At 39.1% G+C, this 115,343-nt stretch carries 98 protein-coding genes, 2 pseudogenes and 1 riboswitch (2 of these 101 running past the window's edge); of the genes and pseudogenes, 52 read left to right on the top strand and 48 right to left on the bottom strand.

Features of this window, described 5'->3' with window-relative positions:
• Nucleotides 1-525 carry the start of an EAL and HDOD domain-containing protein gene (locus FGD67_RS11005; protein WP_257175047.1) on the bottom strand. 687 nt of this gene lie to the left of the window's left edge, so only the first 525 of its 1,212 coding nucleotides appear in the window; its start codon is at nt 523-525; the stop codon falls past the left edge of the window.
• Nucleotides 526-850: 325 nt separating this feature from the next.
• On the opposite strand from FGD67_RS11005, the gene rpoH reads away from it, so the two are divergent.
• The 3 genes from rpoH to FGD67_RS10990 all read left to right on the top strand — a co-directional run bounded on the left by rpoH (nt 851) and on the right by FGD67_RS10990 (nt 4,919).
• Entirely contained in the window at nt 851-1,714 is an 864-nt protein-coding gene (gene rpoH, locus FGD67_RS11000) for an RNA polymerase sigma factor RpoH (RefSeq protein ID WP_257175046.1), read from the top strand.
• 131 nt (nt 1,715-1,845) lie between these two features.
• Nucleotides 1,846-2,046 carry a hypothetical protein gene (locus tag FGD67_RS10995; protein ID WP_257175045.1) on the top strand — a complete coding sequence of 67 codons (201 nt, stop codon included), beginning with the start codon at nt 1,846-1,848 and terminating at the stop codon, nt 2,044-2,046.
• A 254-nt stretch (nt 2,047-2,300) separates the two neighbouring features.
• Nucleotides 2,301-4,919 (top strand): EAL domain-containing protein, encoded by a 2,619-nt coding sequence (locus FGD67_RS10990; protein WP_257175044.1) that lies wholly within the window; start codon nt 2,301-2,303, stop codon nt 4,917-4,919.
• A gap of 17 nt (nt 4,920-4,936) precedes the next feature.
• On the opposite strand, the gene FGD67_RS10985 is transcribed toward FGD67_RS10990, so the two are convergent.
• The gene (locus FGD67_RS10985; RefSeq protein ID WP_257175043.1) at nt 4,937-5,917 is read right to left on the bottom strand and encodes a hypothetical protein; all 981 of its coding nucleotides are present in this window, start codon (nt 5,915-5,917) and stop codon (nt 4,937-4,939) included.
• Between the two features lie 91 nt (nt 5,918-6,008).
• On the opposite strand from FGD67_RS10985, the gene tatA reads away from it, so the two are divergent.
• From tatA to hemB, 7 genes are read left to right on the top strand one after another with little or no spacing between them, the layout of a single operon-like run.
• Nucleotides 6,009-6,245 carry a Sec-independent protein translocase subunit TatA gene (gene tatA, locus FGD67_RS10980; RefSeq protein WP_257175042.1) on the top strand — a complete coding sequence of 79 codons (237 nt, stop codon included), beginning with the start codon at nt 6,009-6,011 and terminating at the stop codon, nt 6,243-6,245.
• A complete protein-coding gene (gene tatB, locus FGD67_RS10975; RefSeq protein ID WP_257175041.1) occupies nt 6,245-6,613 on the top strand; it encodes a Sec-independent protein translocase protein TatB in 369 nt (122 codons plus the stop codon). Before tatA ends, tatB begins: the two co-directional genes overlap by 1 nt.
• Nucleotides 6,610-7,371, top strand: a complete 762-nt coding sequence (gene tatC, locus FGD67_RS10970) for a twin-arginine translocase subunit TatC (RefSeq protein WP_257175040.1) — start codon at nt 6,610-6,612, stop codon at nt 7,369-7,371. The genes tatB and tatC overlap by 4 nt, the downstream gene beginning before the upstream one ends.
• A complete protein-coding gene (locus FGD67_RS10965) occupies nt 7,371-7,907 on the top strand; it encodes a hypothetical protein (protein WP_257175039.1) in 537 nt (178 codons plus the stop codon). The genes tatC and FGD67_RS10965 overlap by 1 nt, the downstream gene beginning before the upstream one ends.
• Nucleotides 7,908-7,927: 20 nt before the next feature.
• Nucleotides 7,928-8,722, top strand: a complete 795-nt coding sequence (locus FGD67_RS10960; RefSeq protein WP_257175038.1) for a TatD family hydrolase — start codon at nt 7,928-7,930, stop codon at nt 8,720-8,722.
• Nucleotides 8,715-10,154, top strand: a complete 1,440-nt coding sequence (locus tag FGD67_RS10955; protein ID WP_257175037.1) for a diguanylate cyclase — start codon at nt 8,715-8,717, stop codon at nt 10,152-10,154. The genes FGD67_RS10960 and FGD67_RS10955 overlap by 8 nt, the downstream gene beginning before the upstream one ends.
• Before the next feature lie 19 nt (nt 10,155-10,173).
• Nucleotides 10,174-11,193 carry a porphobilinogen synthase gene (hemB, locus tag FGD67_RS10950; RefSeq protein WP_257175036.1) on the top strand — a complete coding sequence of 340 codons (1,020 nt, stop codon included), beginning with the start codon at nt 10,174-10,176 and terminating at the stop codon, nt 11,191-11,193.
• Between the two features lie 168 nt (nt 11,194-11,361).
• Here hemB and FGD67_RS10945 read toward each other — a convergent pair whose 3' ends face one another.
• The gene (locus FGD67_RS10945; protein ID WP_257175035.1) at nt 11,362-12,867 is read right to left on the bottom strand and encodes a guanosine-5'-triphosphate,3'-diphosphate pyrophosphatase; all 1,506 of its coding nucleotides are present in this window, start codon (nt 12,865-12,867) and stop codon (nt 11,362-11,364) included.
• A gap of 3 nt (nt 12,868-12,870) precedes the next feature.
• Entirely contained in the window at nt 12,871-14,136 is a 1,266-nt protein-coding gene (rhlB, locus tag FGD67_RS10940) for an ATP-dependent RNA helicase RhlB (RefSeq protein ID WP_257175034.1), read from the bottom strand.
• Between the two features lie 187 nt (nt 14,137-14,323).
• On the opposite strand from rhlB, the gene trxA reads away from it, so the two are divergent.
• The 5 genes from trxA (at nt 14,324) to fre (ending at nt 19,533) form a co-directional block, all read left to right on the top strand.
• Nucleotides 14,324-14,650 (top strand): thioredoxin TrxA, encoded by a 327-nt coding sequence (gene trxA / locus FGD67_RS10935; protein WP_257175033.1) that lies wholly within the window; start codon nt 14,324-14,326, stop codon nt 14,648-14,650.
• 188 nt (nt 14,651-14,838) lie between these two features.
• Entirely contained in the window at nt 14,839-16,098 is a 1,260-nt protein-coding gene (gene rho, locus FGD67_RS10930) for a transcription termination factor Rho (protein ID WP_257175032.1), read from the top strand.
• Nucleotides 16,099-16,478: 380 nt separating this feature from the next.
• On the top strand, nt 16,479-17,228 hold the full coding sequence (locus FGD67_RS10925) for an ABC transporter substrate-binding protein (protein WP_257175031.1): 750 nt from the start codon (nt 16,479-16,481) through the stop codon (nt 17,226-17,228).
• A gap of 56 nt (nt 17,229-17,284) precedes the next feature.
• On the top strand, nt 17,285-18,766 hold the full coding sequence (gene ubiD, locus FGD67_RS10920; RefSeq protein WP_257175030.1) for a 4-hydroxy-3-polyprenylbenzoate decarboxylase: 1,482 nt from the start codon (nt 17,285-17,287) through the stop codon (nt 18,764-18,766).
• Nucleotides 18,767-18,837: 71 nt separating this feature from the next.
• Nucleotides 18,838-19,533 (top strand): NAD(P)H-flavin reductase, encoded by a 696-nt coding sequence (gene fre / locus FGD67_RS10915; protein ID WP_257175029.1) that lies wholly within the window; start codon nt 18,838-18,840, stop codon nt 19,531-19,533.
• Nucleotides 19,534-19,596: 63 nt separating this feature from the next.
• Here fre and FGD67_RS10910 read toward each other — a convergent pair whose 3' ends face one another.
• Entirely contained in the window at nt 19,597-20,286 is a 690-nt protein-coding gene (locus FGD67_RS10910) for a DUF2982 domain-containing protein (RefSeq protein ID WP_257175028.1), read from the bottom strand.
• A 160-nt stretch (nt 20,287-20,446) separates the two neighbouring features.
• Here FGD67_RS10910 and FGD67_RS10905 point away from each other — a divergent pair, with 160 nt between their 5' ends.
• Nucleotides 20,447-20,650 (top strand): ribosome alternative rescue factor ArfA, encoded by a 204-nt coding sequence (locus FGD67_RS10905; RefSeq protein WP_257175027.1) that lies wholly within the window; start codon nt 20,447-20,449, stop codon nt 20,648-20,650.
• A 63-nt stretch (nt 20,651-20,713) separates the two neighbouring features.
• Here the strand turns inward: FGD67_RS10905 and FGD67_RS10900 are convergent, their stop codons facing one another.
• The 4 genes from FGD67_RS10900 to cyaY all read right to left on the bottom strand — a co-directional run bounded on the left by FGD67_RS10900 (nt 20,714) and on the right by cyaY (nt 24,991).
• Nucleotides 20,714-21,901, bottom strand: a complete 1,188-nt coding sequence (locus tag FGD67_RS10900; protein ID WP_257175026.1) for a heme biosynthesis HemY N-terminal domain-containing protein — start codon at nt 21,899-21,901, stop codon at nt 20,714-20,716.
• Entirely contained in the window at nt 21,901-23,277 is a 1,377-nt protein-coding gene (locus FGD67_RS10895; protein ID WP_257175025.1) for a uroporphyrinogen-III C-methyltransferase, read from the bottom strand. The genes FGD67_RS10900 and FGD67_RS10895 overlap by 1 nt, the downstream gene beginning before the upstream one ends.
• A 439-nt stretch (nt 23,278-23,716) precedes the next feature.
• A complete protein-coding gene (gene hemC, locus FGD67_RS10890; protein WP_257175024.1) occupies nt 23,717-24,649 on the bottom strand; it encodes a hydroxymethylbilane synthase in 933 nt (310 codons plus the stop codon).
• A gap of 21 nt (nt 24,650-24,670) precedes the next feature.
• Nucleotides 24,671-24,991, bottom strand: a complete 321-nt coding sequence (cyaY, locus tag FGD67_RS10885) for an iron donor protein CyaY (protein WP_257175023.1) — start codon at nt 24,989-24,991, stop codon at nt 24,671-24,673.
• A gap of 110 nt (nt 24,992-25,101) precedes the next feature.
• On the opposite strand from cyaY, the gene FGD67_RS10880 reads away from it, so the two are divergent.
• From FGD67_RS10880 to uvrD, 6 genes are all read left to right on the top strand, one after another.
• On the top strand, nt 25,102-25,272 hold the full coding sequence (locus tag FGD67_RS10880; protein ID WP_257175022.1) for a lipoprotein: 171 nt from the start codon (nt 25,102-25,104) through the stop codon (nt 25,270-25,272).
• 11 nt (nt 25,273-25,283) lie between these two features.
• The gene (gene lysA, locus FGD67_RS10875) at nt 25,284-26,534 is read left to right on the top strand and encodes a diaminopimelate decarboxylase (protein WP_257175021.1); all 1,251 of its coding nucleotides are present in this window, start codon (nt 25,284-25,286) and stop codon (nt 26,532-26,534) included.
• Nucleotides 26,535-26,551: 17 nt separating this feature from the next.
• Nucleotides 26,552-27,382 (top strand): diaminopimelate epimerase, encoded by an 831-nt coding sequence (gene dapF / locus FGD67_RS10870; RefSeq protein ID WP_257175020.1) that lies wholly within the window; start codon nt 26,552-26,554, stop codon nt 27,380-27,382.
• A gap of 20 nt (nt 27,383-27,402) precedes the next feature.
• Nucleotides 27,403-28,089 carry a DUF484 family protein gene (locus tag FGD67_RS10865; protein WP_257175019.1) on the top strand — a complete coding sequence of 229 codons (687 nt, stop codon included), beginning with the start codon at nt 27,403-27,405 and terminating at the stop codon, nt 28,087-28,089.
• Between the two features lie 11 nt (nt 28,090-28,100).
• On the top strand, nt 28,101-28,811 hold the full coding sequence (locus tag FGD67_RS10860; protein ID WP_257175018.1) for an HAD-IA family hydrolase: 711 nt from the start codon (nt 28,101-28,103) through the stop codon (nt 28,809-28,811).
• 142 nt (nt 28,812-28,953) lie between these two features.
• The gene (gene uvrD, locus FGD67_RS10855; protein WP_257175017.1) at nt 28,954-31,128 is read left to right on the top strand and encodes a DNA helicase II; all 2,175 of its coding nucleotides are present in this window, start codon (nt 28,954-28,956) and stop codon (nt 31,126-31,128) included.
• Nucleotides 31,129-31,437: 309 nt separating this feature from the next.
• On the opposite strand, the gene rarD is transcribed toward uvrD, so the two are convergent.
• On the bottom strand, nt 31,438-32,364 hold the full coding sequence (rarD, locus tag FGD67_RS10850) for an EamA family transporter RarD (protein ID WP_257175016.1): 927 nt from the start codon (nt 32,362-32,364) through the stop codon (nt 31,438-31,440).
• A gap of 96 nt (nt 32,365-32,460) precedes the next feature.
• Nucleotides 32,461-32,916, bottom strand: a complete 456-nt coding sequence (locus FGD67_RS10845) for a thioesterase family protein (RefSeq protein ID WP_257175015.1) — start codon at nt 32,914-32,916, stop codon at nt 32,461-32,463.
• Between the two features lie 128 nt (nt 32,917-33,044).
• On the opposite strand from FGD67_RS10845, the gene recQ reads away from it, so the two are divergent.
• Nucleotides 33,045-34,844 carry a DNA helicase RecQ gene (recQ, locus tag FGD67_RS10840; RefSeq protein WP_257175014.1) on the top strand — a complete coding sequence of 600 codons (1,800 nt, stop codon included), beginning with the start codon at nt 33,045-33,047 and terminating at the stop codon, nt 34,842-34,844.
• A 146-nt stretch (nt 34,845-34,990) separates the two neighbouring features.
• Here the strand turns inward: recQ and FGD67_RS10835 are convergent, their stop codons facing one another.
• Nucleotides 34,991-35,290 (bottom strand): cytochrome c, encoded by a 300-nt coding sequence (locus FGD67_RS10835; RefSeq protein ID WP_257175013.1) that lies wholly within the window; start codon nt 35,288-35,290, stop codon nt 34,991-34,993.
• Between the two features lie 181 nt (nt 35,291-35,471).
• Here FGD67_RS10835 and FGD67_RS10830 point away from each other — a divergent pair, with 181 nt between their 5' ends.
• Together FGD67_RS10830 and FGD67_RS10825 are read left to right on the top strand one after the other, a co-directional pair.
• Nucleotides 35,472-35,777 carry a DUF3630 family protein gene (locus FGD67_RS10830; protein WP_257175012.1) on the top strand — a complete coding sequence of 102 codons (306 nt, stop codon included), beginning with the start codon at nt 35,472-35,474 and terminating at the stop codon, nt 35,775-35,777.
• Nucleotides 35,778-35,906: 129 nt separating this feature from the next.
• The gene (locus tag FGD67_RS10825; protein ID WP_257175011.1) at nt 35,907-36,368 is read left to right on the top strand and encodes a DUF523 domain-containing protein; all 462 of its coding nucleotides are present in this window, start codon (nt 35,907-35,909) and stop codon (nt 36,366-36,368) included.
• A 16-nt stretch (nt 36,369-36,384) separates the two neighbouring features.
• Here FGD67_RS10825 and FGD67_RS10820 read toward each other — a convergent pair whose 3' ends face one another.
• Nucleotides 36,385-37,398: a GGDEF domain-containing protein gene (locus FGD67_RS10820; RefSeq protein ID WP_257175010.1), complete on the bottom strand. Its 1,014-nt coding sequence runs from the start codon at nt 37,396-37,398 to the stop codon at nt 36,385-36,387.
• A 216-nt stretch (nt 37,399-37,614) separates the two neighbouring features.
• On the opposite strand from FGD67_RS10820, the gene FGD67_RS10815 reads away from it, so the two are divergent.
• The 3 genes from FGD67_RS10815 to FGD67_RS10805 all read left to right on the top strand — a co-directional run bounded on the left by FGD67_RS10815 (nt 37,615) and on the right by FGD67_RS10805 (nt 42,039).
• Nucleotides 37,615-39,396, top strand: coding sequence for a DUF885 family protein (locus FGD67_RS10815; protein ID WP_257175009.1), 1,782 nt, complete (start codon nt 37,615-37,617; stop codon nt 39,394-39,396).
• 85 nt (nt 39,397-39,481) lie between these two features.
• Nucleotides 39,482-39,564: riboswitch (cyclic di-GMP riboswitch) on the bottom strand.
• Between the two features lie 66 nt (nt 39,565-39,630).
• Nucleotides 39,631-41,532, top strand: a complete 1,902-nt coding sequence (locus tag FGD67_RS10810) for a tetratricopeptide repeat protein (RefSeq protein WP_257175008.1) — start codon at nt 39,631-39,633, stop codon at nt 41,530-41,532.
• Nucleotides 41,533-41,559: 27 nt separating this feature from the next.
• Complete coding sequence (locus tag FGD67_RS10805; RefSeq protein WP_257175007.1) at nt 41,560-42,039, top strand: hypothetical protein; 480 nt, start codon at nt 41,560-41,562, stop codon at nt 42,037-42,039.
• A 57-nt stretch (nt 42,040-42,096) separates the two neighbouring features.
• Here the strand turns inward: FGD67_RS10805 and FGD67_RS10800 are convergent, their stop codons facing one another.
• On the bottom strand, nt 42,097-42,351 hold the full coding sequence (locus FGD67_RS10800) for a hypothetical protein (protein ID WP_257175006.1): 255 nt from the start codon (nt 42,349-42,351) through the stop codon (nt 42,097-42,099).
• Between the two features lie 298 nt (nt 42,352-42,649).
• On the opposite strand from FGD67_RS10800, the gene tesB reads away from it, so the two are divergent.
• Complete coding sequence (gene tesB, locus FGD67_RS10795) at nt 42,650-43,507, top strand: acyl-CoA thioesterase II (RefSeq protein ID WP_257175005.1); 858 nt, start codon at nt 42,650-42,652, stop codon at nt 43,505-43,507.
• On the opposite strand, the gene FGD67_RS10790 is transcribed toward tesB, so the two are convergent.
• Together FGD67_RS10790 and FGD67_RS10785 are read right to left on the bottom strand one after the other, a co-directional pair.
• Nucleotides 43,491-44,756 carry a mechanosensitive ion channel family protein gene (locus FGD67_RS10790; RefSeq protein WP_257175004.1) on the bottom strand — a complete coding sequence of 422 codons (1,266 nt, stop codon included), beginning with the start codon at nt 44,754-44,756 and terminating at the stop codon, nt 43,491-43,493. The two genes, tesB and FGD67_RS10790, sit on opposite strands and share 17 nt — an antisense overlap.
• Complete coding sequence (locus FGD67_RS10785) at nt 44,756-45,661, bottom strand: acyltransferase (RefSeq protein ID WP_257175003.1); 906 nt, start codon at nt 45,659-45,661, stop codon at nt 44,756-44,758. Before FGD67_RS10785 ends, FGD67_RS10790 begins: the two co-directional genes overlap by 1 nt.
• A 442-nt stretch (nt 45,662-46,103) precedes the next feature.
• Here FGD67_RS10785 and proB point away from each other — a divergent pair, with 442 nt between their 5' ends.
• Entirely contained in the window at nt 46,104-47,219 is a 1,116-nt protein-coding gene (gene proB / locus FGD67_RS10780; protein ID WP_257175002.1) for a glutamate 5-kinase, read from the top strand.
• Nucleotides 47,220-47,233: 14 nt separating this feature from the next.
• The gene (locus FGD67_RS10775) at nt 47,234-48,481 is read left to right on the top strand and encodes a glutamate-5-semialdehyde dehydrogenase (RefSeq protein WP_257175001.1); all 1,248 of its coding nucleotides are present in this window, start codon (nt 47,234-47,236) and stop codon (nt 48,479-48,481) included.
• A 210-nt stretch (nt 48,482-48,691) separates the two neighbouring features.
• Here FGD67_RS10775 and FGD67_RS10770 read toward each other — a convergent pair whose 3' ends face one another.
• Together FGD67_RS10770 and ilvC are read right to left on the bottom strand one after the other, a co-directional pair.
• Nucleotides 48,692-49,009 carry a pyrimidine/purine nucleoside phosphorylase gene (locus FGD67_RS10770; RefSeq protein WP_257175000.1) on the bottom strand — a complete coding sequence of 106 codons (318 nt, stop codon included), beginning with the start codon at nt 49,007-49,009 and terminating at the stop codon, nt 48,692-48,694.
• 158 nt (nt 49,010-49,167) lie between these two features.
• A complete protein-coding gene (gene ilvC, locus FGD67_RS10765) occupies nt 49,168-50,652 on the bottom strand; it encodes a ketol-acid reductoisomerase (RefSeq protein ID WP_257174999.1) in 1,485 nt (494 codons plus the stop codon).
• A gap of 172 nt (nt 50,653-50,824) precedes the next feature.
• Between ilvC and ilvY the strand changes: the two genes are divergently transcribed.
• Nucleotides 50,825-51,697, top strand: coding sequence for an HTH-type transcriptional activator IlvY (gene ilvY, locus FGD67_RS10760; protein WP_257174998.1), 873 nt, complete (start codon nt 50,825-50,827; stop codon nt 51,695-51,697).
• 10 nt (nt 51,698-51,707) lie between these two features.
• On the opposite strand, the gene FGD67_RS10755 is transcribed toward ilvY, so the two are convergent.
• Nucleotides 51,708-53,228 carry a YifB family Mg chelatase-like AAA ATPase gene (locus FGD67_RS10755; RefSeq protein ID WP_257174997.1) on the bottom strand — a complete coding sequence of 507 codons (1,521 nt, stop codon included), beginning with the start codon at nt 53,226-53,228 and terminating at the stop codon, nt 51,708-51,710.
• Between the two features lie 506 nt (nt 53,229-53,734).
• Between FGD67_RS10755 and ilvG the strand changes: the two genes are divergently transcribed.
• The 6 genes from ilvG (at nt 53,735) to FGD67_RS10725 (ending at nt 62,186) form a co-directional block, all read left to right on the top strand.
• Entirely contained in the window at nt 53,735-55,399 is a 1,665-nt protein-coding gene (gene ilvG, locus FGD67_RS10750) for an acetolactate synthase 2 catalytic subunit (RefSeq protein WP_257174996.1), read from the top strand.
• Nucleotides 55,400-55,657 carry an acetolactate synthase 2 small subunit gene (gene ilvM, locus FGD67_RS10745; protein WP_257174995.1) on the top strand — a complete coding sequence of 86 codons (258 nt, stop codon included), beginning with the start codon at nt 55,400-55,402 and terminating at the stop codon, nt 55,655-55,657.
• Nucleotides 55,658-55,760: 103 nt separating this feature from the next.
• The gene (locus FGD67_RS10740; RefSeq protein WP_257174994.1) at nt 55,761-56,687 is read left to right on the top strand and encodes a branched-chain amino acid transaminase; all 927 of its coding nucleotides are present in this window, start codon (nt 55,761-55,763) and stop codon (nt 56,685-56,687) included.
• 242 nt (nt 56,688-56,929) lie between these two features.
• Nucleotides 56,930-58,804 carry a dihydroxy-acid dehydratase gene (ilvD, locus tag FGD67_RS10735; protein ID WP_257174993.1) on the top strand — a complete coding sequence of 625 codons (1,875 nt, stop codon included), beginning with the start codon at nt 56,930-56,932 and terminating at the stop codon, nt 58,802-58,804.
• A 131-nt stretch (nt 58,805-58,935) separates the two neighbouring features.
• On the top strand, nt 58,936-60,516 hold the full coding sequence (gene ilvA, locus FGD67_RS10730) for a threonine ammonia-lyase, biosynthetic (RefSeq protein WP_257174992.1): 1,581 nt from the start codon (nt 58,936-58,938) through the stop codon (nt 60,514-60,516).
• A 116-nt stretch (nt 60,517-60,632) separates the two neighbouring features.
• Nucleotides 60,633-62,186, top strand: coding sequence for a DUF418 domain-containing protein (locus FGD67_RS10725; RefSeq protein ID WP_257174991.1), 1,554 nt, complete (start codon nt 60,633-60,635; stop codon nt 62,184-62,186).
• 48 nt (nt 62,187-62,234) lie between these two features.
• On the opposite strand, the gene FGD67_RS10720 is transcribed toward FGD67_RS10725, so the two are convergent.
• Nucleotides 62,235-62,486 carry an accessory factor UbiK family protein gene (locus FGD67_RS10720; protein ID WP_257174990.1) on the bottom strand — a complete coding sequence of 84 codons (252 nt, stop codon included), beginning with the start codon at nt 62,484-62,486 and terminating at the stop codon, nt 62,235-62,237.
• Nucleotides 62,487-62,672: 186 nt separating this feature from the next.
• Between FGD67_RS10720 and rep the strand changes: the two genes are divergently transcribed.
• The gene (rep, locus tag FGD67_RS10715; RefSeq protein WP_257174989.1) at nt 62,673-64,691 is read left to right on the top strand and encodes a DNA helicase Rep; all 2,019 of its coding nucleotides are present in this window, start codon (nt 62,673-62,675) and stop codon (nt 64,689-64,691) included.
• A gap of 188 nt (nt 64,692-64,879) precedes the next feature.
• Nucleotides 64,880-65,869 (top strand): GGDEF domain-containing protein, encoded by a 990-nt coding sequence (locus FGD67_RS10710; RefSeq protein WP_257174988.1) that lies wholly within the window; start codon nt 64,880-64,882, stop codon nt 65,867-65,869.
• Nucleotides 65,870-66,070: 201 nt separating this feature from the next.
• Here FGD67_RS10710 and FGD67_RS10705 read toward each other — a convergent pair whose 3' ends face one another.
• The 13 genes from FGD67_RS10705 to FGD67_RS10645 form a co-directional block, all read right to left on the bottom strand.
• Nucleotides 66,071-66,838 carry an ABC transporter substrate-binding protein gene (locus tag FGD67_RS10705; protein ID WP_257174987.1) on the bottom strand — a complete coding sequence of 256 codons (768 nt, stop codon included), beginning with the start codon at nt 66,836-66,838 and terminating at the stop codon, nt 66,071-66,073.
• Nucleotides 66,839-66,943: 105 nt separating this feature from the next.
• Nucleotides 66,944-67,423 (bottom strand): DUF1456 family protein, encoded by a 480-nt coding sequence (locus tag FGD67_RS10700; RefSeq protein ID WP_257174986.1) that lies wholly within the window; start codon nt 67,421-67,423, stop codon nt 66,944-66,946.
• Nucleotides 67,424-67,517: 94 nt separating this feature from the next.
• Nucleotides 67,518-69,083 (bottom strand): ubiquinone biosynthesis regulatory protein kinase UbiB, encoded by a 1,566-nt coding sequence (ubiB, locus tag FGD67_RS10695; protein WP_257174985.1) that lies wholly within the window; start codon nt 69,081-69,083, stop codon nt 67,518-67,520.
• 9 nt (nt 69,084-69,092) lie between these two features.
• Nucleotides 69,093-69,734: an SCP2 domain-containing protein gene (locus FGD67_RS10690; protein ID WP_257174984.1), complete on the bottom strand. Its 642-nt coding sequence runs from the start codon at nt 69,732-69,734 to the stop codon at nt 69,093-69,095.
• Nucleotides 69,735-69,738: 4 nt separating this feature from the next.
• Entirely contained in the window at nt 69,739-70,527 is a 789-nt protein-coding gene (ubiE, locus tag FGD67_RS10685) for a bifunctional demethylmenaquinone methyltransferase/2-methoxy-6-polyprenyl-1,4-benzoquinol methylase UbiE (protein WP_257175102.1), read from the bottom strand.
• 133 nt (nt 70,528-70,660) lie between these two features.
• Nucleotides 70,661-72,760 carry an ATP-dependent DNA helicase RecG gene (gene recG / locus FGD67_RS10680; protein WP_257174983.1) on the bottom strand — a complete coding sequence of 700 codons (2,100 nt, stop codon included), beginning with the start codon at nt 72,758-72,760 and terminating at the stop codon, nt 70,661-70,663.
• Between the two features lie 45 nt (nt 72,761-72,805).
• Complete coding sequence (trmH, locus tag FGD67_RS10675) at nt 72,806-73,516, bottom strand: tRNA (guanosine(18)-2'-O)-methyltransferase TrmH (protein WP_257174982.1); 711 nt, start codon at nt 73,514-73,516, stop codon at nt 72,806-72,808.
• 82 nt (nt 73,517-73,598) lie between these two features.
• Nucleotides 73,599-73,988 (bottom strand): RidA family protein, encoded by a 390-nt coding sequence (locus FGD67_RS10670; protein WP_257174981.1) that lies wholly within the window; start codon nt 73,986-73,988, stop codon nt 73,599-73,601.
• Between the two features lie 18 nt (nt 73,989-74,006).
• Nucleotides 74,007-76,115: a bifunctional GTP diphosphokinase/guanosine-3',5'-bis pyrophosphate 3'-pyrophosphohydrolase gene (gene spoT, locus FGD67_RS10665; protein WP_257174980.1), complete on the bottom strand. Its 2,109-nt coding sequence runs from the start codon at nt 76,113-76,115 to the stop codon at nt 74,007-74,009.
• A gap of 211 nt (nt 76,116-76,326) precedes the next feature.
• Nucleotides 76,327-76,602 (bottom strand): DNA-directed RNA polymerase subunit omega, encoded by a 276-nt coding sequence (gene rpoZ / locus FGD67_RS10660; RefSeq protein WP_257174979.1) that lies wholly within the window; start codon nt 76,600-76,602, stop codon nt 76,327-76,329.
• Between the two features lie 75 nt (nt 76,603-76,677).
• On the bottom strand, nt 76,678-77,301 hold the full coding sequence (gmk, locus tag FGD67_RS10655; RefSeq protein WP_257174978.1) for a guanylate kinase: 624 nt from the start codon (nt 77,299-77,301) through the stop codon (nt 76,678-76,680).
• 115 nt (nt 77,302-77,416) lie between these two features.
• Nucleotides 77,417-78,394, bottom strand: coding sequence for a diguanylate cyclase domain-containing protein (locus tag FGD67_RS10650; protein WP_257174977.1), 978 nt, complete (start codon nt 78,392-78,394; stop codon nt 77,417-77,419).
• 33 nt (nt 78,395-78,427) lie between these two features.
• Nucleotides 78,428-85,138 (bottom strand): response regulator, encoded by a 6,711-nt coding sequence (locus FGD67_RS10645; protein ID WP_257174976.1) that lies wholly within the window; start codon nt 85,136-85,138, stop codon nt 78,428-78,430.
• 556 nt (nt 85,139-85,694) lie between these two features.
• Between FGD67_RS10645 and FGD67_RS10640 the strand changes: the two genes are divergently transcribed.
• The 4 genes from FGD67_RS10640 to FGD67_RS10625 all read left to right on the top strand — a co-directional run bounded on the left by FGD67_RS10640 (nt 85,695) and on the right by FGD67_RS10625 (nt 91,452).
• Nucleotides 85,695-87,950, top strand: a complete 2,256-nt coding sequence (locus FGD67_RS10640) for a TonB-dependent receptor (RefSeq protein ID WP_257174975.1) — start codon at nt 85,695-85,697, stop codon at nt 87,948-87,950.
• Between the two features lie 246 nt (nt 87,951-88,196).
• Nucleotides 88,197-89,357 carry a hypothetical protein gene (locus tag FGD67_RS10635; protein ID WP_257174974.1) on the top strand — a complete coding sequence of 387 codons (1,161 nt, stop codon included), beginning with the start codon at nt 88,197-88,199 and terminating at the stop codon, nt 89,355-89,357.
• 51 nt (nt 89,358-89,408) lie between these two features.
• The gene (locus FGD67_RS10630) at nt 89,409-90,023 is read left to right on the top strand and encodes a DUF1361 domain-containing protein (protein WP_257174973.1); all 615 of its coding nucleotides are present in this window, start codon (nt 89,409-89,411) and stop codon (nt 90,021-90,023) included.
• A 142-nt stretch (nt 90,024-90,165) separates the two neighbouring features.
• Nucleotides 90,166-91,452 (top strand): sodium:proton antiporter, encoded by a 1,287-nt coding sequence (locus FGD67_RS10625; protein ID WP_257174972.1) that lies wholly within the window; start codon nt 90,166-90,168, stop codon nt 91,450-91,452.
• 96 nt (nt 91,453-91,548) lie between these two features.
• Here FGD67_RS10625 and FGD67_RS10620 read toward each other — a convergent pair whose 3' ends face one another.
• The 3 genes from FGD67_RS10620 to FGD67_RS10610 form a co-directional block, all read right to left on the bottom strand.
• The gene (locus FGD67_RS10620) at nt 91,549-91,956 is read right to left on the bottom strand and encodes a VOC family protein (protein ID WP_257174971.1); all 408 of its coding nucleotides are present in this window, start codon (nt 91,954-91,956) and stop codon (nt 91,549-91,551) included.
• A 674-nt stretch (nt 91,957-92,630) separates the two neighbouring features.
• Entirely contained in the window at nt 92,631-93,818 is a 1,188-nt protein-coding gene (locus FGD67_RS10615; protein WP_257174970.1) for an amino acid aminotransferase, read from the bottom strand.
• Nucleotides 93,819-94,168: 350 nt separating this feature from the next.
• Nucleotides 94,169-94,879, bottom strand: a complete 711-nt coding sequence (locus tag FGD67_RS10610; protein ID WP_257174969.1) for a DUF445 domain-containing protein — start codon at nt 94,877-94,879, stop codon at nt 94,169-94,171.
• Nucleotides 94,880-95,072: 193 nt separating this feature from the next.
• On the opposite strand from FGD67_RS10610, the gene FGD67_RS10605 reads away from it, so the two are divergent.
• Nucleotides 95,073-95,999, top strand: a complete 927-nt coding sequence (locus FGD67_RS10605) for a peptidylprolyl isomerase (protein ID WP_257174968.1) — start codon at nt 95,073-95,075, stop codon at nt 95,997-95,999.
• Nucleotides 96,000-96,034: 35 nt separating this feature from the next.
• Here the strand turns inward: FGD67_RS10605 and FGD67_RS10600 are convergent, their stop codons facing one another.
• Nucleotides 96,035-96,859, bottom strand: coding sequence for an SDR family oxidoreductase (locus FGD67_RS10600; protein ID WP_257174967.1), 825 nt, complete (start codon nt 96,857-96,859; stop codon nt 96,035-96,037).
• Between the two features lie 142 nt (nt 96,860-97,001).
• On the opposite strand from FGD67_RS10600, the gene FGD67_RS10595 reads away from it, so the two are divergent.
• The gene (locus FGD67_RS10595; RefSeq protein ID WP_257174966.1) at nt 97,002-99,890 is read left to right on the top strand and encodes a pitrilysin family protein; all 2,889 of its coding nucleotides are present in this window, start codon (nt 97,002-97,004) and stop codon (nt 99,888-99,890) included.
• A 200-nt stretch (nt 99,891-100,090) separates the two neighbouring features.
• On the top strand, nt 100,091-100,564 hold the full coding sequence (gene greB / locus FGD67_RS10590; protein ID WP_257174965.1) for a transcription elongation factor GreB: 474 nt from the start codon (nt 100,091-100,093) through the stop codon (nt 100,562-100,564).
• Between the two features lie 43 nt (nt 100,565-100,607).
• Here the strand turns inward: greB and FGD67_RS10585 are convergent, their stop codons facing one another.
• The 8 genes and pseudogenes from FGD67_RS10585 to FGD67_RS21785 all read right to left on the bottom strand — a co-directional run bounded on the left by FGD67_RS10585 (nt 100,608) and on the right by FGD67_RS21785 (nt 106,413).
• The gene (locus FGD67_RS10585; protein WP_257174964.1) at nt 100,608-100,853 is read right to left on the bottom strand and encodes a hypothetical protein; all 246 of its coding nucleotides are present in this window, start codon (nt 100,851-100,853) and stop codon (nt 100,608-100,610) included.
• Nucleotides 100,854-100,874: 21 nt separating this feature from the next.
• On the bottom strand, nt 100,875-101,300 hold the full coding sequence (locus FGD67_RS10580; protein ID WP_257174963.1) for a hypothetical protein: 426 nt from the start codon (nt 101,298-101,300) through the stop codon (nt 100,875-100,877).
• Nucleotides 101,301-101,315: 15 nt separating this feature from the next.
• Complete coding sequence (locus tag FGD67_RS10575; RefSeq protein ID WP_257174962.1) at nt 101,316-101,630, bottom strand: DUF883 domain-containing protein; 315 nt, start codon at nt 101,628-101,630, stop codon at nt 101,316-101,318.
• 491 nt (nt 101,631-102,121) lie between these two features.
• A pseudogene (locus FGD67_RS10570) lies at nt 102,122-103,180 on the bottom strand (diguanylate cyclase).
• A gap of 260 nt (nt 103,181-103,440) precedes the next feature.
• Nucleotides 103,441-103,992 carry a BON domain-containing protein gene (locus tag FGD67_RS10565; protein ID WP_257174961.1) on the bottom strand — a complete coding sequence of 184 codons (552 nt, stop codon included), beginning with the start codon at nt 103,990-103,992 and terminating at the stop codon, nt 103,441-103,443.
• A 415-nt stretch (nt 103,993-104,407) separates the two neighbouring features.
• Nucleotides 104,408-105,334: a pirin family protein gene (locus FGD67_RS10560; protein ID WP_257174960.1), complete on the bottom strand. Its 927-nt coding sequence runs from the start codon at nt 105,332-105,334 to the stop codon at nt 104,408-104,410.
• 12 nt (nt 105,335-105,346) lie between these two features.
• A complete protein-coding gene (locus FGD67_RS10555; protein ID WP_257174959.1) occupies nt 105,347-105,904 on the bottom strand; it encodes an NADPH-dependent FMN reductase in 558 nt (185 codons plus the stop codon).
• A 73-nt stretch (nt 105,905-105,977) separates the two neighbouring features.
• A pseudogene (locus FGD67_RS21785) lies at nt 105,978-106,413 on the bottom strand (hypothetical protein).
• Between the two features lie 74 nt (nt 106,414-106,487).
• Here FGD67_RS21785 and FGD67_RS10545 point away from each other — a divergent pair.
• Nucleotides 106,488-106,748, top strand: a complete 261-nt coding sequence (locus tag FGD67_RS10545; RefSeq protein ID WP_257174957.1) for a hypothetical protein — start codon at nt 106,488-106,490, stop codon at nt 106,746-106,748.
• A gap of 349 nt (nt 106,749-107,097) precedes the next feature.
• Here the strand turns inward: FGD67_RS10545 and FGD67_RS10540 are convergent, their stop codons facing one another.
• From FGD67_RS10540 to FGD67_RS10530, 3 genes are all read right to left on the bottom strand, one after another.
• Nucleotides 107,098-107,334 (bottom strand): RNA-binding protein, encoded by a 237-nt coding sequence (locus FGD67_RS10540; RefSeq protein ID WP_257174956.1) that lies wholly within the window; start codon nt 107,332-107,334, stop codon nt 107,098-107,100.
• 130 nt (nt 107,335-107,464) lie between these two features.
• Nucleotides 107,465-108,163, bottom strand: coding sequence for an exonuclease domain-containing protein (locus tag FGD67_RS10535; protein WP_257174955.1), 699 nt, complete (start codon nt 108,161-108,163; stop codon nt 107,465-107,467).
• 15 nt (nt 108,164-108,178) lie between these two features.
• Nucleotides 108,179-110,020 (bottom strand): putative nucleotidyltransferase substrate binding domain-containing protein, encoded by a 1,842-nt coding sequence (locus FGD67_RS10530; RefSeq protein WP_257174954.1) that lies wholly within the window; start codon nt 110,018-110,020, stop codon nt 108,179-108,181.
• 277 nt (nt 110,021-110,297) lie between these two features.
• Between FGD67_RS10530 and FGD67_RS10525 the strand changes: the two genes are divergently transcribed.
• The 4 genes from FGD67_RS10525 to FGD67_RS10510 all read left to right on the top strand — a co-directional run.
• Nucleotides 110,298-110,549 carry a DUF4212 domain-containing protein gene (locus FGD67_RS10525; RefSeq protein WP_257175101.1) on the top strand — a complete coding sequence of 84 codons (252 nt, stop codon included), beginning with the start codon at nt 110,298-110,300 and terminating at the stop codon, nt 110,547-110,549.
• Nucleotides 110,549-112,288, top strand: a complete 1,740-nt coding sequence (locus FGD67_RS10520; RefSeq protein WP_257174953.1) for a sodium:solute symporter family protein — start codon at nt 110,549-110,551, stop codon at nt 112,286-112,288. The genes FGD67_RS10525 and FGD67_RS10520 overlap by 1 nt, the downstream gene beginning before the upstream one ends.
• 172 nt (nt 112,289-112,460) lie before the next feature.
• Entirely contained in the window at nt 112,461-112,901 is a 441-nt protein-coding gene (locus FGD67_RS10515) for a hypothetical protein (protein WP_257174952.1), read from the top strand.
• Nucleotides 112,902-113,027: 126 nt separating this feature from the next.
• Nucleotides 113,028-115,343 carry the 5' portion of a PAS domain-containing hybrid sensor histidine kinase/response regulator gene (locus tag FGD67_RS10510; protein ID WP_257174951.1) on the top strand. It continues 1,128 nt past the right edge of the window, so the window shows 2,316 of its 3,444 coding nt (coding positions 1-2,316); its start codon is at nt 113,028-113,030; its stop codon lies off the right edge, out of view.

The raw sequence follows: 115,343 nt of genomic DNA, 5'->3' as shown, positions 1-115,343 counted from the left end.
TTTTGTTTGTTCAAACTGTTGTGCTGTTTCAACTTTTTCAGCAAGTAAAGTTATTTTTGAGTTATTAATTGTCCTAATAAACTTACTGATTGCGAGCATTGAGTGTTGTAATACATCTATCTTTAATAGATTAATATAAGGGAAAAAACGTTGCCATTTTGGATCAAAGTCGTGGTCATCTAAGGCAAGTATATAGCCTTTTTCGGAGAGCTGTTTACATGCAGATAACAAGGCATCGCTGGCCGGAACATCTTCTAATATTTCTATGACAACTGTACTGGGATCTAAGAAACTGGGAAAATCGTTAATCAGTGTATTGGAGTGAAAGTTTATATAGGCCGGTAAATTATTGGTAATATTTTCTACACCTAAGGTTAAGTGATTATTACTTAATATATTGGATGTAGCTTGATCGGGGTCTATATCTGGAAAGCAATTACTCTCACCATCCCTAAAAAGTAACTCATAAGCAACAACGCTTTGATTTAAATCTAATATCGGTTGTCTGGCAATAAATGAATACATAAGACCTCTAATTAATGCCGCTATAATAAATTTTAAAAAGCGAAACTTTATTACTTATATATCTTGTGGTTATATTTTACAATAAGGCATGACACAAAATAGCCGAATTGCAATATCAGGCTAACTTTTGGATGTTACTCATGGTCATGTATTTTAAGAAAATTTTAAAGTGAGTGACAAAGTTTAACAAATTATTCATCGAAAAGTTGAAAGAGGGTGTTGTTTCCCCCTGTCTTCTAAGCTACTGTTGGCTTATAAAGTCGTGGTGGTAGGGGATTTATGTTATCATTGCGAACTAGATTAGATTAGATAGAGGAGTTTTTAAATGAGTGAATCAATGCAATCAATGGCGTTAACTGTTCCACAAAGTGGCAGCATTGAGGCATACGTGCAATCAGCTTATAGCATTCCGATGCTAACCGCTGAGAAGGAGCGTGAGTTAGCAACTCGTTTATATTCTGAAAATGATTTAAAAGCGGCGCAAGAATTAATTATGTCGCATCTTCGTTTTGTTATTCATGTTGCTAAAGGTTATGCCGGCTACGGTTTACCGCAAGCTGATTTAATTCAGGAAGGTAACGTTGGCCTAATGAAAGCTGTTAAACGCTTTAACCCTGAAGTAGGTGTTCGCTTAGTATCGTTCGCTGTACATTGGATTAAAGCTGAGATTCATGAGTTTGTGTTAAAAAATTGGCGCATTGTTAAAGTAGCGACCACTAAAGCACAACGAAAATTATTTTTTAATCTACGTAAAAACAAAAAGCGCTTAGGTTGGTTTAGCAATGATGAAGTTAACAATGTTGCTGAAACTTTAGGTGTCAGCACGAAAGATGTTTTGGAAATGGAATCTCGTATGAGTAACCAAGACCAAGCTTTTGAATTATCAACCGATGATGATGACAATGCCAGTGCGAGTACATATTCTCCTGCTCAGTATTTAGAAGATAAACAATCTGATCTTGCAACAGAAGTTGAAGATTCAAATTGGGAACAACATGCTAATAAGCGACTAAGCAATGCTTTAGTGAGTCTAGATGAGCGCAGCCAAGATATTATTCGTACGCGTTGGTTACATGACGATAAGTCAACGCTACAAGAGTTAGCCAATAAATATGAAATATCAGCTGAGCGTGTTCGACAGCTTGAAAAGAATGCTCTTGCTAAGTTAAAAGGTGCAATGGCAGTATAGCCTTGTGATATTTTATAAAAAACCGACTTTTGTCGGTTTTTTTACGTGTAAAATTTATTGTTATTGAGCTTGTTAATGTCAGCTGAAAACTTGTTATACCAATTCTAATAATAGCAATTTCTTCTCACTCAGTGAAATTTAAAAGCTTTAGCGGCACAGGTTCACCGTTCCCGACTGAACCTAAGTACATCCATGTTGGCAAGGCATTGATTGAAGAAAGTGGTTATAACTTTGTCAAAATCAATAACACCGACGGTAAGCCTTTTAAAATCAACCCTCGGGAGCTTGCCAGTGATTCGATAACCGCCGATAATTTCTTTCATATAGAATAACGATATTCAAAAAATGATCGTTGTTCTCAAACCGCTGGTAAGCGCTGAGAGAGAATAAACTTAATAGTTTTGGTATTAGTAATCCCATATGGGCTATAGCATTGATTAGTTGAAAGTATAAGTATTGCTTTGGTATCACTTTTTATTGTATAAAATATGAGCAATTAAGTTGAATAAGCTCTAGCCAAAAACTTTTATTTTGTTAGACTAACAGTACAAAAATAATACTAATAATAATAAATGGAATTTCCACCATGGAACCCAAGGCGAAGGAAAATATTCATGCGATACGTCAACACCCCAAATTAAAATCGCTACTTAAAAAGTATCGTCAACTTAAAACCATGCAATCTGGTTTATTACAACTGTCTGAATTAGCCAGTTCTGTAACCGATATGGATGCGTTTTATCACGCCCTTGAATCGGTAATTAAAACCTTATTGGTTACTGATAGTTTTCATATTGCACTGTTGAATAACTCGGATGAATTACAATTAGCCTACTGCCATAATCCGGTAGAAATGCGTTTACGTGAGCATGTTGATTTAGCTAACTGGCGAAAAAGCCTGACGGGTTTAGTGCTATTGCGCCAACAGCCAATGCATTGTTCAGCTAAAGTACGAAACGATCTTGCTAAAACAGATGAAATTGTCATGTATGGCTCAGTATGTGTAGATTGGCTTGGTGTGCCATTAAAGCGAGGCAAGCAAATCATTGGGGTTATTGCCTTACAAAGTTATGATGATAAATTGTATTTTTCTGAACGTGACTGTCAAATATTAGAATTTATTGCCGAGCATTTGATGACAGCAATCGATCGCGTGCGAAGTCGAGAACTACTCGAATCAAGTATTCGTCAGCGCACACTTAAGCTGACCCAGACAAATCAACAACTGCAGCGTGAAATAGTCGAGCGGCAATTAGCGGTTAAAACTCATCGAGTATTACTTAATATTTCAGAGTTAACGGCAAAGTCTCAAGCTGTTGAAAACTTTTACCAAGCACTACATCACGAAATTAATAAGTTACTGCTAGCCAAGAATTTTTATATTGCTTTACTCTCAGATGATAAAACTCAATTAGAGTTTCCTTATCATTGTGATGAAAAGTTACCACAACCAGAAACGCGAAAGCTCAGTAATGGCTTATCAGAATTAGCTATCAGAGAAGCAAAGCCTGTTTTGTTGAGTGCTAGAATGGTTTACACTTTATCGGCTCAAGGTGAAGTTACACAGTCTGCTTTTACGCAATATTATCCAGAGCGTGAGTTACCAAAGTCCTGGTTGGCCGCCCCTTTATCTGATCAAGGTGAAGTTTTTGGCGTTATCGCAATACAGCATTATCAAGATGAAGCTGCATATCACAGTAAAGATCTTGAGCTGATGCGTTTCGTTAGCCATCATATTTCTATTGAAATTTTACGACAGAGAGCGCAGCAACGAGCGTTACAAAGTCACGAAGCGCTGGAAAAAATGATCAATAAGCGCACACAAGAGCTACAAGCTACTAACCTTAATTTACGTATGCAAATTGAAGAGCGTCGAAAAGCGGAAGCACGTTTGTATCATGATGCTCACCATGACGCCCTAACTCAATTGCCCAATAGAGCCATGTTTGCCGATCGCTTAACCTATTCTATTCGACATTTGAAACGTTATCCTAAGCAACGATTTGCGGTTTTATTTATCGATTTAGACCGCTTCAAAATGATTAATGATACCTTAGGCCACCATGCCGGTGATCAGTTCTTAATTGAAATTTCACAACGCTTACGAGCTTGTGTGCGTGATAATGATATTTTAGCGAGGTTAGGTGGTGATGAATTTGTTGTACTTTTAGATTCATTACAATCATTGGAAGATGTTGAGGAAATTGCCTCTCGTATCATTGATTCAATTGCGCAACCTTTTGAACTTGATGGTCATACTTTGTATTCTAATGCCAGTATCGGCATTGCTCAAAGCCGAATGAGCTATAAAGATGCCAATGAAATATTGCGTGATGCAGATGCGGCAATGTATCAGGCTAAAAGTTTAGGGCGAGGCCGTTATGTGTTTTTTGATGACAGTATGCGTGAGCAACTTATCGCTAGCATGACACTTGAGCAAGAACTAAGACAAGCAATACAAAGTAAGCAATTTGAATTACATTATCAAAAAATTTCAGACTTAAGTTCAACAAAAGCGCTTGGCTTTGAAGTGCTGTTGCGCTGGCAACATCCGACCAAAGGTTTGCTGACCCCGAGTGAGTTTCTTTTTATGGCGGAAGAAACCGGCATGATTTTAGAGATTGAAACCTGGGTCATTGAAGAAGTATGTTTGCAGTTAAAGCTTTGGAAGCAATCAAAAGAGTATGAACATACTTATATTGGTGTCAACTTATCTGGTCGGCATTTAACGCAAGCTAATCAATTAGCAAAATTAATTAATTTAATCAGGGGTAATACTCTTGAGCCTGAACGGCTGATTTTAGAATTTAATGAATCAGCTTTTACTCGGCATACTGAATTGGCATTAAAAGGTTTGCGAAAACTGAAAAAGCTTGGTGTTAAGTTGGCATTGGATGATTACGGTGCGGGTTTATCATCTTTTAATTTTTTACATCATTATCCGTTTGAGTTTATTAAACTTGATCGTAGCTTTGTTCGTAGCTTAAATCATAATGAAAAAAACTTGTCTTTAGTTAAAGCTTTGCATGAATTGGGGACAAACTTTGGTTATCGATTAGTGGCAGAAGGTATTGAGTCTGAAGCTATGCTTAAGAAATTACAACATGTCGGTTGCGAGTTTGGCCAAGGCTATCATATTAGCCGACCAGCCAAAATAGTTAGGGCTAAAATAGAGGATAATGTAATCGAGATGTATCGAGCATAACCTCAAGCTCAAGACGTTTAACCTTTGTGAAAAAAGCCTTCAATACGAAAGGCAATACCAGGTGTTGTGTGGTAGTTTTCTTGCTCAGGAAACTCGATAAAAGGTTCTATTTCAAAAAATAGCCAATCACGTAGCGCATTAAAGCGATAACGATAGCCCAAAGTGTATTTATCAACGACAAAACCACGTGCGCCATTGCGCTCACCTTCAGCTTGTAAACTTAATACGGTTGCGGTAGTGTGATCGATTTGATCAAGTTTATAAAAACCGTGTTTCCAGCGAATACCGCTAAAGTCGGCTGAGCCTCGAATACTATAATTAATCCGAAATAGCGATTTATGATTTAATTGATAATCATATTCCAATAATAATTTAGCACCTAAACCATCATCTAAGTAGTAATATACCGAAGGCTCAAATAAGAAGCCTTGCTGCTCGCCGATATCGAAGCGACGTTTGTGTTTGGCTCGGACAAAAATATCGCCAGCGGAAATACCCAAACGATAATTCATTAAGCGGTTATTGTTTTTATCTTCGGTATAATTCAGCGCCAAAGAGAACTTTTCGTCTTCGGTTTTCGAGTTGGTGTTGGTAGACTCTAGTGGCAAATTGTTCAATTCTTCGTCATCTTCATCGGATAGTACGACACTGACCTTATCTTGCAGGTGCGGTAATTTAACCCGTACACGAAATCGGGGTTTTACTTCACTCCAGTCACGGCTTTTCGGCAGCCAAGCAAAGCGAATTTTTGCTGTGGTTTTTGGCTTTTGTTGTTCACTGCCATCTGCGATAAAAAAACTATCAAACCATTGCGCAGATTGATAAACGGAATTGGAAACCGTTTCATGCAATCCTTGCATCCAGTGCTCATCTTTTTCTTCAGCGGCTTGTTTTACTTCTTGCGAGGAGTAAGCTTGTGCTGAATTTGCAAATGCAAAGTAAAAGAACACTAGGCAAATATGCCAATAACACTTATTTTTACCATACATTTCTATCAAAATTTGTTTTACCTCATTATTTAGCATATCAGTTGGTGATTTTTTTTCTATAAACTTTATAATGAAATCAATTAAATTATAGGGGATTTTTATGGGTGGTATAGGTATTTGGCAATTATTAATTGTCGCAGTGATTATTGTGTTGTTATTTGGTACGAAAAAACTCCGTAATTTGGGCTCTGATCTGGGCTCGGCAGTAAAAGGGTTTAAAAGTGCGGTAACAGATGAAACTGCAAAAAAAGAAGCCGAATCAACTAGCGATGATAGTTTGACGGATAAATCAGTAGAGCAGAGCAAAGTTGCTGAAAAAGAAAAAGACCAAGTCTAATGTTTGATATTGGTTTTTGGGAACTACTCTTAATCGCAATTATTGGCTTAGTCGTACTAGGCCCTGAACGATTGCCGGTAGCAATTCGTACCGTGCGTAACTGGATAAGTAGTATTCGCAGTTTTAGTGAGAGCGTTAAAAATGAACTTACTGAAGAGCTGCGTATCCAAGAACTGCATGCAAATTTAAAAAAAGCCGAGCAGACCGGTATGAAAGACTTGTCGCCGGAAGTTGCTGCTTCAGTACAATCGCTAAAAGAAGCAGCAGAAATGGTCAATAAACCATATCAAACCGCTGAAAAAACAACTGACTCTACAGAGAAAGTTGAGCAGCTAGCTGATAATCAAAATGAAAAGCAGAGTAAATGAGTTCAACAGTTAAGCAAAGCCACACCTTATTTGATCATTTGTTAGAACTGAGAACACGATTATTACATGCGGTGCTAGGTGTGTTGGTTGTTTTTTGTTCCTTGGTCTATTTTACCCAAGATATCTATCAATATGTTGCGCAACCGCTGTTGACTGTTATGCCAGCGGATACGCAAATGATTGCTACTGATGTAGCATCACCTTTTTTTACACCGTTTAAACTCACTATTGTTATCTCTATCTTTGTCGCAATGCCCTATATTCTGTATCAATTATGGTCGTTTATTGCGCCGGGTTTATATAAGAATGAAAAGCGCTTAGTTGCACCATTAATGTTTGGTAGTACCTTGCTTTTTTATGCCGGTATAGCTTTTGCGTACTATGTGGTATTTCCGGTGGTGTTCGCATTCTTTTCTTCGGTGGCACCCGATGGCGTCACTATTGCGACTGATATCAGTCGCTATTTAGATTTTGTTTTAAAATTGTTCTTTGCCTTTGGTGTCGCATTTGAGATCCCTATTGCGATTATATTGATGTGTTGGACTGGGGTCACTAGCCCCGATAGTTTACGAGCTAAACGTCCTTATATTGTGGTTGCTGCATTTGTTGTTGGCATGTTATTAACACCGCCTGATATTATTTCTCAAACCATGCTAGCTGTACCTATGTTACTGTTATTTGAAGTAGGTATAATTATCGCATCGCTTTATTACCGAGCAGATGAAGATGAAGAATCTGAACCAAAGGAAGAACAATAATGAAAAAAACACCGTTTATATCGTTAGTTATGCTAGGTTTGTTGTCATTAACGACACAAGCAGAGACGCTTAACGAAGGTTTAGTTAAATGTACAAAAATTCAAAACAGCTCAGCACGCTTAGGTTGTTTTGACGAACTAGCTAGTTCGGCAATAGTATCAACTGTGACAAGCAAAAAGTCAGCTAATGTAGTATTAACAGCAAAAGCAGAAATTAAAAAAACTTCATTGACATCTAAGGCGAATGACGAGGCAATCAAAGCGGCTAATTTTGGTGTTGAACACCTTAAGCATTCAACTGTTGCTAATGAAGATTTACAAATCGTTTTTACCATTGATAAATTAAGTAAAGATCAATACGGTAAATGGCGTATTACTTTTAAAAATGGTCAACAATGGAAGCAGATGGATAGTACATTTTTAAAAATTAAACTTGGCGATAGTGTATTGTTAAAAAAAGGCTTTATGAATGCCGTTTATTTGAAAAAAAACCAGCCTGATTCCAATAAAAAAATTAACATTAAACGTCTTAAATAAAAAACACAGGTAGCTTAACTTTGATTGATGTTGGGGTTAACTTAACTAATTCACGTTTTGATAAAGACCGCTCAGAGGTTTTGGCGCGAGCTAAAGCAGCCAAGATTAGTGCTATGTTAATCACAGGTACTAATCTTGCAGAAAGTAAACAGGCGATATTACAGTGTCGTCAAGACCCTCATTATTTATATTGTACAGCCGGTATACATCCACATGATGCTGATCAGGCAGATAAAAACTACTTAGAAACCCTATACCAGTTAGCACAACATGATTGTGTTAGAGCTATTGGCGAATGCGGTTTAGATTTTAATCGTAATTTTTCAACAGCAGAAAATCAGACTCGTGTTTTTCAAGGCCAAGTTGAGTTAGCACAACAGTTAAACTTACCGCTTTTTTTACATCAACGAGATGCTTTTCAAGTTTGGTTTGAAATTTTAAAACCTTATATTGATAAAGTTCCAGCTCTGGTTTCACACTGCTTCACAGGTAATAAAAATGAACTACTGCAGTGCTTAGATGCAGGGATGTATATTGGAATTACCGGTTGGGTATGTGACGAACGTCGTGGACAGAATTTGCGTGATATTGTGCCGTTAATCCCATTAGAGCGCTTAATGATTGAAACGGACGCGCCTTATTTGACGCCACGTACTATTCGCCCTAAACCTAAGAGTAGTCGAAATGAACCGAGTTATTTACCTTATATTGTTACTATGTTGGCTGAACTGTTTGATTGCAGTGAATCCGAGTTGATAAAGCAAACAACCATTAATAGTGAAAAAGTGTTTAATTTAAGTGTGAGCAATGCGTAGTTTATATTGGATTGTGGTTTTGAGCTTTCTGGCGTTAGTTTTGCCTATTGCTGTGAAGGCAGAGAGTGTACCTTTGGTCGCAATGGTCGAAGCCAATATGGCATTACCACTGCAGCCCTACATTCAACATATATTTATTGGTAGTGGGTTAATTTTAGCGTTGATGTCTTTTGCTTGGGCGCGTGCACTACGTAGTTACAGTATGGTTATCTTGGCATTATTCTTTGCTATAAAATCTTTAGGTATTTTGGTGACCGGTGGTGTTTCACTGTTGATGATATTTACTGAAAATCATCAATTATTAAAAATTGAAGGTTTATTACTTGCTTGCTTGTCACATCTTATTCTTTTTGCTTTTACCATTAAGTTTTACACACTAAAAAAATTCGAAGCTACATCTTATCAATTATTATTGCGCTTATCCTTTATCATGGTGCTTGCCGTGCCGTTAGCTTATTTTTTTACCCAGACACCTGTTTGGCTATTAACACAAACCTTAGTTAGCATTAGCTTGATCGCACTTTTGTATATCGTTAGAAAGGTTCAAGAACAACGCTTGTCAATGATATTTTCCCTGACACTTTTGGTGTCATTAAGCTTTAATTTTATTAATTATTTACTACATTATTGGCAGTTTTCCACTCAAGTCATTAACGGTCTTGATATGTTGGCTTTTTGGTTGATGGCGATTATGGTCACCTACTTAATGGGCCGTAAATACTATTACCACTTACGTGATGAAAAGTTAGCTCAGCAACAAGTTTTAGCAAGTGCTAGAGCCTCTGATCTTGCCCAGCAAAAACTATTGGCTCTACAAGAGGAAAGCCAAGAGCAGCTAGAAAGTCGTGTACAAGAAAGAACTTTAGAATTGAATATTGCTTTACAAGAACTCGAGGCAGTTAATCAAGAATTAAAAGAAAAAAACACCTTAGATGAACTCTCTGGGCTTTATAATCGTCGCTATTATGATCAAAAAATTATGGCGGAATTTAGACGTAGTCGTCGTAATTTAACGCCATTAAGTATTATTTTGATTGATATCGATCATTTTAAGCTGGTCAATGATAGTTATGGCCATTTAACTGGAGATAAGTGCATTGTCGAAGTGGCAAAGAGAATTAAATCCTTATTACGCCGCAGTACTGATGTCGGCTGTCGTTATGGCGGTGAAGAGTTTTGTTTAATTCTTCCTGAAACTGATGCTGAAGGTGCTTTAGCATTAGCGCAAGATATTTGTCAAAGTACTTATAAACAACAAATTTTTGATGATGATATTATTATTGATTTAACCGTAAGTTGTGGTGTTGCAACCTATCAACAAGAGCAAGGTGTGACGCCTGATATTATTTTCGCCAGTGCAGACAAAGCACTATATAAAGCTAAGCAAGCAGGTCGAAATCAAGTGCAAGTAAGCTTGCTAAGTGAAATTTAAACTATGATAGGAAATGAGTATGAATAACGTCTTTGGCCAATATCCCGCTCGTCGTATGCGCCGTATGCGCTCCGATGATTTTTCACGACGTTTAATGTCTGAGCATCAGTTAAGTGTTGATGATTTAATTTATCCCGTGTTTGTTTTAGAAGGCGAAAATCAGTGTGAGGCTATTGAGTCTATGCCGGGTGTAGAGCGTAAAAGTATCGATTTATTATTAGTAGAATGTCAGGAGTTGGTTGATTTAGGTGTGCCGGCTATTGCTATTTTTCCGGTCACGCCAGCAGATAAAAAATCCTTGATGGCAGAAGAAGCTTATAATACTGAGGGTTTAGCACAACGTACAGTACGAGCGGTAAAAGCAAAATTTCCAAGCTTAGGTGTGATCACCGATGTTGCTTTAGACCCCTTCACCACACACGGTCAGGATGGCATTATTGATGATAATGGTTATGTGCTTAATGAAGTAACGAAAGATATTTTGGTCAAACAAGCCTTGTCGCATGCACAAGCGGGGGCTGATGTTGTTGCCCCTTCTGATATGATGGATGGTCGCATTGGTGCGATTCGGGAAGAATTAGAGCAACACAATTTAGTTAACACTAAAATACTGGCTTATTCAGCCAAATACGCTTCAAGCTACTATGGCCCTTTTCGTGACGCGGTAGGTTCAGCAGGTAACATTAAAGGTGGTAATAAATTCTCTTATCAAATGGATCCTGCTAATAGCGATGAAGCGTTGCATGAAGTTGCACAAGATATTTATGAAGGCGCTGACATGGTGATGGTGAAGCCAGGCATGCCATATTTAGATATTGTGCGTCGTGTAAAAGATAATTTCAAAGTACCGACTTATGCTTACCAAGTGAGCGGTGAATATGCCATGCATATGGCAGCTATACAAAATGGTTGGTTAGCCGAAAAGCCTTGTGTAATGGAAGGTTTATTAGCATTTAAACGTGCAGGTGCTGATGGTATATTAACCTATTTTGCTAAGCAAGTTGCCCGTTGGTTAAAAGAAGAAGCACAGAAAAAATAGCGAATTTAGCTATTCATTTCCCGCTAGATTAATATTATTGTAAGGCCGTGCTGTATAGCGCGGCCTTATTATATCCAGCTAGATAAGTGCTCACTTAGTGCGATATGAGTATCATTAATACAAACAAAACTGATGTAGATATCGTCACCATTTTACATCAAGTAAATATTAGCACTTAATGTTTAGGGTATAACCTAAGCGGTTGAGGTGGACATTTTCTTGCTTTAACTCATCACTAATAAGTGCATGTTGCTTTAGCCATGTTGCTGATAAAAATAAATTCAGGCTTTTATCGTTTGCTGTTATCTGATAATTCGGCAATTTATCGTCTTTACGGCGACGGCATAATATAACGGCTAACCGTAGGATAATGAGCAACTTCATAGCGTACTTAGCATCTATCGACGCTTGCTGTTCAATAAGCGCCTGATTTATATCACCCTTGTAAAGGCTAACAAAGGTAACTAGGAGTTGACGATCTGATTGGCTAAAGCCAGCTAAATCTGCATGTTTAAGAATATAGGCGCTGTGTCGTTGGTGGTATTTGTATTCGAGCAATAAACCAATTTCATGTAAATCACAGCTTGCCTGTAATATTTCAAAGGCATTGTCGTTGGGCAAATCCCAAGTGTTTTTTAGCTGCGTGAAAATAATACTGACTTGTTGTTTAATACTTTGTGCGTGTTGTTGATCGACATGAAAGCGTTGAGAAAGTGCGCTAATTGTTCGTTGACGAATATTAATCGAGTGACTATCAGGTAACATTTCATAGAGCAAGCCCTCACGTAATGCACCACTTGAGAGGGTTAATTTCTCAATAGCAAACTGTTTAAATAAGGCAATTAAAATCGCTAACCCGCTGGCAATAACGGGACTTCTTTCTGTTGATAAACCAGGCAAGTTGATGTGACTTATATTATCAAAAGTTTGTAACTCTGCTTGCACCTGGTATAGAAAGTTTAATGAAATCACCGTAGGTTTGTGCTGATAAATTAATATTTCAGCTAATGCTTGCATGGTACCAGAGCCACCTAATACGCATTGCCAACCAATATCACAAAACTCTGTTTTTATTGCCTTGATAGTCAGCTCTGCGGCTGCTATAGCGCGAGAAAAATTATCAGCTGTGAGCGTACCCTCTGGAAAATATTGCTGATTGAAAGTGACGCAGCCCATGTTAAGGCTATGGGCTTTTTTTATGGTAAAACCATGGCCGACAATTAGCTCAGTACTGGCACCGCCAATATCTAAAACTAAACGTCTATCGGCACTGCAATTGGTATGTGCTACACCGAGATAAATATATTCAGCTTCAGCAATACCACTTAATAGACTAATACTATGGCCTAAAATAAGCTCAGCTTTGGTAATAAAGTCAGCTCGATTTACTGCTAGCCTTAGCGTAGCCGTTGCGACGATGCGAATATTGTTTTTGGGGATATCTTGTAGGCGTTCGGCAAAAAAGCTTAAACATTCTAAACCTTTTGCCATAGCTTGCTCAGACAAAATGTTATCTGAATTTAAGCCGGCGGCAAGACGTACTTTACGTTTTACTCTATCAACAACTTGCACGCTATCGGCAAGTTGTCGAGTAATTAACATATGGAAGCTATTAGAGCCTAGATCGACCACAGCATACAGAGCTGATGAAGTCTCCACTGAAGTGGTCGTCATTGTCTAACCGTTCCTTTGTGGCCTATTACCAGGGCTGCGACTACGATTTTGACCGCCATTGTGTGGTTTATGACGTCGTGGGCGTGGCTTGGGCTTAGGTAAGTCGGTCAATAAGGCTTCATGATCATACTTACTCACTGGTAAATCATGTTCAATATAGCTTTCAATGGCGGGCAAATTAAAGACATATTGCTCGCAGGCTAAACTAATTGCATGGCCAGTAGCACCGGCGCGACCGGTACGACCAATACGGTGCACATAATCTTCACAATCGTCAGGCAAGTCATAATTAAATACATGAGTAACGGCTGGAATATGAAGCCCACGTGCGGCTACATCTGTCGCAACTAAAATATCTAATTGCCCATCAGTAAACTGTTCTAAAATTTTCAAACGTTTCTTTTGGATCACATCACCGGTAAGCATACCAACACGAATATTATCAGCTTCAAGGTGGGCATGTATTTTTTCACAAACATGTTTTGTATTGGCAAAAATAATCGCCTTATCTGGCCAGTCTTCTTCAATTAAGGTTTGCAGCAAAGACATTTTATCTTCGTTTGAAGGATAAAATAATTCTTCGGTGATACGAATGTTGGTTTTTTGATCTGGCTCTACTTCAACACTGTCAGGATCATTCATATGTTCGAAAGCTAGTTCTTTAACACGGAAAGACAGTGTGGCAGAAAATAACATGCTCAAGCGTGCTGTCGCTGCCGGCATTTTGCCAAACATATAACGAATATCTTTGATAAAACCGAGATCGAACATACGATCAGCTTCATCAAGTACCACTACTTCAATATTGTTAAGGTTATAAATACCTTGTTTCAAGTAATCAAGTAAACGACCACAAGTACCAATTAATATATCGACACCTTGTTCAAGTTCTTGACGTTGACTTTCATAACCTTCGCCACCATATACAATGCCAAGGCGTAACCCGGTACTTTTTGCCATTGCAATGGCATCGCGATGAATTTGGATGGCAAGCTCACGCGTAGGTGCCATAATTAGCGCCCGCGGTTGATTGTGGCTAACATCTTTTTTCTGTAGTAAATGATGAAAGGTCGCCGCTAAAAAGGCAATAGTTTTACCTTCGCCTGTTTGCGCTTGACCGGCAATATCTTTGCCTGTCATAAGTATAGGAAGAGACTTTGCTTGAATTGCAGTACAATATTCAAAGCCCATAGATGCGAGACCGTTAACAACGGTTGGCTCGAGTTTAAGTTCCGAGAACTTTATTTCTGTTAAGTGTGTTTTTTTCATACCGCTAGCTTAACAGGTTACGCTATTAATAAAAATTAGATTCACATAAAAGCGCTAATAAATTAATGCTATTAGTTGATTTTGATTTATTTTACTAATAACTGTTATATATGATTGTTGGTAATTAATTGTGATGAAGGTATAATCTTAACCAATTGGCTATAGGCCACCTTTAATGGAGATATAAATGAGCGATAAAATTATTCAGTTAACTGATGATAGTTTTGATACTGATGTAATTAATGCATCAGGTCTTGTTTTAGTTGATTTCTGGGCTGAATGGTGTGGCCCATGTAAGATGATCGCACCGTTGTTGAACGACGTGGCGGAAGAATATGCTGGTAAATTAACTATTGGCAAATTAAACATAGATCAAAACTCTAACACTCCACCTAAATATGGCATTCGTGGTATTCCTACACTTTTGTTATTTAAAGATGGTGTTGTTGCTGACACGAAAGTTGGCGCATTATCAAAAACTCAATTAAAAGAGTTTATTGATAACAATTTATAAAAAAAGGTCCGTATTTCGGACCTTTTTGCTTTTTAGCGAAAGATCAAGCATGTGATCCTTTACCTGTTTTGTTTTTAGTGCTAAATTTAACATTCAAACGAAAATAACATTTCAAATACCATACTCAAACATCCTAAATTGCCAAACGGCACAGCATAACAACCTAAATAGTCTAAGAAACCCCCACTATGAATCTTAACGAACTTAAAGAAAAGTCTATCAGCGAGCTAGTCAAACTCGCAGAAACAATGAAATTGGAGCATTTGGCTCGTAACCGCAAACAAGACATTATTTTTGCTATTTTAAAAGCCCACGCTAAAAGTGGTGAAGATATCTTTGGCAGCGGTGTTTTAGAAATTTTACAAGACGGCTTTGGTTTCCTACGATCGGCAGACTCTTCCTATTTAGCAGGCCCGGATGATATTTATGTATCACCAAGCCAAATACGTCGATTTAGTATGCGTACCGGTGACACCATTGCTGGTAAAATTCGTCCACCGAAAGACGGTGAACGTTACTTTGCTCTCTTGAAAGTAAATGAAGTTAATTTTGACCGCCCTGAAAACTCTCGCAATAAAATCCTTTTTGAAAACTTAACACCGATACATCCAACCGATCGCATGATCATGGAACGTGGTAATGGTTCGACTGAAGATATTACTGCCCGCGTTTTAGATTTAGCCTCCCCGATTGGTAAAGGTCAGCGTGGTTTGATTGTTGCGCCGCCAAAAGCCGGTAAAACGTTATTGCTACAGAATATTGCTCAAAGTATTGCTCATAACCACCCAGATGCTGAATTAATGGTATTGTTGATTGATGAGCGTCCAGAAGAAGTTACTGAAATGCGTCGCTTGGTTAAAGGTGAAGTAATTGCCTCTACATTTGATGAACCAGCTAACCGTCACGTGCAAGTTGCTGAAATGGTAATTGAAAAAGCTAAACGTTTAGTTGAACATAAAAAAGATGTCGTTATTTTACTTGATTCAATTACCCGTTTAGCACGTGCCTATAACACCGTTATTCCTTCGTCAGGTAAAATACTTACCGGTGGTGTTGATGCCAATGCTTTACATCGTCCTAAGCGCTTCTTTGGTGCTGCACGTAATATTGAAGAAGGTGGTAGTTTAACTATTATCGCTACTGCCTTAGTAGAAACTGGTTCTAAAATGGATGAAGTTATCTATGAAGAATTTAAAGGCACGGGTAATATGGAATTACACCTTTCACGTAAAATCTCTGAAAAACGCGTTTTCCCTGCTATTCACTTTAACCGTAGTGGTACTCGTCGTGAAGAGCTATTAACTAAGCCTGATGAATTACAAAAAATGTGGATTTTGCGTAAAATCGTTCACGAAATGGGCGAAATTGATGCCATGGAATTCATGATTGATAAGCTGGCTATGACCAAGACCAATAACGAATTCTTTGATTCGATGAAACGTCAGTAAGACTTAATAATATAAATTGAAAAAACCAGCATCTGCTGGTTTTTTTATGCCTTAAATAACATTACTCTTCAATAATACCTCGAACGCTTGTTAAGCTAGTATTGACTTGATTTATAGCTATCTATTTGAATAATATTGTTTTATTTTGTTTTTTATAGCTCGTTATTAAGGGTTTTAGAGTTTATGACAAATTAATATTGGAGAGCATAATTTAGTGGTTATACTTAATAGAGTTGATGATTGTAAAAGGAATATATTCATATAAAGATATTATTTTTTATTTTTTTGTATGAAAAACGAACGATAAATATTTTGCGATAGTATAGTATGCGCATTTTTTAAATTTATAATGAAAAATTAAGCTGTTGAAGGGGAAGTAAATGCGCTGTTTTTCGATGTTTTTTTTATTGATGTTAGTCAGTAGTATTGCTTGTGGTGCTGAGGAGCTAGATAAGCAAAACATTATCAATATAAAAGTTGTCACTGAAGATACCTTTCCGTTGCAATATCTTGAAAATGGTAAGATTACAGGGCCGGCTACAAGCTTAGTTGAGCAAGTTTTATTAGCTGCAGGTGTAACATACGATATTGCAGTATTGCCATGGGCTCGGGCATATCAGTTAGCGTTAACTGAAGCCAATATTTTAATTTACTCTTTGGCAAAAACGACAGCAAGATTAAATGAATTTAAATGGGTCGGTAGGATCATGGCTCTGGACTATTATTTATACGGTGCGTCTGATAGCGAGATTAATCTGCAAACCTCTTTAGAAGCTCTCAAGCAATATCAAATAGGCACTGTGCGCGATAGTGCTGTTGAGCAATACTTACGCGATAATGGTTTTAAAAAACTGACAACGGTTGTGCAGGGGAAGCAAAATTTCTTCTTGTTTCAACAGAATCGAATTGAGTTATTTCCGGCTAATAAATCAAGTTTTCAAGCAATATGTCTGCAAGATGCATTTAATTGTCATAATTTAAAACCACTTTATAAATTAGATATTTCATCCATTGAGCTCTACATGGCATTTAGTCAGTTAACGGATGATGCCATGGTTGAAAAGGTACGAGCTGGTTATAAGGAAGTTATGAAAAAACGAAAGAATTTACATGATATCGGTATCAATTAGGGATTTTTCCCTATCTACCGTTATAATGCATGATAAATTTTTGGCAAAATTCAAATATGAAATACAGTGATTTAAGAGACTTTATCAGTCAATTAGAGAAATTAGGGCAATTAAAGCGTATTCGCCAACCTATTTCTACTAATTTAACCATGACAGAAATCAGTGATCGAACCTTACGTCAAGGCGGTCCAGCATTGTTATTTGAAAACCCAACTGATGAAAATGGTAACCCGCATGGCATGCCGGTTTTAACTAATTTATTTGGTACGCCAGACCGTGTTGCTTTGGCAATGGGACAAGACAAGGTTAGCGCGTTGCGCGATGTTGGTAAGTTGTTGGCTGCGCTTAAAGAGCCCGAGCCGCCGAAAGGCTTTCGCGATGCCATGGATAAGTTGCCGTTATATAAGCAAGTATTAAATATGCCGGTTAAGGTGATTAAAAAACCTTTATGTCAGCAAGTTGTGCTTGAAGGCGAGGCCGTTGATTTGACTCAACTGCCAATTCAACAATGTTGGCCAGGCGATGTTGCTCCTTTAATTACTTGGGGTTTAACGGTGACTAAAGGCCCACATAAAGAACGCCAAAATTTAGGTATTTATCGCAACCAATTATTAACTCGTAATAAAGTCATTATGCGTTGGTTATCTCATCGTGGCGGCGCATTAGATTTTCAAGAGTTTAAAAAAGCTTTTCCGGGTGAAAAATATCCGGTTGCCGTTGCTTTAGGTGCAGATCCAGCTACTATTTTAGGTGCGGTTACTCCGGTGCCAGATACACTTTCTGAGTACGCATTTGCTGGACTTTTACGTGGTAGCAAAACTGAAGTTGCTAAATGTATTAGCAATGATTTAGAAGTACCGGCAACAGCAGAAATTGTTTTAGAAGGTTATATAGACCCAGATGAATTAGCGCCCGAAGGGCCTTATGGTGATCATACCGGTTATTACAATGAAGTTGACGATTTTCCGGTATTTACCGTTACTCATATCACCCATAGAAAAGATCCTATCTATCACAGTACATATACTGGCCGTCCACCAGATGAGCCAGCGATACTGGGTGTAGCGCTTAATGAAGTCTTTGTACCTATTTTGCAAAAACAGTTTCCTGAGATCCAAGATTTTTATTTGCCGCCTGAAGGTTGCTCGTATCGTTTAGCTGTTGTGACCATTAAAAAGCAATATGCCGGCCATGCTAAGCGTGTCATGATGGGCGTTTGGTCGTTTTTACGTCAGTTTATGTATACTAAATTTGTCATTGTCTGTGATGATGATATTAATGCTCGTGATTGGCAAGATGTCATTTGGGCAATGACTACACGTATGGATCCAAGTCGTGATACGGTGTTAATTGAAAACACGCCAATAGATTATTTAGACTTTGCCTCTCCGGTGTCAGGGTTAGGCTCAAAGATGGGCTTAGATGCGACCAATAAATGGCCAGGTGAAACAAATCGTGAATGGGGCGAGCCTATCGAAATGAGCCAAGCGATTAAAGATCATGTTGATGATATTTGGGCTGAACTCGATATATCTTAACGATTCAAATAACCGATAAATTAATTATACTGTATTAATATCAGAAGCATGCAGTAATAAGGTACAGATAAATGAAAATGATGACATGTCAGGTAGCCTCGTTGACTCCTTTAACAGCACACGTGTATAAGGCACTGTTAAAGCCGAGCCAAGCTGTTGATTTTGCCGCCGGACAATATTTAAATTTTGTCATGAGTGAAGAAGACAAACGGCCTTTTTCAATTGCCAGTGCTCCTGGGGCAGAATATATTGAACTACAAATTGGTGCTTTCGGCTCAGATAGTTATCCAATGCAAGTGATAGAGCACATTAAAGCTAACACTGAAGTTACTGTTGAAATGCCCTTTGGTAGTGCGCAGTTGCGTGAAGACAGTCAGCGACCTTTGCTGCTTATTGCTGGTGGTACCGGTTTTTCATACATTAAGTCTATGTTTGAGTATTTGGCTGCGCAGCACTCTCAACGAGAGGTTATTGTTTATTGGGGGTTACGCGACCCAAGTGCTTGTTATGAGCTAAACGAAACCAAAGAGATGATTAATCAATTGGCTAACGCTAAGTTTATCCCGGTGATTGAAACACCAGATGACACTTGGCAAGGACGTGTTGGTATGGTGCATAAAGTAGTAATGAGTGATCTCAATAATTTAGCTGATTATGATATCTACTTAGCCGGCCGATTTGAAATGGTTGCGGCTGTTCGACAAGACTTCGTTGAGCAAGGGGCTCTAGTTGAGCATATGTATGCGGATGCATTTGCTTTTATTTAAACGAAAAAATCATCATAGTTAAACAGGAGCGGAGCATATTATTGTTGCGCTTTTTTTATGCATTTATGGGGTATTAATCTTAGCGGTCTTTGCTTGTGTTAAGTAGCGATTGGCTAGGGCAACAAACTCATCAATTGAAGCATTTAAATTATTCGCTGAGATAAATATGTGTGCACCGAGCGCATGATTTAACATGTCACTATGATGGAGAAAAGCGGCTAATGGTCCTTTTATCACTTCGCCATCAGCTAATACGTAGGGTTCAAAATTTAATATCCCTTGTTCAAAAGTTAGCAACTGATGTTTAATGCAGTAGTGAATAAGCGGCTTTTGCTCGTGGATCATGCGGTTTGCTAATCGTAAGGACACATGCTTCGCTATTGCATCTATCGATACTAGTTTGATACCGACGTAATTGAGTTCATCACGTGTTATACCAACAGTATTAGTGACTGAGTGTATATTACGAATTTGCTGCCAGTGAAACTGCCAACGACCGTGACGATGATGGAAAGTTAAGCTTTCAGGCGTCATTATCAAACTATAGGCAGGCTCTGCTAGTTTGAGTAAACCGATAAAAATAGTCACTAAGCAAGCGAGCACCATAAAAAGTAAAGGGAAGCGTGCTAATTGCCAATAATAGCTACACAGCCAAGCGACAATAACTAAAGCGATAATACCTGTTAAGGTAATGAATAAACCATGATGACGGGCAATGGCTTTAATTCTGATTGTTTGATCAGTAGTTGTCATAAATTTTGCGATTAAAATTCGTTAGTTCAATAGTGTCGAATGAGATAAATTTAATATTTGTGCATAATTTTTTTATTAGTATATACTCTGCGCGTTTTTGTGATGAAGCAATAAATTTGTCATCATTGGTATAACATAAACCAACTGAAAGGTGTGTAAAATGAGCAAAAGTAAAGTAAAAAAACACCAGCAAAAGCAAGGTGCTTGTGAATTAGGTCGAGGTGTTATTAAAGATAATTTTTTAGCGGCAGTAGTAAGGTCAAAATTATTTAAACAGCAAATAATTAACGCTAAGAAAGGTAAGGGATCTTTTCAACGAAAGCAAAAACATAAAGGACAAGAGTCCTATTTAATAGCGGCTTAAATATTATTATCTAATCGCTATTAAATAGGGCTTTGTGCTTATTGTTTTTAGAACGTATAAGTTTTATGCGTGAATTTTTCTCAGTACTTGATTGGCTTTATCTAGCTGACCTTGTTGTTCAAGTACTTGAGAAAAAGCCAGTAAATCTATTTTATCGTATTGTTTTTCTTCAAGGTTCACTAAGCTATTAAAAGCTTTTTCAGCCAGTGACCATTGTTGTGACGTTGTGGCAAAATGAGCAACTAACGATAGCCAAAGAGCATTGTGTGGCTCGTTATGTAAATGCTTTTGTGCGGCGGCCATCAAACTATCTGGCTGAGCAATAGGTAAGGTTCTTATTGCTGATAGTAAGGAGGTATTAGTGCCTTTTTTTATTATTGGTAGTAATAATTTAGCTAAAGGTTGGTGTATTTGGTTTTCAGCTAAAACCTGACAATAAGCAAGCACGATTGTTTCTGATTGTTTGTCTTTTTTGGGCAACTGTTGCCAGAACGCCATTAACGCCTCATTATCTTGTTGCTTAATTCGGTCATTAAAAGCGCCGTAAAATGCTTGTTGTTGCCATAAGGTAATGGTTTCATTCGTGATACTTTTTTGTTTTTTAGCCGCATTAAGCTGTTTAATAACATAATCAAAGCGCTGTTCAATTAAGCTTAATGCTACTTCTAATGATAACAGTCGTGCATCATGACCAATATGTTTATGGTGTTCATCAATAACCTTTCGTGCTTGAGCATAATTTTGCTGACCGATCAGTAATTTTATTTTAATTAATACTGCTTCTAATCCTGCGGTTTTTAGGGTGTTAGATTTTTGCTCAAGTAAAGCTAAATAATGGTCAGTATTTGGCCTTAATGCTTGCTTTTGTGCGGCATCGGCGGCAATAAGGTAAGCAATATGTTCAAAAGAGGAGGCTTCAGCTGACTTAGCAAGTAAATGTTCCGCTTGTTTGTAGTCACCTAACACATAGGCTGCAATACCTTTGTTGAGATCTCTGACGGCTTTGCGACGGCTGGCAAAGGCGATTTTGTTCCAAGCTGCAAAACTAAAATTTAGCCCGCCACGGAAAAACTTCAACACCATAAGCAAAGCGACAAAGCTGAGTATCAACATTATACTTGCTGTTACTACGGTTGACTCTATGGTTAAATCGCCCATAGCAATCAAGATATAACCTTTTTCTCCAATCAATACCGGACTAAGAGCAACGGCAGTAAGAAATAACAGTACTACTACTAATAATCGTTTCATTATACGCCCTCTTGCTGCTCAATTTTTGTTGGCTCAATCACTGGTGCCTTTTTGTCAGATAATATCTGGCGTAGCGCTTTTAATGCGGCGAGATCATTTGGATACGCTACGTTGATAGTTTCATTTTTTAAGCCATCGAGTACTTTGAAAAAGTTTTGATTTGTTTGGTGTGACATATCAAAATAGTCATTAAGCCAGCTTTGTATGTCATCAAGCGATTGACGATAGATATCACTATTCGCTTGACTAGCTGCCCAAGTAGCGGTTTGTAGTTTGAGACTCAAGTTTTCTCTTAAGTTTTGTTGAAACTGTGGTGACATTAAAGGTTCAACATTACCCGCTCTGCGGTTAACGGTGATGAAATCAGCAATAAATTTACGCCATGTTTTAGTTAGGTTAGCTTGCCAGTCACTGACATTTTCGGTTAATTCAAGACTACTCTCTGTGTCACTATTGTCAGGAACATTGACCATGGCTAGTGGTAACTGCTTGATTTGTTGGTCAAGTGCCATTAACTTTAAAATAACTTCATCGGTTTTTAGTGCGGGCAATAATTGTAACTTAGCAATGTCTTGTTGAATGGTCTGGCGTAGTACTAAAAATTGCGGATCGTTAAGTTCTTGTATACGTAAATCAGCATCATTAAGTAAACTAATGGCAGTGCTGGTGTTTTTTTCTAACCACAGACTTCTTGCTGCTACTCGGATGAGGTACTCAGCTTCTTCTAACAGCCAGTCACTTGGTTGCTTCTGACGTAAACTTGCCATTTGTTGCTGCTGTTGTTTTTGCAGTTCGATAATACTATTTGCAGTACTTCGTTCGATACTAGTTTTTAGATCTTTAAGTTGGGCATTATGTGCTTGCTGCTGCTGCGTCAATTTTTGTGCTAACTGCTGTGTAACTTGCCCTTGGCTTAACTGTAATTGTTTTTGTAGTTCGGTACTGAGTTGTTGACTAAATTGCGCTTTTTGCAATTCATTCCAGTAGTAATGTCCGGCACTGGCAGCGATAGCTAATAAGGCAATAATGATTGCTAAAATCGCGAGTTTTGAAACTTTATGCTTAGGTGAATTACTTTTTTTAGTTGCTTTAGTGTTCGCTGTGGTTGATGTTGTCGAAGCAGAATTTTTCACTGTTGCTGTGCTCTTATCTTGATTTTTATCTATTGATGATGTGGTTTGGCTTGTGTTTTTTGAAGTGTCAGAGCTTTTCCCTGAAGCATGATCATTTTTTGCTGATTCTTCATTCGATGGCTCTAAAAGCGTTGAGCTAATATCAATTGAAGTTGATATATCAGTTTGCTGATTTGTATTGCTGCTGATAGCTGATGTTTTATTCTCAGGCTTAGTTTGCTCTGGGTCTTTTTTATCGCTCATGAACTGATCCTATCTCACATGTTGGTGTCAGGGATATTGAATATATTCGCTTATATTTATTGTTTGCGTTCGTCATACGTTAACTTGCAAAAATCATAAACATTTAGCTTGCCAGTAAGCGTGCGAATATTGTATTAAGTTTACTATGATTTTCAATAAAGCGTTACTAGGGCCTATTTTTCAAATCCAACAGTGCTATAAACTAAAACATCAATAAGCCCGAATGCTTAAGATACAATTTATCTGGCGTTGATACCATGTTTTGATGAATGCAGTTGGCTATTTCATTAAAAGTATCGATAATTTTCGCAATATTCGCCATGGTACTGTATCGCGCAGGTATTATTTTTATGCAAAATGTTTGGCAGTAGCTTAGGTTGGTCTGTTATTGCCGATAAAATCGTGGCTGCGTTCTATTTTTAGAACGCAGCTGATTTATTTAAGCTTGTTGGTATACCTGACGGAGAATTTTATCGGCACCTTTAGCTAATAAATCCTCTGCTAATTGGTTGCCTAACTGCTCCGCATCATCAAACTTGCCGCGAACTTCACCGGTGAGTATTTCACTACCATCAACAGCGCCGACTAAACCTCGCAAATGAAGTTCTTGACCGTTAAGTACAGCATAGCTACCAATAGGAACCTGACAGCCACCTTCAAGTGCACGATTCATTGCCCGTTCGGCGATAACCCGAATACGCGTTTCTTCACAGCCAAGAGGCGCTAATAGCGCTTTAATTGTCGCATCATCAGTACGACATTCAATACCAACCGCACCTTGGCCATTTGCCGGTAGCATGACTTCTGCAGCAATATACTCGCGAATACGCTCAGGCATTTCTAAACGAATCAGGCCTGCTGAAGCCAGTATGATGGCGTCATACTCGCCATTATCTAACTTTTTAAGACGGGTATTGACGTTACCACGCAAATCGCGAATATCTAAATCTGGACGCATGGCTTTAATTTGGCATTGACGACGTAAACTTGAAGTTCCAACAACAGCACCTTGCGGTAACTCAGCTAAACTATTGATGGTATTAGAAACAAAAGCATCACGAGGGTCTTCACGTGGACAAATAATTTCTAAACCTAAGCCTTCAGGAAACTCTACTGGTACATCTTTCATTGAATGCACGGCAATATCGGCACGATTTTCTAGCATCGCCACTTCAAGCTCTTTGACAAACAAACCTTTGCCGCCAACTTTGGCTAGCGGTGTATCGAGAATGATATCGCCTTTGGTGGTCATCGGCACAAGTTCAACATTGATGCCCGGGTGAAAGTGTTCAAGTTGTGCTTTTACATACTCTGCTTGCCACAGTGCCAGTGCGCTTTTTCGCGTTGCAATACGTACGGTTTGTTGCGTCATTTCAATTACCTTATTTAATGTTTATTGCGCAGAGAGGACAATGCTTTCTTCTGCTTGTTTGCTGGCGGCATCAGATAAAAACTGCCACAGTTCTCCGCCGCCGCGCTTATCAACCCACTGTTCATTTTCAAAATGAAAGTGATGACCGTTAAATTTCGTTGCTACCCAAATTTCGTGTAAGGGTGCTTGCTTGTTAATGATGATCTTACTGTTATTCTTAAATGTTAGGGTTAATAAGCCGCCAACACCTTCGTAATCGATATCGCAGCCGCAATCTTCGATGGCTTCTTCTACTGCAAGTAAGATATCATCAGCAGCTAAATTGTATTGACTATCATTCATTAATCGTTCCTTTTTACCTGAGCTTTATGATTCTTTCATCTTTGCTTGGTAATTATTGGTCATGGGATTATAAAACGTCTATCATGGGAAAAAAATCGAATAAATCAATTATGCATAAACAAATTGTAATTATTTTCATCAGTTTGCTTAGTTTGGCAACCATAACAGGCTGTGGCATTAAAGGTCCTTTATACCAAACTCCTGAGCAACAGCAAGAGAACTTAGCAAAAACAAGTGAAGAAACTGATAAAAGTATGGATAAAACCAGTTTAGAACAGTAGGGGCAACGGCATTGGACTTCTTCAATCGTAAACAGCATTCATTATACGCCGAGCAATGTCAGGTCGCTGAATTAGCAAAGCAATACGGTACACCACTCTATATTTATTCTCGTGCGACTATTGAGCGCCACTGGCATGCTTTTGACCAAGCGGCAGGCGAGCGTCCGCATCTTGTTTGTTATGCAGTAAAAGCTAACAGTAATATTGCAGTGCTTAATGTGATGGCGCGCCTAGGCTCTGGCTTTGATATTGTCTCCAAAGGTGAGTTGATGCGGGTCATTGAGGCCGGTGGCGATCCGAAAAAAGTGGTATTTTCTGGGGTGGGTAAAACCTCAGATGAAATTGCTTTTGCGCTTAATCTGGGTATTTATTGTTTCAATGTTGAATCACCAGCAGAGTTAGAGCGTATTCAAGCTGTCGCTGAAAAGCTTGATAAAATTGCGCCAATTTCTCTTCGGGTTAATCCTGATGTTGACGCGGGTACACACCCTTATATTTCGACCGGCTTAAAAGAAAATAAATTTGGCATTGGCATTGAGCAAGCTCCAGAGTTATATCAACATGCGACGACCTTATCGCATATTAATATTCAAGGTGTTGATTGTCATATTGGTTCACAGCTAACCGAAGTATTGCCGTTTTTAGATGCCCTTGATCGGGTATTAAAGCTAGTTGACCAATTAGCTGAGCAAGGTATTGTGCTTTCACATATTGATGTCGGTGGTGGTTTAGGCGTTTGTTATGATGATGAAAAGCCGCCGCACCCGAATGAATATGCCAAAGCTATTGCTGAAAAATTAGTCGGTCGAGCGCTGACACTTATTTATGAGCCTGGTAGAGCGGTAATGGCGAATGCCGGTATTTTGGTGACCGAAGTTGAATACCTAAAAACCAGTGAAGAACGCAATTTTGCTATCGTTGATGCGGCAATGAACGATTTGATCAGGCCGGCGCTGTATCAAGCATGGCAAGCTATTATTCCGGTTGAACAACGTGATGATGTGGCTAGTGCACAATACGATGTGGTTGGCCCAATATGTGAAACCGGAGATTTTCTTGGTAAAGACCGCACATTGGCGATACGTTCTGGCGACCTACTTGCAATACGCAGTGCTGGTGCTTATGGCTTTACCATGAGTTCTAATTATAATAGCCGACCACGTGCCGCTGAGGTGATGGTGGACGGAAGCGAAAGTTACTTGATAAGACAACGTGAAGCGTTAAGCCAATTATGGCAAGGCGAAAGCTTATTACCTTTGTAGTGTGAGATTAGGCATAGATGTTAGTAAATTTTTCTAAAATGCACGGTTTAGGTAACGATTTTCTCGTGCTCGACAATGTGACCCAAAATGTTTATTTGTCGAATGAACAAATTAAGCAATTGGCTGACCGAAATTTTGGAGTTGGCTTCGATCAAGTGCTGGTTGTTGAACCGCCATATGACCCTGACTTGGACTTTCATTATCGCATTTTTAATGCTGATGGCAGTGAAGTTGGGCAATGCGGTAATGGTGCGCGCTGTTTTGCAAAGTTTGTCCGCTTAAAAAGTTTAACCAATAAACATAAAATTAAGGTGTCAACGCAATCAGGTAAAATGACGCTATTTATTGAACGAGATGGCAACGTTTCTGTCAACATGCCGGTACCGCTATTTGAGCCGAGTAAAATTCCTTTTAATGCGCAAAAAGAAGAAGGTACTTATATTTTGCGTAGTGAAGATGAGACGGTACTTTGTGGCGTTGTGTCCATGGGTAACCCTCACTGTGTTTTGACGGTTGATGATGTAAAAAAGGCACCGGTAGCAAAGTTGGGCGCAGCATTGTCTCTGCATGAACGTTTTCCGCAACAAGCCAATATTAGTTTTATGGAAGTGGTTTCACCTGAATATATTAAACTACGTGTCTATGAGCGTGGTGCTGCTGAAACCTTGGCTTGTGGTAGCGGGGCTTGCGCCGCCGTTGTTGTTGGTCAAATGCAAAAAAAACTCAATCGACAAGTGTTAGTTGATTTACCTGGTGGTCAATTGAAAATCTTTTGGAAGGGCCCCGGCAATTCAGTAAAAATGACGGGCCCCGCCGTACATGTTTTCGACGGTCAAATAAACCTATAAAGCAAGATAAAAGTAAAGCTATGCAATCAAATGATCAAAATCTTATGTCGACTGACGATATAAAACTAACCGATGAATTAATCGTTAGTTACCTGCAACAGCACCCTGAATTTTTTAACCGTCAAGCTGAACTTGTTAGCAGTTTAAGGCTGCCAGACCATCAGCGTGGCACGATCTCTTTAGTCGAGCGGCAATTATCACAACAACGACAAAAAATTCATAATTTAGAAGAAGAAATTACGCAATTAATGGTGATTGCTAATCAGAATGAACAACTATTTGCATTGTATAGTGATCTCTATTTACGTTTATTAGACTGTACTGCTGCGACTGAGTTATTGGATTGTTTGCATCAAGCAACTACGCAGTTGTTGTCATTAGACTCATTGAAGCTATGGTTAGTCAAGCCAACAGACGTTCAGCACAGCTCTTTGATCATTAACGACTGTCGTGAAATCATTGAAAATAGATTAAGTAAAGAGCAATACTATTTCGGTCGTTTACAACAAAGTGAACAAGAATTGATTTTTTCTCAGCCGACGAGCGGTTCGGTGGTGTTAGTGCGATTAACTCACCTAGAAGAAGATCTTGGATTTTTAGCCATTAGTAGCCAAGATGCTGAGCATTTTGATCCGCGTATGGATACCTTACTATTAGGGCAATTTAAAAAACTGGTAGCAAAACTACTTTACCAACAGCTTTATTAGGTCATTTTATTGTGAGATTTTATCGGCGCCTACAGCCTTTTCATGCTATTAGTTTTGATTTAGACGATACGCTCTACAGTAATCAACCGATCATGTTGGCGACCGATACAAAAATGGTTCGTTATTTTAAAGATATTTTTAATGCTCAATCATCTGCTTTTGATTTTCGTTTTTGGTGGCCCTTTCGACAGCAAGCGCTACTGCTTGCACCAGAATTAAAGCATGATGTTGGTCTACTGCGACAAAAAAGCTACTTTTTAGGTGCATTGTCGCTTGGCTTGACTGATGCTGAGGCGGCAATGTTTGCGGATAATGCGCTAGATTACTTTGTTGAACAACGTAGTAACTTTACTCTGCCGCAGCATACCCATGATTTTCTTGGTTATCTTAAAACTAAAATGCCGTTAGTTGCGATTACCAATGGTAATGTTGATACCGATAAAATAGGTATTGCTCAGTATTTTACTCATCACTTCCATGCCTCAATTGAAAATAAATTAAAACCTGACCGCGATATGTTTGATAAAGCCTGTCTGGCGTTACATCTAGCTCCTGAGCAGCTACTACATGTTGGCGATTGTGGGAAAAATGATGTGTTTGGTGCGATCAATGCCGGTTGCCAAACGGCTTGGTTAAATCCGTATCAAGTAGGTAAAGCATTAAAGGTTTTACCTACTATTGCACTTGATAATGTCGAGCAATTAACAAAAATAGTTTCATAGGCCATTGTCTTTTAAACCTTTAGTGCTTTTCTCTTGGTCAGAATGTAAAAGTGTTTATTGAATGCTTTTCCAATTGCATTATCAAAATAGCGCTTAACTTGCTATTATAGCGCTATATTTTTGTTATTGATTTTACCTTTCTATGGATGTTTCTGAATTACTTGATTCGTTGAACGACAAGCAGCGAGATGTTGTGGCAGCGCCTTTACAAAATATGTTAGTGCTTGCTGGTGCAGGTAGTGGTAAAACGCGAGTTTTAGTACAACGTATTGCTTGGTTAATGAAAGTTGAGCATGCATCACCTCATAGTATTTTAGCGGTTACTTTTACCAATAAAGCAGCGGCTGAGATGCGCGCCCGTGTTGAGCAAACCGTTGATGGTAATGTGCACGGCATGTGGGTAGGAACTTTCCATGGTTTAGCACATCGCTTATTGCGCATGCACTTTCAAGAAGCGAAATTACCACAAAGCTTCCAAGTACTTGATTCCGACGATCAACTTCGTATGGTTAAGCGTATTGTGCGCTCGTTAGAGCTTGATGAAAAGCGCTGGCCAGCCAAGCAGTTTCTTTGGTATATCAATGGCAAAAAAGATGAAGGTTTACGACCACAGCATATTGATACCCAATTTGATGTCACAGAAGAAACTTTTGTTAAAGTTTATCGAGTTTATCAAGACACCTGTGATCGTGCTGGATTAGTCGATTTTGCTGAATTATTACTAAGGGCTCATGAGCTTTGGCTTAATAATCCTGAATTATTGCAACACTATCAACAGCGTTTTGCCCATGTTTTAGTTGATGAGTTTCAAGATACCAATGCTATTCAGTATGCGTGGTTAAACTTGCTCGGCAAGAAAAGTGGCAACGTGATGATTGTTGGTGATGATGACCAATCTATCTATGGCTGGCGTGGTGCAAAAATTGAGAATATTCAACGCTTTTTACAGGACTTTGATGGCGCACAAACCATTAAGCTTGAGCAAAACTATCGTTCAACCGCTAATATTCTTAATGCCGCCAACCAATTAATTGGCAACAATAGCAACCGCCTTGGTAAAGACTTGTGGACTGACGGTGATGCCGGAGAGAAAATCTCCATCTATACCGCATTTAATGAGATTGACGAAGCGCGTTTTATTGCTGGACGTATCACCGAATGGCGAAAAAAAGACGGCTCATTGGATAATGTCGCTATTTTATATCGTAGTAATGCTCAGTCACGACTGATGGAAGAAGCATTAATTCAAGCAAAACTGCCTTATAAAATTTATGGCGGTTTACGATTTTTTGAGCGTCAAGAAATCAAAGATGCCCTTGCTTACTTACGTTTATTAAACAATCGTGACGACGACGCTGCCTTTGAACGTGTGATTAACACACCAACACGTGGCATTGGTAATCAAACATTGAGCTTAGTACGCGATGCAGCGAGAAGCTTAGAATGCACTTTGTGGCAAGCCTGTCAGCAGATGATGAAAAATGAACAACTTAAAGGCCGTAGCGCTAAAGTTATTCAACAATTCATTAATGTCATTGACCAGTTAGAAGATGATTCAAATAGCCTGAACCTTGATCAACAAGCAAACTATGTTATTCAACACTCAGGTTTAAAAGCAATGTACCAAGCCGAAAAAGGTGAACGTGCAGAAGCGAGAATAGAGAACTTAAATGAGCTAGTTACCGCTTGTCAGACCTTTGAAGTCGATCCTGAACTTGAAGAAGAACAAAGTCCATTGACCGCGTTTTTGACTCACGCTGCATTAGAGTCAGGTGAATCACAAGCTGACGAACATGAATCAGCTGTGCAATTAATGACTATGCATTCAGCGAAAGGTTTAGAGTTTCCATTAGTCTTTATTGCTGGTTTGGAAGAAGGTATGTTTCCTTCGCAGCAGTCAGTTGAAGATATTAGTCGCTTAGAAGAAGAGCGTCGCTTGTGCTACGTCGGTATGACACGTGCCATGCAAAAATTATATTTATGTCATGCAGAAAGTCGTCGCTTGTATGGTCAAGAGAAAAACCATAAAGCTAGCCGATTTTTACGGGAGTTACCTGAAGAGTGCATCGAGGAAGTTCGCTTACAAAGCCAAGTAAGTAGGCCAAAAACTAAAGGTCGATTCTCATCAACAATCACTTTAGAGAGTTTTGGTAACTCAGGCTTTAAATTAGGCCAAAATGTTCGACATAAAAAGTTTGGCGATGGCGTGGTATTGAACTATGAAGGTAGTGGTCCACAAAGTCGTATTCAAGTTAATTTTGCTGATGTAGGCTGCAAGTGGCTCGTGGTTGCCTATGCTAACTTGGAAACACTGTAAGCAAGTAATTAATAACTAAGGGTTTTAATGTCAAAACTGCTTGTTGAGTTACTTAATTAAATCAGGTGGTTTGTTTGGCAGATGTTGGGGCCTTGTTACCACTGGTGAGAATGAATTTTGCCCGTCAGCATTGCTTATACTTTTTCCAATACGAATAATTGAGCAACTACTTACTCGAATATATAATTTCAGCTTACGGCAAGTGTCATCTATTTTACTGTTAACAGTCCCTAAGACTTTAAAAATATCGATAAGCTGTCACGTATAGCTCTTAAAGTTCTTAGGTTACAAATGAGAAAAAACTGTTTTTTATTCTACTTTTGCTGTCTGGTGATAATTTTTTGCCGCTCGTTTTCTGGCTTTTATTGAGTCAAAGCTAAATATTGCTAATGCAGTCCAAATGCAGGCAAACGTGATCATTTTAGCAAAATATAACGGTTCTTGATAATAAAATGTCGCCAGAATAAACATGATGCTAGGGCCAATATATTGAAAGAAGCCCAAAGCGGATAGCGTCATACGTTTTGTTGCAGCAGAAAAGCAGAGTAAGGGCGCTGTGGTAACAATGCCGGCACAGATCAATAGCATGTTTAATGATAGTTCATTGTCAAACATATTAGCGGTGCTGGTTTTTAAAAATACTAACCAATAAATCAGTGCTATTGGTAGCATCATCAGTGATTCTATCAGTAAGCCGACAAAAGAGTCTAAAGGCAGTTGTTTACGTAATAAGCCATAAATACCGAAAGTGGCTGCTAATGCTAAAGATATTATCGGCAGTGAGCCCATCATAAAGAGCTGAATAATAACGCCAACAAACGCTAACCCTACGGCAAAGAGCTGCCAAGGTCGTAAGCGTTCACCTAAAAATATCACCCCTAATGCAACACTAAAAAGCGGATTAATATAATAGCCTAAGCTAGCATCTAACAAGTGGTCATTGTTAACTGCCCAAATAAACATAAACCAATTTACGGCTAAAAATGTTGCTGAAATAGTCAGCCGTAACACTATTTTAGGTTGTGTAATAGTATCAATAAAGTAACGCGATCTTTTGGTAAGCAGCACAACAAAGGTTAGTAATACCGTTGACCATACAACACGGTGCACAAGGATTTCATCGGCATTAATATGATCTATGAGCTTAAAATATAACGGGGCAATGCCCCACATGGTATAGGCGCATATAGCACTAATAATACCAGCGCGTAAGGCTGCTTTTTCAGGTGTTGGCATGGAATAAGTTTGATAGCTAAGATTGGATAAGAGCGTTAATAATAGCACTAATCATTTCAACAACCCATTGAGATGTTAGAAATATTTGGGTTAATTTTACCCCACCATGTAAGTGCCAGTACCAAAAGCAATATGATCGCCTTTTTCGTTATGCATTTCCATGCGGGCAACAGCAACCTTACTACCACTGCGAATGATTTTGGCCGTTGCCATAAAGTTTTCACCACGCCCCGGTCTTAAAAAATCAGTACGTAAATCAATGGTACTTAAGCGACTTAGGCTTCGCGCAATTATTTCTGGTGTTAATTCAGGTAGCTGAGATAGCATATTTGCTGCGGCTACCACGCCGCCAACAAGATCTAGCGCTGATGCAGTGACACCGCCATGGAGAATTCTTTGTTCAGGGTTACCAATAAGCTTGTCGTGCCAAACAATACTGACGGCAGATTCTTCGCTATCAAATTTTGTCACTTCTAGCCCCAATAATCGATTAAAAGGCATTGCTTGGCTCCAATATTGAGCTAGCTGCTGAAACGATTCTTCATGTGTCATAAACTTTCCTGTTAGGTCGAGTGAGATAAAAGAATAACAATAATTGCCGTTATATTGAAAATAAATCTCCGCACTAAGGTCTTACTGCGCTAAAATGTCGGCTGATTTCATCTACTGAAGATTCTCTCTTGCAAGCCACTTCCCCTACGACATTAACTGAAGCCCTTAAACATCATTTTGGTTATCAAACGTTTCGTCCTGGGCAAGAAGAAATTATTAATTATGCACTTCAGGGACGAGATAGCTTAGTCTTAATGCCTACAGGTGGCGGAAAATCAATGTGCTACCAGTTGCCTGCTACCTTGATGACGGGGGTTACTATTGTTGTTTCGCCATTAATTGCCTTGATGAAAGATCAGGTAGATGGCTTAGTAAGGCAAGGAATTTCAGCCGCTTATGTTAACTCTTCACTCGATGCCGATACCATTAATGATATTTTTAGGCGCTTAGGTCAAGGTGAAATAAAATTACTGTATGTTGCTCCTGAGCGATTAAAAAACTATTACTTTTTGCAAGGTTTATCACACCTTGATGTCAGTCTTTTTGCCATTGATGAAGCACATTGTATATCGCAATGGGGACATGATTTTAGACCTGCGTATACCCAATTACATCTGTTAAAACAAAACTTCCCGCATGTGCCGGTGATGGCACTAACAGCAACGGCTGATGTCACCACACGTCGAGATATGTTACAACAATTGGCCTTGCATGACCCCTACATTCATCTTGATAGCTTTGATCGGCCCAATATTCGCTTTACCTTAGCCGATAAATATCAAGGTGAACAGCAAACCATTGGCTATATCAAAAAGCGTAAAGATGAGTGTGGCATTATCTATTGTAATAGTCGTTGGCAGGTTGAAAAATTAGCTAAGCGCTTAGCTGAAGCGGGTATTAATTGTTCCGCTTATCATGCCGGCTTAGAAGCAGAAATCCGTAATATTATTCAAGATAAATTTGCGAAAGATGATATACAAATTGTTGTTGCGACCGTAGCGTTTGGGCTTGGGATTAATAAGTCTAATGTGCGCTTTGTGATTCATTATGAGCCCCCTAGAACCTTGGAGTCGTACTATCAAGAGATAGGGCGAGCGGGCCGCGATGGTTTACCTGCAGAAGCACTTTTTCTTTATGATGAAAAAGATGTTGAACGTATCAATAAGCGTATTGCTGACGGTGAAAATGAACAACGGGTCAATGTTGAATTACAACGCTTTCAGGCGTTACGAGGTTTTGTGGAGGCGCAAACTTGTCGACGCCGAGTTGTGCTGAATTATTTTGCCGAATTTACCGAGCAAAGTTGCGGTAACTGTGATATTTGCTTAGATCCACCTAGCCAGTTTGATGCCACACAAGCGGCGCAAAAAGTGCTTTCTTGTGTCTATCGTATTGAAGGTAATGGCGATATAGAGCATGTGGTTGCTGTTTTACGCGCGGAGCTGAATGACAAAATTATCCAACTCAACCATGATAAAGTTTCAACCTTTGGTATCGGAAAAGATAAAACGCCGGGTTATTGGTTTTCAATCGTGCGGCAATTAATACATTTAGGCTATTTACAGCAAGATATCGCTGCTCAGTCAAACTTATGCTTAACGCAAGCGGCTGGTAGTATTTTGAAAGGCCTTCAACCGTTGATGCTTGCGGCTCCTCGCTTACAAAAGGCCAGTTACTGGCAACGCAATAAACGTGAGAAAGTTTATGACCGAGCCTTATTCTCTAAGTTAAGATCATTACGTAAAGAGATTGCCAAACTTGAAGATATCGCACCCTTTATTGTTTTTAATGATGCGACTTTAGCCGAGCTGGCACGGATAAAACCTTTAACATCACGACAAATGCTCAATGTCAGTGGCATTGGTGATACTAAACTTGCTCGTTATGGTGAGCCATTTTTGTCCTTGATTAAACAGCACCAGAGCTAGATGAAGTTTACTTTTGAGTTAGACATCGCTTACTTACTGTTTGTTGAATTACAGCGACAAAAAAAGCGCATTAAAGCGCTTTTTAGATGCAGTACAGTAGAGTAAAATCATAAAATTTTGAAAATGCTACTATACAAAAAGTCTAATTACTTGAGACTTGCGTAGTAAGCAGCAATGTTAGCAACATCTTCATCAGATAATGCCATAGCCATTGGAGCCATTACTGGATCTTTACGGTTGCCCGATTTAAAATCTTTTAATTGCTTGGCAATGTAAGCTTCTTTTTGACCGGCAAGGTTAGGGTACATAGGAACAGCAGAAACACCTGCAGCACCGTGACACGCTGCACACATTGCAGTTTTTGATTTACCGGCAGCTGCGTCGCCAGCGAAAACAGGTGAAGCCATCATAACAGTAGCGGCAACAGCTAAAGTAAGTTTTTTCATAAATATAATCTCTCTTTGGTAAACAATATTAAAGGATCCTCAATTGATTATATGTAAAAAGTAAACTGTTGTCGTTGCTTTTTTTAGGATCATGCCAGTATGAAAAATTATCTATTACTTTGTTGCGCTAGCACAAGTTTTAAACAATTAATTAGCCCTAATCTAGATTAAGTAGAGCCCTATGTTGACAAAAAACGCTATAAAAATAACCGATATTGAGGAAGTTAACTCAAGGGTATTACAGTTCCAATTTAATGTTGAATGGACAATGGATAATACGGCAGTCATTATTGACTATCTTGTGCAAATGATTGCTGCAAAAGTAATGGAAACAATACAAGGTGCGGATCTTCACTGTGTAAGAATACACTATGGTGTCAGTGAATTTTTATTGAACTTCGAAGAATACAGTCACTCTTGTTGGTTAGAGTGCGCTACAGAGCAAGATATTCTAGGTTTAAGTGAAATTAAACTAATTCTATCATAGTCTTATAAGACTTATTTAATGGGTTTATACCTTGATGCTCAGCCATTATAAAAATGATCGTTGTTCTCAAACCGCTGATAAGCACTGAGAGAGAACCAACTTAATAGCTTTGAAATAAGGTAACTTTTAATGGAAAAAATTCTGATAAGCAGCTGCTTTTTAGGTCATAAGGTTAGATATGATGGTGGTGATAATTTATTAGTAAACGCCACGCTTAAACGTTGGCAAGCGGCTGAGCGCTTGGTGGTTATTTGCCCCGAATTAGCTGGAGGTTTATCTACTCCTAGGCCACCAGCCGAAATTCAATTAAGTAATGAAAACATTATCGTTAAAACTAATAGCGGTGAAGATGTGACACCAGCCTTTGAGCTAGGGGCGCAACGAGCGTTGTCACTTTGTCATGCACACGGCGTCCGTTATGCGTTGCTAAAAGAGTCAAGCCCATCATGTGGTAGCTCAAGCATTTATAATGGTGAATTTAGTCAACATAAAGTCCCTGGACAAGGTATTACTACAGCTCTGTTGCGCGCCAATGGGATTAAAGTATTTTCTGAAAAAAATTTACTCTCTTTAATCGCTGAGCTTAGTTAATCCGAATTCAGCTGAGTTAAGTATTGGCAATATTGACGTGGTTAGTTAGGGTTTGAGATATATCGCTAATCAATGCTCGAGTTTGCTTTATGATGGCATTGGCACTGGTGGCAACATTATAATCGCTGACCCCTATGCTCAGTGTCATTGGTGGTAAGCGGGTACCTGACTTACTACTGACAAACCTTAGTTTTTCGACGCCCTGGCGAATTTTTTCCGCAATCTCGCCAGCAATATTACGCTCTACATCGGGTAGCAAAATTAGAAATTCATCACCGGCAGATCTTATTGGTAAGCCACTTTCACCAACATAACTACTTACTTTTTTAGCTATTTTGGCTAATAGTACATCACTGAGTAATGGACCAAAGCGTTCATTCATCTGAGAAAAATGATCAATATTGACCACTATTGCCGCGACATGTTTGGTGGGATCATTCGATAGCCAAGTATCTAAATGCTTGGTCATAGCCTTACGGTTATAGAGTCCGGTTAATGGATCTAAATAGACTTCTTTTTTAACCTCATCTAACTCTGAACGTAGAGCGTCAGTCGAACGCTGAGATAGCCGTAGCTGTTCAGCGAGCTTTTCTTGTGCAAGTTTAAAATGCTTAGTATTTTGACGGATTTGTTTAATTGCGCTAAAAACTTCATTTTTATTAGTCGATTGCAAGTTGGAGATGTTGTGATCCAATTGATTAATTAAATGATTAGTACAAACCGAGGATTGCGTGCTATTAGCATGTAAATCGACTAATACCTCATCAAGATCATCAATTAATTCACTTCGAAAAGCACTCTGTTTTAACACATATTGGCGATAAGCTTCGGCTAAAAAGAAGTTATCAATTTTTTTTCCAGTAGCGAGCTGCTTTTCAATGGCACTATTTAGCTGTTTTGAATTTTGGTTGAGATAGTGATAACTGACTGCGTAATTGGTTGGCGTCGCTGGGATATGCCATAACTGCAATTGTTTTATGGCGGCGTGCATTTTTTGTTCGGCTTGTTCTATAGAGTCATGGTACTGCACTATTCCAACCTTAAGTTAGGGAGTTCGCTACTCATAGCTAGTAAACCATTTTGTAGTAATTTTTGAAAAACTACCAGAGTAAAAGCAATTTAAAGTCGTAATAAAACGGATAAAGAACTGAAAAATAGTGTTAGATAAAACATTTACTTTATAAATATATTGGTTTTGTTATGGTATCGGGCTAATTGATATCCTATTTATATTTGAGATTTAGTCATGAAAGCATTTTCAACCACGATGTTTGTTTTATTTCTTGTGATAGCTTGCCAATCACCTAAGTCTCAGCGCGAATTAGTTAATTATGATCTTAAGCAAGTTATTGAAGAATACCAATATTTTAAAGATCATCAAAGTCCCTTTAATCAAGATATTGCCGGACAAACTAATCGCCAGCTACCTGATTTATCACCAGACAAACTAGAACAACAGCATCAGACTTTACTTGCTATTTCTCAGCGTTTAGCACAAGTGGCAATAAAGGGGTTGACGAGAGATGAAGCGATCAATCACTCTGTTTTATCGTACAGCATTAAAAACCAACTTGATAATTATAGTAATCATGAACATTACATGCCCTTGACTGCTGAGTCGGGCTTTCATGTTTGGATCAGTCGAATTAATCGTCAAGTTAGCTTTAAAACAGCGCAGGATTATAATGATTATCTTGCAAGGCTCTCTGCGCTGCCGAAGTATTTTTCTCAACAAATGTTCTGGATGGACAAAGGTATTGAAGCAGGAATTACGCAGCCTAAAATTGTTTTAGAAGGTTTTGAAGAGTCGATTAAAGCGTTTATCAAAAAAGATGCGACATTAAGCACATATTATCAACCGTTTTTAACCATGCCGCCACACTTTACTGAAGCACTTAAATTAAGTTTAAGCGCTAAAGCCAAAAGTACTATTTTACAAGTTGTTATGCCAAGCTATCAGAAATATTACGATTACATGGTGCAACGTTATCAGCCGAATGCTAGAACTAATATTGCTGCCAGCTCATTACCTAATGGTAAAAAATACTACCTCAACCGTTTACAGCATTATACTACCTTACCTATCTCTGTGGATGAAGTGCATAAAACTGGTATAGCTGAAGTGCAGCGTATTAGAGCTGAAATGGAACAGATTATTCAACAATTGAATTTTTCCGGCAATTTTGCTGATTTCGTTAACTTTCTACGGACAGATAAACAATTTTATGCCACCAGCCCTGAAGGCTTACTTAAAGAAGCTGCTTTTATTGCTAAAAAAATGGATGCGCAATTACCACGTTTTTTTAAAACCTTACCACGAACGCCTTATGGTGTGATTGAAGTGCCCGCAAATATTGCTCCTAAATATACTACAGGGCGATACTCTGGACCATCACGAGATGATCAAGCTGGTAATTACTGGGTAAATACTTATCGTCTCGATCGTCGACCTTTATATGTTTTGGAAGCATTAACCTTACATGAGGCAGTGCCCGGTCATCACTTGCAAAGTTCCATCGCACGAGAAATGAGTAATGTGCCTAAATTTAGAAATAGCACCTATATTTCGGCATTTGGTGAAGGTTGGGGGCTCTATTCCGAATACTTAGGTTTGGAAGCCGGTTTTTATCAAAACCCTTATAGTGACTTTGGTCGATTAACTTATGAAATGTGGCGTGCGTGTCGATTGGTAGTTGATACAGGTATGCATGCGAAAGGCTGGAGTCGTGAGCGTGCAATGAATTTTTTAGCTGATAATACCGCGTTATCACTGCACAATGTTAAAACTGAAATTGATCGCTATATTTCTTGGCCAGGGCAAGCACTCTCTTATAAAATGGGTGAGCTAACCATCAAGAGATTGCGAAAAATGGCTGAACAAGAACTAGCCGAAAGTTTTGATTTAAGAGACTTTCATGATCAGGTACTAAAAAATGGTTCGATGCCGCTATCAATGCTTGAGGTGCTGATGAATGAATATATTGCAGATAAGAAAGCAGAACAGCTAAATTTGCGAGAAAGCAATTAAGTCGAGTACAAAGCAAAGCGCGCAAAGAATACCGAGATTATGACGGCGAACTGTTCAATTAAGACAAGCCCCCACTATATCTAAATTTTGCAGTTCCGCTATCATAGGTTGCCCCTTAGATCGGTAACTTTGCGTCGTCAGTTTTCACTGGGTTTGCCCTTGTTGAGCCTTAACGGCTCAATAGCGATTATAAGTAATGTATTGCATTTGTAAACCACTTTTAAAGTAAACTAAATGAAATCAAATACGATTATTATAGCCCTGACAGATTTATTCATCTACAACATGGAAAAAAAATGCTCAATGAAGCAAATACTGCTAGCAGTTGTCCTCAGTTTTTGCCTCACTAATACTGGTTCAGCAGAGCCGAGTAACATAGCTAAAAATTATCGTCAGTTACTTAATGGCTATTATTTACAAGATAAAGCTACGTTGATCTCCCAAGATATTGTTGATGCTGCACAGGTAGTCGTAAATCGTCGTAAAAATTATAGCCCCGATACCGTAATAATAGCTTTTTCTTTGTTGTCTGATGTCGCATTTAATCGTGGTAATTTGCTTGCAGCGCTACAATTTGCGCAATATGGTAACGAAATAGAACCAGCTGATGTGCCGCTACAACTGGATTTATTGCTAAAAATTGCCCGCGGCTATTATGCTCAAGGTCAGTACATTCAGTTGAGAGATACGGCTGAAAAAGCAGCTTGGTTGGCTGAACAATCGCATGATATGAATTATCACTTACAGGCATTAGCTTACTCAGTGGTCGCTTGTTCGTTAAGTGCCAATTATACCTTAGCAGTTGCCGAGCTAGATAAGGTGGAATACCTACTGAGTCAAAATCAGGGAAATGTTGATCAAATTACCTTGTTAGAGATTATTGCTGAAGCACATTTTAATTTGGCTGAGTATGAAAATGCTGTGGAACTACTTAATCATGTGCTAAAGCTGCGCAATGATATGTCAATAACTCAAGGGGTTGCACGAACCTATCACTTAATGGCTAATAGTTATTATCAACTACAGCGATATGATGATGCGTATAATGCTTTTTGGCAGTCGCTGCAATTTGCTAAACAGCATAAATTAACTATTCGAGCAGCGTTCGCTGAGTTAGGTTTAGGGCAAGTTTTATATCAACAGCGACAGTTTACTACAGCCAAAGAGCGCTTGCTTAATGCTCAGCTGGTATTTAATCAATATAATTTGGCGCAGGTTAAGTTGACGACGAAAACTAGCCTCGTAAAGGTGATGTATGAATTAAATCAGCACTCGGAAGCCAATGAAATTTTACTTTCAGCTCAATCTCTAGCTGAAACATTAGTATTATCGCCGCAACAAATAGAGCTGTTTTTATTGCTCAGCGATTACTATTATGCCACACAGAAATTCGAACTAGCCATTAAAGCACAGAAACGTTACTTGATGTTATATCAAGGATTCTATCCGAAAGACAATATCAGAAAATCTTTAGCGAGTAGCGCAAAAATAGCTAAAAATAAAACCAAGGAATTAGCCTTGAACTTGGCGGAAAAAAGCCAGTTAAGTCTCACTTTTACTGATAAGTATCATCACCAACAAATGCTGATTACTTTACTGGCTGTGGCACTAAGTTGTAGTATTTTTTTTGCTGTTTTCTATCGCTTTAAACTGCACCACCAACGACTTAATCATGGTTATGATGAGCAAGAATTACCTAAAACTCACTTAGCACAGCCGATACAAACCAAACGTTGGTATCAACAGCAATATAAAATGGCAAGAAAGTATCAATATAATATTTCAGTCGCTTATTTAGTGGTTGAAAATTGGCAAGAACTCAGTTTTCATTTTAACCAAAAAACACTGCTCGATGTCAGTAAAGCGTTGGCCATTATTATTAATGAATATATTGCTGAGGAAGACTACGCAGGAGTAATCAGTGCAGGGGAGTATTTATTTTTATGTCCTCACCAAACACCAGAGCAAGTGATAACTAAATTTACCGATATAAAACAGGCAATAAAAACTCAATTTTTTGCCAATCTAGGTGATTATTCGGTTAAAGTCAGGTGTTCGATTGAGGCGCCGAACATTCAAGATATTGACCCTTATGTTTTTCTTTCTCGTTTGAGTGAAAGTACCAAAACTAAGTAATTAAATTATATAACTGCAGGTAAAGTCATGTTTTTTGTTTTAGCTATTAGTGCAATATTTGTCGTAGTGAGTATTTATTTTTTCTTTAAAGCTGAAAACTTACAACGTGAAATTATATTGATGAAACGGGATATTTCAGCAACAAAAAAAGAGAATAAAGCTTATGTCGATATGATGGCAATTATTGCCCAGCGTAATGAAGAGAGTGTCAAACAGCGCTTTATTGACTTAAGAGCTACAGCTACATCGCTTGAAGACAGTGAAATGTTTGATATTATTGCCCCGATGATTAATAACTATGCAACTATTTTTAATGACAGTGTTCGAGCAAAAGGTAAATTGCAGTCAGCAGTGAAAAAAGTTTATGAAGGTTACCGGCAAGGTACTTATAAGGTTTTGAGTAATCATATTAGCCAAGCGAGTAAAGAAATAAGGCGTGCTTGGTCGAGTAATAATATTAATGGTTTTATTATTATTGTTGAAGCCTTCTTGTGCACCAAACAGTAAAAATAAGTAATAAAAAACCGCTTTTTAGCGGTTTTTTAATATTAGCTAACTGCTGAATTAAGGTCTAATGGTAATATTAGGTGCAGTATCAATTTCACCATCATCAGAAATCGTTGCGGCATTACTATCACATAACAAGACCGCGATATTACCTGATTTACTGCTACGGATAAACGTAAGGTCATAACCAAATTGGGTTAAGCTACTGGTAGCAAATTTCTGTGCCAATGATAATTTATCCCATAAGCTTGATTGCTCAGGTGAATACTGGCGTCTTTCTAGTAAGACTTCTCGGTCAAGAACTGCGTGCACAATGGCCTCTTTATAAAATTTTGTATGACGTGATATGAATCACTTATGGGAATCTATATTAGATTTTTGTTAAGATCAACATATAATACTAGTTCTACTAAGTTTCTCCCCAGACAGTGAACAAACTTAATAGAGTTGGTATAAACTCGAATCTTCTGCATATATATTTATCTGTGGGGGCATTTATAGGAGTTATTTTCCCAATCAGCAGTATTAAATATTTATAACGTTATTTTTAATGCGATAGCACGTTATACTATTTTTTAGTAAATAATGATTAATTAGAGTAAATGTTTGTATGAGTCAGGTATTAAACGATCTTTCTGCGTTATTAAAATTAGAACGAATAGAGCAAGGCATTTACCGTGGTGAAAGCCAAGATTTAGGTTTTAAAGCTTTATTTGGTGGCCAAGTGATGGGACAAGCGTTATCGGCGGCACAAGAAACTGTTGCAGTAACCCATAATGTGCATTCCTTACATTCTTATTTTTTAAGACCCGGTGATGCTAGCAAGCCTGTGGTATATCAAGTTGAAAATATTCGCGATGGTCGTAGTTTTAATACCCGTCGAGTCAATGCTATTCAAAATGGTCAAGCTATTTTTTATATGACAGCTTCGTTTCAGCAACAAGAACAGGGCTTTGATCATCAAGATGCTATGCCATTGGTGCCAGGGCCTGAGGATTTACAATCATATACCGATTTTATTTTTGAAAATCAAGCATCTATTCCGGAAACGATTCGTGGTAAATTTCTATCTGAAAAGCCAATAGAGACCAGAGCCGTTCAGCAATATAATTGGTTAAATCCTGAAAAAACTGAAGCTAAATGTTATATGTGGATTAAGGCAAATGGCAGTCTGCCGGATGATCTTCGTATCCATACATATTTACTGGCTTATACCTCTGATTTTTCATTTTTGCCGACCGCTTTATTCCCACATGGGGTGAGTTATTGGCAACCAAACTTTCAATTGGCAACAATAGATCATTCGATGTGGTTTCATCGGCCATTCCGTTTAGATGAATGGCTGCTTTATAGTATAGATAGCCCATCAGCTAGCGGTGGTAGAGGCCTAGTTAAAGGGCAAATATTTAACCGTGAAGGTTTGCTTGTCGCCTCTACAATGCAAGAAGGCGTTATGCGTCAGCGCTAACTTTTGAACTGTGCCAATCGTGGCCACTAGGGTGTTGAAAAACCCTTAAATCAAACAGTGGTGCGGCGGCATAAAGGTGATCAAATATATCGGCTTGAATTGCTTCGTAGTTAACCCAGCTTTGATCATTGCTGAAAAAGTATAGCTCTAGCGGTAAACCAACCTCAGTGGCCGGGAGTTGTCTCACCATGCAAGTCATTTCGTGATGAACATTTCTGTGCTGCTTTAAATAAGCGCTAATGTAAGCTCTAAAAGTGCCAATATTAGTTAACTGCCGAGTATTTATTGTTGCGGCCGTCAGTGGTGCTTTACTGATGGCTTGAGCGGTTTCTTTTTTAATTTCAGCTTGTTTTTCAGCAAGGTAGTTACTGATAAGTTGCACTGACTTTAGTGCTTCAAGCTGCTCTTGGCTATAGAATTTAATACTACGAACATCAATAACAATGGCGCGCTTAATGCGCCGACCACCAGAGTTAAGCATGCCACGCCAGTTTTTAAATGAACCACTGGTTAAGGCATAAGTTGGTACGGTTGTAACGGTATTATCAAAGTTTTTAACTTTGACGGTATTCAAACCAATTTCAATAACATCGCCATCAGCACCATATTTCGGTAATTCAATCCAATCGCCAGGTGCGACCATTTTGTTCGCTGAAATTTGAATACTGGCAACTAAACCTTTAATGGTATCTTGAAAGACTAAAATTAATACCGCGGTTAAGGCACCTAAACCACTCAGTAAATAAAGTGGTGAGCGGTCTAATACCAGCGATACCGCCAGTATGCTGGCCACTAAATATACCACCAGTTTAATAACTTGTAAGGTTGAATTTAATGGTAAATAACGCTCGCTCGCTGTTTGTCGATAAAGGCTATTGATAACATTAAGTACCGAGCTAATGCTACGTGCAATTTGAAAACAAAGCCCAATTTTGGCAAAAACAATAAGTACAGTAGCAAGTAGAGAGTCGGTATTGACTAATAATGGTGTTAGCAATAACAGTAAGACTAGAGGAACCAGCAAAGATATTCGCGAAAACACTTGGTGATCAAATAAGAGGTCATCCCACGTGTTCTTTGATGCAATAGTTAGTTTATGAATAAACAGCAGGACATAGTTTTTAGCGATATAAAAACTGATACTGCAAAATAATAAAATTAGCACTAGGCCGATAATGCTAACACCTAACGAACTATACGCTGTCGGCAGACCTTGTTCAGTTAACCAGAACGCGATTATTTCCTGCATTACATTTCCTTGTTGGCTTGCTCTTCAAGCTGAAGCATTTTTTTATCTTTATCAAGCCACAACTGATTGACCCACTTTTGAAACTGAATTTTATAAGCACGATCATTGACGTAATCGCCCTTGAGTGAATCATCAATATCTTGAGTTTCAATAGCAACACTGACCCGTTTCACTTTGCCGGATAAAAAATCAAAAAAAGTAGGGATGCCGTCAGGATAATAAATGCTGACGTTAACCACCTTACTTAGATTACCTTTCATTGCTTGCAAAACAAAACCAATACCGCCAGCTTTTGGCTTTAATAACCGATCAAATGGCGAGTTTTGTTTCTTATGTTTCTTGGCGGTATAGCGCGTACCTTCAATAAAATTCATGACACTAACCGGTTTATGCTTGAACTTCTCACAGGCTTTTTTGGTGGTTTCTATATCTTTGCCTCTAAGATGTGGATTTTTCTTTAAAAAAGGCTGGCTGTAGCGTTTCATAAAAGGAAAATCGAGCGCCCACCATGCTAAACCTAAGAAAGGCACATAAATTAATTCTTTTTTCAGAAAGAATTTTAAAAATGGGATCTGGCCATGCAAAACTCGTTGCAATACGAGAATATCAACCCAGCTTTGATGGTTACTAATCACTAAATACCAGTCTTGCATTTTTAATTTTTCTAAACCAGTGACATTCATTTTAGTTTTAGTGAATAGTTTTTGATTAAAGGTATTGAATAGCACCCAGTTACTGGCCATTTGATCTAACAAATAGCTAAAAATCTTTTGCCATGAAGCTAAAGGAACTAAGGCTTTACATAGCGAAAATACCAGAATCGGCACAAGCCAAAATAGGGTGTTGATAATATAAAGTAAAAATGAAAGGCTGCCAGTAAGCGCACCGGGTAAAAAATTTAACATAAAAAACCAAAAATCAATTAAGACAAATGCTGAGAACAATATTAATGGTTTTCAGCTTATTTTTCAGTAAAAATCGTTAAAAAATTAAGCGTAACAACGTTAAGTCGAGATTGTGCTTATTGTTGATGGTGTTGTTAATTGTGATGAAAGTCACAAAAATACTAGTTGAGTTGCCATGTTTCACTAAGATTATTGTTATTATGCATATAAATTGGTGCATACAAACGATATTTCATATTGGATAAAAACGCACCATTAATTTATTGCTTAGGATTATTGAGCAATAAATAGAAAATCCAGCATAGAAAAATAATGCATTGGCCATGCTAATGCCATTAAGCAGTAGAAAATAACAAACAAGTCTATATTAAGTGCAAAAGATGATTGCCAAGTAACCACTTTTCAAGGCAAGCTAAGTAGATATTAAAGAGGGTGGGTTATTATGAAATTTAATCGTGCAGTGATAAAGGTTGGTAGTGCTTTAGTGTCTCCTGATGCTAAGGGGTGTAGTGGTAAGTACCTACTTGCTATTGCTCGCTTTATTACACAATGTCAGCAAGCGGGTAAAGAAATTATCCTCGTATCATCTGGTAGCGTTGCCGCTGGCAGGAGTTTGATCACGCACGGCTCTCCTAACCCCTCAATCCCCACTAAACAAGCTATGGCAGCGGTTGGTCAGATGAAGATGATGGCAAATTGGCAGCGTTTTTTTGATGTACCATGCAGCCAATTATTGATCACCCATGGCGATTTAAAAGACCGCCAGCGTTACATTAATATTAAAAACACCTTAAGAATATTATTAGAAAACGGTGTTATTCCGATTGTTAATGAAAATGATACGGTAGCCACTGAAGAATTAAAGGTCGGCGACAATGATAACCTAGCGGCATTAGTTGCTTTAGTCAGTGAAGCTGATAGTTTATTCATTTTAAGTGATGTAGATGGGGTTTTTGAACAAGATCCGCGTTTAAATCCGCAAGCTAAGTTAGTTCCTGAAATAGCAAAAATTGATGATGCCATTTATGCCATGGCTGGCGCGACCCATAATCACATTGCTACGGGTGGCATGAAAACAAAAATTCAAGCGGCTGAAAAAGCGGTAGAAAATGGCATTGAAACCTATATTTTAAATGGTAGTCGTGGTGAAGTGTTTGAACAACTTCTATCTGGTGAAAATCCTGGCACGCACTTTATTGCTCAACAAGGCGCAACACGAGCGCGGAAGCATTGGTTAAAACATACTTTAAAAAGTAATGGTAAGGTCATGTTAGATATGGGGGCTGTTAGTGCATTAACCGAAAAAGGTGCATCGTTGCTGCCATCAGGTATCTCAGAGGTAAGTGGCAATTTTAAAGTCGGTGATTGTATTGATGTGTATGATGGTAAGAACCAGCAGCCTATTGCAAAAGGTATCAGCCAATATAATTATCGTGATTTAAAGCGTATTCAAGGTAAGAAAAGTGATGAGATTGCTACTTTACTGGGTTGTTGCCCAAGTAAAGTGGTTATTCATCGTGATGATATGGTTGTGTTAGCTAAGAGTAAAAATTACTAGGTAGAGTGAAAAGTATGTTTGATATTGCAAAAAGTGCTGTACTTGCTAAACAAGCGGCATTAACCGTAGCGCAATTAAGCAGTCATGAGAAAAATAGCTTATTACTGCACATGGCAGATGCTATTGTTGAAAATTGTGCGGTTATTATTAGCGAAAATGCAAAAGATATTATCGCCGGTAAAGCAAAAGGTTTAGCGCCTGCGATGCTTGATAGATTACTCCTGACGGAGCAAGGTGTTGATGATATTGCCAATGCCATTCGTGAAATTGTTCGTTTGGACGACCCCATTGGTCATATTGATAATATGGCTTTAAGACCTAATGGCATACAAGTGGGAAAAATGCGCATACCATTAGGTGTTATTGCGATGATTTATGAAGCTCGACCTAATGTTACGGCTGAATCGGCGGCGTTATGTCTGAAGTCAGGTAATGCTGTTATCCTGCGCGGTGGTTCTGAAGCGATCCATAGTAATATTGCTTTAGCCAAATGCCTACATCAAGTGTTAGAGCAAGCGAACATCGATAAAAACTGTATTACTGTTATTCCAGATACCAGTCGTAGTGTAATTGAATTGCTGTTAAAGCAACATGAGAGCATCGACTTAGTGATCCCTCGTGGTGGTGAAGGACTGATTCGTTATGTTACCGAGCATAGTCAAATCCCCGTCATTCAGCATTTTAAAGGGGTATGTCATTTATTTATTGATAAATATGCTGATTTTACTAAAGCCATTAATATCCTCGTAAACGGTAAAACTCAACGCCCGAGTGCCTGTAATTCATTAGAAACGGTATTAGTGCATGCTGGTGTTGCTGCTGAGTTATTGCCGAAAATTGCCCTAGCCTTAAAACCGGCACAAGTAAAAATACATGCTTGTCAGCAAAGTTTAGCTTATTTTTCTGCTGCAACGCTGGCAACCAATGCCGATTATCATGCTGAATATTTGGCACAGGAGATAGCGATAAAAGTTGTCAATAGTTTCGCGCAAGCGATCACACATATTCAAACTTATAGTTCTGATCATACTGAAGTTATTGTCAGCCAAGATATAACACGGAGTCAGCGTTTTATCCGCAGTATTAACTCATCTGTGGTAATGGTTAACGCCTCTTCACGCTTTTCAGATGGCGGTCAGCTAGGTTTAGGATCAGAAATTGGTATTTCTACCAGTAAACTGCATGCATATGGACCTATGGGGTTAACGGCGCTAACGACTGAAAAGTTCGTGGTATTAGGTGATGGACAAATAAGAGACTAACGCTAACTTATACCAAATCTATTAAGTTTCACTGAGCGGGAATAAATTTATACCAATTTGATTAAATTTCTTCCCAATTCAGAGCGATTCTCGCTGAGTGGAAAAGAACTTAATCAATTTGGTATTAGTAGAATTGGTATAATAATGCCCTGAAACGGTTTGTCAGGGCATTATATTTAACTTGATGCATGTATTTTAATCATACGAAGGTTATTCTTCAAGATATGAGCAACAATAGTCAGCTAATTCATTCACCTGGATTTTAAAGGATGAACTGGCCGCCACCTCAAACGCTTGATTTGCAGTATAGCTTTGCCAAGTATCACTATCAGCCAGTAAAACGTTGACACTGCCTTGTTGAATTTCCATTAATTCCTTTTTATCGGTCGAAAAGGTATATTCACCAGGCATCATAATGCCTAAGGTCTTTGTTGAGCCATCAGAAAAAGTTACTTTTCTGCTGGTAACTTGGCCATCAAAGTAAATACTGGCTACTTTCGTTACACTTACATTGTTAAATTCAGTCATTATTTTCTCTCTATTTACTGGCAATAAAAAAGCGGTATTGGTTTAAAACTCAACACCGCTAAGCTTGTTTAAGACCATAGCTTCTAAATAACTGCTCACTTAGTGCGATAAGGGAGCACTTTCTTTAGATGGTATGGTATAACTTAGTGCATTATAAACTAGCCATTAGCTTCAACAATACGTTTCATATCAGTCATATAGCCACGTAATTTTTTACCCACCACTTCCACTTGATGGCTACGAATGGCTTCATTCACCGCAATTAAACGAACATTATCAACACCGTTATCAGTTGATGACTGACCTTCACCTAATTGTTCTAATGTCAGTTTGTTGGCGTAATCAGTAAGTAAAGGTACTGCAGCATGAGTGAATAAATAATTACCATATTCGGCGGTATCAGAAATTACCACATTCATTTCGTATAACTTGTTACGGGCAATGCAGTTGGCGATTAATGGTGTTTCATGTAATGACTCATAATAAGCAGACTCTTCAATGATGCCCGCAGCAACCATAGATTCAAAAGCGAGTTCTACACCAGCTTTAATCATAGCAACAATAAATATACCTTTGTCGTAATATTCTTGCTCGCTGATTTCTGTTGGGCAATCAGCGGCTAGTTCAAATGAACTTTCTGCCGTTTCTGCACGCCATTTTAATAAGTTTTCATCGTCGTTGGCCCAGTCTGCCATCATAGTTGCAGAGAAGTGGCCTTCGATAATATCATCCATATGCTTTTCGAATAATGGACGTAAAATGACTTTTAGCTCTTCAGCCATATCAAAAGCTTTTACTTTTGCAGGGTTTGATAGTCTATCCATCATGTTGGTAATACCACCATGCTTTAAGCCTTCGGTAGTGGTTTCAATGCCGTATTGCAATAATTTACGTGCATACGCGGCATCCATACCTTGTGCAATTAATTGCTTGTGACCTAACACTGCTGCTGTTTGCAGCATGCCACATAGAATCGTTTGTTCGCCCATCAGATCAGATTTAACTTCAGCGATAAACGATGATTCTAATACACCGGCTCGATCACCACCGGTAGCTGAAGCATAAGCTTTAGCGATGGCTAAACCATTACCTTGTGGATCGTTTTCAGGATGTACAGCAATCAGTGTTGGCACACCAAAGCCACGTTTGTATTCTTCACGTACTTCTGTACCTGGACACTTAGGAGCGACCATAACAACAGTAATATCAGGACGAATTTGCATGCCTTCTTCAACAATGTTAAAGCCGTGCGAATAAGATAACGTCGCGCCTTTTTTCATTAATGGCATTACCGCGGTAACCGCAGAAGTATGTTGCTTGTCTGGAGTTAGGTTCAACACTAAATCAGCTTGTGGGATTAATTCTTGGTAATTGCCAACAGTGAAACCATTTTCTGTGGCCCATTGGTAAGATTGGCGTTTTTCTGCAATGGCGGCATCACGTAACGCATAAGAAATGTTCAAACCTGAGTCGCGCATGTTCAAACCTTGATTGAGGCCCTGTGCACCACAACCGACAATAACGATATTCCAATCTTTAATGAAATTACAACCATCACTGAATTCTTCGCGTTGCATAAAGCGACATTTGCCTAATTGCGCTAATTTTTCACGTAAACTTAAAGTATTGAAATAGTTACCCATCTTGCTCTCCTGTACTTGGCTACTGGCCAAGAAAATATAATGATTTGGTCGAATTGTTGACCTTGAAAACATCATAGCTAAAAAATACTGCTGCTTAAAATGATATATTTGCATTGTAGTGTTGCATTATTTGCAATACCATTTGGTTTGTTACTCAATTGAAGGAGCTAGTGTGGAATTAAAGTCATTACGGATGTTTGTCGATTTAGCCAAATCATTGCACTTTGGTAAAACTGCTGAACTACATCATGTCAGCCCTTCAACGTTAAGCCGTGTTATTCAGCGTCTAGAGCTTGAAGTTGGTGATTCGTTATTGCACCGAGACAATAGAACCGTGGTGTTAAGTGAAGCGGGTAAGCAATTTTATCAGTTTGCTCAGCAGCAGCTAGAGCAATGGCAATTACTGAAACTTTCATTGAGCCAAAAGCAAGCTGACCTTCAAGGTAAGCTACATATTTTTTGTTCTGTGACGGCAGCTTATAGTCATTTGCCGCCATTGTTAGAGCGCTTTCGTCAGCAACATCCGATGGTCGAAATTATGTTAACGACCGGCGATGCGGCGGATGCGTTAGAGCAAGTTGAAAAGCAAGCGGTTGATTTTGCTATTGCCGCCAGACCAGAGCAATTATCGAGGATCTTTACTTTTCATCACCTTGCTGAGATCCCGTTAGCTGTTATTGCGCCGACCATGGTTTGTCGAGTTCAGCAACAAATCCAGCAAGACTTTCTTTGGTCTGATGTGCCGATCATTTTGCCGGAGCATGGTCCGGCAAGAAAACGTTTCGAGTACTGGTATCGTAAAAAACAACAAGGTAAAGCCAATATTTATGCGACGGTTTCAGGTCACGAAGCACTGGTTAGTATGGTGGCTTTAGGTTGTGGCGTTGGTATCGTACCGCGTGTAGTTGTTGAAAACAGCCCAGTGAAAGACCGCGTGCAATATTTAGAAAACGCCGGAGAAATAGCGCCTTTTGATCTCGGTGTTTGTTGTTTAAATCAAAGTAAAGAACAGCCACTGATTAAAGCTTTTTTTGCCAGCATTTAAGTTTTATTTATCAAGCAATGGCATCGGTTAAATGTCTTAATATTCTGTCCATAGCACGATAGGATAGCGCTTCAATTAAGTGTTTTCGTTCTATGTGATCGACGGACTCCATATCAGCAAGTGTTCTAGATATTTTTAAAATTTTATGGTGTGCTCGAGTTGATAAGTTGAGCTTTTCGATAGCCAACTCTAAAAACTCATTATCCTCTGGGTCGAGTTGACAGTAGCTCCTGACTTCAGCGCTGCCTAACTGCGCATTGACCTTGCCTTGGCGTTGTATTTGTTTCTGATAACATTTGCTTACTCGCTTTTGAATGGTGTTACTAGACTCTCCTCTCTCCGTTTCATTTGCCCACATTCCTCGAGGTAATCTAGTGACTTCAATTTGGATATCAATACGATCTAGAAAAGGTCCTGATAGTCTATTGAGATAGCGTAAAACCTGCTCTGGTGTGCTGCGCTTGTCATTGTAAAAGCCGGTTGGACTTGGATTCATCGCGGCGACAAGTTGAAACTGTGCGGGAAAAGTTTGTTTGAGTAGAGCACGTGATATGGTGACTTCACCTGACTCCATCGGCTCACGTAAAACATCGAGCACTTTACGTTCGAATTCAGGCAATTCGTCCAGAAAGAGTACACCGTTATGTGCTAATGAAATTTCACCGGGCTGAGGGTGACTGCCGCCACCGACCAGAGCCGCTGATGATGCAGTATGGTGTGGTGCACGAAATGGCCGAGTTAACCATGATTCGGGGCTGACGTTTTTATGGCAAATCGATTGGATGGCGGCACTTGAGAGTGCTTCTTGTTCGGTCATCGCTGGCAGAATACCCGGTAATCTACTGGCTAACATGGTTTTTCCTGTGCCGGGAGGACCAATAAATAGCAAGTTGTGACCACCGCTAGCGGCAATTTCTAATGCGCGTTTTGCTAATGGTTGACCGACCACATCAGCGATATCGTGTTCACTCTGCGTGTTATACGCTTGTAAGGTTTTTGTTTCGACGAGGGGTAAAGTTTTTTGTTTGAGAAAATGAGGAAATAATTGATTCAAGTGTGACAGGCTTAATATCTTCACGTTTTGCACCCAACTTGCTTGTTCGGCATTTTCATTGGGTATTACTAATGTGCGGCCGCTTTTTTGACAAGCCATCGCCATTGGGATCTCACCAATAATGGCGCGTAATTCGCCTGATAAAGCAAGCTCTCCGGCGAATTCATAGTTTTTTAAATCTGCTTCTGGCAGTTGTTGGGCAGCGGCAAGAATACCTAAGGCAATAGGAAGATCGAAACGTCCGCCTTCTTTGGGTAAATCAGCAGGCGCTAAATTTACCGTAATACGCTTAGCTGGAAACTCATAACCACAATTAATAATGGCACTACGCACACGGTCTTTTGCTTCTCGAACTGAGGTTTCCGGTAAACCGACAATGTTGAATGCGGGCAAGCCGTTGGCTAAGTGCACCTCTACCGTCACTAACGGAGATTCGAGGCCAACACGGGCTCTACTAAAAACACAGGCTAAGGTCATAAAAATCCATTTTTACTTTCACTAAGACTTTACGCAAGTGTAGCTAATTTATATTTTTTTTGCGAAAAAATATATCAACAAAGTCGGTGAGTCTTCATCAGAGTTTCAGGTTAATTTAAAAATTAGTGTAAAAACACTTGCGCTTGTTATTAGAGCTATGGTACTAATTTAAATAGGCTGGTAACAGCAAAACTAAAACCAATAAAATTACAGTAAATATAGATTAATATGCAAAAACTTAGTTCAGTGATTATTAACATTCTCGTCGTGGTGATTCTGAAATCATCGCGGGGAATTTGTTGAACTAAAGAAAAGTAAAAAATCTTAAAATAACAAACCCCCCGCTCCGAAAGGACCGGGGGGTTTGTCGTTATATAAACTATAAATCTGCGTCAAGCGCATTAGCATCATTACTTTTGGGAGAATACTTAAAAATCATAAAAACAGCTGACTTAGTTAGAATGAATAGCTAGTGCATAAAATGTGGTTTAAAAGTAAACATAAACATGACAACTGAAAAAAAACTAACTGGCGGCGGCTTATTATTTAACGTGCTAGAGCAGCATGGCGTTGAGCATGTTTTTGGCTACCCAGGTGGCGCAATAATGCCAATCTACGACGCCTTGTACGATAGCAATGTTGAGCATTTTTTGTGTCGACATGAACAAGGGGCAGCATTTTCAGCGGTAGGTTACGCTCGAGCATCAGGCAAAGTTGGTGTTTGTTTAGCAACCTCTGGTCCCGGTGCAACAAACTTGATCACTGGACTTGCTGACGCGTTAGCGGATTCAATTCCGGTTGTTGCTATCACGGGACAAGTTGCTACAGCAGCAATGGGCTCTGATGCCTTTCAAGAAATTGATATTTTTGGTTTGTCACTTGCTTGTACTAAACATTCTTTTCAAGTGACTGACATTAACGATTTAGCAAAAGTATTACATCAAGCGTTTGCGATTGCACTTGAAGGCAGACAGGGACCCGTTCTGGTTGATATTCCTAAAGATATTCAGCTTGCAGAGGTTAATGGTTGCCTAGATCATTTAGTTATTTTATCAAATAAAGTAAAACTACCACCCGCTAATGTTGGTAGTGCTATTGCCTTATTGAGTCAAGCGAAACAGCCAGTTTTATATGTTGGTGGCGGCGTGGGTATGGCCAATGCCATCGATGAGTTAAGGGCTTTTGCTAAATCCACCGGTGTGCCGAGTGTTTCTACTCTGAAAGGTTTAGGGGCTATTGATCCTAAAGACGAGAATTATTTAGGCATGCTTGGTATGCACGGTACCAAAGCAGCAAACTTAGCAGTACAAGAATGTGATTTATTAATTGCGGTAGGTGCGCGTTTTGATGACCGAGTAACCGGGAAGTTAAATGAATTTGCCCCTAATGCGAAAGTCATTCATTTTGATATTGATACCGCAGAAATAAACAAGCGCCGCGTTGCTGACGCGGCAATATTAGGTGATTTAAAGGTTAATTTACCGGCCTTAGCTATCCCTCTATCTATCGGGCCATGGCAAGAAAAATGTCAGGGTATGAAAACGGATTTTAGCTGGGATTATAACCACCCAGGTGAGTCAATTTTTGCCCCTGCGGTGCTAAAAGAAATCAGTGATAACATGCCAGAGAATACCTGCGTTACGACGGATGTTGGTCAACACCAAATGTGGGCCGCGCAGCATATGCTATTTGATGATCCAAGTAACTTTTTAACCAGTGGTGGTATGGGCACCATGGGCTTTGGCGTACCTGCGGCTGTGGGTGCACAAGTGAGTCGACCAACTGATTGTATTATTGCCGTTTCGGGTGATGGTTCATTTATGATGAATGTCCAAGAACTTTCCACTATCAAACGTTTTCAGCTACCGGTTAAAATTGTGCTTATTGATAATGCTAAATTGGGCATGGTGCGACAATGGCAAGACTTGTTCTTTAATGGTCGATTAAGTGAAACAGACTTAGCTGATAATCCAGATTTTGTTATGTTAGCCAATGCCTTTGATATCAAAGCAAAATTAATCACTAATAAATCACAAGTAACTGCTGCCATTGAAGAAATGTTAGAACATGACGGGCCTTATTTACTGCAGGTAAAAATTGACGCGCAAGATAATGTTTGGCCATTGGTACCACCTAACACCGCTAACGATAAAATGATGGAGAGTACGTAAATGAAGAACTATCAATTAACCATAAAAGCGGATGATAAGCAGGTGGTACTTGAGCGTATTTTGCAGGTTACTCGTTACCGAGGTTTTCTCATTAGCGGTATAAACGCCAAAGTGAATACAGGTACCAATGTCGGTACGATTGAACTGATGGTCAGAAGTGAGCGTCCGATTGAACTTTTGGTCGATCAAATTAATAAACTGATCGACATCAAAGAAGTCAAGGTAGACAATAGCGCATCACAGCAGTGCATTGCATAATGCTGGATTAAACCCTCGACAACAAGTAAGAAAAATTAAAGCAGAAAATGTGGCTAAATTTGGCGTTATCTGTTTGGTATAAAATAAAATTTAGGAATAAGAAATGGCTAAAGTTAATGCAGAACTAATTTGGTTTAATGGTGAACTCATGCCGTGGCAGAACGCTACAGTACATGTAATGAGTCATGCGTTACATTACGGCTCTTCAGTATTTGAAGGTATTCGTGCTTACAATACTCATAAAGGTACCTGTATCTTTCGTCTAGAAGAGCATATTAAGCGGTTATTTGAATCAGCAAAAATATACCGTATGAACATTCCTTTTACCGAAGCAGAAGTGGTTCAAGCGTGTAAAGATGCGGTAGCAAAAAATAATTTAAAATCAGCTTACTTACGTCCTTTAGCATTTTTAGGCGACATTGGTATGGGTCTTCGTCCACCTATTGACGCAGTAGCCGATGTGATGATTGCCGCTTTTAGCTGGGAAGCTTATTTAGGTGCTGATGCTATTGAAAACGGTGTTGAAGTTGGTGTCTCAAGCTGGAATCGACTGGCGCCGAATACTATGCCAACTGCAGCGAAAGCTGGCGGTAACTACTTATCCTCACAGTTAATTTCTACCGAAGCCGCCCGTCATGGTTATGCTGAAGGTGTTGCCTTAGATATTAATAATATGGTTAGTGAAGGTGCGGGGCAAAATTTATTTTTAATTCGTAATGGTGTGCTTTATACCCCACCGGGTACGGCGTCAATATTACAAGGTTTGACTCGTGACACCGTATTTTTCCTTGCTAAGCAGTTAGGTTATGAAGTGCGCGAAGAACCAATTTCCCGTGAATCGCTTTATCTAGCAGATGAATTCTTTATGTGTGGTACCGCTACTGAAGTAGTACCGGTTAAATCAGTTGATGGTATTGCTGTAGGTAATGGTTCTCGTGGGCCAATGACTGAAGCAATTCAAACCGCATTTTTTGGTATTTTTGATGGTAGTACTGAAGTGCCTGAAAACTGGTTAGATCCTGTGTTATAGACCTAGGTTTTTGCTACTTCGCTAAGCTTCTAGCTTCTTCGTTGGAAGTACTCACTTATATTGATAAGTTGTGTACTTCCTGCCTTGAAGTTTAGTTGAATTAGCAGCAACTCTGTAACGTAAACCGAACGACTATAAATAAAATACTTATTTTAAAAGCGCATTCAAATAGTGTTTTTTTAAAATAGCTAACAGCAATATTATCAATTCATCACGAACTTAACGCATTTAAGGAATTTGTCATGCCAAAATTACGCTCAGCAACCTCAACTCAAGGCCGAAATATGGCAGGCGCTCGTGCGCTCTGGCGTGCAACAGGCATGACTGATGGCGACTTTGGTAAACCTATTGTTGCGGTAGTTAACTCATTTACTCAGTTTGTACCGGGTCATGTGCATTTAAAAGATATGGGCCAATTGGTCGCTGGCGCTATTGCAGAAGCGGGTGGTGTCGCGAAAGAATTTAATACTATCGCGGTTGATGATGGTATTGCTATGGGTCACAGTGGCATGCTTTATAGCTTGCCTTCTCGCGACTTAATTGCTGATTCTGTTGAATATATGGTGAACGCCCATTGTGCCGATGCCATGGTGTGTATTTCTAATTGCGACAAAATTACCCCAGGTATGTTAATGGCGGCTATGCGCTTAAATATTCCGGTAATATTTGTTTCAGGTGGCCCAATGGAAGCAGGTAAAACTAAGCTTTCAGATCAAATTATTAAGCTTGATTTAGTTGATGCCATGATCCAAGGCGCTGATCCGAAAGTATCTGATAAGCAATCAGATCAAGTAGAACGCTCGGCCTGTCCAACTTGTGGTTCATGTTCTGGCATGTTCACGGCAAACTCAATGAACTGTTTAGCCGAAGCATTAGGCTTAGCCTTACCGGGTAACGGTTCAATGCTGGCAACTCATGCTGATAGAGAGAAGTTATTTTTAGATGCTGGTAAACAAATTGTTGCATTAACCAAGCGTTACTATCAAGACAACGATGAGTCAGCACTGCCGCGCAATATTGCCAGCAAAGAAGCTTTACACAATGCTATGTGTTTAGATATTGCCATGGGGGGCTCAACTAATACTATCTTGCATTTACTGGCTACCGCGCAAGAAGCTGAAATAGATTACACCATGGAAGACATGGATAAATTATCACGTATTGTACCCCAGCTATGTAAAGTTGCGCCATCAACGCCTAAGTATCATATGGAAGATGTACATCGCGCCGGTGGTGTAATCGCTATTCTAGGTGAATTATCACGTGCAGGTTTATTAAACACCGATGTCCCCAATATTTTTGGTACAACGCTTGCTGATGTCATTGCTAAATATGATATTAAAGTCACTGATGATGAAGAGGTTAAAAAATTCTATCGTGCAGGCCCTGCTGGTATTCGTACCACCAAAGCATTTAGCCAAGATTGTCGTTGGGATACGTTAGATGATGACCGAGAAAATGGTTGTATTCGAAGCCTTGAGCATGCTTTTTCAACCGAAGGTGGTTTAGCGGTACTTTCAGGTAATATTGCGATAGATGGTTGTGTGGTTAAAACGGCTGGCGTGTCAGACGATAATTTAGTCTTTACTGGTCCTGCGCATATTTTTGAAAGCCAAGACGCTGCTGTCGCCGGTATCTTAGATAAAAAAGTCGTAGCAGGTGAGGTAGTGGTTATTCGCTATGAAGGCCCTAAAGGTGGTCCGGGCATGCAAGAAATGCTTTATCCAACCACTTACTTAAAATCTATGGGCTTAGGCAAAGCGTGTGCTTTGTTAACTGATGGCCGTTTCTCCGGTGGTACTTCAGGTTTATCTATTGGTCATGTTTCTCCAGAAGCCGCTGATGGCGGTACTATTGCACTGGTAGAGCAAGGCGATATTATTCATATAGATATTCCTACTCGTGAAATAACCTTGCAAGTACCTGAAACTGAGCTTGCAGCGCGTCGCGTGGCGATGGAAGCGAAAGGTAAAGGTGCATGGAAGCCAGTTGATCGTGTACGACCTATCAGTTATGCACTTAAAAATTATGCAATGTTAGCAACGAGTGCTGATAAAGGCGCTGTGCGCAACCGTGACTTACTTGATGGTTTACTTGCTGATTCGGTGGGTAAATAGCGATGTTAGACATCACTTTGAAACACTATGCACTCAAGCAAATTAAAGCAACGAGTGCTGACAAAGGTGCTGTGCGCAACTGTGACCTACTTGATGACATAGTTGATAACATCGAGTAACGGAGAAAGATAATGACTGAAGCTGAACAGCAAGCCATAGTGCTTGCTAAAGCGAGGCAAGAGCAAGCACTAGATTACCTGCGTAGGATCTTACTAGCACCGGTTTATGATGTGGCTGTTGAATCTGATTTAACACCATTAACTAAACTATCCTCTCGCTTAGGTAATCAAATATTTCTTAAACGGGAAGATCAGCAACCCGTGCACTCCTTTAAATTACGTGGTGCTTATAATAAATTAGTTAATTTGTCAGAGCAGCAATGTTTGCATGGTGTTATAGCCGCCTCCGCGGGTAATCATGCCCAAGGGTTGGCATTAGCAGCGCATAAGATGGGCATTAAAGCGACGATAGTTATGCCGATCACCACACCCGATATAAAAGTTGATAACGTTAGACGTTATGGTGCTGAAGTGCGCTTAGTTGGCAAAAGTTTTAATGAAGCACAGCAAGCTTCTGTGGAATATGCGAACGCTGAACATAAAACCTTAATCCACCCTTTTGATGACCCGGATGTGATTGCGGGTCAGGGCACGGTAGCGAAAGAGTTACTACAACAGCGGCCGAATACTGATGTGGTCTTTGTGCCTGTTGGTGGTGGTGGTTTATTGGCTGGTATGGCGGTATATTTAAAGCAACTACAGCCTCATATTAAGGTTATCGGTGTAGAAGCTGAAGATTCAGCTTGTTTAAAAGCAGCTTTAAGCGCGGGAAAACCGGTTGATTTAGCACAAGTGGGATTATTTGCCGATGGCGTGGCTGTTAAGCGTATTGGTGAGCATACCTTTGATTTGATCAAACATTATTGTGATGACGTTATTACGGTATCTACCGATGAAATTTGTGCCTCGATAAAAGATATATTCGAGCAAACACGGGTGATTTCGGAGCCGGCGGGGGCGTTATCTTTAGCGGGATTACAAAAATATTGCCAAACGAGCCAAGGTGATGAGTCATTAGTGGCTATTCTTTCTGGCGCTAATATGAATTTTCATACTTTGCGCTATATTTCTGAACGCTGTGAACTAGGTGAACAAAAAGAAGCAGTTTATGCGGTTAAAATACCAGAAGAAAAAGGCAGTTTTAGAAAGTTCTGCCAAGCACTGGCTGGCCGAGTAATAACCGAATTTAATTATCGTTACGCTAATAAACATGACGCTTTAGCCCAAGTTGAAAATGCCAATATCTTTGTTGGTGTTCGTTTAGGTGGCGAGGTAAATGATAGAGAAAAATTAACTCAAAGCTTACAGAGTCAAAACTATGAGTTAATTGACTTCACCGAAAATGAACTGGCAAAGTTGCATGTTAGATACATGATCGGCGGTAAAAATGAATTGTCAGCGCAAGAGCGTATTTTTCGCTTCCAATTTCCGGAATACCCCGGCGCATTGGAAAAGTTTTTAGACACCCTTGGTGAATATTGGAATATTACCTTATTTCATTATCGTAATCATGGCGCCGCATTTGGCCAAGTGTTAGCGGGCTTTGAAGTAGAACAACATCAAGAAGGTGAGTTCTTTGCCCATTTGAAAGCTCTGGGTTATGAATGGCAAGAAGAAACGGCTAATAAGGCTTATCAAACCTTTCTGACCTAAAGGTTAATATTTTGTTATAAAAAAGCAGCTTTAAGCTGCTTTTTTTATGAAATGCTTTATCTTTATGTCGCTAAGCAGAAATGCTAAATAGAAAAATTATAATAAAAGGATGTTTTATGTCAGATTTGTACCCTGATAAACAAAATTCAGCTCCTAGCCCTGGGCTTAAAAATCTTGTCCCTATCACGATTAAGCAACGGCTTGTTGCTATGGACATTCTCAGAGGCTTAGCTTTAATTGGTATTCTATTAATGAATATAGAGTGGTTTAACCGCGCTATTGCAGGCCTTGGTCGTCAAGACACCAGTTTATCAGGGTTAGATCATGTTGTTGGTTGGCTGATTCGTTGCTTCGTTGAAGGTAAATTTTATACATTGTTTTCCCTGTTATTTGGTATGGGTTTTGCCGTTATGTTGATCCGCGCTAAACAGGCTGAGCGGCCTTTTGGTGCTTGGTTCTCACGTCGTATGATTGCCTTAATTGTCTTCGGCCTATTACATATGATTTTTTTATGGGGCGGAGATATTTTACAAAATTATGGTGTCGCGGGTTTACTATTACTAGCCTGGGTAATGTTACTTAAAAAACAGGGTTTTGAGCAATATGATAATCCTCAAGCATTTTTTAAGTTAGCTGTAGTGTGGTTGTCAGTACCGATTATGATCACTGTCGTCAGTGCTATTGGTTTCGGGCTGAGCCATGATAATGATGCTTTGCTAGCACAATGGCATGAAGAAATAAAAGTCACTGAGCGGGTTGATGCAATTAACTTAGCAAACGAAAGTCGCTTAAAAATACCAGAAAATAACGATGAATCAGTGACTGGTGAACTCGCTAAAAATATCACCGATGAGCCAATGAATAAAATGCCGAATACTTTAATGGGCATTGCAAGCGATGAGCTTGCCGATGAAAATATTACAGCATCAATTGAACAACACTCTGCTGCAATCATAGAAATGCAGGCGCAAGCTATCGTAGAGCAACAGCAAGATCTGCGCGCTGATGAAGCGGCCGAAATTAAAGCTTTTACACAAGGCAGTTATTGGCAAGCGACTGAGTTTCGATTTGATTTTGCCTTATTTATGCTGATGTTTACCATACCTTTTTCACTTACTGTGCTGGTGCCGATATTTATTTTAGGTTACTGGTTAGTATCAAGCGGTATTATGGAAAATTATCAACAACATACTCGTGTCTTTAATATTACAGCATGGCTTGGTATTGGTTTGGGCTTGGTTATAGAAACCAGTGGATTATTAGTATCTCAGCATCCGGTGGCGAATCAAGTGGCTTTATTGCAAGCAGTAGGTGAAGGCTTATTTTACGTGGGTCAATTAGTGATGAGCGCAGGTTATTTTGGTTTAATCATGTACTTACTCAGCGATGAAAAATGGTGTAAACGCTTTGCGATGTTTTCACCAATGGGCAGAATGGCATTAACTAACTACATAATGCACTCTGTTATCTTGAGCTCTATTTTTTATGGTTATGCGGGTGGTTATTTTGGTGAAATATCAAGGGCACCACAAATGCTTATCGTCTTGGTAATTATTATTTTCCAATTGCTGTTTTCGCGCTGGTGGTTAAATCATTATGCCTTTGGTCCACTAGAATGGTTATGGCGTTGCTTGTCTTATAAAAAAATACAAGCTATGCGACTGAAATAAAGTAGTTAGTGGATAAGGCCTGTTATTTTAGGCCTTATTTAAAGTAGATTATTGGGCCGTAATTTGAGCTTCTAAAATGGCTACTTTAGCTTCTAGCTCAGTGAGCTTAGTGCGTGTTTTTATCAATACTTGTGTTTGTACATCGAACTCTTCACGAGTGACAACGTCAAGTTGAGATAACTTACGTTGTAGTACTACTTTGGTTTTATCTTCCATTTCATTGGCAAAATCTTTTAAGCCTGCAGGAATGGAATCGGTAACTTGTTTGGCAATTTCTTCTATTTTTTTGGCGTTAATCATCTCAATGCTCTTAATTGATAAGCGATAAGCTTATTGTAACTAATCTAGCCAGTATTGATAATCAAATCGTATTTAAAGCAGATAAGAAATTAAGCAAGTTAGAGAAAGTTGATGTTGTCTTGCAAGAAAAACAGGTAAAATCGTCGACCGATTATCTTATCCATAAATTAGAGTTACGACGCAGCGATGAAATTAAACCCAGGCCAAAATGAAGCAAAAAAATATGTTGATGGTCCTTGCCTAGTATTAGCAGGAGCAGGCAGTGGTAAAACTGGGGTTATTTGTCAGAAAATTGCCCATTTAATTCAAAATTGTGGTTATAAAGCCAAAAATATTGCCGCGGTAACCTTTACCAATAAAGCAGCCCGTGAAATGAAAGAGCGTGTGGTTAAAATGATGGATAAAACACAAACACGTGGTTTAACGGTTTGTACTTTCCACTCATTGGGTTTAGATATTATTCGCCGTGAATTAAAAACCTTAGGTTATAAACCTGGCTTTACCTTATTTGATGATCAAGACAGCTTAGCGTTATTGAAGGAGCTTACGCAGGATGAGCTTGAAGGCGATAAAGACTTATTAAGTAAATTACAGATGATGATTTCTAATTGGAAGAATGATCTGTTATTGCCTGATGATGCTATTAAACAGGCTGTTGATGCTGACGCTAAGTCATATGCTGAGTTTTATGGCATGTATCAAAAGCATATGAAAGCCTATAACGCACTTGATTTTGATGACTTGATTTTAATTCCAACCCTATTAATGCGTAACTATCCAGAAGTACGAGCACGTTGGCAGAATAAAATTCAATATATGCTAGTTGATGAATATCAAGATACGAATGCCAGCCAATATGAATTAGTTAAATTGATCACCGGTGAAAAAGGGTTATTAACTGTGGTGGGTGATGACGATCAATCTATTTACTCATGGCGTGGTGCTAAGCCACAAAACTTAGTGTTATTAGGACAAGACTACCCAAACCTTAAGTTGATTAAGCTTGAGCAAAACTATCGTTCCAGTGGCCGTATTTTGAAATGTGCTAATATTTTGATCGCCAATAACCCTCATGTATATGATAAAGCTCTTTTTAGTGAGCTTAACTATGGGGTTGAGCTAAGAGTACTGCAAACTAAGAATGAAGAGCATGAGGTTGAGCGGGTTGTTGGTGAGTTGATCGGCCACCGTTTTTTAAACAAAAGTAAATTCAAAGATTATGCGATTTTATATCGTGGTAATCATCAGTCGCGGCTATTGGAAAAAGCGCTGATGACGAACCGAATTCCCTATAAAATTAATGGTGGCACTTCGTTTTTTTCGCGTGCAGAAATTAAAGATATGATGGCGTTTCTACGAGTGTTAGTGAACCCTGACGACGATAATGCCTTTTTGCGTATTGTTAACGTACCACGTCGTGAAATTGGCCCTACAACCTTAGAGAAGTTGGGGAGTTATGCCAATATGCGGCAAATTAGCATGTTCGCGGCAAGTTTCGAATTAGGCTTAGAACAGCATCTTACTGGCCGTGGTTTGGTCAGTGTGCAACGATTTACTCGCTGGTTAGTTGAAACCGCAGATCATGCTGAACGTGGCGACACTTCTGCAGTATTACGCGCTATGGTGCGTGAAATTAACTATGAAGATTGGCTCTACGATACTTCACCTAGTGCAAAAGCCGCTGAAATGCGTATGAAAAATGTCACGCAACTTTTCAGTTGGGTCACGCAAATGCTAGAGGGTACTGACGATGAAGAGCCGATGACCTTGCCGCAAGTGGTTACTCGGTTAACGCTACGTGACATGATGGAACGTAATGAAGATGAGGAAGAAACTGACCAAGTACAACTAATGACGTTGCATGCTTCGAAAGGTCTAGAGTTCCCTTATGTTTTTCTCATCGGTATGGAAGAAGGTATTTTACCACACCAAACCAGTATGGATGAAGGCAATGTCGAAGAAGAGCGTCGCTTAGCTTATGTCGGTATTACTCGTGCTCAGAAGGAGTTAATTTTTACTTATGCTCGTGAACGACGTCAGTACGGTGAAGTATCGAGAACTGAAGCCAGTCGATTTTTACATGAATTGCCACAAGATGATTTAAGTTGGGAATTGACGCAAACTAAACAGAGCATAGAAAAAAAGCAAGCTACAGCAAAAATGGGTGTGGCAAATTTACGTGAAATGCTAAAAAATAAAAAGTAATGTATTAAATAGCCTTAGAGTCACTGAATATTCAGCTAGCTTTGGTCTACTTTTATCAATTAATATAATAAAGAGCACAAGTACGAACATATTATCTGTTTGAATTATAACCAAGAGTTTTCTATATTAAGGGGGGATAGTTAAGTGACTAACTTCGTGTTTATATTGATTCGAATAGGGAAGATAAAATGATCAAGCGCTCGACAGCAGAAAAAATGTTACTAATTCTAAGTACATTTGCTGTTATTACCATTTCACCATTTGCTTATATACGCTGGCTTGAAGGTGACATTATGATGGCTTTTATTGATGCGCTAGTTGTGGTTATGATGTCCGTTTTTTTTATTTTTATTTATCATAGTAGAAATATTAAGACGGCAAAAATTATATTAGCTGTCTTTCTTGCTATCTCTATAGTGACGGTTGTTGCCATTCGTGGGCAATCACATTTATTTTGGCTATATCCTGCAATGATTGCCTTTTACTATATGTTGCCGGCCCGTCCTGCCGGTATTATATGCTTTATTGCTATCGGTTTTATTGCCATCATATTATTTCCTTTTATAAGTTATTTAGAGTTTTTAACCATTAGTTTTACCTTGTTTCTAACGGCATTATTTTCATATGTAATATTTAATAATTACAGCAAAACTAATCGTAAATTAGCCTTGTTAGCCAGTATTGATCCGCTAACTTTATCTGGTAATCGCCGAGCTTTGGATAAACAATTGGCACGCATTCTTGCAGAACAAAGCAGAGAGCACTCAAAAGTTTCATTGTTACTATTAGATTTAGATCATTTTAAGAAAGTTAATGATAATCATGGTCATGCAAATGGTGATTTAGTACTAATTGAGTTGGTTGAATTAATCCAAAAGCACACGCGTTCGTTAGATGATTTATACCGTTATGGTGGCGAAGAGTTTATTATTTTACCGTTAAAAGTTGATTTGCTTAAAGCTAAATCAGTTGCAGAAAACCTACGCGAAAAAATAGCGCAATCAACGTTTGCCAATGGCATCTCCGTAACTGTTTCTATTGGTGTCGCGGAGTATCGTGCTGGAGAAACAGCGGAAGCATGGATCAGTCGAGCAGATGCTGCTTTATATTTAGCAAAAGATCTGGGGCGTAATAGAGTGGTTATAGAAACTGAGATAGCCGTGGCACAGGCATTATAGCTTATGGAGATATCAATGGGAGCAATTTGCAAAATTCAATGTAGCTGCCAGCGTTTTGATTCAACAAATAGCAAGTGCGCTAAAGCACTCAAATTATAGGCTTGTCATAGGCAACTTTGGCGTTATAAACCCGTTTAATTCGATGTGCGTTAATTGAACTGGCCATTGAGTCAAGTATTTTTACATCATTTTACAAGTACGTTATAAATTATATTTAGTTAATATTTGTTGATAAACACCTGATTTTTTAATTGCCGCTAATGCCGAAGCTAACCGGACAATGACTTTATTTGACGTTGCTAAACCTGTTGCTATATAGAGTTCTGTGGGAAAGTTGGCTAAGGATAAGTAAGGCGCAATATTGCTAGCATCAAAGCCCGCTTGAGTTATCTCTCTGTCTAATGCCATATAGTTGGTTAATACCAAATCGATCCGACCATTAAATAGCATTGACCACATCTGCTTACTGGTAACACTTAACGATAAATTTTCTTGTTCAGTAAAGCCATTTTTATGTAGAAAATGATCTGAATGATAGCCCCTTATTGTTCCTACGATATACGGCTTCGCACTTTCAAGTGATAGTAATTTAATATCTTGACGACTTTTTAGACCAACAAGTACCGCAGTACTTTTATAGGTTTGTCCAACCCATTGAAACATTGCTTCACGATTCGGTGTTTTTAACAAAGAAAACATAAAGGTATTTTTTTGAGTTTGAGTGGTTTTATAGCCACGAGCGAATGGCTGTATTTCAATGGTACCGGATAGTTCCGCTTTAGCTAGTACGGCTTGCACTAACTCAACCAAAGCACCGCAGGCATGACCTTTACTATCGATAAAATGGTACGGAGGTAGTTCTTCGGCTACAAAGATTAACGGCTTATCCTTAGCATAGCTAAATGCCGTACTACCGGAGCACAAGGATAAGAATATAAAAGAAAGAATCACCTTTTTGAGCTTGGTCATAAGCTAACTATTACTAACGGCTACTGAATACAATATAGCGCAGGGAGGGGAGGAGGTAAATGTTTGACGTTAGCTAGGTCGGTGAATCAACCTAGCTAAGCAGTATTATTCTTTAATTTCTTTAATGACTTGTTGGTTTTTTAAATGCAAAGCATTAAAGAATTTTAGTAGCGTATCATCATTACAGCTACGGAAGTGTTTGTGTTCTGGCTTACGGAAAAAAGCACTGAGCTCATGTTTGCTCAGTGTTAATTCGGCGGAAGACAATAAGCTGATAATTTCGTCGGCTTTCAATGCCAGTGCAATCTTTACTTTATTAAAAATAATATTATTATTAATTACTTGCTCTAACTGGGCTTGTGCGCCTGCTTTGGCACCGCGAAACTCAATAATTAAGCCATCAAGAAAGCTTGCTAAAACATTATCTGCGATACGGGTAAATGCTGGCTCACCGTTTTTGCGGAAAAAGTTATTAATTTCATCGTCAGTTTTTGTACATTCGGCGAGTTTAAAAATGGCCGATATTTTTTCATTGCTGAAAGCAAATATATAACGAATATGTTGTAAAACTTCGTTGTTAGTCATGTTTTTTCCTGTTGAGTTTATCTATTTGGTATTGCCTAATGTCAGGCGCTATAAAATGGCGACTGTGCTTTAGGCAATAAGTTGTTTGGGCTTATTAAGTAAAGCTAATGGTTAAGCAAATTGCGAGTGTTGCAATTACTGCCAATATGGTGACTTTCTTACTGTGATGTTGCTGCTGGCGTTGTAACTGTTTAAGTGTTGATAATTGCAGCCGCTGTGCTTCACGGTTGGTTTTTAAGTAATCGTAAACTAAATCAGGAATTTCTGGCAGTTTTTCATTCCAAAAAGGTAAGTTGTCTTTTACCTTATTAAATACTGCTTTAACACCCATTTGTTCTTTGACCCAGTTTTCTAAAAATGGTTTGGCTGTTTGCCAAAGGTCTAAAGCTGGATAAAGTTGACGTCCCAAACCTTCGATATAGAGTAGCGTTTTTTGTAATAACACTAGCTGTGGCTGTACTTCCATATTAAAACGACGTGCGGTATTGAAAAGGTTAATTAATACCTGACCAAAAGATATTTCAGACAAAGGTTTATTAAAAATAGGCTCGCATACAGTACGAATGGCAAATTCAAATTCATCAACGCTGGTGTCGCTGGGTACCCAACCGGAGTCTACATGCAGTTGTGCTACTTTACGGTAATCGCGATTGAAGAAAGCGACAAAGTTTTCTGCCAAATAACGTTTGTCTTCACGGTTTAAGGTGCCGACAATACCGCAATCAATGGCAATCCAAGTAGGATCTTGCGGATTGGTTGCATCAACAAAAACATTACCGGGATGCATGTCAGCATGAAAAAAGCTATCGCGGAATACTTGGGTGAAAAATACTTCCACGCCTCGTTCAGCTAGTAATTTCATATCGACATTTTTGCTATGTAAAGTATCAATTTCACCGACACCGATACCGTAAATACGCTCCATAACCATAACGTTTTTTGAGCAGTATTCACTATAGACTTCAGGAACGTACAGTACTTTATCGCTATCTCGTCCTTGGCTAAAGTTACGCTTAAGCTGAATAGCATTGCCTGCTTCTCGGTTTAAATCTAATTCTTCTAAGATAGTTTTTTTATATTCAGCAACAACTTCTACTGGCCGCAGTCGTTTGCCATCAGGTAGCCAACGGGCAACAATTTCTGCAAAAAATGACATCACTGTGATGTCGGCTAAAATGGTTTTTTCAATATTGGGACGTAGTACTTTTAATACTACCGCTTGCTCGCCATCTGAGTGCAACATAGTGGCAGTATGTACTTGAGCAATAGAGGCAGATGCTAATGGTGTTTGCTCAAAGTTGATAAAAGTTTCAGCAAAAGTATTAGCACCGATCGCTGTGGAAATAATTTTTTCAGCTTCTTGACCGGAAAATGCTGGCACTTTATCTTGCAGTAAAGTCAGTTCATTAGCGAAGTCATCAGGTAATAAATCTCGACGTGTCGAAAGCATTTGACCAAATTTAACAAATACTGGCCCAAGGGACTCTATCGCTAGGCGAAAACGTTGTGCTTTAGTTTTATCACGATGCTTATTTCTTAGCCAAAATAACGAGCGTCGAGCAATTCTTGCGTACCAAGGCAGATATTTTTCCGGCAAAAGCTCATCAAGCCCAAACTGAAGAAATGTTTTTACTATTTTGTATAAACGTTTACTACTCACCGTAAGGCCTTATGATAGTTTGGGTTGTTGATTGATTAATGTCTCAATACGTTGACTTAAAGCTGAAACCTTTTGCTCTACCTGCTCAACATCAAGGCTAAAATAGGTTATTTCAGCCGTAGTGACGACCAAACGTTTTTCATGTACTAGCCACTCACTGGCATCTGCTTTGATTTGTTTAGCGGTAAAATTTAATTTTTTTAATAATTTTTTACCTAGTTGGCCAAATTTATAGCTAGGAATATCACCAATACGTTTTGCTAACTCACTTTGCCAATCAATATCGAGGGTCTCTGCCACATGAGCAAAGCGCTGGGCTATTTTTAAATCACCTTGAATATCGAGTTTGTCATTTTTGATTAAGTCAGTGAGTTGTTGCTCTGTGTTTAACTCAATTAAGGTACTGATACTCGTAATAATGCAACAATCATTATGCTCATCACTGCTAGTGACATGAATTTTTTCATCGCTAACGGTAAAGCTTAAGGCAAAAGGTAACTCAGCTAGCTTGATCGTTAAGGTTTTCTCAGATAATGATTGTAATGCATGATTACCGTGCAGGTTATATTTCAAAAACTGATTTATAAGCGTTTCGAACACGGCAGTTAATGCTTGAGCAAACATAAATTGTTGGCTGATATCTGGGCGCATAAGATTAAAACTTATAACCTTTATGCAGGGCAACGACACCACCGGTTAAGTTTTTAAAGCTGGTTTGTTCGAAGCCCGCTGCATCCATCATGGTTTTAAGTGTTTCTTGATCAGGGTGCATGCGGATAGATTCAGCTAAATATTGATAGCTGTCACCGTCTTTAGCGACTAATTCACCCATCTTAGGTAAGATATTAAAAGAATAGAAGTCGTAGGCTTTATTGACCAATTGATGCTCTGGTTTAGAAAACTCTAATACTAATAAACGCCCTCCAGGCTTTAATACACGATACATCGAGCGTAATGCCATATCTTTATCAGTCACATTACGTAAACCAAAAGCGATAGTGATTATATCAAAAGTATTATCTTCAAAAGGTAAATACTGTGCATTGGCTTGTACATATTCAATATTTTGTACTAAACCACGATCACGTAACTTATCACGACCAACATTAAGCATTGAGCTATTTATATCAGCTAATATCACTTTACCCTCACGGCCGACCAGTTGTGAGAACTTTGCCGTTAAATCACCCGTGCCGCCTGCTAAATCTAACACTTTGTTACCCGGACGAACGCCGCTGGCATCAATAGTAAAGCGTTTCCATAATCGGTGAATACCAAATGACATCAAATCATTCATGACGTCATATTGTTGAGCAACAGAGTGAAAAACGCTGGCAACTTTCGACTCTTTTTCATTTTTTTCAACAGTTTGAAAGCCAAAGTGGGTGGTGTTCTCGTCACTATTGTCGTTGTTAGTTTGATGATTTTGATCGTGTGCTGACATCATGATTTCGCTATTAACTAAAATTACTGCTAGTTTACCGTATTTTTTGGCAATTATTAACACTTGAGATCAAGCTGGCGAGTATTAACTTATTGTTATTGTGAGGAGCTATGCAAAATTGAATTATTTGCGCTTAGGCATTAGAGTATTTTTCACGATTTGCTAACCAGCGACTGATAAGTGCGTTGGCTTGTTCAGGATATTTTTGCCAGATAAGACGGGCATGTTTTTGCACTTCTGGTATTAAATGAGCATCGCGTTGTAAATCGGCAATTTTTAAGTCAGCCAAACCGGTTTGCTTAGTACCCAGTAGTTCTCCAGGCCCTCTAATTTCGAGATCTTTTTGCGCGATGACAAAGCCATCGTTACTTGCTCTCAGGACATTTAAACGTTTAGTCGCGGTTTTAGTTAAGGGGGCTTTGTACATTAATACACAATGAGATGCGACTGAGCCACGACCGACACGGCCGCGTAATTGATGTAATTGTGCAAGGCCTAAGCGTTCTGGATTTTCAATCACCATCAAACTTGAGTTGGGTACGTCTACACCCACCTCTATCACGGTTGTTGCTACTAATAGCTCGAGTTCGCCGAGTTTAAAGCGTTCCATTACTGCCTGTTTTTCGTCAGCTTTCATACGACCATGTACTAAGCCAATTTTCAGCTCTGGCAATTGCGCTTGTAAATAAACTGCAGTATCTTCAGCGGCTTGGCATTGTAATACTTCTGATTCTTCAATTAGCGTACAAACCCAATAAGCTTGACGGTTATCATTAATGCAACCTTGTCGAATACGCTCAATAACATCATCACGACGAGAATCTGGCAAGGCAATGGTGGTAATCGGCGTACGACCAGGAGGTAATTCATCAATCACTGAGGTATCTAAATCTGCATAAGCTGTCATGGCTAACGTGCGAGGGATAGGTGTCGCGGTCATTATTAGCTGATGGGGATAATGGCCCTGCCAGGCACCTTTTTCGCGTAATGATAAACGTTGATGAACGCCAAACTTGTGTTGTTCATCAATAACAATTAAGGCGAGTTTATTGAATATTACTTGTTCTTGAAATAAGGCATGGGTACCGATCACCATTTGCATATCACCATTAGCGATAACTTCTAATGCTTGTCTTCTCGCTTTTGCTTTGGTTTTTCCAACCAACCAGCCAACAGAAATATTCAGTGGTTCGAACCAGTTTTGAAAATTAATTGCGTGTTGCTCAGCGAGTATTTCAGTTGGTGCCATGAGAGCTACCTGATAGCCTTGACCAATAGCGGTTAAAGCTGCCAAGCCGGCCACCAATGTTTTACCCGAGCCAACGTCACCTTGCACTAAGCGCATCATCGGCATGTGCTTTAATAAGTCGGTACGTATTTCTGCTGTTACTCTGGTTTGCGCACCTGTTGGTGAGAATGGTAGTGATGCTAGAAATTTCTGCTCAAGCTGTTCATCTATGGCTAATGAAACTGCAGGGTGGTGATCACTCGATGCCCGCAACTTCAACATACTGAGGTTATGGGCTAGCAGTTCTTCTTTAATAAGCCGAAGTTGTGCAGGATGTTTACCTTGCTCCATTAATACCACGGAGGTATCTGGAGGCGGCCGATGTATCAGTGCGAGTGCTTCAGCTAAGGCATATTGCTGATGGCTAATTTCAGCGGGCAGCAATTCTTCGACTTGGCCTCGTTGTAGGCGAATTAATGCTTGCTCAGTGAGATTACGTAAAGAAATTTGTCGTAGGCCGTCGGTGGTTGAATAAACCGGTGTTAAGGTTTCTTCGACAGCAGTTAATGGCTGGTCTTGAGCAAGTGCCTTATATTCAGGGTGCACCATTTCAAAGCCACGCACACCGCGATTAATTTCTCCATAACAACGAATATTAAGCCCAACAGCGAGATTGTTTTTTTGGCTAGCAGAGAAGTGAAAAAAACGTAAGTTGATACTGCCGCTACCATCATTAATGGTCACTAGTAACATTCTACGCTTGCCTTGGATTATCTGACTTTGTGTTACTTCGCCAATGATATTGGTATAAATACCGGGCATAAGATCGCGAACAGCCGTGACACGTGTGCGATCTTCGTAGCGTAGCGGTAAATGAAATAATAAATCTTGCAGAGATACTAAACCAATTTTTTCCAACTTACCGGCCATACCTGGTCCAACGCCTTTCAACGAGGTAACGGGAATTTTAGCTAAATTAGTTAATGCTTCCACTTGACGAGACACGCAGAATTCCTTGCTGTAAGTTGATTTATACCACGAGGGTATTATTTACTCGTCGTCAATATTCTGCCAAGCATCTTGGGTCATTTGCATTTGTTGCCACCATTGCTCAGAGGCAACAATTTGACCTGCTTCATCAATTTCTGGATAAGGTAGTCCCTTACGCTGACAAGCTTTGGCAAAAATAGGGTGGCCACCTTCAAATAATATACGTTGACGACGGGCATGACTTATTCGGGCTTGTTGGTATAAACCTGCCGCTTGGCGCTGGCGTTGAGCTTCATACAATACTACAGAACAAGCGACAGAAACATTTAATGACTGCACCATGCCTACCATGGGAATAACGATATCTTGGTCGGCCATTTCCAGTGCTTTTTCAGAGGCGCCAAACTTTTCTTGGCCAAGAATAATCGCGGTTGGCTTGGTATAATCAATTTCACGAAAATCGACGGCAGTATCAGATAAATTAGTTACCAGCACTTGCATGCCTTGTTGCTTTAATTCGTCGATGGCGTCTTCGGTCTTACTGTAATCATGAACATCTATCCAATTTTGACTACCTGCAGCACTACCACCGGAAAGGCGCATGGTTTCATTTTTCCATACTGCATGTACGTCACTCACACCCACAGCATCAGCGGTACGAACTACGGCGGCTAAATTATGGGTTTTGTGTACACCCTCCATACATACGGTTAAATCAGGTTGGCGTTGATCTAACATACTGTTAATTCGTTGTAGTCTATCCGGTGTCATATACTGGTTCTAAAGTTAGTTAAATATTGGCAAGCCTTTTTGTTTCTGGCCTACCGGAAAATTTGTAGCTATGTAGAGTGTGTTAGCTATAGTTTGGCAATTCCATAATACCGTCAATTTCAATCGCAACATCTTTCGGCAAACGGGCTACTTGCACTGCCGCTCTTGCAGGGTATGGTTGTTGAAAATATTGACTCATGATTTCGTTAACGATAGCGAAGTTAGCCAGATCTTGTAAAAATATATTCACTTTTACCATATCATTAATATTACCACCGGCTGCTTCACAAACCGCGACAAGGTTTTTAAATACCTGTTGAGCTTGTTCGGTAAAATCTTCAGAAACAATTTCCATGGTTGTTGGTACTAGTGGTATTTGGCCTGATAAATAAACAGTATTATTTACTTTTACGGCTTGGCTATAAGTGCCAATGGCACTTGGTGCATGTTCTGTACTAATAATGGTTTTCATATTTTTTCCTAAGCAATACTATTTGTTACGTACAACGCGTTGAACGTCACCCATAACTTTAATTTTTCGGATGATATCGGCAAGATGAACCCTGTTTCGACAGGTAATTTCCATATCAATGAGGTAAAGGCCAGATTCTTTTTCACCAGAATTGAGTGAGTGTACATTTGAGCCACAACGAGCAACCACATTGGTTAGTGCTGCTAGTGCGCCCTTGTGATTGAGAATATCGATACGTAACTTGGCAATAAAGTCCCGATCAATATCGGTATCCCATCTAACAGGGAATAGACTACCTTGCTCATGGCCTTTATTATTTCGACAACCATGTTGATGTACCATTAAGCCCTTACCTGGGCTTAAATAAGCAAGAATAGAGTCACCAGGAATAGGTCGGCAACACTTACCATAGCTAACCATCATGCCTTCTGTGCCTTTAATCGGCATTTTGCCTTTGGTTGAGGTTGGTTGCAGATCTGATTCTTCGGTAAATTCGTCTTTTAAGCGTTTAGCGATACCGATACTTAAAGCATTGCCGAGACCAATATTAATTAACAGCTCTTCAATGGTTTTGTTGCCGGTATCTTTGACTACTTGAGTCAGTTTTTCTTGCGCTATATCTTCTAGCTTAGTGGTACCTAACGCATGGCTGAGTAAACGTCTGCCTAGAGCAAGTGACTCGGTTTGTTCTTGTGAGCGCAAATAAGTACGAATTTGCAAGCGTGCTTTTGATGTGACAACAAAATTAAGCCAAGTGGCGTTAGGTCGAGCGGCGGTTGAAGTGATGACTTCAATAGTTTGGCCGGAATCTAGCGGCTGGCTTAATGGAAAAGGTTTACGATCGACTTTTACGCCCACGCAAGAGTTACCCACATCGGTATGCACAGCGTAAGCAAAATCGACAGCCGTTGCGCCCATAGGAAGTTCAATAATGCGACCATCGGGGGTGAAAACATAAATTTCTTCGGGAAAAAGATCTGATTTTACATTTTCAATAAATTCAAAAGAACTACCGGCACTTTGTTGTAATTCTAATAAACTTTGCATCCAGCGGCGTGCTTTCATTTGTGCTGTGGTGCCAGTGTCTTCACCGTCTTGTTTATATAGCCAGTGTGCCGCGACGCCTTTATCCGCCATTTGATCCATATCGTGGGTACGAATTTGAATTTCAACAGGAATACCGTGCGGACCAATTAACGAAGTGTGTAGCGATTGATAGCCATTAGTTTTTGGGATAGCAATATAGTCTTTAAAGCGTGATTCAATCGGTTTAAACAAGTTATGAGCGGCGCCTAAAGCACGATAACAGTCATCTATTTTATCACCAACGATGATTCTAAAGGCGTAAATGTCCATGACTTCATTGAACATGAGTTCTTTGTTTTGCATTTTACGATAGATAGAGTAAAGGTGCTTTTCTCGACCAATAACTTGTGCCTTAATACCACTTTCAGCTAAGCGTCGGGTGACTTCTTCTTGAATATTATTGATAATTTCTTTACGGTTGCCACGGGCTTGTTTAACCGCCGACTTTAATGCTCTAGAGCGCATAGGGTATAGCGCTTCAAAGCCTAATACTTCCAGTTCATTTTTGACATCATGAATACCGAGACGATTAGCAATTGGGGCATAGATATCTAGTGTTTCACGGGCTATGCGTCGGCGCTTATCGGGACGTAAAGACTCTAACGTGCGCATATTGTGAGTACGATCGGCAAGTTTGATTAAAATAACGCGAATGTCTTGTACCATGGCCAAGACCATTTTACGAAAGTTTTCCGCTTGCATTTCTTCTTTATTATCAAATTTTAACTTGTCGAGTTTACTGACACCTTCAACTAACTCAGCCACGGTATGACCGAAAAGTTCAGCGAGTTCATCTTTTGTAGTTTTTGTGTCTTCGATTACATCATGCAGCAAGGCGGCCATTAAGGTTTCATGATCTAAATGCATTTTGGCAAGATTAAGTGCCACCGCAACCGGATGGGTAATATATGGCTCACCGCTGGAACGCATTTGGCCATCGTGTGCTTCGCGCGCGACGATATAAGCCTGCTTCAATAGGTCAATTTGTACTTTTGACAAATAACTTGATACGTGTTCTTTTAGTGGTTCAAAAAGGTACACCCAGAAATTCCTTAATGATGATAGTGATTCAGAGTTTAACGATAAGATTAGAATACGATTATTTTGCCGCTATGCCAATGTTTAAGCGCACTAGAATGGAGCTTTTGTCACAAATTTGTTAAAAAATCTACGGAAAATAAAAAACGCGTAAACTACAAAGTCGTAATTTACGCGTTTTCAATGTTGCAACTAACGTTAAACGTTAGTGAAATTATTGATTACCACCAACAATTGCCGCAACAGCTGCTAATTCAGCAGAGTCTTGTTGTACTTGCTCATGACGCTCAGAATTGTCCATTACTTCAGTAGTAATAAGACCGGCTTCGATTTCACGCAAAGCAATTACTGTTGGTTTGTCATTTTCAGGTTCAACCAATGGATCTTTTCCGCCCGTAGCAATTTGACGAGCACGACGAGATGCAATTAACACCAAGTCAAAACGATTACCGACTTTTTCTACGGCATCTTCAACAGTTACGCGAGCCATTTGGTCACTCCAACAATTAAAATTTATAAAATAGTGGCGTAGTTTACTTGATCCACTGGTTGTTAAGCAAGCGCTCTACGTTAATAATTCTGCAAATAACTGTTGATGCTGACATGCTTGTTGGCTGCGTTTTAAACGTTGGTTATTTACTATGGTGGTTAAATCGCTTAATGCTTGGTCAAAGTCATCATTGATGATGATGTAATCAAATTCTTGATAATGCGAACATTCTGCTTGAGCTTGTGCCATTCTAGCTTGGATAACCTCTTCACTGTCTTGACCTCGACCACGTAGTCGATTTTCTAATTCTTGCTTCGACGGTGGGCTAATAAAGATGGTGGTTACTTCCGGCTTTTTCATTCTAACTTGCTGGGCGCCTTGCCAGTCAATATCAAGGAAAACATCAATACCCTGAGCAAGTTGCAAGTCTATTGCGACTTCACTAGTACCATAAAAATTACCAAAGACCTCCGCATACTCGTAGAAATGTTTGTCAGTAATGGCGTGTTTGAATTGTTCTTTGGTGACAAAGTGATAGTGTTGACCATCTATTTCACCGGGACGAGGGGCACGAGTTGTGTGGGAAACAGAAACCTGCATGGCTCTCGGGGATGTTTGTTTAAGTAAAGCCGAAATTAAGCTCGATTTACCTGCGCCACTTGGGGCAGATAGAATGAAAAGATTGCCTTTCGTTGTCACAATTTATCCTCTGTAGCTGATTAATGGTCATCAGTATTAATGGCGCGCACTATACTTAATATTTTCAGCTTTTCCCATTATTTTTCGGTAAAAGTAGCGTTAAACTTAAGCTTGATTAGGAAATGCCAACAGAAATTGGCAGATTGTCTTGATTAAGTTCAAGCAGGCTAACGGCATTGCGGCTGCCTTTTTTGATTAAATATAACCTTTCATCCGCTTGCTGCATAATTTGCTCGAGAGAGGTGTTTTTATTTGGCGTGACCAGTACTGCGCCAATACTGACCGAGACATAGCAGCTATTAGCAACCGCGCGATGCGGGATCGTAAGCTGAGTGACGCTGTCTAGACAAGAGGATAGTACGATTGATGCGGGAATATTATTTGCCATTGGAAAGTAAAAATAGAATTCTTCACCGCCACAACGAAAAATTTCACCATTATAACCATATAGGGCTCTTCTAAGGGTATTTGCTATTTTACGTAAGACGACATCACCTTGCTGATGGCCGTAATGATCATTGTACTTTTTAAAGTGATCAACGTCGATAATGCCATATACCATTGGATTTTTAGTTGTATTAGCTGATGTCCAACAATCAATGCTGTCTTGTTGCCATTTTCGTCGATTAGGTACTTCCGTAAGACTGTCGAATAAGGCAAACCTTTCTAATAAATTGCGCTGGCGAATAATTTCTAAATGCGTATTCACTCGCGCACGAACAATACTGTAATTAAAAGGTTTTTGAATATAATCACAAGCCCCCATCATTAAACCTTTCTCTTCATCTTCAACGTCTTGTAAACCGGTAATGAAAATCACTGGTATACTGGATAGTTTTGGGTGTTTTTTTAATTTTTCCATCAGCTCGAAGCCATTTTCTTCGGGCATTAAGATATCAAGCAAAATAATATCGGGCTCTTCTTGCAAGGCGTGCTGAAAACCTTGTTTAGCACTTTTACAAGCCACTACGTTGTAGTGGTCTTTAAAGATTGACGCTAACACTTTTAAGTTGACGCTTTCATCATCAATACACAAGATAGTATAATTTTTTTCACTAGCTCTACGGTGCTCTTCCTTATTGAACAGTTGCATTAGTAACTACCTCTATAGCAGCTTTGCTGATGATTAATTGGCATCAGTAATTTTTTCTTCTAAGATGAGTAATGCCACCAAGGCATCATCAAAATCGAAATCGTTGACTTGCTTTTGAATGGCAATAATTTGCTGATGGTACGGTGTTTCATAAGCTATTTTCATTAATTCATTCATAACATCTTCTGCTTGAATATTAGCTGACATTAAGCAAGGTTTTAACTTTTCTATGATTTTTTTTGCCTTATCCGTATCAAATTTTTGGTGGCTATTCGCTAATGGCATCGGATGATAAATACGGTTTAATTGCGCAACAATAAAGTCTAAATGTGTGGTTACTTCGTTGAGTTTTAATTCAACATGCAAACCTTGATGGTGTATTTCGTTTTCCAGCGCATTAGCCGAAGTTGCTAACTCAAAGGCACCAATATATTGCGCCGTGGATTTTAGTGAATGGGCACTGCGATATAATGATTCAGTTTGGCCTGTTTTATAATTTTGCGTCATTTCTTGTGACAGCGTTTGATATTTTAGCCAAAAATCATGAATGAGTTCAGTATAAAGCCCTTCTTTACCTTGGATCCTCTTGATCGCTTCATCAACGGCTAACCCCGTTTCTTGGCGTAATCTGGCCAAACTTTGTTCTCTTACACTTGATTGCAGTGGTTTAGATGATTGCAGTGGTTTAGATGACTGCGGGTTTGATAATAGGCTTTTTTTATCCAAATACTGAGTTAATGTTTTGTAGAGCAATTCAGGTTCAATGGGCTTAGTTAAGTGTTGATTCATACCGGCGATAACACTCTTCTCTATATCGCCTTCCATGGCGTGTGCGGTCATGGCAATAATCGGTAAATCTTGCAATTTTAAGGTTTGGCGGATTTCTTTAGTGGCGGTTAAGCCATCCATTTCGGGCATTTGAATGTCCATTAACACTAAATCAAACGCTTGTGTTGATATTTTTTCTAAAGCAATTAAACCATTTTCAGCATATTCAACCTTGATTTTTGTATCGGCTAAAAACTCTTTTGCCACTTGTTGGTTGATCATGTTGTCTTCAACTAATAAGACTTTGTAGGCGCTTAAATTTGGGATAGTAAGTACTGATTTGCTGTTTTCCACGCTAACTCTTTTACTTTTTTTACTTAACAGTTCAATGATTGTATCAACTAATACTGACTGGTTAACTGGCTTTTCAAGGAACTCATCAATACCAGCATTAATCGCCAATGTTTTAGCCTCATCTTTATCGTAAGCCGAGACCATTAATATGTGTGGGTGTTTATCTTTTGCTTGTGCTTGAATTTGTCTGGCGGCTTCAATACCATCCATTTTCGGCATTTTCCAATCCATCAATACGATATCATAAGGACGGCCATTTTTTTCTGCAGACAATACCGCGGCTAATGCTTGTTCGCCATTTTCTACGCCATCAGCAGAAATTTCGATATAAGCTAATGCTTCAATTAACACTTTCCTTGCAATATCAATATCATCAGCAACTAAAACTTTTAAATCGGTGAGCATTTGACGATTGACCGTCGGCATTATTGCAAGTTCTTGTTCAGCATGTTCAAAGTTGGCGGTAAAGCTAAAAACTGAGCCAGTGTTTAGTTCACTGCTTAACGATATCTGCCCTCCCATCAGTTCGGTTAATTGTTTGCTAATGGCTAAGCCTAAGCCGGTGCCACCGTATTTACGCGTAACAGAATCATCAGCTTGAGTAAAGGATTGGAAGAGTCCTTGTTGTTGCTCCTGACTCATGCCTATGCCCGTGTCGTGTATGGAGAATTTTAAGCAACTCTTTTGAGCACTCTCGCTGTGTTTTATAATGCACACGCGAATTGCACCTGACTGGGTAAATTTTACTGCGTTATTGGCTAAATTGATAAGCACTTGCTGCAAGCGTAGGGGGTCGCCAATTAATATTTTAGGTACTTCTGGAGCGATATCAATAACAAATTCTAAACCTTTTTCATGTACTTTAAAGGCACAAACATTCACCACACGTTGCAGAATCTCATCTAATGAAAACTGAATTTTTTCTAGGGTCAGCTTCTGCGCTTCAATTTTTGAAAAATCTAAAATATCGTTGATTAAGCCGAGCAATGATTTAGATGAGTCTTGTATTTTTTCTAAATAATCTTGTTGTGTTTCAGACAATTTTGTACGTAAAGCGAGTTGGCTTAAGCCAATAACAGCATTCATAGGGGTTCTGATCTCATGGCTCATATTGGCTAAGAAATTAGATTTTGCTTGGTTTGCTTGTTCGGCTTTAATTTTTTCTGCCGCTAACTCTTTAGTGCGTTCATGGATTTGATTTTCAAGATTACGGCTATAACTAACTACCTGCTGATACAGCTTGGCATTATCAAATGAAATGGCTGTTTGATCAGCAAGTAATTGTAAAACGTTAACACGTTCAGTACTAAAGGCACCTTCAATGTCATAATGTTCAAGATAAACAATGCCTTGTAAGTTTCCTTTAATAATGCTTGGCACACAGATAATTGACTTTGGCTGATGTTCGGCAAAGTAAGGATCAGAAATAAATTGCTCTTGAATACTGGTTTTAGTCAACACTTGTGCTTTTAAAGTGCGAGAAACAAAATTAATGATCGAGTAAGGTAGCTGTTGTGAAGCATTGCTAATACCATCACGTGATAAGGCGATTTCAGTATTTAAGATACCGTCACTTTGTAACAATAAGGCACCATTTTGTGCACCAGCATTTTCAATGATAATGACCATCATCCGATGGAGAAATGCTGTTAAGTCAACTTTGCCACTTAAGGTTTCAGAGGCTTTTAATACCGAAGCAAGATCAAGCACTTGAGCATTATTATTGTGTTGCTGATAACTCGGTATTTTATTACTGTGATGACGTGGTATTACTAGAAGTGATTGACGTAATTGCAGCAGCTGTTGTGCTTTATGATTAGCGCCCCATATTTGGTAGTCATTACAGGCTTGCTGATAATAATCTCTTGCTAATGACTTCTTATTGGCAGCTAACCAGTAATTGCCCGCAAGTTCATTGGCAAGTGCGACATGATGATTTGCCGAATGTTGTTTAGCAAGTGTAATGGCTTGATCATAGCTTTGCCATGCCGCACTGTCTTGTGATAAAAATTGTAGTTCTGCACGAATCAATTCTGCTTTATGCTGATAATTTTCCGGTGCACTAAGTGCCCATTGTTTAATTAAATTAAGGCTAATGTTTATTTCTGCTATGTTTTCATCATTATTTTGTTGCTCAGATATTTGCTGGCGAGCGTATTGAGTACGGATAAGTGCAGCATAAAAATGAAATTCACCAAAGTGATACAAAGACACTACTGAGTTTTGGTAAGGCTGCGCCAATTTGACTTGTGCATAGGCTTGGGCAATATCATTAAATAAATAGGCTTGTATCATACGGGCTAAATGATAGGCAAATAGCGTGGTGGCATTTTCGCTTTCAATAAGTATCGGCAGTTGTACCGCTTCGTTAAAATATTGCCCTTGTAAATTATTTATCTCGGTATTGTCAGTTTGCAAGTTTTTGACTAACTGTTGCCATATTTGCATGATCACCAATTGGTAATGCTGTTTCTTATTTTTCATGGCATCTGCATGGCGTGCAAATACTGTCTGACATGCTTTAAGGCCTTCACCGCTAAACAAGCTATGCATGCTTTGAAATAGTGCGGAGTGAAAAGCGTATTCAATACTGCTGCACTCAATACCATGATAAAAATTTTCTTCCAATGGTTTTAATGTACTATTAAGGGGGGCGGTCCAATGGGCAATTGAAACATTACGGGTGAATTCTACTTCAACATGAATAGCGTCAGACGGATAAAGCTGATTAACCTTAGTTGCCAACGCGGCAAAAGCTAAACCTTCTTCAAAGCGACTAAAGGCACCACATAATAACAAACCATGAGTAACAAACACTTTTGCACTGAGTGCCGATAGCCCGCCGATTAAACATAATTCTAGTGAGCTATAAGCAATACGCATATACTCTACAGGACTTAACAAATAAGCAGGTGTTTGGATGGCATTAAGAATATCTAGCGCTAATAATTGACGGTCATCGGTCATGGCAGGTAAGTTTGCCAACTCAGCAATGTTATCTCGTTGATAGTATTGCTCTATTGTTAAGTAATTAAGTGCTTCAGAGGTTTGAGGCAGTGTAATAGTGATAGCTTGTAATGTCGCAATACCTAAATCAAAAGCTTTTTGCATGTCATTTTGTGCAATCAGTGATAATACTTGAATTTTAGTAAAATTAGCTTGATCAATAATATCGCTAATAAGCGCGCTATGCTGTTGAAAATGTAAATTTCCTTGCTGATAGTCTTGAGTTAAATACAATACATTTGCTTTACCTAAGGCAATACTCAGACTTAGCTCATATTCCCGTTGCCAATGTTGCCAGTCTAAATATTGTTCTGCCTGTTCAAAGTAATACAGAGCACTATTATAATCATTGTTATCTAACGCTTTTTGGCCGGCGACATTATTAAAATGTGCTAATAATTTTTGATTATCTTGCTCAATATACAAAGACGAAGCTAAGTTTAAGTGTTCGATGTAATCGAAAATATTATCATCAGTGTATGAATTTTTGTTCGATGTTGAGTTTATACCTGACAGGTAATATTGTGCTACTTTGTAATGAATAAGCGACTTTGGCACGGGATTAGTCAACAAATAAGCCGCTTGTTGTATTTTGTCATGTGAAAACTTAATTTGTTCTAATGTATCTATGTGCAGGTTTTGTGAATAGGCGATCAATAAACCGTCAGCGATTAAGGGCCGTAACTCCCGTTCAATCTCTTTATTTGTTAAGCCGACAACGTGGGTTAATAAATCAATAGCGATTACGCTACCAATACAGGCTGCGTGATGTAATATATTTTGTCCCAATGTTGAAACATGGGTTAACCGTAGTGCCATTAATTCAATAACATTGTCTGTTGCTGTCAGTCTATGTGTTAATTGCTCATCCCAGTGCCACTGATTTATTTCATTTTTAGTTAAGATGCCTTGCTCATTTAAAGATTTTATAAATTCTTTAATAAAAAAGGGATTACCTGCAGTTTTGTTGATGATGATATCAATCAGAGGCTGAATTTCTTCAAGCGTTAATGATAATGATGCGGCAATAAATTGTCCTGTTGCTGCCGGATCTAGTGGTAATAAATTAATTTGACTATTAAAGCTTGTGGTTTGTTTTATCTCATCTAAAAATTGATTTAATGGATGTGTAGCACTGACTTCATTATCGCGATAAGCCACTATCAGTAATAAGTTGCGGCTATGATTACTTTCAACTAAATGTTGTAATAACTGAATAGTGGCGACATCAGCCCATTGCATATCATCGATAAAAATCGACACAATTTTATTTTGCTGACCTAGAGCTTCCAAAAAATGGCTGAGTGTTAAATTAAAGCGATGGCGAGCTTCTTCTGGTGGTAATTCTGACGGTATCGGTTGCATGCCAATGATCAGAGCCAACTCTGGCACAAGCTCTATTAGTAACTGTCCGTTATTTTGTAGTGCTGTTTGAAAAACCTTTTTCCAGTGGTCCAGACTCTCTTCACTCTCTCCCAAAAGCTGCTCGACAAGATCGGTAATAGCTTGAATTAAGGCAAAATAAGCGGTAGTTTTTTTATATTGCTCGTATTTACCAGAAATAAAATAGCCTTGTTTTTCAATGATCGGCCGGTGTAATTCTTTAATAAGGCGTGATTTTCCGACACCTGAATAGCCGCTGATCACACAGATTTGACTGTGCTTTTTTTGCTCAACGTGATGAAAGGCTTGTAGTAAAATATCTTGTTCTTCGCTGCGGCCAAAAATAGCAGCAGAGAAAGTCAGTTTATTGCTAAAGTCATTTTTTCCTAATGTAAATAGCGGAATATTGTTGAGTTTTTTCAGATCTGTTGCACATCGAACAAAGTCTGCTTTTAGCCCTAGAGCGCTTTGATAGCGCTGATGGGGCTCTTTTTCTAGCAAATGTGCCAGTATGTTGGCAACTGCTGCAGGTATGTCAGTGTTATATGCGCTTGCGAGTTTCGGCTTTTTGGCAATATGAGCATGAACCAGTTCCATGTCATCGGCATAAATAAAGGGCAAACGACCGGAAAATAGCTTGAATAAGCAGGCACCGATAGAATAAAGATCAGAATATACTTCAACAGCACGGTTTATTCGTCCGCTAGCTTCTGGAGACAGCGTAGTTAAATATTGTCGATCAACGCTGGTATTTGCAGCCTTTTTGTAGAGTACATAAATTTTTGTCGCAAAACTTAAGTCATATATTCGTGGCTGGAAATTTTCATCAAGATAAATATTATCAGGGCAAATATTGTTAACAATAAAGCCTAGCTGATGCAATTGTGCATAAAATTGACAAATATTAATGGCAATTTCTAGTTTGTTCTCTAACGAAAGCGAGGATAGGGAAAGTTCGGCTAACGATTGAGTTTGTTGGGAATAAGGAAATAGCGCGTAACAATATTGCTGTTCGTCAAAGTATTCAATCGGGGTAATTAGCTGCTCGATTGGTAGTTTGCTTTGTAAGGCTAAAAATTTTTTAAAGCGAGTAAGCGACTGATTGTTTTTGTTTTTTTTAAGTCGTTTAACTAAGAAGTTTTCTTCTTGAGCATTTTTCACAATAAATAATTGTATTGAGCTGGAAATTTCTTGCTGCGCCTTAACGAAGGTATATCCTTGAAAATGTAACATTTATATTACTTCAACCTTTATATTCAAATGCTATTGATTCGAGATAAATCCAATACGAGCTTTATCGGGTATTTGATTTCTAACTCATCTCAATTCGGGACAATGAATGTTGTATGACAAATTGTAGACATTAATGCACGAGCGAAACGGTGTTGTGGCAGATTTTTATTGTTCAACACCTCTGAGAAAAATAGTTTATTAAGCTGCTTTATTTATCTTGAATCGAGATTAACTCATTGCTGCACATAACTTAGCTTAGCACCACCGTATTTAATGTACAGATGAATTAAGCATCGAATTAAAAAAACCTTATTTTTATTTTTCATGATGAAAGGTCGCTAAATTATGCTTGTAGTTGCTATTGCTAAGTTTTACTTAGATAATTAATAGGTACGCTTTCGCCCTCAAACTGGAATTGATAACAACTTTAAGGACATCTGCGATAATTATGTCGCTGCGATTAATCTCTTGAAATTCATAGATACCATCAAGGCTATGAAACAATTTTTAAGCCATGGTCACACGGGATAAAAACAATCTTCCTGAAGGGAAATAAATGTTCAGATCAAATCCACTGTCGATTGCGATAAATGCGGCTTGCCTTACCTTGTTACCATTTTTTGTCTGTGCTGAAAATAAACTTGATAGTCAAGCAAGTCATTTACAAACAAATGAACGTAGCATGGAAGTCATTGAGGTCTACGCGCAAAAGCGTAAGCAAAAGATTAATGATATTACCGTTGCTGTTTCGGTACTTGACGGTGAAGATATTGCTCGCCAGCAGTTGAAAGATACCACTCAACTTTCTGCATTCGTGCCAAACTTAAAAATTACCAATAATGCCGGCGAAGGTACCCCTCCTGCCTTTAATATTCGTGGTGTGGGCATGATTGATTATAACACTTCAACTATTTCCCCGATTGCGATTTATTCAGATGGTATTGTTAGCGGTAGTGCAAATAATTTGTCGGTAAATTTATTCGATCTAGAGCATGTGGAAGTTTTGCGTGGTCCACAAGGATCGTTATTTGGTCGTAATACCACAGGTGGTGCAATTCTTTTACGCTCGAAGCAACCCGATAGAGAGTTTGCTGGTTATATTAATGCCAGTGTTGCGCAGCATGATACGCTTTCTTTGGAAGCTGCGGTCAATGTACCTATTAGCGATAGTACGGCGATGCGCTTTGCTATCAGTCATCAAGATTATAATTTTTCTACAAATAATCAAATGCCTGATCAGCCTGATGGTGGCTTAAAGCAAACCAATGTGCGTTTAATTATTAAATCTGAGTTTGATGACTTAATCATTACCAGTAAGTTTCATGCTGAAGATTGGTCTGGTAAACCCAAACCGATTGCTAGCCTAGGTATTAGGCGAGTAGATGGTAGTGGTAATTGCCAAACTTCACAGCTAGGTTCAAGTTTATGTGCCGATAACTTTGGCAATCAAATTGATGGTAATGATTTTTGGGATGTAAATGCTGATACGGCCGATCGCAAACATGATACCGATAGTTGGGGCACTAGTGTTAAATTTGAATGGCAATTAAGTGACGATATATTATTAACATCGATTAGTGGTTATCGTTCATTAGTACGCTTTCATTCTTGGGATTCTGATGGCCCAGGTAACTTCATTGAAGGCGCTATGGCAACGGATAATACTTTATTCAGTCAAGAACTGAGTTTAGCCATTGATTTTGGTGATAACCATTGGGTCAGTGGTTTATTTTATGTTGATGAAGAGATTCAACAAAATAATAACTTTGATCTATTTCGAGATTTTCGACCAGTGCCTGGATTTGAAACTGTTGCTGCTCAATATTTCTATGACAATCAATTAGAAAATAGCTCATCTGCTATCTACTCACAGATTGAGCATAGACTTAATGACGTGTTTACAGTGACTGCTGGCATGCGCTACACCGATGAAACAACCAAATATCATGCCAATGCCGATAAAGATACGGTAGCTTTTGGTTTTGAGCGCGATAAATGGAATGAAAAAGGACGAGTTCAAGATGATGAGTTTTCTGGCAAGTTAGCATTAAATCAAAAGCTAAATGAGCACTCGTCCTTATATTATAGTTATGCACGAGGTTATAAAAGTGGTGGTTATAATGCGGGTTACTCAACGAGTCAAGCACAGGCTATGGCGTCTGAATATGCGCCTGAGAAACTTGATGCCTATGAACTTGGTGCTTACTTACAGTTTTGGCAACGTAATGCTCGTTTACACTTAGCGGCATTTTATTATGATTATAAAGATCAGCAAGTTTTTGTTAACCAAACCCAAGGTATTGCTGTTGATCATGTTTTAAAGAATGCCGGTGACTCTACTATCTATGGCGTGGAGTCGGAATTGCTGCTGATACCAAGTCATGATTGGGAATTAAGATTAAATATCGGTTATTTACCTAAAGCTAATATGGGTGAATTCAATCAAAATGGTCTTGTGGTGGAAGATAACCGCTTACCTTTTGCTTCAAAGTGGAATGTTAGTGGCGCTATTATTCATGAAATGACAATAATGGACCGAGATCTAATCGCTCAACTTAGCTTCGACTTTCAATCAAATTTTTATTTTGATCAAGAAGAAAATCCTTATATTGAACAAACAAACTTTGTCGTTATTAATGGCCATATTAGTTATGAATTAAACCAAGCATTAACGTTAACGCTATGGGCTAAAAACTTAACCAATACCGAGTATAGTGAACTCAGATTTAACTCTATTGCAGCACTGGGTGCGGTCACTGAATTAAAAGCAGAAGCTCGGCAATTGGGTATCGAAGCGAGCTATAAGTTTTAGTCTACTGACTGTGATAGCAGAAACATTGAAAAGCTGAGTTTAATTCAGTTTTTTTATATTTAAGGTTCGGTGGTCAACCAGATAGTTCGGTCGACTGAGTGTTGATGAAATAGTGTGAGTTCGTCATCGAGTATTAATTTTTCGTGTTTGGTTTTAAGCCTTTTTTCAGGTTTACATTGGCCTAAACGCTTGATATTTTAATCATGCTAGTTGTAGCCATAACAATAATAACAAGAGAGCATGCTAATGAAATGGAAACTACTTTGGCCGGTTTTACTGACCTTACTTATCCCGTTAATTGTTGCTTGGTTTATTTACCCAAGCCATCTACCACCTAAATTCGGTGAATTTCCACCGCAGTTTGTTGCCAATGCGCCAGGTTTTAGTTTGCCTTATTTTTTAGCCATGCTGGCAGGGGTTATCTATATTGGTGGGTTGATTTTAATGCCACAGTACTTTGGTTTTAAAGGTGCACCGGTCGAACCAAGAACAAAGTCGACTAAATCACTACCTTGGTGGTTTTGGTTTGGCGGTATTGTTATGGGCTTTTTTTGGTGGTTAATGTGGACACGGGTTACGGTGTTTGGTGATTTAGTGCATTGGGCTTTTACACCGTTATGGTGGGGCTTTATTTTCTTTTTAGATGGCATTGTTTATCAACGAAACAATGGCGCATCGTTATTCTCCAAAAAACCGCTGACCCTATTGATCAGTGCGGGTATTTCTATTCTAGGTTGGGTTTATTTTGAATATTACGACTACTTTGTTTTAGGTAATTGGTACTATCCGAATGCTGAGCAGATGCCTTGGTCAAAAACCGTATTGACCATAGAGTTTTTAATTACCTACTCCACGGTAACTCCGGTATTGTTTCAATGGTTTAACCTATTGCATACTTTTCCAAAAATGAAAGTGCGATACCAGAATGGTCCTAAAATGGCACTGAATGGTAATTATATGGTATTTATTGGTTCGGTATTGATTGCAGCGATGGTTTACTGGCCCTATGAATTATTCTGGGCGGTATGGATTGGTCCATTTGCTGTGATGACCGGGATTTTAATGCGGGTAAATATTTGGAATCCATTTACTGATATTGCGCAAGGCAACTGGACTGCGGGAGTACTCATTGGTGTTTCATCATTGTTAAATGGCCTGTTTTGGGAAATGTGGAATTATGGTAGTAACGTGAACCAGTTGTTAGCTATTACTAATCCGAATTATTGGATTTATGATATTCCGTACGTTAATGTCATTCATATTTTTTCTGAAATGCCGCTATTGGGTTACTTTGGCTACATTCCTTTTGGGGTTTTGGTTTGGCAGGTGTTTATTTGGAGTGGCAAATTTATCGGTTTTGATACAAATATTTTGATTAAGCCAGAGCCAATTGACATTGTAAATTAGCTACTCAGAGCTAAAAGGTTTGATAAATAAATACTATTTTAAGGATAAGTAATGCACTCAGTTCCAGTACATTTTACTGTAGTTATCAACTTTATTTTAGCTTTTATTCCTTTCGTCTTGGCATTTTATTTATTTAAAGTGAGCCATCATCGTAATGTCTTTTGGTGGTTACTGTTATTAGTGTTTGTCGCATTTTTGCCTAATAGTGCTTACGTGCTTACCGATATTATTCATTTGATTGCCGCGGTGAAATCTCCCAATATTTCAACTGCATATCTACTGCTAGTATTGCTACCATTTTACACCATTTTTTTACTGGTTAATTTTGAGTTTTACGTTATTTCAATTCAATGGGCCGAACAATATTTAAAATATACAAATCAAGGCTTTTTAAGCAAAGCGTTTGTGCCTATTATTCATCTATTAGCCGCTTTAGGCGTATATTTGGGACGTTTTCAACGTTTAGAGAGTAGTGATATTATTCATCAACCTATTCTTGTTTTTCGCGATGTTTTAGTTGATATCAGTGGCGGTAAAACCATGTTAATTATTTTGGCGTTATTTTTGTTGTTTTATTTTTTATATCAATTGGTTGGTCTGATGAATAATATCATCAAGGCAAAAGTACAAGCACACCTGATTAGACAGCCAATGAAGATAATTTAACTGAACGAAAATAAGCTCTACTCGCTTGATATTCAGTGTGCTTAATTTAGTTTATGACATGGCGAATAGGAGGTCTATCTGGCTGTCAATGCCGATATAATGCAGGAAAAGTACTAACACGACGAAAAAATGGAGTACGAATATGGCAATTTCCTCATGGTTTGTTTTAATTGGCGCGCTAATGTTGAGCATGGGCTTTCTTAGCGTCGTGATCAATCGGCTGCCCATTACTTCATCTATGTTTTATCTTGCCGTGGGGATCATGATCGGCCCTACAGGGTTTGCACTTTTTCATTTCAACCCCTTAGAGCAATCTGGATTTTTAGAGCTGTTGACCGAGTGTGCGGTGTTAATTTCGCTATTTTCAGCAGGCGTTAAAATGCCAGTGCCGGTTACTTTTAAACGCTGGCGTAGCCCGATTCAACTAGCGTTTTTTTCAATGCTGATCACTGTTGCGCTAGTTGCCGCCTTTGCATATTATGTATTGCAACTGCCTTTGGGGGCGGGGATATTACTAGGCGCTATCATTGCACCTACAGATCCAGTTTTAGCCACAGATGTGCAGGTTCGCCACCACGGTGACGAAGATCATTTACGTTTTGCCTTAACTTGTGAAGCAGGAATGAATGATGGCACTGCTTTTCCCTTTGTTATGCTAGGTCTGGGTCTTTTAGGGCTGCATGAACTCGGTGAATTTGGCAGCCAATGGTTGCTTATTGACATTATTTGGGCGACTGCTGCCGGTCTCGGTATTGGCGTGTTATTTGGATGTTTACTCGGCTACTTGGTGTGGTATGTACGCAGCAGAGAGCAAAAAATTACTGTTTTACATGATTTTCTTGGACTTGGCTTGATTGCCACTGTTTACGGCGCGAGTTTGTTGGTGGATGCCTGGGGATTTTTAGCTGTGTTTGTTGCAGCTGTAGCCTTGAGACAAACCGAAACTTCGTTGGTTTCCAACAAAGAAAAACCAGTAGAGCCAGCAAAATTACAAGCCGCAGAAATTACCGAAGAGAGTAATGCACCATTTCAACATTTAAGTGAAGGCACATTAATTTTTAATGAGCACTTGGAGCGTTTATCTGAGCTAGTGTTGATTATATTATTGGGCGGGACCTTATTTATTGATTCTTGGAGTTGGCGTGCAGTCGGCTTTGCCACTTTTATTTTTTTGGTGGCACGTCCGTTAAGTGTCTATATCGGTTTGTGGCGTTCAGGCATGCCGATGCCTATTCGGGGGATGAGTGCGTGGTTTGGCGTACGGGGCATTGGCTCACTCTACTATCTTATGTATGCGATTCAACATGGACTGCCGCAAGATCTCGCCTTGGAGTTGATCCACTTGGTATTCATCGCCATTACCCTGTCAATATTTATCCACGGGGTCAGTGTTAAGCCTTTAGTGCGGCGTCACGATAAAGCCGGTTAAAGCAAAGCGCTTTCATTTCAGAATCACTACAATACGTGCCGACATTGGCGCAAGCAAGGTCTAATGCCTAAGACAGAATGAGTTTTAGACATTGCTTTATATCGCGGCGCGTAGTTCAATATTATTACCGGCAATATCTTTTAAATACAGTGAACGTGCCATACCTTGCGCGCCATATCGCTCTTGAAATTCGCCAACTTCAACGCCCTTACTTCTGAGATAGGAGGTTAACTCTGCCTCATCAAAGGGCTCTATTTGCAGGCAGAAATGATCAACATTGTTACCTGTGGGTTGTGGTGCTGGACCACCAGCTTTACCTAACTCACCATTGATTACATCCACAATATCGATAAGTGCAGAGCCTGCCCTGAGCTGGGTTAAGCCGATTTTCTCGGGTAATCTGCGTTCAACAACACAACCTATAACCTGGCAGTAGAAATCAATAAGTGCTTGATAGTGCTCTGTGCGTAATACGATATGATCTATTGCTTTGGGCTTAATCATAAATATATTCCTTGTATAAAAATTGAAACAATTAGCATCACAGCTCCTGGTTAGGACTGATTTTTCGACGACACGCAAAGCAAACATAAGTAAAAGTAACCGTAAATACAAGATCATTTATGCCATAAATGCTATAAAAAATTCCGGCAAAAATGTCGATTGGATAAACTACTTTCTAACCGCCACTTCATCCAGACAATAGCATAAATTAGTTTCTCTAAAGCAAAAACACCTAGTAAAGTCGCGGGAAAATATAAGTACGCTAAAGTTCATTAGAGCAGCGAGAATAAAGCCGTTTTTATTAATTTTTGCTTTATATAGAGCTCTAGTAATTTAATGGCAAGGCATTCAATGAGCTAAGTAATGCTTGGTGTAGGCGCAGCTTTTTGAAGCAGTAACTCTAGGTCATTTACTCATTTTTGAACGAATTATGTTGGCTTGGTATAATCGATTATTAGATTATACCAATTTTACTAAGTTTCTAAGTGGGAACAAACTTAATAAACTTGGTATTATTTTTTAATTTAAATGACTTACCGGTTTTGGCTTAAGGCAGGAAATCATGGCTGAGCTTAGTGGTTGGATAAGTAAGGTGACTTAGTGAATCACGGGTGCCTATTGTGAATCGCTCCCAACATTAGACTAAGGTAATGTTGGGAGCGCTTAATGATAGCTTATAATACTTTCGCGATTGATTGCGCTAAGTAATCAACGTTGCGGTTAGCAATACCCGCAATACTCATACGGCTTGAACCTACCATGTAAATACTGTACTCGTCTTGTAACTGCTGCACTTGTTCAGCCGTTATACCTAAGAACGAGAACATACCTTTTTGACGAGGTATAAAGCTAAAGTCACGAGTAACGCCATTTTCGATAAGTTTATCAACTAATAGCTGACGATTACCGTTAATACGATCACGCATTTCTTTCAGCTCGGCATGCCATTGAGTGCGCAACTCATCAGAATGTAAAATGGTTTCAACTATGGCCGCACCGTGTGCTGGTGGCATTGAGTAGATACAACGAATGACGGTCAGTAATACTGAATTGGCAACATCAACACTGTGTGAATTTTCACCTATGATGGTACAGGCGCCAATACGCTCACGATATAAACCAAAGTTTTTCGAACAAGAGCTACAGACAATCATTTCTTTAACGCTATCGGCCATTAAACGTAAACCGTAAGCGTCGTCATCTAAGCTTTCACCAAAGCCTTGGTAAGCCATATCAACAAGCGGTAAGAAGCCAATGTCTTTAGCAACTTCTGCAACTTGTTGCCATTGCTCTTTAGTTAAATCCATACCACTTGGGTTATGGCAACACGCATGTAGCAATACGGCATCGTCAGCTTTCACTTCTTTTAAAGCGGCCAGCATGCCATCAAAATCAAGGCTCTTGTTTTCGTAATCGTAATAAGGATAAGTTTTAACGGTTAACCCAGCGGCTTGAAATAGGCCGGTATGGTTTGCCCATGTTGGGTTGCTTACCCAAATAGTTGCGCCAGCTTTGCATGAATTAATAAATTCAGCAGCAACACGTAATGCGCCGGTTCCACCTGGCGTAGAAACCGTACGGGCGCGATTTTCAAGCAACACTTTGTGGTGACCGAAAACTAGTTTGCTCATTTCTTCGTTAAAAAGCGGTGAACCCGTAGGGCCAATATAAACTTTGGTATCTTCGGTATCGAGTCGATATTTTTCTGCGGCTTTTACACAATCTAAAACAGCGGTATGGCCTGCTTCATTTTTGTATACACCTACACCTAAGTCGATTTTTTGAGGATTTGAATCTTCACGATATTTAGCCAACAAGCCTAAAATAGGATCGGCAGGCAACGCCGTTAAGCTACCAAACATTTCTGGGTTTACCTTGTACGAAGAGAGGGAGTTAAGCGATTTAACATTGGTGTTGACCTCGCGGTATTAATCCCTGTGATTAAAGGGCAAGCATAACGGCAATAAGGCTAAAATTAAAGCATAAACGTTAAATAAATCGAGAGAAATTGATAGTAAAAAAACCAGTGAATAACTGAGCACTATTTAGATGAAAACTTATCAGTATAATTTAATCAAGGAGCGGGCATCTTTGTGGTTATAATAGTGCCTCAATATATTCTGCTGAAACAGTATGTTGAAGTAGTACAGTTATGACAAGCATCACTATTGGTCGAGCAATACTGACGCCATTAACTTTATGATATTTGGCTTTAAAAGCTTGTTGAAATTGCAGCAATAAAACCAATAATACCGCCAAAGACACCACCCCAAACCACTAACCAGCCTAAGTGTTGGTGAATCATCTTTTGCACAATTTCTTTAACTAACTGTGGCGTTAATTCATTGAGGCGCTTTTCAATGATATCACTGACTTTTTCACGCATACCGGCCATGATGTTAGGTTGTTCTAACTCAGCTCGTAGAATATTATTGAATTCTTCACTTTGGCTAATTTCAATCACCGAAGCGCGCATTTTTTCGATAAAAGGTTCGCGCATCGGTTGGAGTGCTTCAGTGCCGCCAACCATAGCTAACATACCGCCAAAAGAAGACTGTTCAACCACGCTGACTAAGTTGTCAAAAGCTGGCGATAGGTCAACCTTATTAATCACCGGTGCTAGATCAATGCTTGAAGCGGGGTTATCACTACCGGCTAAAAATCGGTCAATATTTTCTTCAGTAAAAAATTGTTCCATCATCAAACTGCGAATAGCAATTTTAAAGTCTTCAAAGCGGGCTGGAATAACGCCTGAGCCATACAAAAATGGTACTCGCTCGAATAACATGTGGATAGCAAGCCAATTAGTTATGGCGCCAGATAAAGCAAATAAACCGATGGTGAAAATAATGTTGTTTGCAAAAATATAGCCACAGACAATAGCAATTAGGGCTAAAAAATTGGTGATAAAACTCTTATTCACAAAAACTCCGCGCTGAGATCAGTAATTAATTTAACTATGGTATCAATTGCTTGCGTTGACGCCAATCATTCATTTATTCGGGTTGTTTTTGTCAAAAAACTAGCCGGCCAATAAATGTTCTGCTTTACTAGCAAACAGTAAATAATGACTGATATCTTTTATTAAAATAACAACAAGAATGAAAAGGAACGTTATGCAAGTTCAAAAATTACTGTTAACTTCATTGGCTGTTTTTGGCAGCTTAAGCTTGACGCTTAGCGCAGAGCTAAGAGCTGAGCAAAATGTTCAAGCACAGATCATGGCCAAAGTGGCAGCAGACAATGCGCTTAAAAATCCAGATGAATGGCGCACGGTCGATATTAATAATATGGTGCTGCTAACCTTACCGCACGGTAAAGTGGTTATTGAGCTCGCGCCACAATTTTCGCCCAAGCATGTAGAACAATTTATCCGTTTAACTAAGGCAAGCCATTACGACGGTAATAAATTTTATCGTGTTATTGATGGTTTTGTCGCCCAAGCAGGCCCTGAGGATGGCAGCCTTGCTGATCGCTCTGTTACAGCATTAGCACTTGAAGGTGAGTGGCCAACAGATAAAGATTGGTCATTTACCTTAGTACAGAAAAATGATTTATTTGCCGAACAGACAGGTTTCAAGGATGGTTTTTCGCTAGGGTATAGTCCAAGCGAAAATCGCGCTTGGCTAACACATTGCCCTGGTGTTGTTGCTATGGCGCGCGGTAATGAGGCTGATTCGGCTTCAAGTCACTTTTATATAACCAATGGCCAAGCACCGCGTTATCTTGATCGTATTATGACTATATTTGGCCGAGTGATCTACGGCATGAATCATGTACAAGCCATTACCCGAACCACGTCTATAGAAGGTGAAACTGCCGTTGGTCGTTCGGCACATACCCCGATAATATCGATGAAAATGATGGCAGATGTGCCGCTAGCGGGACAAATACAGTTAGAAGTGAAAAATACTGAAAGTAAATTATTTGCTAAAAAGTTAACAGAACGTATTGAACGCGATAATGCGTTCTTTTTTAAGCAGCCACCACCGGTGCTAGATGTTTGTCAAACACCGGTAGTGACGCGTATAAAAGCGAGTTAAGCAATGCATGATATCAGCCAAGTAAGGTGCTGCTGTTACTTAGTGCTACCTTGCTTGTATTGCTCTTTTGCTTTACGGCCTTTGCGATAGAGTGCCGGTCGTAATGCGCTGCGTAATGTTGGAAATAGATAAGAGATAGTCGTTAACCAACCACTGGCTCTGGGTAATGATATTTCAACAGCCTCACCACGTGCGCAACTAATGATAGCATCAGCAACTTGTTGGGCACTGCTCATTGGTTGTGAGAATACAATGTCTTCTACTTGTTCTATTTCCGACATAATAAAGCCGGTATCAATAGGACCAGGTGAAACCACGCCAATATAAATTCCTGTGCCTTTTAGCTCATCTGCCAAGGAGTAAGTAAAGGCGCGTAAACCTGCTTTGGTTGCTGCGTAAGTTGCTGCACCTTGTAACGGTGTACGGCCGGCCAGCGAACCCACATTAACGATGGCACCACCACCGGCTTTACGTAAATAAGGCAATATTAATGTTGATAACTGAATGGGGGCCCGTAAATTAACATCAACCATTTTTGCAAGCTCTGCCGCTTGATTTTTTTCGACATCGCCGCGTTGATGAAAGCCAGCATTGTTGACCAAAACATCCACTGAAGTAAATTCACTTGCTGCTTTGATTAGCAAGGCTTCATTCGCTACTGGATCATTAATATCCATGGCAATATTGATGACCGATGTTATTGCTTGTAGTTCTGCGGTTATCTTATCTAAGGCTGCTTGACCGCGGGCGACTAAAACTAAATTTGCCCCTAAGTTGGCAAATGTTCTTGCGGTTGCTGCGCCAACCCCAGCAGATGCACCGGTTATGATAACCGTTTTATTTTTAAAATCATTATTCATACCAAATTTTCTCTAAGTTGCCAGTGTTCATGCATTTGTTGTATGTATTTTGTTACAGAATATTATATAAATTAATGTTGAAAGTGGTGAAAAATTATAATCAATTTCATAAGATAGCAGCATATCAATAAAGGGATCGATAATGAAAATAAAATATTTAGCAGCAGCCATTGTAGCTAGTTTGACACTTTCTGCATGTATAGCCACGCAAACTAATCAAAACTCAACAGCAGAAAATGCCGCAGTAGAGACCAATACTAATAGAGTATTCAGCCAAAACTATGTCTTTAAAGAGCTAGAGAATGGTTTACGCGTACTGATTGTTAAAACTGATTATCCTGATTTAGTTTCCGTTCAAATTCCTGTTTCAGTGGGCTCACGTGATGAAGATGAAGTAGGTCGAACTGGCTTTGCGCATTTTTTTGAACATATGATGTTTAAAGGCTCTGAGCAATTTCCGCAAGATGTTTACGCTGATTTATTTAAAAATGCTGGCGTTGATAACGGCGCTTATACCACCAATGACTACACTAATTATCACTTAGACTTTTCTAAAGATCACTTAGATAAAGTACTCGAAATTCAAGCCGACCATTTCAAAAATTTAACTTATACTGATGCTCAATTTAAAACTGAAGCATTAACAGTAAAAGGTGAATATTTAAAAAATAATGCGAGTCCAATTCGTAAGTTGTTAGCAGCGGTGCGCAAAGAAGCCTTTGATACTCATACCTATAAGCATACCACTATGGGCTTTTTTGAAGATGTAGAAGCTATGCCAGAGCAGATTGCTTACGGTGAGAAATTCTTCAAACAGTTTTATAAGCCAGAATACGTATCTTTAGTTATTGTTGGTGATGTTGAACCCGATGCGACCATGGCAATGGTTGAAAAACACTGGGGTAATTGGCAAAAAGGTGATTTTGTTAACGACATTACTCAAGAGCCTGCACAAACTGCACCACGCTATGTGCATGAAAAGTTTGATGGTTTGCCAGGTCACTGGTTATTAGTGTCTTATAAAGGCGCTGATTGGCAACCAAAAAAGAAAGACCGTGCAGCGTTAGACTTGATTTCTGAACTTTACTTCTCTAATAACTCGGCGTTGTACCAAGAATTAGTGGTTGATAAGCAATTGGCTAGTCAAATGTTTAACTATAACCCTGAAACTAAAGACGCTGGTTTACGCCATGTTTTTGTTAAAGTTAATGAAGAAAAAGATTTAGCAACGGTTCGTGATGCGATTAATCGTACGTATGCGCAAGCGCGCACAGAACTGGTTTCAACAGAGAAATTAGACAATTTAAAGTCTAACTTAAAGTATAGCTTTGTTAATAGCTTAGACTCTTCTGAGTCAATTGCGGCAACACTTGCCAGCTATATGCATTTTGATCGTGATCCAGAAACCATCAACTATTTATATAACAGTTTTGATAATATTTCTGCCGAAGATATTCAGCGTATTGCTAACAAATATTTTATTGATGAAAACCGTACTACGGTAACTTTGTCAGCACTTGATAAAATAGCTGATTTTGAACAAGAAGTTAGTTTGAACACAGCCGTGACTCAATTAAATACTAAGTCAGTGCAACCACGCAAAGCCCAGTTTACGGTATTAGATAAAACCAATGACTCACCTTTAATTGATGTTAACTTTTTATTCTATACTGGCGCAGCAGCAGATCCTGAAGGCAAAAAAGGTACGGCAGCATTAATGGCACGTATGTTAACGCAAGGTGGTTCACAAACTCGTAGTTACCAAGATATTCAAAAAGATTTATACCCTTTAGCAGGCCAGTTTTCATCTCAACTTGATAAAGAGATGATATCGTTTACCGGTCGTGTTCATAAAGATAATGCAACACAGTGGTATCAGTTGATCAGTGATCAATTACTGCATCCAGGCTGGCGTGAAGATGACTTTAAACGTCTGAAAAAAGAACTGATTGACGGTATACAGTCTGGTCTTAAGTCATCTAATGATGAAGAGCTAGGTAAAGAGGTGCTATATAGCAAAATTTATCAAGGCCATGCTTATGAAAACTTCAACAGTGGCGATTTATCTGACTTAGCAGCGATCACCATCGAAGATGTTAAAGCTTTTTATGCTGCACAATTAACGCAAGCAAAACTACATCTGGGCATGACAGGCGCCATGCCAAGTGATTTAAAAGCACAATTAATGACCGACTTGACGGCTTTACCAGTGGGTGATGAAAAACGTTTAAACATTGCTAAAGCACCGGTATTAAAAGGCCATCATGCCACTATTGTAGAAAAAAATGCCCAATCAACAGCGGTTTCTTTTGGTTTTCCAATCGATACTATCCGTAATGACAAAGACTGGGCTGCACTTTGGTTGGTTCGTTCATATTTCGGTGAGCACAGAAGCTCAAACAGCTATTTGTATCAACAAATACGTCAAGCACGTGGTATGAACTACGGTGATTATTCATATATTGAATACTTCCCGCGCGGTATGTTTCAAACTAAGCCTGACGCCAACTTAGGTCGCTCTAGCCAAATATTCCAAGTATGGTTACGTCCATTACGTTCAAATAATGATGCCCACTTTGCAACACGTGCTGCCTTATATGAACTCGACAAGCTAATTGAAAATGGTATGAGTGAGAAAGACTTTCAAGCCACACGTAATTACTTAACAAACTATGCACCACAACTCGTTGCTAGCCAAGATCAACAACTAGGCTATGCACTTGATAGTGAATTTTATCAAACAGAAGAGTTTGTGAAATATGTTCGTGAACAATTTGCCAAGTTATCGTTAGCAGATGTTAATCGTGTCATTAAAGAAAACTTACAAACTGATGATATTCAATATGTATTTATTTCTGGTGATGGTGAAGACATGAAAAAACGTTTGTTGTCTGAGCAAGTCTCGCCGCTTAAATACAACTCAGAAAAACCAGCCGAGTTATTAGCTAGCGATAAAATTATTGAAAGCTATCAGCTGGCACTACCGGAAAAAAATGTTGAAGTAATCGCTGTTGATGCGGTATTTAAATAATTAACGCCATTATTGCTTAATTATTTTCCTCGTCACTTTCACCTTGATGTGATCGTAATTGAGTATATTTGCACAGATTAAAAACACCACGCTAGTTGTGGTGTTTTTTTATATCTACCGTGCGAGCAGAACGCCATTATTTGCGATATCAGCAGGTATAAAGCATTACTTTATCTTCAAGGTAGATTACAGTACAAATTATGAAAACAAAATTAATTACTCGTGCAGGTTACCTTTTACTGCAAAATGAGCTCAATAAACTTTGGCGTGAAGAGCGTCCAGAAACCACTCGTAAGGTGTCATGGGCGGCAAGCTTAGGGGACCGAAGTGAAAATGCTGATTACCAATACAATAAAAAACGTTTACGTGAAATAGATCGCCGTGTGCGTTACCTGCGTAAAATCCTCGAGGAGCTGAAAATTGTTGATTATGGCCCTCAGCAAGAAGGCAAAGTATTTTTTGGTGCTTGGGTGAGTTTAGAAAATGACGACAATGAAACACTAACATTCCGTATTGTTGGACCGGAGGAAATCTACGGTCGCAATGACTACTCGTCAATTGACTCACCTATTTCGCGCGCGTGTTTGAAAAAAGAGCTTGATGACGAAGTCGTGGTGAAAACACCGACCGGTGAAAAAATTTGGTACGTTAGCAGCATTAGGTATGAGCAATAGCACACATGATGCTGAGATAATACAGAAGCAGGTTTCAGACTAACTATAGTGCAACTAACATTTTCATTAATCCTGCTAATTCAGACTTTGACGACTTATCGGATTGGCTAACTAAGCCCTTAGCTACACCTGCACTAAAGGCTGCAACTAGGCCTTTTTTTGATACTAACAAGCGTTTGATGTCAGATTTAGTTTGTAAAGTGCAATGTCTATCGAGTGCAGATGCCGATAAGTGTAATTGCTTGGCTTTTGCGACTTGTTTTAGTTGGTGTGCAAGTAAAAATTTCATCTCAGTTACCTTTAAAATCGCTTAGTTATTTTGATTAAATGCAGAGAGAGCCGCTGGTACGCCAACTAATCTCCAAATTTGTTTTAACTGCTTAAACAGCCATAAGCCAAGTAATATGTTCACGGTGATTAAGCTAGTAAGGGCAATAGCAATGGACTGGGTTAACTGCATGACAATTAAACCAGCGCCAAAATTCAATAGTATCCATACAGCAGTGGTTATAAGGGTTAATCCTAAGGCAATAGCAAGAGCTAACAAAATAGCGCTGAAACTCAATTTAACTTCAGCTGCAATTAAATTTTTCGATGTGATTAACTTAGCTATTTTACTTTCCCATAACGCCTCAATACCCTCATAAGTCTGCTTGAATGAAGGACTCGCTAAACTTTGCGGCTCAGCAGAGTTTTCTGCCGAGCTTGGTTTTTTATTCTGGCTTGAAACATCCATAGCTATTGCCTTATACTATTTTCGTTTTAAGAATGCTGACACTAGCATGCCAACAGAAAAAGCTATACCGGCAGTTACCACTGGATTTTCGGTTGCGTATTTCTTGACTGTCGAGGTATTCCATTTCGCTTCAAGCTCATTTTGTTTGGCTGCCAGGGTTTCTGAGCTGCTTTGCGCTGTTTCACGAATTGTCTCTTCCGCCGTACCAACTTTCTCCGCTAATGTATCCACTGAGCCATGCAAGGTGTCTTTTAGCTTATCAGCTACCGGATGTTCAGCAGTTAAATTTTTCTTTAATGTATCTTTACTTGCTTGCTTTGACGGTGACATATTAAGTTTCCTTTTCAGTGATTAAAATCTGCAATATTCATTGCACTCACTATGTAATAGCAACTATTGCGCCAGGGTTTTTAATTTATTTTAACTATTTAATATCAAGTGCTTATGTTTTTTTTTTGCTTTTGGGGTTCATCTGTGTTTTGCAAGTTTTACAGGGGCGTTGAAATTTTTTCAAAAATCAAGCGGGGGTATTAATAATAATGACCACCTTAATATAATTTCAGTTTGACGTGATGAAATTTAACCTTAAGCATGAGTATCTAGGCTGAAAGAAACTACGGTATTACTTAAGGCCTGATGTAGTGAGCTGATAGTGATTGTTGGGCTGGTTAATAGCGCTAAGTGTCGTGTTACTTTGCTGATATCAGCAGTAATAACGGTCTGATTGTGTATAGCAGTTGTAGACCTTATTAGTTATTTGACTTATTTACCCAAGTTCTTGTCAGTATTTTTTTAACATATTTATTTTCATAGAACGGTAATTAATAACAAAGTTGGTTACGTCCGTATGTTTTAGCTTGATATAACTTAACGTCAGCTTGTTCAATAAAATCTTTAATGTTGAAATTTTTATTATTTTCGAAAACGGGTGAATGACTTGCTACACCAGCACTGATGGTAACGTTGTGATGTTTAGCTTGTTTAGCTTGTTTAGCTTGTTTAGCTTGTTTAGCTTGTTTAGCTTGTTTAGCTTGTTTAGCTTGTTTAGCTTGTTTGGCATGGACAATATTGAGTTCATTAACCGACGTTATTAAGTCTCTGGCGATTTTTTTAGCGCCTGCTAAGTCAGTAAAGGGTAGTAAAACTGCAAACTCCTCACCACCATATCTAGCGCACAGATCTTGCGTACGTTTTTGAGTTGTGGCTAAACATTACGCGATTAATGTTAAGCACTCATCACCTTGCACATGGCCAAATTCATCGTTATAAAGTTTAAAGTTATCGATATCGATCATAATGAGTGATATTTCACCTTTGCCTCTTATTGCCGCTTGCCATTCGAGTTCTAGTTGATTGTCAAACCACCATCGATTAGCGATACCTGTTAAAGCGTCAGTTTTTGATATTTGCTCAAGATCTTTATTATGTTTGACCAATTTCATGTGGTTTTTAACGCGACTGAACAATATTTTCGGTAAAGTGTCTGAGGCGATATAATCAATGGCCCCTAAAGATAGGGCTTGTGCTTCTTCTCGCTGACTATAGTGCTGACTAACAAATATCATTTGAATATGCTCGGTTGATTTATGTTGCTTAATAAACTTACATATATCTAAGCTGGTCACGCCAGATAACTCTGCCGATGACAACACCACATCTACTTTTCCGCTCAAAATTGCTTTTAACGCAGTTAAGCCATCATCTGCTGTCTGTATTTGAAAATGTTCAGCAAAAATATTTTGCCAATGACTGAGCTGCTGGGTAAATTCATGCACCAGTAAGAGCGTTAATTTGGTTTTAATTTTCGCTATTGATTGATGATTTTTTTGAATGCTTGCTAGCCGGGTTACGTTATCTTGAGCGAGGTTTTTTGAAGTCATGTCATCCTGCCAAATTATTCATTAAGAGCAAAAATAGACCAATATTCAAATAGTTTTCACCTGAACTTGGGACAATAAATATCTTCAACCATTAATCTGATGGTGACCATCAATACATGGCTGAATGTAATAATCTAAGCTCAACTATCGCAACATTTCACGATAGCTCAATGTCTATTCTGAGTTCAGGTTATTCAATATGTGTTTGTTAATTTAAAGCACACCTTAGGTGTGCTTTAAATTTATTTATTGAAATAAATTTAGTGAGTAGTCACTGTTAAGTTGTCCACAACAGATTTTACATCGGTGGTGTTTTTTGCAATAGCAATGGCTAGCTCTTTAGCGGCATCTGAGTCTGCATGGCCTAATAGTGTCACGACACCTTCTTTTACTTCCACTTCAATTGCCGTACCACTAATTTCTGATTCAAATAAAAGCTTGGTCTTAACAACCGTTGCTATTTTCGAATCCATTAGAGCCGTTAGCATTTTGCTATCTTTATTTGCTTTATTATTCAGAACGGTAAGACGGTTATCTACCGAATCCACACCTTCTAAACTCGCAACTAGCTCTTCAGCTAACGCTTTATCAACGTCACTTTCAACTTTACCGGTGAGGATAACTACGCCATTTTGAACATCGGTATTTATATCAAAAGAATTTAAATTTGTGTTAAAGAGTAGTGTGCTTTCAGCTTTACCGTCTAACCAGGCATCTTTTGATCTATCTTGCCATGTATTTTCAGCGTAAGCCGAAGATGAAGCTACTGATAATAGTGATAACGCAACAATTGAACGAATTGAGTTTTTCATCTTACTCTCCTTTTAATTAAGTTAACCTATGAATGCGATTAGCATGCCAAACCAATAAGTCATTAATTATTAGGATAATAATTTTGTTTTGTTATTTTCGCTGGCATTGTTATTAGTGATACTTACAGGCAACCGTGTAAAAATTTCATAGCAATGTAAAGTAGCGGGACTGCCGGCTAATTGGGTAGTATGGCTTAGTGGTTTTTATTGATTGGCCGCTTTTTATTACCCGTTGCTAGGAGGGAAGTTTGCATTTAAAAAATTATTAAATGCAGAAATAAAGGTTGCTGGCAATTAGTAATACACATTATGTATGCTTTTTACCGAACAACCTTACATTTACCTCAATAGACTTAATATGCTTATAAGAAGCGATTAACTTTGATGTCATTGATTCGTTAAATTATTTTATACGTTAGCTTTTTGGCAAGCTTGGATAGGGAATATATTCTTTATCGTCGCCCGGTACGCTAGGGAACTCACGCGCTATCCATTGCTGTTTGGCACTATCAATTCGGGCTTGTTTGCTGGAAACAAAATTCCAATCGATATATCGATGACCAACATTGCTGCCGCCAATTAAGGCGATTTGGCTAGCTGTTTTCGCCTTAATGACAATGCCTTCTGCAGCAGATAGCACCACCATGGTATGATTTTTTACTAAGGCATCTTTTAATGCAATTTCACCGCTGACGACATATAAAGCTCTTTCATCTGCTGTCGGTAAGGTTAAGGATTGCCCAGCGTTAAGTTTAGCTTCGATGTATAAGGTTGAGCTGAAGGTTTTAGTTGGTGAAGTTACACCATAAGCTGTACCGATCATCACGCTAACAGCAACACCATCAGTACTTAATTTTGGCAGTATTGCTGCCGGGTAATGATAAAATGCCGGCTCAGTTTCTTCGTGGGCCTCGGGAAGCGCTAGCCATAACTGCAATCCATGCACTGAATGCACGCTATTGCGTACCTCATCTGGTTCACGTTCAGAGTGCACCATGCCCGAGCCGGTCACCATTAAATTTAAATCACCAGGTTTGATCGCTTGAACGCTGCCGATAGAATCGCGGTGCAGAATTTCACCAGCAAATAAATAGGTGACGGTTGAGATATTAATATGAGGGTGGGGGCGAACATTAACACCTTCGCCCGCGGGAAAACTGGCTGGCCCCATATGGTCAAAGAAAATCCAAGGCCCTACCGACTTTAATGCTTGATTTGGTAAAGCTCTACGGACAGTAAAGCCACCGAGATCTTTATCTTTAGGATAAACTAACTGATCTATGGCCCCGCAGCCAGCCTCAATATCACATAAAGCTTCAACGTTTTGGCTTTCATTGCTCATTGTGCTCTCCTATTAAGAGTTTATTTTATCGCTCCAAGTGACTAATGCAGACACTAGTTGCTGCAAGAACTCACCGGTCATGTTGTCCGTTAGTTGACCATTGTTATCAAATTTTTCATGGGCACTAGCAATCATGACTTCTGGTTTATTAATAAAGTGCACATCAAGATAAATCATAATTTGCCGCAAATGATAATGTGCTCTTGCACCACCTAAAAAACTCATGCTAGCGGTAATTATTGCTGCCGGCTTACCTTCAAATGGCTGGGGTTGCTGGCGCGATAACCAGTCGATCGTATTTTTTAGTACACCTGATATCGAATAATTGTATTCTGGCGTGGCAAAAATTATCGCGTCAGCGGCATGAATTTTTTTCGCTAACGTTAATACTGCTTCTGGCGTACCGCTATCTGCTAATTCTTGGTCATAAAGTGGAATTTTGCTAATCTCTAATAGCTCAATTTCACAATTTTCTGGGGCAAATGTCATGGCAGCCTTGATTGCTGCCGTATTATAGGATGCTTTTCTTAAACTACCGGAAATTGCAACTATTTTTGTTACCTTAGTCATTGAATATCTTCCTCTTGGTTGTTGTTGGATCACTATACGTAAACGCTGTCGTGATCCTAATTAAGTTGTGCGGTTATCTTGACTGTATTGTCGTGTAGCGGGTGAGCAAATTTCGGTAATCAGCAATATGATTTGAAAACAAGGCGCCTAAGCCTTCTTCCAGTGCAGAAAACACCCTACACTTCGGTGACACACCCGCAATAATTAATTGTTTTTCCCCTGTTGCTTTAATGGCTTTAACAAAGTCCTCGTTGTCCCAAGCATTAATTTGTCCGAGACGTGCGATATAAGGTGGGTCAGGAAACATTGCTTCTAGTAGGCCGATCTTCAAAGCCAGTGGTTAAAATGATTGATAGCTGAAAATATTTTGCCATGTCGGTCAATGCTAAGACATTATTTTTACATTTATCAGGGTCAATATCCCGCACTAAAGAAAGTAACCCTGTTTAGTGGTCTACTAATAATACCGCCGCATCATCTTTATTTAATCTCAGGTAAGGTTTAGTCATTTTATTTCTGCTTATAAATAGTAGCCCAATATTGTTAACTAAGTGATCAGCTGTTTAATACCATTGGTATAACAATGGTATTAGCAGCGAGCAATCGTCGTATTGATTTAGTGGCGGAAGGAGTTGATGTCGCCATTAGAGTGCGACCAGCGCCTATGGAAGACAGTGAGCTTATTTTAAAAGTTTTATCTGAGCGCAGCCTGATTGTAATGGCTAGCCCTGCTTTGGTAGAAAAATATGGCGTCGTAAATCATCTAAGTGAACTAACTGTCTGGCCAAGTTTAGGTTTAGGGGCACCCAACATCATGATCACTGGCAATTACCATCGTTATTAGTGCCAGAAGAGCTAGTGGCAGGTTTACTCATGCATATCTTGCCTGATTGACAGCCCAACAAAGATATTATTCACTTGGTATATCCTTCTAGAAGGGGGTTACTGCCCTCTGTTCGTGCTTTGGTAGATTATCTAGCTGATTACTATAAATTATTTGATGAGCCATAGTGTTGGTAATGAAAAATGTGCTGAAATGTATTTGTTATTTTAGGTAAGTACTGAAGCTGAAATCGGGATAAGCTAAGGGTGTCAATGCTACAACTTTTATGTGTATCTGCGTTGCCTGCATGGAATCAAAAAAAAGCCAGTAATTTCATTGTGCTGGCTTTTTTATCAGTGCTTGAATAAGATTACTGCGCCATTTTTACGCGAATTTTATTATTAGCTACTTTTGTTTCATGTAGCTTAGTTAAGGCTAATTTTGCTTCTTTTTCATCTGGCATTTCGATAAAGGCAAAACCTTTTGATTTACCTGTTTCTTGGTCTAATACCAAATTACATTCAGTAACAGAGCCATGAGCAGAAAATAAAATGCGCAGCTCTTGTTCTGTGGTTGAGCGAGAAAGATTACGGGCTAAAAGTTTCATCATAAACCTTAGGTAGGTGATTGCTTAAGTGAATTGTCTCATAGTTTGGCGATAGACCAAGTTATTTTGTCTATTTAGGAAAAATAACTTGGCTAATATTTATCTATTGTTAGGAAGTCAGACGAACTTTTTATAAAATTAGTTGCTGCAAGGATATATTGTCAGTTCGATCGTTGATTTGTGCTAACAGCAATTCTGCCGTTGCGATGGCATCATTGAGGGCATTATGAGCATAGTGGTTGGGTAACTGATATGTTGCCCGCAAAGCTGAAAGCCTTAGTTGTGAAGGGTCGTAAGCAACGTCTCTTTTATCCAACTTTTTTTTAGCCACTACCAACGTATCAATAATCGGTAATGGTGGTGCCATACCATAAAGCTCTAAGCAAGCTTGGCGTAAAAATTGGCGCTCAATACGCGCAAAATGCACTAGCATGACTTTACCGGCAAGGCGTTTAAGCAACTGTTCTACGACTTCGGCTAAGGGTTGGCCTTGGTCTTTTTGATCATCAGTAATTTGATGAATCGTCACATTATCAGCTTTTAACCGACCTTTAGTGTTAATAATTTGATGGTAACTACTGCCTAGCTTTATTTGTTTGTGGCTTAAGTCTACGCAACCCACGCTGAGTAGCTTGTCTTGTACAGCGTCTAAACCTGTGGTTTCAAAGTCTACCGCTAAAATAGGGATTTGATCAAAAGGCGTATAAAGCGCAGGAAAAGGAGTGCTAAGAAAATCACGCAAGGGTCCTTTAGGGGCTTTTTTTAACATGCGTTTTCTTTGTGCTTCATAGCCGAGTAACCAGCGAGTCAGGGGATGATGATTAAACATAATAAGGGCTTATCGCTAATAGGTTGATTGACGGCTGTCTTGCATAGTTTTGATCACTTTAAAGGCATCTTTTAAATGTTCACGTTCGAGTTTTGAAATTTCCTTTGGTGACAAGTAGTTATTAGGTTGTTGTCCTTGTTGTAATTTATTGGCTTGGTGCATCATACGTAGCATGCTTAAAAACTCATAGGCATCAATTAAGTTGGCCGCAGAAGCTTTGGTTAATGAAGGTGTTCCTGCTGCTTGTTGTAGGCGTTCTATCGTATTGACCGAAGAAATGCCCTCAGATAAGGCATAAATACGCGCAAGATCAACGATAGGCGCAATACCATTGTGTTTTAAATCTAACGTGGCTTTATTTTCGCCATCTTGAATTAAGACAAAGTCACGGAAAAAGCCTAACGGTGGCCTTAAGTTTAAAGCATTACGTGATAAATGTGCGATAAAAAGTGTGCTGCGTTGCGTGGTTTTTAACATCTTTGTTTGTACTTGCTCGAGTAAACTGCTATCGCCGTAAACGGTGGCTAAATCGAAAAATATACTGCAATGCATTAATGCTTTTGGCTCTGGAGTGTTAATCCACTTGGCAAAATATTGCGTCCATACGTCTTGTGTTTGACACCATTTTGGATTGGTAGCCATGACATCACCCGGACAGTAAATAAAACCACAAGCTGCTAAACCATCAGAGACAAAGGTCGCGAGATCTTTAAACCAGTAGTTGTGTTGCGGTTGCATATCGTTTGAGATAATCAAGGCATTGTCTTGATCTGAATGGGCAAATTGTTCTTGCCGAGCTTGCGAGCCTGCGGCTAACCAGGCGTAAGGTACGGGGGGCGGGCCTAATAACTTTTCGGCCATTTCAATTAAGCGAATGGTGAAGGCCATGGTAATGGCACTGATGCTTTTACCAACATGATCAGCAGTCGTGCCCAACTTTGCCATGCGAATTTGTAATTTCGGTATCATATGGCTGATATCAGTTAATTCACTGACTGATTTTGCTTTATGAATGACACTGATGATATTGACGGCATTTTGCCCTTCGTTATTCATTAAGTCAGTGACTGTTACCATGCCCTTAAGTTGATTATTTACCGTAACGGGCAAATGATGAATATGTTTTTGAGTCATCATCATCAAAGCGTCATAGGCGGTATTTTTAAGGTCGATGGTGGCCATGTTGTCAGTCATGATGGCACTGACGGGCTGATCAATAGCTAAGCCTTGTGCGACGCAACGACGCCGAATGTCTTTATCGGTCACTATACCTAAAGGTTGCTCATTATCTGTGATAACTAAGCAGGATAAGCCTTTTTCGGTCATCAAAATAGCGGCTTGTTGAATACTGGCATCTGAGGCGATAGTAACGACAGGGCTGTGATAAAAATTTGCAATTGAGCTATTGAGTAATGATGCATTTAAGATTGCATCTTCATTAACTTGCAGCATTTTTTTATTGAGCCGTTGCTCTGACGTTTGTTGAAAAAATGCCATTACATCTGAAAATTCACCAGCTAACTGATAGAAACTATTGTAGTTAATGCTATATAACAAAGTGTCTTCGTCAGTGGTAACTTTGATATTGTCATTATTGTTGAAGCAGAATACGGTACATATTTCTCCTTCACCATACCTGGCCAATAATTCATCATCCGCGGTCACAGAACTTAATGCGCCTTTGCGTAAGATGTAGAGATTTTCATCGCTAACATCTTTGGGAGGAAGTGATTCTCCTCGGCGCACGTAGCAAATACTGATTTCTTTAACGACCTGCTCAAGAATATTACTCGGTAATAAATCCATTGGCGGAATCGCTTGTATAAATTCGCTGATTTCGGTTAATGCTGAGTCCATAGCGATATCTCGAGTAAATAGTGTCACTGTATTTAGGGGAATTACGACGCTTAAGTCAACTGTTTCAACGGTGTCCTAGACTAAAGTTTAATAGGAGCGCTGAAAAAAGGTTGCTAGTGTGTACCTTAGAGTAGGTTAAGTGTTGATTTATCCTTGTAGAGGATTGAATGAATAGTCAACCTCTCTTTAAACAACAGGTTAAAGCGTATAAAAATCATAAAACGCTGTGCCTATTAAGCTAAATAGACTTAATAGGAATAATTGCTAGGAGAGAATGATGGAAGGTAATGCAACATATTGGTCAGAGAATCTGCGCCTAATATTTATATGTCTTGCTATCTGGTTCGTAGTTTCATTTGGTTTTGGTTTGCTTCTTGTCGAGCCATTAAATGAAATACGTCTAGGTGGATACAAACTAGGTTTCTGGTTTGCACAACAAGGTTCAATTTACACCTTTGTCGGTTTAGTTTTTTGGTATACCAAAAAAATGAACGACCTTGATAAAAAATATAATGTGGGGGAATCATAATGGATGAGTTAAAACTCTATACATACATTGCTGTATTCGGTTCTTTCGCCGTTTATTTTGGTATTGCTTGGTGGGCTCGAGCGGGTTCAACTAGCGACTTCTATGTTGCTGGTGGTGGTGTTACGCCAATGCAAAATGGTATGGCGATTGGCGCCGATTGGATGAGTGCAGCGTCATTTATCTCAATGGCCGGTATGATCTCATTCTTAGGTTACGGCGGCTCTGTATTCTTGATGGGTTGGACCGGTGGCTATGTTTTACTTGCCATGTTGCTGGCGCCTTACATGCGTAAGCACGGTAAATTTACCGTTCCTGAATTTATTTTTGACCGTTACTATTCAAAAACTGCGCGTATAGTTGCCGTGGTTTGTTTAATCATAGCGTCATTAACTTATATTATCGGTCAAATGAAAGGTGTGGGTGTTGCTTTCTCTCGCTTCCTCGAAGTTGATTACGATTTAGGCCTTTACATCGGCATGTTCGTGGTTTGGGTTTATGCGGTACTCGGTGGTATGAAAGGTATTACTTATACGCAAATCGCCCAGTATTGTGTCTTAATTTTTGCATACACTATTCCTGCGGTATTTATCTCGTTACAGTTAACGGGTAATCCAATTCCACAATTAGGTTTAGGTTCTACTTTAGCGGATGGTAGCGGTGTTTACTTACTTGATAAGTTAGACATGGTAGTAACCGATCTTGGTTTTAAAGAGTACACCACGGATAACATGGGCGGCACAGTAAATATGTTCGCTTATACCTTGTCATTGATGATTGGTACCGCTGGTTTACCTCACGTTATCATGCGTTTCTTCACGGTTCCTTCAGTGAAAGCCGCACGTCAATCAGCAGGTTATGCATTAGTGTTTATCGCATTATTGTACACTGTTGCTCCAGCAGTTGGTGCCATGGCGCGTTTAAACTTAATGAATACTATTGAGCCAGTAGCGGGTCAAAATATGGATTATGCTGAGCGCCCTCAATGGTTTAAAGACTGGGAACATACAGGTTTATTACAATTTGAAGATAAAAACGGTGACGGCAAAATACAATATAATGCTGATAAAGCAACCAATGAAATGGTGAAAGTTGACCGTGACATTATGGTATTGGCTAACCCTGCAATTGCAAATCTACCAAACTGGGTTATTGCTTTAGTCGCAGCTGGTGGCTTAGCTGCTGCGTTGTCTACGGCCGCTGGTTTACTATTGGCGATTTCATCCTCTATTTCTCATGATTTAATGAAAGGGATACTAACACCTGATTTGACTGAGAAAAATGAGTTACTAGCGGGGCGTATTGTCATGACAATATCAGTGCTAGTGGCTGGTTGGCTTGGTTTAAATCCGCCTGGTTTTGCCGCAGGAACGGTGGCACTAGCCTTTGGTTTAGCAGCATCGTCAATATTCCCAGCATTAATGATGGGTATATTCGCTAAGAAAATGAGTGGCACTGCAGCAATATGGGGTATGTGTTCAGGTATCGGTGTTACTATGCTTTATGTGTTCCAACATAAAGGTATTATGTTTATCCCTGGTACGTCATTTCTTGGTGATATGGGTCCTAACTGGTTCTTTGGTATTTCACCTAATGCTTTTGGCTCAGTAGGCGCAGTCGTTAACTTTGTCGTAGCATTTACGGTATTGAGATTTACCGGTCCAGCACCTGCTCATATTCAACAGCTGGTTGAAAACTTCCGTACACCGCATGGTGGTGTATCGGCAGCACATGATCACTAGAGTACGGTAACGGTATTGAATACCACAGGAATAAAGGCTCCACTTGTGGAGCCTTTAATTTTTTCATTAACTCGCTTTGAAAAACAAATAGGCATTGTCGTGATAACCACTGCAATATGCAGTATTGAAGAATAATTTTTACATTTGGATACTAAAGAAAATAAGGATGATTATGAACCGTCATACAAAAGTAGCTTTAATGGTGGCACCGTTTCTTATCTTGGGTGGCTACATAGCGTCAGATTTTTATCTTGAAAAGCAAGCAGAGCAAACCCGGGTGTTTAAACTGGTACCCTTTGGTCATTGTGATGTGATCAATCAAAAATGTATTCTTAAATCAGGTAAATTTGAGGTTAATATATATGACAAGGCTGGGACAACTACGGTAAATTCAACTTTTCCACTTGATAGTGCTACGTTGTTTTTAGTTGATAAAAGCAATCAGGCGAGTGCATATCCGTTGGGTATGATTGATAATCCGTATTATTGGCAAAGTTCGACACCGTTACGTGAGCAGATTAGTGTGCAAGGCGAAAAATATAAATTACGTGTTATTGCCAATATTAAAGGTGGGCAATATATTGCTGAGTTTTATACTCAAACCGTTAAGTAGTGCTGTAATCTTTTAAACTGAATGCAGCTTAATATCTATAGGCATTCAATACCTTGAAGACAATGCATGACTTGTGGCGATAAATCCATATAATCTAATTATTAATATCAGTTTTAGAGAAGTTTTATGTTCCCAAATTGGCAATTAGCAGGCTTAAGTTTTGCTTATATAGGCCTATTGTTTTTTATTGCCTATATGGGAGATAAATATCGTCATAAATTAGTGCGAAAAAGCCAAGCGATTATTTATGCATTAACTTTAGGTGTCTATTGTACTTCTTGGAGTTTTTTAGGTACTACTGGGCAAGCATCAAGCAATTTTATTTCTCACCTGCCGATATATCTAGGGCCAATCATACTTTTTACTTTTGCTTGGCCTTTTATTCAGCGCATTATTCGTGTCAGTTTAAAGCTAAACCTCACTTCTATTGCCGATTTACTTGCAGCCCGATTTGGTAAATCACATAAGCTCGCTATTTTAGTCACCATAGTCGCATTAGTTGGCACTATGCCTTATATCGGCTTGCAATTAAAAGCCATTGTTTATTCTTTTCAGCAACTCCAAGCAGAACAAAGCTTAGCCAATTGGCATTTTGGTTTGGTTGTTAGTTTAATTTTAGCTGGTTTTACCATTGTTTTTGGGGTGCGTAATATTGATGTCACGGAACGTCATCCTGGGGTTATGCTCGCAATTGCCTTTGAGTCTTTAGTGAAATTATTTGCCTTTCTTGCGGTTGGTATTTTTGTTACTTATGTTTTATTTGACTCACCGATGGAAATTTGGCGACGTTCATCAGCTAATATCGAGCTCAACCAACAGCTTAACTTTCCTAATATTATGTCAATGTTTGCCATGTTAGTGATCGCCATGGCGGCTTTTTTATCTTTACCTCGGCAATTTCAAGTGATGGTGGTAGAGCTTAAAGATGAAAGAGATACTTGGCTTAGCCGGCGTATTTTTCCACTTTATTTATTAGTCTTTGCCATATTTGCCGTGCCTTTGGGCTTAGCAGGGCATTTATTGCTCGGCGACACTGTGCCATCAGATGCTTATGTTTTATTTTTACCTTGGTATCAGCAACAACCTTGGCTGACCTTATTAACATTCTTGGGCGCTATATCGGCGGCCAGTTCTATGGTGATTATTTCTTCTATCGCCTTAAGTACCATGCTCAGTAATGAGATTGTCTTTCCTTGGCTATATCGTGCCAATAAGCATAGCCACAGTCACAGTGATTACGATAATTTTCGTTTACGACTATTAACCATTCGCAAGGTGTTGGTGCTATTTGTTATTTTATTAGGTTATGGCGTATTTTTAATGGCATCGCCTGATACCTTAAGCTCGTTAGGCGAAATAGCTTTTGGTGCTTTCGCCCAATTAACTCCGGCCTTAGTTGCCGCTTTTTATTGGCGTAGAGCAACATTAACCGCGGTTTATGGCGGTATTTTAATTGGTTTTGGTGCTTGGTTGTTTCTCAATTTTATCCCACAATTTGGTGTCTACCCTAATCCTTTTGAAGGTAGTTTGCTTTCTGCAAGTTCAATGGCAAGTTTGCTGTCTTTATCGGTTAATGTTATCTCGATGTGGTTACTCTCTCACGTTAGTCGTCAGAGCGTACAAGAGCGCATGCAAGCTTCTTTATTTATGGAGTATCAAGCACCTAAAGCGCTACAGTTACAGCGCAATAAACAAATTAATGTCCAAGAGCTTGAGCTATTGGTATCGCGCTTCGTTGGTGAAAAAAAGTCGGCCATTAGTTTTGCGCAGTTTCAGCGCTTAACGGTTAAAGCTCAAATGAGTAATGTCGCTTATAACCAAAAATTACTACAACACACAGAAAATACCTTAGCAAGTGTTATGGGCGCGTCATCTGCTCGCTTGGTGTTATCTTCGGCCCTAGAAGGGCGTGATATTGCATTAGATGAAATTGCCGTGTTAGTTGAAGAGGCATCAAGTCAGCGTCAGCAATATAGTCAGGATTTATTACAAAGTGCGATAGAAAATGCCAGTGAAGGTATTTCGATTGTTGACAGTGAGTTAAACCTGGTTGCTTGGAATAAAAAATATGTTGATTTATTTGACTACCCTGCTGAGCTTATTTATCAAGGTAGCCCAGTGAGTGATTTAATTCGTTATAACGTTAAACGTGGCTTGTGTGGTGTTGGTAAGGTTGATCAACAAGTCAATAAGCGATTGACACATTTACGTAATGGCAGCCCGCATAGCTCTGAGCGAGAGCATAGTGATGGCCGAGTAATACGTATCGAAGGCAACCCCTTACCTGGCGGTGGTTTTGTTATGCTATTTTCTGATATTACTGCTTATCGTCAAGCCGAAAGAGGTTTGATCGAAGCCAATGTCGATTTGGAAACTCGCGTACTAGAGCGCACCAGAAAACTAGAACAAACCAATGATGCTTTGGCATTAGCGCGCGAAAAG

The sequence above is a fragment of the Colwellia sp. M166 genome, from assembly GCF_024585285.1.
In the GTDB taxonomy this organism is placed as follows: Bacteria; Pseudomonadota; Gammaproteobacteria; order Enterobacterales; family Alteromonadaceae; genus Cognaticolwellia.
This window is presented reverse-complemented; position numbering and strand designations above follow the sequence as displayed.

Bases quoted from the DNA above. Each gene is read 5' to 3' on its own strand.
- rpoH (WP_257175046.1), top strand. From the start codon at position 851: ATGAGTGAATCAATGCAATCAATGGCGTTAACTGTTCCACAAAGTGGC.
- FGD67_RS10990 (WP_257175044.1), top strand. From the start codon at position 2,301: ATGGAACCCAAGGCGAAGGAAAATATTCATGCGATACGTCAACACCCC.
- tatA (WP_257175042.1), top strand. From the start codon at position 6,009: ATGGGTGGTATAGGTATTTGGCAATTATTAATTGTCGCAGTGATTATT.
- tatB (WP_257175041.1), top strand. From the start codon at position 6,245: ATGTTTGATATTGGTTTTTGGGAACTACTCTTAATCGCAATTATTGGC.
- tatC (WP_257175040.1), top strand. From the start codon at position 6,610: ATGAGTTCAACAGTTAAGCAAAGCCACACCTTATTTGATCATTTGTTA.
- FGD67_RS10965 (WP_257175039.1), top strand. From the start codon at position 7,371: ATGAAAAAAACACCGTTTATATCGTTAGTTATGCTAGGTTTGTTGTCA.
- FGD67_RS10955 (WP_257175037.1), top strand. From the start codon at position 8,715: ATGCGTAGTTTATATTGGATTGTGGTTTTGAGCTTTCTGGCGTTAGTT.
- hemB (WP_257175036.1), top strand. From the start codon at position 10,174: ATGAATAACGTCTTTGGCCAATATCCCGCTCGTCGTATGCGCCGTATG.
- FGD67_RS10945 (WP_257175035.1), bottom strand. From the start codon at position 12,867: ATGACGACCACTTCAGTGGAGACTTCATCAGCTCTGTATGCTGTGGTC.
- rhlB (WP_257175034.1), bottom strand. From the start codon at position 14,136: ATGAAAAAAACACACTTAACAGAAATAAAGTTCTCGGAACTTAAACTC.
- trxA (WP_257175033.1), top strand. From the start codon at position 14,324: ATGAGCGATAAAATTATTCAGTTAACTGATGATAGTTTTGATACTGAT.
- rho (WP_257175032.1), top strand. From the start codon at position 14,839: ATGAATCTTAACGAACTTAAAGAAAAGTCTATCAGCGAGCTAGTCAAA.
- FGD67_RS10925 (WP_257175031.1), top strand. From the start codon at position 16,479: ATGCGCTGTTTTTCGATGTTTTTTTTATTGATGTTAGTCAGTAGTATT.
- ubiD (WP_257175030.1), top strand. From the start codon at position 17,285: ATGAAATACAGTGATTTAAGAGACTTTATCAGTCAATTAGAGAAATTA.
- fre (WP_257175029.1), top strand. From the start codon at position 18,838: ATGAAAATGATGACATGTCAGGTAGCCTCGTTGACTCCTTTAACAGCA.
- FGD67_RS10910 (WP_257175028.1), bottom strand. From the start codon at position 20,286: ATGACAACTACTGATCAAACAATCAGAATTAAAGCCATTGCCCGTCAT.
- FGD67_RS10905 (WP_257175027.1), top strand. From the start codon at position 20,447: ATGAGCAAAAGTAAAGTAAAAAAACACCAGCAAAAGCAAGGTGCTTGT.
- FGD67_RS10900 (WP_257175026.1), bottom strand. From the start codon at position 21,901: ATGAAACGATTATTAGTAGTAGTACTGTTATTTCTTACTGCCGTTGCT.
- FGD67_RS10895 (WP_257175025.1), bottom strand. From the start codon at position 23,277: ATGAGCGATAAAAAAGACCCAGAGCAAACTAAGCCTGAGAATAAAACA.
- hemC (WP_257175024.1), bottom strand. From the start codon at position 24,649: ATGACGCAACAAACCGTACGTATTGCAACGCGAAAAAGCGCACTGGCA.
- cyaY (WP_257175023.1), bottom strand. From the start codon at position 24,991: ATGAATGATAGTCAATACAATTTAGCTGCTGATGATATCTTACTTGCA.
- FGD67_RS10880 (WP_257175022.1), top strand. From the start codon at position 25,102: ATGCATAAACAAATTGTAATTATTTTCATCAGTTTGCTTAGTTTGGCA.
- dapF (WP_257175020.1), top strand. From the start codon at position 26,552: ATGTTAGTAAATTTTTCTAAAATGCACGGTTTAGGTAACGATTTTCTC.
- FGD67_RS10865 (WP_257175019.1), top strand. From the start codon at position 27,403: ATGCAATCAAATGATCAAAATCTTATGTCGACTGACGATATAAAACTA.
- uvrD (WP_257175017.1), top strand. From the start codon at position 28,954: ATGGATGTTTCTGAATTACTTGATTCGTTGAACGACAAGCAGCGAGAT.
- rarD (WP_257175016.1), bottom strand. From the start codon at position 32,364: ATGCCAACACCTGAAAAAGCAGCCTTACGCGCTGGTATTATTAGTGCT.
- FGD67_RS10845 (WP_257175015.1), bottom strand. From the start codon at position 32,916: ATGACACATGAAGAATCGTTTCAGCAGCTAGCTCAATATTGGAGCCAA.
- FGD67_RS10835 (WP_257175013.1), bottom strand. From the start codon at position 35,290: ATGAAAAAACTTACTTTAGCTGTTGCCGCTACTGTTATGATGGCTTCA.
- FGD67_RS10830 (WP_257175012.1), top strand. From the start codon at position 35,472: ATGTTGACAAAAAACGCTATAAAAATAACCGATATTGAGGAAGTTAAC.
- FGD67_RS10825 (WP_257175011.1), top strand. From the start codon at position 35,907: ATGGAAAAAATTCTGATAAGCAGCTGCTTTTTAGGTCATAAGGTTAGA.
- FGD67_RS10815 (WP_257175009.1), top strand. From the start codon at position 37,615: ATGAAAGCATTTTCAACCACGATGTTTGTTTTATTTCTTGTGATAGCT.
- FGD67_RS10810 (WP_257175008.1), top strand. From the start codon at position 39,631: ATGAAATCAAATACGATTATTATAGCCCTGACAGATTTATTCATCTAC.
- FGD67_RS10805 (WP_257175007.1), top strand. From the start codon at position 41,560: ATGTTTTTTGTTTTAGCTATTAGTGCAATATTTGTCGTAGTGAGTATT.
- tesB (WP_257175005.1), top strand. From the start codon at position 42,650: ATGAGTCAGGTATTAAACGATCTTTCTGCGTTATTAAAATTAGAACGA.
- FGD67_RS10790 (WP_257175004.1), bottom strand. From the start codon at position 44,756: ATGCAGGAAATAATCGCGTTCTGGTTAACTGAACAAGGTCTGCCGACA.
- FGD67_RS10785 (WP_257175003.1), bottom strand. From the start codon at position 45,661: ATGTTAAATTTTTTACCCGGTGCGCTTACTGGCAGCCTTTCATTTTTA.
- proB (WP_257175002.1), top strand. From the start codon at position 46,104: ATGAAATTTAATCGTGCAGTGATAAAGGTTGGTAGTGCTTTAGTGTCT.
- FGD67_RS10775 (WP_257175001.1), top strand. From the start codon at position 47,234: ATGTTTGATATTGCAAAAAGTGCTGTACTTGCTAAACAAGCGGCATTA.
- FGD67_RS10770 (WP_257175000.1), bottom strand. From the start codon at position 49,009: ATGACTGAATTTAACAATGTAAGTGTAACGAAAGTAGCCAGTATTTAC.
- ilvC (WP_257174999.1), bottom strand. From the start codon at position 50,652: ATGGGTAACTATTTCAATACTTTAAGTTTACGTGAAAAATTAGCGCAA.
- FGD67_RS10755 (WP_257174997.1), bottom strand. From the start codon at position 53,228: ATGACCTTAGCCTGTGTTTTTAGTAGAGCCCGTGTTGGCCTCGAATCT.
- ilvG (WP_257174996.1), top strand. From the start codon at position 53,735: ATGACAACTGAAAAAAAACTAACTGGCGGCGGCTTATTATTTAACGTG.
- ilvM (WP_257174995.1), top strand. From the start codon at position 55,400: ATGAAGAACTATCAATTAACCATAAAAGCGGATGATAAGCAGGTGGTA.
- FGD67_RS10740 (WP_257174994.1), top strand. From the start codon at position 55,761: ATGGCTAAAGTTAATGCAGAACTAATTTGGTTTAATGGTGAACTCATG.
- ilvD (WP_257174993.1), top strand. From the start codon at position 56,930: ATGCCAAAATTACGCTCAGCAACCTCAACTCAAGGCCGAAATATGGCA.
- ilvA (WP_257174992.1), top strand. From the start codon at position 58,936: ATGACTGAAGCTGAACAGCAAGCCATAGTGCTTGCTAAAGCGAGGCAA.
- FGD67_RS10725 (WP_257174991.1), top strand. From the start codon at position 60,633: ATGTCAGATTTGTACCCTGATAAACAAAATTCAGCTCCTAGCCCTGGG.
- FGD67_RS10720 (WP_257174990.1), bottom strand. From the start codon at position 62,486: ATGATTAACGCCAAAAAAATAGAAGAAATTGCCAAACAAGTTACCGAT.
- rep (WP_257174989.1), top strand. From the start codon at position 62,673: ATGAAATTAAACCCAGGCCAAAATGAAGCAAAAAAATATGTTGATGGT.
- FGD67_RS10710 (WP_257174988.1), top strand. From the start codon at position 64,880: ATGATCAAGCGCTCGACAGCAGAAAAAATGTTACTAATTCTAAGTACA.
- FGD67_RS10705 (WP_257174987.1), bottom strand. From the start codon at position 66,838: ATGACCAAGCTCAAAAAGGTGATTCTTTCTTTTATATTCTTATCCTTG.
- FGD67_RS10700 (WP_257174986.1), bottom strand. From the start codon at position 67,423: ATGACTAACAACGAAGTTTTACAACATATTCGTTATATATTTGCTTTC.
- FGD67_RS10690 (WP_257174984.1), bottom strand. From the start codon at position 69,734: ATGCGCCCAGATATCAGCCAACAATTTATGTTTGCTCAAGCATTAACT.
- ubiE (WP_257175102.1), bottom strand. From the start codon at position 70,527: ATGTCAGCACACGATCAAAATCATCAAACTAACAACGACAATAGTGAC.
- trmH (WP_257174982.1), bottom strand. From the start codon at position 73,516: ATGACACCGGATAGACTACAACGAATTAACAGTATGTTAGATCAACGC.
- FGD67_RS10670 (WP_257174981.1), bottom strand. From the start codon at position 73,988: ATGAAAACCATTATTAGTACAGAACATGCACCAAGTGCCATTGGCACT.
- rpoZ (WP_257174979.1), bottom strand. From the start codon at position 76,602: ATGGCTCGCGTAACTGTTGAAGATGCCGTAGAAAAAGTCGGTAATCGT.
- FGD67_RS10650 (WP_257174977.1), bottom strand. From the start codon at position 78,394: ATGCAACTGTTCAATAAGGAAGAGCACCGTAGAGCTAGTGAAAAAAAT.
- FGD67_RS10645 (WP_257174976.1), bottom strand. From the start codon at position 85,138: ATGTTACATTTTCAAGGATATACCTTCGTTAAGGCGCAGCAAGAAATT.
- FGD67_RS10640 (WP_257174975.1), top strand. From the start codon at position 85,695: ATGTTCAGATCAAATCCACTGTCGATTGCGATAAATGCGGCTTGCCTT.
- FGD67_RS10635 (WP_257174974.1), top strand. From the start codon at position 88,197: ATGAAATGGAAACTACTTTGGCCGGTTTTACTGACCTTACTTATCCCG.
- FGD67_RS10630 (WP_257174973.1), top strand. From the start codon at position 89,409: ATGCACTCAGTTCCAGTACATTTTACTGTAGTTATCAACTTTATTTTA.
- FGD67_RS10625 (WP_257174972.1), top strand. From the start codon at position 90,166: ATGGCAATTTCCTCATGGTTTGTTTTAATTGGCGCGCTAATGTTGAGC.
- FGD67_RS10620 (WP_257174971.1), bottom strand. From the start codon at position 91,956: ATGATTAAGCCCAAAGCAATAGATCATATCGTATTACGCACAGAGCAC.
- FGD67_RS10615 (WP_257174970.1), bottom strand. From the start codon at position 93,818: ATGTTTGGTAGCTTAACGGCGTTGCCTGCCGATCCTATTTTAGGCTTG.
- FGD67_RS10605 (WP_257174968.1), top strand. From the start codon at position 95,073: ATGCAAGTTCAAAAATTACTGTTAACTTCATTGGCTGTTTTTGGCAGC.
- FGD67_RS10600 (WP_257174967.1), bottom strand. From the start codon at position 96,859: ATGAATAATGATTTTAAAAATAAAACGGTTATCATAACCGGTGCATCT.
- FGD67_RS10595 (WP_257174966.1), top strand. From the start codon at position 97,002: ATGAAAATAAAATATTTAGCAGCAGCCATTGTAGCTAGTTTGACACTT.
- greB (WP_257174965.1), top strand. From the start codon at position 100,091: ATGAAAACAAAATTAATTACTCGTGCAGGTTACCTTTTACTGCAAAAT.
- FGD67_RS10585 (WP_257174964.1), bottom strand. From the start codon at position 100,853: ATGAAATTTTTACTTGCACACCAACTAAAACAAGTCGCAAAAGCCAAG.
- FGD67_RS10580 (WP_257174963.1), bottom strand. From the start codon at position 101,300: ATGGATGTTTCAAGCCAGAATAAAAAACCAAGCTCGGCAGAAAACTCT.
- FGD67_RS10575 (WP_257174962.1), bottom strand. From the start codon at position 101,630: ATGTCACCGTCAAAGCAAGCAAGTAAAGATACATTAAAGAAAAATTTA.
- FGD67_RS10565 (WP_257174961.1), bottom strand. From the start codon at position 103,992: ATGAAAAACTCAATTCGTTCAATTGTTGCGTTATCACTATTATCAGTA.
- FGD67_RS10560 (WP_257174960.1), bottom strand. From the start codon at position 105,334: ATGAGCAATGAAAGCCAAAACGTTGAAGCTTTATGTGATATTGAGGCT.
- FGD67_RS10555 (WP_257174959.1), bottom strand. From the start codon at position 105,904: ATGACTAAGGTAACAAAAATAGTTGCAATTTCCGGTAGTTTAAGAAAA.
- FGD67_RS10545 (WP_257174957.1), top strand. From the start codon at position 106,488: ATGGTATTAGCAGCGAGCAATCGTCGTATTGATTTAGTGGCGGAAGGA.
- FGD67_RS10540 (WP_257174956.1), bottom strand. From the start codon at position 107,334: ATGAAACTTTTAGCCCGTAATCTTTCTCGCTCAACCACAGAACAAGAG.
- FGD67_RS10535 (WP_257174955.1), bottom strand. From the start codon at position 108,163: ATGTTTAATCATCATCCCCTGACTCGCTGGTTACTCGGCTATGAAGCA.
- FGD67_RS10530 (WP_257174954.1), bottom strand. From the start codon at position 110,020: ATGGACTCAGCATTAACCGAAATCAGCGAATTTATACAAGCGATTCCG.
- FGD67_RS10525 (WP_257175101.1), top strand. From the start codon at position 110,298: ATGGAAGGTAATGCAACATATTGGTCAGAGAATCTGCGCCTAATATTT.
- FGD67_RS10520 (WP_257174953.1), top strand. From the start codon at position 110,549: ATGGATGAGTTAAAACTCTATACATACATTGCTGTATTCGGTTCTTTC.
- FGD67_RS10515 (WP_257174952.1), top strand. From the start codon at position 112,461: ATGAACCGTCATACAAAAGTAGCTTTAATGGTGGCACCGTTTCTTATC.